The organism is Methylobacillus methanolivorans (assembly GCF_044751345.1).
In the GTDB taxonomy this organism is placed as follows: domain Bacteria; phylum Pseudomonadota; class Gammaproteobacteria; order Burkholderiales; family Methylophilaceae; genus Methylobacillus; species Methylobacillus methanolivorans.
This window is the reverse complement of record NZ_JBIWXY010000002.1, coordinates 170,564-285,906: the sequence shown is the minus strand read 5'-3', so window position 1 is coordinate 285,906 and position 115,343 is coordinate 170,564. Positions and strand designations below refer to the sequence as shown.

The 115,343-nt window shown below is 53.4% G+C and carries 109 protein-coding genes and 1 tRNA gene (2 of these 110 running past the window's edge); 71 read left to right on the top strand and 39 right to left on the bottom strand.

What is annotated here, in order from left to right; translation table 11 throughout:
- The 6 genes from ACIKP9_RS10920 to ACIKP9_RS10895 form a co-directional block, all read right to left on the bottom strand.
- A protein-coding gene (locus ACIKP9_RS10920) for an efflux RND transporter periplasmic adaptor subunit (RefSeq protein ID WP_400882623.1) crosses the window boundary here: on the bottom strand, positions 1-576 show its start. It extends 654 nt beyond the left edge of the window; only the first 576 of its 1,230 coding nucleotides appear in the window; it begins with the start codon at positions 574-576; its stop codon lies beyond the left edge, outside the window.
- A gap of 10 nt (positions 577-586) precedes the next feature.
- Positions 587-1,885, bottom strand: a complete 1,299-nt coding sequence (locus ACIKP9_RS10915; RefSeq protein ID WP_400882620.1) for a TolC family protein — start codon at positions 1,883-1,885, stop codon at positions 587-589.
- 83 nt (positions 1,886-1,968) lie between these two features.
- Positions 1,969-2,322: a hypothetical protein gene (locus ACIKP9_RS10910; protein ID WP_400882618.1), complete on the bottom strand. Its 354-nt coding sequence runs from the start codon at positions 2,320-2,322 to the stop codon at positions 1,969-1,971.
- A gap of 99 nt (positions 2,323-2,421) precedes the next feature.
- The gene (locus ACIKP9_RS10905) at positions 2,422-3,390 is read right to left on the bottom strand and encodes a catalase family peroxidase (RefSeq protein WP_400883363.1); all 969 of its coding nucleotides are present in this window, start codon (positions 3,388-3,390) and stop codon (positions 2,422-2,424) included.
- Between the two features lie 229 nt (positions 3,391-3,619).
- A complete protein-coding gene (gene ycaC, locus ACIKP9_RS10900; protein ID WP_400882615.1) occupies positions 3,620-4,243 on the bottom strand; it encodes an isochorismate family cysteine hydrolase YcaC in 624 nt (207 codons plus the stop codon).
- 31 nt (positions 4,244-4,274) lie between these two features.
- The gene (locus ACIKP9_RS10895; RefSeq protein WP_400882612.1) at positions 4,275-5,141 is read right to left on the bottom strand and encodes a pirin family protein; all 867 of its coding nucleotides are present in this window, start codon (positions 5,139-5,141) and stop codon (positions 4,275-4,277) included.
- Between the two features lie 106 nt (positions 5,142-5,247).
- Between ACIKP9_RS10895 and ACIKP9_RS10890 the strand changes: the two genes are divergently transcribed.
- From ACIKP9_RS10890 to ACIKP9_RS10880, 3 genes are all read left to right on the top strand, one after another.
- A complete protein-coding gene (locus ACIKP9_RS10890; protein WP_400882609.1) occupies positions 5,248-6,156 on the top strand; it encodes a LysR family transcriptional regulator in 909 nt (302 codons plus the stop codon).
- Positions 6,157-6,179: 23 nt separating this feature from the next.
- A complete protein-coding gene (locus tag ACIKP9_RS10885) occupies positions 6,180-7,103 on the top strand; it encodes a DMT family transporter (protein WP_400882606.1) in 924 nt (307 codons plus the stop codon).
- Positions 7,104-7,270: 167 nt separating this feature from the next.
- A complete protein-coding gene (locus tag ACIKP9_RS10880) occupies positions 7,271-8,200 on the top strand; it encodes a diguanylate cyclase domain-containing protein (protein WP_400882603.1) in 930 nt (309 codons plus the stop codon).
- A gap of 23 nt (positions 8,201-8,223) precedes the next feature.
- Here the strand turns inward: ACIKP9_RS10880 and ACIKP9_RS10875 are convergent, their stop codons facing one another.
- From ACIKP9_RS10875 to ACIKP9_RS10865, 3 genes are read right to left on the bottom strand one after another with little or no spacing between them, the layout of a single operon-like run.
- Positions 8,224-9,483 (bottom strand): FCSD flavin-binding domain-containing protein, encoded by a 1,260-nt coding sequence (locus tag ACIKP9_RS10875; RefSeq protein ID WP_400882600.1) that lies wholly within the window; start codon positions 9,481-9,483, stop codon positions 8,224-8,226.
- Positions 9,480-9,821 carry a c-type cytochrome gene (locus ACIKP9_RS10870; protein WP_400882597.1) on the bottom strand — a complete coding sequence of 114 codons (342 nt, stop codon included), beginning with the start codon at positions 9,819-9,821 and terminating at the stop codon, positions 9,480-9,482. Before ACIKP9_RS10870 ends, ACIKP9_RS10875 begins: the two co-directional genes overlap by 4 nt.
- 13 nt (positions 9,822-9,834) lie before the next feature.
- Positions 9,835-10,641 (bottom strand): quinoprotein dehydrogenase-associated SoxYZ-like carrier, encoded by an 807-nt coding sequence (locus tag ACIKP9_RS10865; protein WP_400882594.1) that lies wholly within the window; start codon positions 10,639-10,641, stop codon positions 9,835-9,837.
- A 125-nt stretch (positions 10,642-10,766) separates the two neighbouring features.
- Between ACIKP9_RS10865 and ACIKP9_RS10860 the strand changes: the two genes are divergently transcribed.
- From ACIKP9_RS10860 to ACIKP9_RS10815, 10 genes are all read left to right on the top strand, one after another.
- On the top strand, positions 10,767-11,381 hold the full coding sequence (locus ACIKP9_RS10860; RefSeq protein WP_400882591.1) for a TetR/AcrR family transcriptional regulator: 615 nt from the start codon (positions 10,767-10,769) through the stop codon (positions 11,379-11,381).
- A gap of 85 nt (positions 11,382-11,466) precedes the next feature.
- Entirely contained in the window at positions 11,467-11,970 is a 504-nt protein-coding gene (locus tag ACIKP9_RS10855) for a MarR family winged helix-turn-helix transcriptional regulator (RefSeq protein ID WP_400882588.1), read from the top strand.
- Between the two features lie 51 nt (positions 11,971-12,021).
- Complete coding sequence (locus tag ACIKP9_RS10850; protein WP_400882585.1) at positions 12,022-13,458, top strand: efflux transporter outer membrane subunit; 1,437 nt, start codon at positions 12,022-12,024, stop codon at positions 13,456-13,458.
- The gene (locus tag ACIKP9_RS10845; protein ID WP_400882582.1) at positions 13,458-15,641 is read left to right on the top strand and encodes an FUSC family protein; all 2,184 of its coding nucleotides are present in this window, start codon (positions 13,458-13,460) and stop codon (positions 15,639-15,641) included. The genes ACIKP9_RS10850 and ACIKP9_RS10845 overlap by 1 nt, the downstream gene beginning before the upstream one ends.
- Positions 15,634-15,831 (top strand): DUF1656 domain-containing protein, encoded by a 198-nt coding sequence (locus ACIKP9_RS10840; RefSeq protein ID WP_400882579.1) that lies wholly within the window; start codon positions 15,634-15,636, stop codon positions 15,829-15,831. The genes ACIKP9_RS10845 and ACIKP9_RS10840 overlap by 8 nt, the downstream gene beginning before the upstream one ends.
- 13 nt (positions 15,832-15,844) lie before the next feature.
- Positions 15,845-16,744, top strand: coding sequence for an efflux RND transporter periplasmic adaptor subunit (locus tag ACIKP9_RS10835; protein ID WP_400882577.1), 900 nt, complete (start codon positions 15,845-15,847; stop codon positions 16,742-16,744).
- A gap of 306 nt (positions 16,745-17,050) precedes the next feature.
- Positions 17,051-20,539 (top strand): response regulator, encoded by a 3,489-nt coding sequence (locus ACIKP9_RS10830; RefSeq protein WP_400882574.1) that lies wholly within the window; start codon positions 17,051-17,053, stop codon positions 20,537-20,539.
- A gap of 2 nt (positions 20,540-20,541) precedes the next feature.
- Positions 20,542-21,402 carry a CheR family methyltransferase gene (locus tag ACIKP9_RS10825; RefSeq protein ID WP_400882571.1) on the top strand — a complete coding sequence of 287 codons (861 nt, stop codon included), beginning with the start codon at positions 20,542-20,544 and terminating at the stop codon, positions 21,400-21,402.
- Positions 21,399-22,016: a chemotaxis protein CheB gene (locus ACIKP9_RS10820; RefSeq protein ID WP_400882568.1), complete on the top strand. Its 618-nt coding sequence runs from the start codon at positions 21,399-21,401 to the stop codon at positions 22,014-22,016. Before ACIKP9_RS10825 ends, ACIKP9_RS10820 begins: the two co-directional genes overlap by 4 nt.
- A complete protein-coding gene (locus tag ACIKP9_RS10815; RefSeq protein WP_400882565.1) occupies positions 22,006-23,208 on the top strand; it encodes a hybrid sensor histidine kinase/response regulator in 1,203 nt (400 codons plus the stop codon). Before ACIKP9_RS10820 ends, ACIKP9_RS10815 begins: the two co-directional genes overlap by 11 nt.
- A gap of 79 nt (positions 23,209-23,287) precedes the next feature.
- Here ACIKP9_RS10815 and katG read toward each other — a convergent pair whose 3' ends face one another.
- Both katG and ACIKP9_RS10805 read right to left on the bottom strand, forming a co-directional pair.
- Positions 23,288-25,555: a catalase/peroxidase HPI gene (gene katG, locus ACIKP9_RS10810; RefSeq protein ID WP_400882562.1), complete on the bottom strand. Its 2,268-nt coding sequence runs from the start codon at positions 25,553-25,555 to the stop codon at positions 23,288-23,290.
- 74 nt (positions 25,556-25,629) lie between these two features.
- Entirely contained in the window at positions 25,630-25,908 is a 279-nt protein-coding gene (locus ACIKP9_RS10805) for a hypothetical protein (protein WP_400882559.1), read from the bottom strand.
- A 244-nt stretch (positions 25,909-26,152) separates the two neighbouring features.
- Here ACIKP9_RS10805 and ACIKP9_RS10800 point away from each other — a divergent pair, with 244 nt between their 5' ends.
- Together ACIKP9_RS10800 and moxG are read left to right on the top strand one after the other, a co-directional pair.
- A complete protein-coding gene (locus ACIKP9_RS10800) occupies positions 26,153-27,028 on the top strand; it encodes a LysR substrate-binding domain-containing protein (protein WP_230348513.1) in 876 nt (291 codons plus the stop codon).
- 266 nt (positions 27,029-27,294) lie between these two features.
- A complete protein-coding gene (gene moxG / locus ACIKP9_RS10795) occupies positions 27,295-27,795 on the top strand; it encodes a cytochrome c(L), periplasmic (RefSeq protein ID WP_400882556.1) in 501 nt (166 codons plus the stop codon).
- A 56-nt stretch (positions 27,796-27,851) separates the two neighbouring features.
- Here moxG and ACIKP9_RS10790 read toward each other — a convergent pair whose 3' ends face one another.
- On the bottom strand, positions 27,852-28,604 hold the full coding sequence (locus tag ACIKP9_RS10790) for an SDR family NAD(P)-dependent oxidoreductase (protein ID WP_400882553.1): 753 nt from the start codon (positions 28,602-28,604) through the stop codon (positions 27,852-27,854).
- Between the two features lie 139 nt (positions 28,605-28,743).
- Here ACIKP9_RS10790 and ACIKP9_RS10785 point away from each other — a divergent pair, with 139 nt between their 5' ends.
- Positions 28,744-29,643 carry a LysR family transcriptional regulator gene (locus ACIKP9_RS10785; RefSeq protein ID WP_400882551.1) on the top strand — a complete coding sequence of 300 codons (900 nt, stop codon included), beginning with the start codon at positions 28,744-28,746 and terminating at the stop codon, positions 29,641-29,643.
- A gap of 1 nt (position 29,644) precedes the next feature.
- Here the strand turns inward: ACIKP9_RS10785 and ACIKP9_RS10780 are convergent, their stop codons facing one another.
- On the bottom strand, positions 29,645-29,938 hold the full coding sequence (locus tag ACIKP9_RS10780; protein ID WP_230348509.1) for a hypothetical protein: 294 nt from the start codon (positions 29,936-29,938) through the stop codon (positions 29,645-29,647).
- 177 nt (positions 29,939-30,115) lie between these two features.
- Here ACIKP9_RS10780 and ACIKP9_RS10775 point away from each other — a divergent pair, with 177 nt between their 5' ends.
- A complete protein-coding gene (locus tag ACIKP9_RS10775) occupies positions 30,116-30,805 on the top strand; it encodes a uracil-DNA glycosylase (protein WP_400882548.1) in 690 nt (229 codons plus the stop codon).
- 21 nt (positions 30,806-30,826) lie between these two features.
- On the opposite strand, the gene ACIKP9_RS10770 is transcribed toward ACIKP9_RS10775, so the two are convergent.
- The 5 genes from ACIKP9_RS10770 to ACIKP9_RS10750 are packed head-to-tail and all read right to left on the bottom strand — an operon-like array spanning position 30,827 to position 34,413.
- Complete coding sequence (locus ACIKP9_RS10770) at positions 30,827-31,369, bottom strand: lipocalin family protein (protein WP_400882545.1); 543 nt, start codon at positions 31,367-31,369, stop codon at positions 30,827-30,829.
- A gap of 36 nt (positions 31,370-31,405) precedes the next feature.
- Positions 31,406-32,191: a DUF1295 domain-containing protein gene (locus ACIKP9_RS10765; protein WP_400882542.1), complete on the bottom strand. Its 786-nt coding sequence runs from the start codon at positions 32,189-32,191 to the stop codon at positions 31,406-31,408.
- Entirely contained in the window at positions 32,181-32,723 is a 543-nt protein-coding gene (locus ACIKP9_RS10760; protein ID WP_400882540.1) for a DUF2878 domain-containing protein, read from the bottom strand. The genes ACIKP9_RS10765 and ACIKP9_RS10760 overlap by 11 nt, the downstream gene beginning before the upstream one ends.
- Before the next feature lies 1 nt (position 32,724).
- Positions 32,725-33,765: an SAM-dependent methyltransferase gene (locus ACIKP9_RS10755; protein WP_400882538.1), complete on the bottom strand. Its 1,041-nt coding sequence runs from the start codon at positions 33,763-33,765 to the stop codon at positions 32,725-32,727.
- A 33-nt stretch (positions 33,766-33,798) separates the two neighbouring features.
- Positions 33,799-34,413: a TetR/AcrR family transcriptional regulator gene (locus tag ACIKP9_RS10750; protein ID WP_400882535.1), complete on the bottom strand. Its 615-nt coding sequence runs from the start codon at positions 34,411-34,413 to the stop codon at positions 33,799-33,801.
- A 117-nt stretch (positions 34,414-34,530) separates the two neighbouring features.
- Between ACIKP9_RS10750 and ACIKP9_RS10745 the strand changes: the two genes are divergently transcribed.
- Genes ACIKP9_RS10745 through ACIKP9_RS10725 form a run of 5 tightly spaced genes read left to right on the top strand, consistent with a single transcriptional unit; the run spans position 34,531 to position 38,853 of the window.
- Positions 34,531-35,028, top strand: coding sequence for a chalcone isomerase family protein (locus ACIKP9_RS10745; RefSeq protein ID WP_400882532.1), 498 nt, complete (start codon positions 34,531-34,533; stop codon positions 35,026-35,028).
- Positions 35,025-36,305 (top strand): NAD(P)/FAD-dependent oxidoreductase, encoded by a 1,281-nt coding sequence (locus ACIKP9_RS10740; RefSeq protein ID WP_400882529.1) that lies wholly within the window; start codon positions 35,025-35,027, stop codon positions 36,303-36,305. Before ACIKP9_RS10745 ends, ACIKP9_RS10740 begins: the two co-directional genes overlap by 4 nt.
- Positions 36,298-37,116 carry a DUF1365 domain-containing protein gene (locus ACIKP9_RS10735; protein WP_400882527.1) on the top strand — a complete coding sequence of 273 codons (819 nt, stop codon included), beginning with the start codon at positions 36,298-36,300 and terminating at the stop codon, positions 37,114-37,116. The genes ACIKP9_RS10740 and ACIKP9_RS10735 overlap by 8 nt, the downstream gene beginning before the upstream one ends.
- Positions 37,100-38,326 (top strand): class I SAM-dependent methyltransferase, encoded by a 1,227-nt coding sequence (locus ACIKP9_RS10730; protein WP_400882524.1) that lies wholly within the window; start codon positions 37,100-37,102, stop codon positions 38,324-38,326. The genes ACIKP9_RS10735 and ACIKP9_RS10730 overlap by 17 nt, the downstream gene beginning before the upstream one ends.
- A gap of 11 nt (positions 38,327-38,337) precedes the next feature.
- Positions 38,338-38,853, top strand: a complete 516-nt coding sequence (locus tag ACIKP9_RS10725; RefSeq protein ID WP_400882521.1) for a chalcone isomerase family protein — start codon at positions 38,338-38,340, stop codon at positions 38,851-38,853.
- Between the two features lies 1 nt (position 38,854).
- Here the strand turns inward: ACIKP9_RS10725 and ACIKP9_RS10720 are convergent, their stop codons facing one another.
- From ACIKP9_RS10720 to ACIKP9_RS10710, 3 genes are all read right to left on the bottom strand, one after another.
- Positions 38,855-39,364, bottom strand: coding sequence for a hypothetical protein (locus tag ACIKP9_RS10720; protein WP_400882518.1), 510 nt, complete (start codon positions 39,362-39,364; stop codon positions 38,855-38,857).
- A gap of 76 nt (positions 39,365-39,440) precedes the next feature.
- Complete coding sequence (locus ACIKP9_RS10715; RefSeq protein WP_400882515.1) at positions 39,441-39,977, bottom strand: YMGG-like glycine zipper-containing protein; 537 nt, start codon at positions 39,975-39,977, stop codon at positions 39,441-39,443.
- Between the two features lie 14 nt (positions 39,978-39,991).
- Positions 39,992-40,390: a hypothetical protein gene (locus tag ACIKP9_RS10710; RefSeq protein ID WP_400882512.1), complete on the bottom strand. Its 399-nt coding sequence runs from the start codon at positions 40,388-40,390 to the stop codon at positions 39,992-39,994.
- A gap of 213 nt (positions 40,391-40,603) precedes the next feature.
- Here ACIKP9_RS10710 and ACIKP9_RS10705 point away from each other — a divergent pair, with 213 nt between their 5' ends.
- The 3 genes from ACIKP9_RS10705 (at position 40,604) to gndA (ending at position 43,468) form a co-directional block, all read left to right on the top strand.
- Entirely contained in the window at positions 40,604-41,239 is a 636-nt protein-coding gene (locus tag ACIKP9_RS10705; protein ID WP_400882510.1) for a laminin B domain-containing protein, read from the top strand.
- Between the two features lie 147 nt (positions 41,240-41,386).
- Entirely contained in the window at positions 41,387-41,797 is a 411-nt protein-coding gene (locus tag ACIKP9_RS10700) for a MerC domain-containing protein (RefSeq protein ID WP_400882507.1), read from the top strand.
- 159 nt (positions 41,798-41,956) lie between these two features.
- Positions 41,957-43,468 carry an NADP-dependent phosphogluconate dehydrogenase gene (gene gndA, locus ACIKP9_RS10695; protein WP_230348493.1) on the top strand — a complete coding sequence of 504 codons (1,512 nt, stop codon included), beginning with the start codon at positions 41,957-41,959 and terminating at the stop codon, positions 43,466-43,468.
- Positions 43,469-43,492: 24 nt separating this feature from the next.
- On the opposite strand, the gene ACIKP9_RS10690 is transcribed toward gndA, so the two are convergent.
- Entirely contained in the window at positions 43,493-43,738 is a 246-nt protein-coding gene (locus ACIKP9_RS10690; protein ID WP_400882504.1) for a hypothetical protein, read from the bottom strand.
- A gap of 164 nt (positions 43,739-43,902) precedes the next feature.
- Here ACIKP9_RS10690 and ACIKP9_RS10685 point away from each other — a divergent pair, with 164 nt between their 5' ends.
- The 11 genes from ACIKP9_RS10685 (at position 43,903) to ACIKP9_RS10635 (ending at position 56,313) form a co-directional block, all read left to right on the top strand.
- Positions 43,903-45,825 carry a sulfatase-like hydrolase/transferase gene (locus tag ACIKP9_RS10685; RefSeq protein WP_400882502.1) on the top strand — a complete coding sequence of 641 codons (1,923 nt, stop codon included), beginning with the start codon at positions 43,903-43,905 and terminating at the stop codon, positions 45,823-45,825.
- 240 nt (positions 45,826-46,065) lie between these two features.
- Complete coding sequence (locus ACIKP9_RS10680; RefSeq protein ID WP_400882500.1) at positions 46,066-46,473, top strand: PsiF family protein; 408 nt, start codon at positions 46,066-46,068, stop codon at positions 46,471-46,473.
- A 150-nt stretch (positions 46,474-46,623) separates the two neighbouring features.
- Entirely contained in the window at positions 46,624-47,358 is a 735-nt protein-coding gene (locus ACIKP9_RS10675; protein ID WP_400882497.1) for a dienelactone hydrolase family protein, read from the top strand.
- 123 nt (positions 47,359-47,481) lie between these two features.
- On the top strand, positions 47,482-48,495 hold the full coding sequence (locus ACIKP9_RS10670) for a DUF2235 domain-containing protein (RefSeq protein WP_400882494.1): 1,014 nt from the start codon (positions 47,482-47,484) through the stop codon (positions 48,493-48,495).
- Between the two features lie 156 nt (positions 48,496-48,651).
- Entirely contained in the window at positions 48,652-49,587 is a 936-nt protein-coding gene (locus ACIKP9_RS10665) for a carbohydrate kinase family protein (RefSeq protein ID WP_400882491.1), read from the top strand.
- Positions 49,584-51,761: an HAD-IIB family hydrolase gene (locus ACIKP9_RS10660; RefSeq protein ID WP_400882488.1), complete on the top strand. Its 2,178-nt coding sequence runs from the start codon at positions 49,584-49,586 to the stop codon at positions 51,759-51,761. Before ACIKP9_RS10665 ends, ACIKP9_RS10660 begins: the two co-directional genes overlap by 4 nt.
- A gap of 32 nt (positions 51,762-51,793) precedes the next feature.
- A complete protein-coding gene (locus tag ACIKP9_RS10655) occupies positions 51,794-53,746 on the top strand; it encodes an amylosucrase (protein WP_400882485.1) in 1,953 nt (650 codons plus the stop codon).
- Between the two features lie 24 nt (positions 53,747-53,770).
- Positions 53,771-54,592: a mechanosensitive ion channel family protein gene (locus tag ACIKP9_RS10650; protein ID WP_400882482.1), complete on the top strand. Its 822-nt coding sequence runs from the start codon at positions 53,771-53,773 to the stop codon at positions 54,590-54,592.
- Between the two features lie 143 nt (positions 54,593-54,735).
- Complete coding sequence (locus tag ACIKP9_RS10645; protein ID WP_400882479.1) at positions 54,736-55,242, top strand: ProQ/FinO family protein; 507 nt, start codon at positions 54,736-54,738, stop codon at positions 55,240-55,242.
- Positions 55,243-55,259: 17 nt separating this feature from the next.
- Complete coding sequence (locus tag ACIKP9_RS10640; protein ID WP_400882476.1) at positions 55,260-55,727, top strand: NUDIX hydrolase; 468 nt, start codon at positions 55,260-55,262, stop codon at positions 55,725-55,727.
- A 1-nt stretch (position 55,728) separates the two neighbouring features.
- A complete protein-coding gene (locus ACIKP9_RS10635; protein WP_400882474.1) occupies positions 55,729-56,313 on the top strand; it encodes a nucleotidyltransferase family protein in 585 nt (194 codons plus the stop codon).
- A gap of 22 nt (positions 56,314-56,335) precedes the next feature.
- Here the strand turns inward: ACIKP9_RS10635 and ACIKP9_RS10630 are convergent, their stop codons facing one another.
- From ACIKP9_RS10630 to ACIKP9_RS10620, 3 genes are read right to left on the bottom strand one after another with little or no spacing between them, the layout of a single operon-like run.
- Positions 56,336-57,340, bottom strand: coding sequence for an XdhC family protein (locus ACIKP9_RS10630; RefSeq protein ID WP_400882471.1), 1,005 nt, complete (start codon positions 57,338-57,340; stop codon positions 56,336-56,338).
- A 3-nt stretch (positions 57,341-57,343) separates the two neighbouring features.
- A complete protein-coding gene (locus tag ACIKP9_RS10625; RefSeq protein WP_400882468.1) occupies positions 57,344-59,644 on the bottom strand; it encodes a xanthine dehydrogenase family protein molybdopterin-binding subunit in 2,301 nt (766 codons plus the stop codon).
- Positions 59,641-60,102 (bottom strand): (2Fe-2S)-binding protein, encoded by a 462-nt coding sequence (locus ACIKP9_RS10620; RefSeq protein WP_400882465.1) that lies wholly within the window; start codon positions 60,100-60,102, stop codon positions 59,641-59,643. The genes ACIKP9_RS10625 and ACIKP9_RS10620 overlap by 4 nt, the downstream gene beginning before the upstream one ends.
- Positions 60,103-60,281: 179 nt before the next feature.
- Between ACIKP9_RS10620 and ACIKP9_RS10615 the strand changes: the two genes are divergently transcribed.
- On the top strand, positions 60,282-61,196 hold the full coding sequence (locus ACIKP9_RS10615; protein ID WP_400882462.1) for a LysR family transcriptional regulator: 915 nt from the start codon (positions 60,282-60,284) through the stop codon (positions 61,194-61,196).
- Positions 61,197-61,221: 25 nt separating this feature from the next.
- On the opposite strand, the gene ACIKP9_RS10610 is transcribed toward ACIKP9_RS10615, so the two are convergent.
- The 6 genes from ACIKP9_RS10610 to ACIKP9_RS10585 form a co-directional block, all read right to left on the bottom strand.
- A complete protein-coding gene (locus ACIKP9_RS10610; RefSeq protein ID WP_400882459.1) occupies positions 61,222-62,454 on the bottom strand; it encodes an MFS transporter in 1,233 nt (410 codons plus the stop codon).
- A 66-nt stretch (positions 62,455-62,520) separates the two neighbouring features.
- Positions 62,521-62,883 (bottom strand): VanZ family protein, encoded by a 363-nt coding sequence (locus ACIKP9_RS10605; protein WP_400882456.1) that lies wholly within the window; start codon positions 62,881-62,883, stop codon positions 62,521-62,523.
- A 163-nt stretch (positions 62,884-63,046) separates the two neighbouring features.
- Entirely contained in the window at positions 63,047-64,846 is a 1,800-nt protein-coding gene (locus tag ACIKP9_RS10600; RefSeq protein ID WP_400882453.1) for a GGDEF domain-containing protein, read from the bottom strand.
- Between the two features lie 293 nt (positions 64,847-65,139).
- Entirely contained in the window at positions 65,140-65,421 is a 282-nt protein-coding gene (locus ACIKP9_RS10595) for a DUF5666 domain-containing protein (protein WP_230348473.1), read from the bottom strand.
- 83 nt (positions 65,422-65,504) lie between these two features.
- Positions 65,505-69,218 carry an EAL domain-containing protein gene (locus ACIKP9_RS10590; protein ID WP_400882449.1) on the bottom strand — a complete coding sequence of 1,238 codons (3,714 nt, stop codon included), beginning with the start codon at positions 69,216-69,218 and terminating at the stop codon, positions 65,505-65,507.
- A 98-nt stretch (positions 69,219-69,316) separates the two neighbouring features.
- On the bottom strand, positions 69,317-70,063 hold the full coding sequence (locus ACIKP9_RS10585; protein WP_400882446.1) for a 2OG-Fe dioxygenase family protein: 747 nt from the start codon (positions 70,061-70,063) through the stop codon (positions 69,317-69,319).
- Positions 70,064-70,202: 139 nt separating this feature from the next.
- Between ACIKP9_RS10585 and ACIKP9_RS10580 the strand changes: the two genes are divergently transcribed.
- The 5 genes from ACIKP9_RS10580 to pqqA all read left to right on the top strand — a co-directional run bounded on the left by ACIKP9_RS10580 (position 70,203) and on the right by pqqA (position 74,313).
- Positions 70,203-70,508 (top strand): ArsR/SmtB family transcription factor, encoded by a 306-nt coding sequence (locus ACIKP9_RS10580; protein ID WP_400882444.1) that lies wholly within the window; start codon positions 70,203-70,205, stop codon positions 70,506-70,508.
- 13 nt (positions 70,509-70,521) lie between these two features.
- A complete protein-coding gene (gene aas, locus ACIKP9_RS10575; protein ID WP_400882441.1) occupies positions 70,522-72,645 on the top strand; it encodes a bifunctional acyl-ACP--phospholipid O-acyltransferase/long-chain-fatty-acid--ACP ligase in 2,124 nt (707 codons plus the stop codon).
- Between the two features lie 2 nt (positions 72,646-72,647).
- The gene (gene lplT, locus ACIKP9_RS10570; protein WP_400882438.1) at positions 72,648-73,856 is read left to right on the top strand and encodes a lysophospholipid transporter LplT; all 1,209 of its coding nucleotides are present in this window, start codon (positions 72,648-72,650) and stop codon (positions 73,854-73,856) included.
- 97 nt (positions 73,857-73,953) lie between these two features.
- Complete coding sequence (locus tag ACIKP9_RS10565; RefSeq protein ID WP_400882435.1) at positions 73,954-74,088, top strand: entericidin A/B family lipoprotein; 135 nt, start codon at positions 73,954-73,956, stop codon at positions 74,086-74,088.
- 153 nt (positions 74,089-74,241) lie between these two features.
- A complete protein-coding gene (gene pqqA, locus ACIKP9_RS10560; protein ID WP_081774944.1) occupies positions 74,242-74,313 on the top strand; it encodes a pyrroloquinoline quinone precursor peptide PqqA in 72 nt (23 codons plus the stop codon).
- A 62-nt stretch (positions 74,314-74,375) separates the two neighbouring features.
- Here pqqA and ACIKP9_RS10555 read toward each other — a convergent pair whose 3' ends face one another.
- Complete coding sequence (locus ACIKP9_RS10555; RefSeq protein ID WP_400882432.1) at positions 74,376-75,248, bottom strand: LysR family transcriptional regulator; 873 nt, start codon at positions 75,246-75,248, stop codon at positions 74,376-74,378.
- 106 nt (positions 75,249-75,354) lie between these two features.
- Between ACIKP9_RS10555 and ACIKP9_RS10550 the strand changes: the two genes are divergently transcribed.
- The 5 genes from ACIKP9_RS10550 to ACIKP9_RS10530 all read left to right on the top strand — a co-directional run bounded on the left by ACIKP9_RS10550 (position 75,355) and on the right by ACIKP9_RS10530 (position 80,951).
- The gene (locus ACIKP9_RS10550) at positions 75,355-75,741 is read left to right on the top strand and encodes a DoxX family protein (protein WP_400882429.1); all 387 of its coding nucleotides are present in this window, start codon (positions 75,355-75,357) and stop codon (positions 75,739-75,741) included.
- Between the two features lie 140 nt (positions 75,742-75,881).
- Complete coding sequence (locus ACIKP9_RS10545) at positions 75,882-76,652, top strand: DODA-type extradiol aromatic ring-opening family dioxygenase (RefSeq protein ID WP_400882426.1); 771 nt, start codon at positions 75,882-75,884, stop codon at positions 76,650-76,652.
- Positions 76,653-76,733: 81 nt separating this feature from the next.
- Entirely contained in the window at positions 76,734-77,411 is a 678-nt protein-coding gene (locus ACIKP9_RS10540; RefSeq protein ID WP_400882424.1) for a response regulator transcription factor, read from the top strand.
- Positions 77,404-78,648, top strand: a complete 1,245-nt coding sequence (locus tag ACIKP9_RS10535; protein WP_400882421.1) for a sensor histidine kinase — start codon at positions 77,404-77,406, stop codon at positions 78,646-78,648. Before ACIKP9_RS10540 ends, ACIKP9_RS10535 begins: the two co-directional genes overlap by 8 nt.
- A 212-nt stretch (positions 78,649-78,860) precedes the next feature.
- Positions 78,861-80,951 carry a TonB-dependent receptor gene (locus ACIKP9_RS10530; RefSeq protein ID WP_400882418.1) on the top strand — a complete coding sequence of 697 codons (2,091 nt, stop codon included), beginning with the start codon at positions 78,861-78,863 and terminating at the stop codon, positions 80,949-80,951.
- Between the two features lie 266 nt (positions 80,952-81,217).
- On the opposite strand, the gene mltA is transcribed toward ACIKP9_RS10530, so the two are convergent.
- From mltA to thiS, 4 genes are read right to left on the bottom strand one after another with little or no spacing between them, the layout of a single operon-like run.
- Positions 81,218-82,480, bottom strand: a complete 1,263-nt coding sequence (mltA, locus tag ACIKP9_RS10525) for a murein transglycosylase A (protein WP_400882415.1) — start codon at positions 82,478-82,480, stop codon at positions 81,218-81,220.
- Between the two features lie 3 nt (positions 82,481-82,483).
- Complete coding sequence (apaG, locus tag ACIKP9_RS10520) at positions 82,484-82,867, bottom strand: Co2+/Mg2+ efflux protein ApaG (RefSeq protein ID WP_400882412.1); 384 nt, start codon at positions 82,865-82,867, stop codon at positions 82,484-82,486.
- A 21-nt stretch (positions 82,868-82,888) separates the two neighbouring features.
- A complete protein-coding gene (locus tag ACIKP9_RS10515; RefSeq protein ID WP_230348458.1) occupies positions 82,889-83,668 on the bottom strand; it encodes a thiazole synthase in 780 nt (259 codons plus the stop codon).
- Complete coding sequence (thiS, locus tag ACIKP9_RS10510) at positions 83,669-83,875, bottom strand: sulfur carrier protein ThiS (protein WP_230348457.1); 207 nt, start codon at positions 83,873-83,875, stop codon at positions 83,669-83,671.
- A gap of 344 nt (positions 83,876-84,219) precedes the next feature.
- On the opposite strand from thiS, the gene ACIKP9_RS10505 reads away from it, so the two are divergent.
- From ACIKP9_RS10505 to ACIKP9_RS10430, 16 genes are all read left to right on the top strand, one after another.
- Entirely contained in the window at positions 84,220-85,878 is a 1,659-nt protein-coding gene (locus tag ACIKP9_RS10505) for an O-linked N-acetylglucosamine transferase, SPINDLY family protein (protein WP_400882408.1), read from the top strand.
- On the top strand, positions 85,875-87,038 hold the full coding sequence (locus ACIKP9_RS10500; protein WP_400882405.1) for a DegT/DnrJ/EryC1/StrS family aminotransferase: 1,164 nt from the start codon (positions 85,875-85,877) through the stop codon (positions 87,036-87,038). Before ACIKP9_RS10505 ends, ACIKP9_RS10500 begins: the two co-directional genes overlap by 4 nt.
- Positions 87,039-87,046: 8 nt before the next feature.
- Positions 87,047-87,271, top strand: a complete 225-nt coding sequence (locus ACIKP9_RS10495; RefSeq protein WP_400882402.1) for an acyl carrier protein — start codon at positions 87,047-87,049, stop codon at positions 87,269-87,271.
- A 9-nt stretch (positions 87,272-87,280) separates the two neighbouring features.
- Entirely contained in the window at positions 87,281-88,333 is a 1,053-nt protein-coding gene (locus tag ACIKP9_RS10490; RefSeq protein WP_400882399.1) for a ketoacyl-ACP synthase III, read from the top strand.
- A 5-nt stretch (positions 88,334-88,338) separates the two neighbouring features.
- A complete protein-coding gene (locus ACIKP9_RS10485) occupies positions 88,339-89,094 on the top strand; it encodes an SDR family NAD(P)-dependent oxidoreductase (RefSeq protein WP_400882396.1) in 756 nt (251 codons plus the stop codon).
- Positions 89,091-89,831, top strand: coding sequence for an SDR family NAD(P)-dependent oxidoreductase (locus tag ACIKP9_RS10480; protein ID WP_400882393.1), 741 nt, complete (start codon positions 89,091-89,093; stop codon positions 89,829-89,831). Before ACIKP9_RS10485 ends, ACIKP9_RS10480 begins: the two co-directional genes overlap by 4 nt.
- On the top strand, positions 89,831-90,472 hold the full coding sequence (locus tag ACIKP9_RS10475; protein WP_400882390.1) for a NeuD/PglB/VioB family sugar acetyltransferase: 642 nt from the start codon (positions 89,831-89,833) through the stop codon (positions 90,470-90,472). Before ACIKP9_RS10480 ends, ACIKP9_RS10475 begins: the two co-directional genes overlap by 1 nt.
- 29 nt (positions 90,473-90,501) lie before the next feature.
- Positions 90,502-91,632, top strand: coding sequence for an aromatic ring-hydroxylating oxygenase subunit alpha (locus tag ACIKP9_RS10470; protein ID WP_400882387.1), 1,131 nt, complete (start codon positions 90,502-90,504; stop codon positions 91,630-91,632).
- Positions 91,622-92,245, top strand: a complete 624-nt coding sequence (locus ACIKP9_RS10465) for a DapH/DapD/GlmU-related protein (protein WP_400882384.1) — start codon at positions 91,622-91,624, stop codon at positions 92,243-92,245. The genes ACIKP9_RS10470 and ACIKP9_RS10465 overlap by 11 nt, the downstream gene beginning before the upstream one ends.
- Before the next feature lie 2 nt (positions 92,246-92,247).
- On the top strand, positions 92,248-93,231 hold the full coding sequence (locus ACIKP9_RS10460; RefSeq protein ID WP_400882381.1) for an SRPBCC family protein: 984 nt from the start codon (positions 92,248-92,250) through the stop codon (positions 93,229-93,231).
- A 132-nt stretch (positions 93,232-93,363) separates the two neighbouring features.
- On the top strand, positions 93,364-94,440 hold the full coding sequence (locus ACIKP9_RS10455) for an FkbM family methyltransferase (RefSeq protein WP_400882378.1): 1,077 nt from the start codon (positions 93,364-93,366) through the stop codon (positions 94,438-94,440).
- 175 nt (positions 94,441-94,615) lie between these two features.
- Positions 94,616-95,788, top strand: a complete 1,173-nt coding sequence (locus tag ACIKP9_RS10450) for an FkbM family methyltransferase (RefSeq protein ID WP_400882376.1) — start codon at positions 94,616-94,618, stop codon at positions 95,786-95,788.
- Between the two features lie 4 nt (positions 95,789-95,792).
- The gene (locus ACIKP9_RS10445; protein ID WP_400882373.1) at positions 95,793-98,009 is read left to right on the top strand and encodes a glycosyltransferase family protein; all 2,217 of its coding nucleotides are present in this window, start codon (positions 95,793-95,795) and stop codon (positions 98,007-98,009) included.
- Positions 98,010-98,121: 112 nt separating this feature from the next.
- A complete protein-coding gene (locus ACIKP9_RS10440; protein ID WP_400882371.1) occupies positions 98,122-99,591 on the top strand; it encodes a glycosyltransferase family 9 protein in 1,470 nt (489 codons plus the stop codon).
- Between the two features lie 29 nt (positions 99,592-99,620).
- Complete coding sequence (locus ACIKP9_RS10435; RefSeq protein ID WP_400882368.1) at positions 99,621-100,895, top strand: hypothetical protein; 1,275 nt, start codon at positions 99,621-99,623, stop codon at positions 100,893-100,895.
- Positions 100,888-101,838, top strand: a complete 951-nt coding sequence (locus ACIKP9_RS10430) for a methyltransferase domain-containing protein (protein ID WP_400882365.1) — start codon at positions 100,888-100,890, stop codon at positions 101,836-101,838. Before ACIKP9_RS10435 ends, ACIKP9_RS10430 begins: the two co-directional genes overlap by 8 nt.
- Before the next feature lie 43 nt (positions 101,839-101,881).
- Here ACIKP9_RS10430 and ACIKP9_RS10425 read toward each other — a convergent pair whose 3' ends face one another.
- Both ACIKP9_RS10425 and ACIKP9_RS10420 read right to left on the bottom strand, forming a co-directional pair.
- Complete coding sequence (locus ACIKP9_RS10425) at positions 101,882-102,874, bottom strand: hypothetical protein (RefSeq protein ID WP_400882362.1); 993 nt, start codon at positions 102,872-102,874, stop codon at positions 101,882-101,884.
- A 47-nt stretch (positions 102,875-102,921) separates the two neighbouring features.
- Positions 102,922-103,572 carry a class I SAM-dependent methyltransferase gene (locus tag ACIKP9_RS10420; RefSeq protein WP_400882360.1) on the bottom strand — a complete coding sequence of 217 codons (651 nt, stop codon included), beginning with the start codon at positions 103,570-103,572 and terminating at the stop codon, positions 102,922-102,924.
- A 174-nt stretch (positions 103,573-103,746) separates the two neighbouring features.
- On the opposite strand from ACIKP9_RS10420, the gene ACIKP9_RS10415 reads away from it, so the two are divergent.
- From ACIKP9_RS10415 to ACIKP9_RS10405, 3 genes are all read left to right on the top strand, one after another.
- Positions 103,747-107,280: a glycosyltransferase gene (locus tag ACIKP9_RS10415; protein ID WP_400882357.1), complete on the top strand. Its 3,534-nt coding sequence runs from the start codon at positions 103,747-103,749 to the stop codon at positions 107,278-107,280.
- Between the two features lie 163 nt (positions 107,281-107,443).
- Positions 107,444-107,650, top strand: coding sequence for a CsbD family protein (locus ACIKP9_RS10410; protein WP_230348443.1), 207 nt, complete (start codon positions 107,444-107,446; stop codon positions 107,648-107,650).
- Positions 107,651-107,739: 89 nt separating this feature from the next.
- Positions 107,740-108,762, top strand: a complete 1,023-nt coding sequence (locus ACIKP9_RS10405; protein WP_400882353.1) for a hypothetical protein — start codon at positions 107,740-107,742, stop codon at positions 108,760-108,762.
- Here ACIKP9_RS10405 and ACIKP9_RS10400 read toward each other — a convergent pair whose 3' ends face one another.
- Positions 108,763-110,898, bottom strand: a complete 2,136-nt coding sequence (locus tag ACIKP9_RS10400; protein ID WP_400882350.1) for a TonB-dependent receptor — start codon at positions 110,896-110,898, stop codon at positions 108,763-108,765.
- A gap of 147 nt (positions 110,899-111,045) precedes the next feature.
- On the opposite strand from ACIKP9_RS10400, the gene ACIKP9_RS10395 reads away from it, so the two are divergent.
- From ACIKP9_RS10395 to ACIKP9_RS10375, 5 genes are all read left to right on the top strand, one after another.
- Positions 111,046-111,119 (top strand) — tRNA-Gly (locus tag ACIKP9_RS10395).
- A 111-nt stretch (positions 111,120-111,230) separates the two neighbouring features.
- Positions 111,231-112,340, top strand: a complete 1,110-nt coding sequence (locus tag ACIKP9_RS10390; RefSeq protein ID WP_400882347.1) for a porin — start codon at positions 111,231-111,233, stop codon at positions 112,338-112,340.
- Between the two features lie 46 nt (positions 112,341-112,386).
- A complete protein-coding gene (locus tag ACIKP9_RS10385; RefSeq protein WP_400882344.1) occupies positions 112,387-113,574 on the top strand; it encodes an MFS transporter in 1,188 nt (395 codons plus the stop codon).
- 289 nt (positions 113,575-113,863) lie between these two features.
- Positions 113,864-114,925: an HD domain-containing phosphohydrolase gene (locus tag ACIKP9_RS10380; protein WP_230348435.1), complete on the top strand. Its 1,062-nt coding sequence runs from the start codon at positions 113,864-113,866 to the stop codon at positions 114,923-114,925.
- Between the two features lie 141 nt (positions 114,926-115,066).
- A protein-coding gene (locus ACIKP9_RS10375; protein WP_400882341.1) for an ATP-binding protein crosses the window boundary here: on the top strand, positions 115,067-115,343 show its beginning. Its footprint extends 1,859 nt past the window's final position; the window shows 277 of its 2,136 coding nt (coding positions 1-277); its start codon is at positions 115,067-115,069; the stop codon falls past the right edge of the window.

Sequence of the window (115,343 nt, the reverse complement as noted above, 5' to 3'; positions counted from 1 at the left end):
CTCCTGCAAATCTTGCTGCGCCTGCAAGTAATCCTGCTCGGCAGATATCTTGTCCTCCCACAGCTCCTTTTCCCTGGCATAAATCGTCTTCGCCATGCTTAGGCGCTTCTGGGCTGCAAGCGCATCGCTGCGTAATTCAGAAACCCCCGTGCTGGCAAGCACTGCCAAGACTTGGCCTTTCTTCACCTGCTGGCCCAGATCAACCGTCACGGCTTCCACAATGCCATCCACGCGGGGGACGATATGAGCGGTTCTATCCTGGTTGAAGCGAATTTCACCCGGCAAGGTCAACATGGTAAAAATATGGGCAGGCTTGACCATATCAAGCACAATCCCGGCAGAAGCCGCCTGCGCATCGCTCAAGGTCACAACATCCTCGTCGTCGTGCGTATCGCCTGCCTGAGCGTGGTCATAAGAGTGGTCATAAGAGTGGTCATGAGCATGTTCTGACGCAGCTTCATGAGGTGTTGTGGTGGTGGCAGTATCACTCGGCTGCACAGGCTTGAGTACGACCCAGGCCAGCAAGGCGGTGAGAGCGACAATACTGATAATGATGATTTTTTGCTGCTTGTTCATGATGTGTTCCCTAATGCTGTCCATGCATGGATGCAAATAATGCAGCGCCCTGCGGCCCAAGGATGGCCTCGACATCAGCCACTGATCGCTGTACCTCACCCAGGGCGCGGATATACTGGCCACGCGCCGTGAACAAGGTACGCTGCGCATCCAGCACATCGAGGAAATTGAATTTACCCAGCTCGAACCCTCTGGTGGTCGCATCCAAGGCACTTTGTGCGCCCGGCAGGATGTCATCGCGAATGGAAGACACCTCCTGCAAAGAGGCAGCCAGGCGTTGATGCGCCAGCGATAGCTCATTACGCAGGCGCACATTGAGTGCAAATCGCTCATCGCGCGCTTTATCCACGCGCACCCTGGCCTCCTGAATATTGCCCTGATTGCGGTCAAACAACGGAATGGCGAGAGCCACACCTAGCACGCCCACAGTATCAGCCGCGGACTCATTGCGCTGTACGCCACTACGCAGGATCAGGTCTGGATAACGCTTGCTTTCCTGCACCTTGAGCATGGCATCGCGGTGCCGGATTTCTTGTTCCGCACGCAATGCCTGGGGAGCTTGGTCGAGTATTTCATCCAGGCTGGATAGGGACGGCAGCTCAGGCAGGAGATCCAGCTCGCCGAGCGCCTCGGTGAATCGCGGCACGGCATTGCCCCATAAGGCGGCCAGGCGCCGCCTGGCGTTGACCAGCTCGGCATTGGCCTGGGTCAGCTCAATGCGCGCGCCAGAGGCCGCCACGCGCGCCCGTGTTTCCTCCACCGGCGAGACCTTGCCTGCAGTGACACGGCGCGCAGCAACATCCAACCCGCGATTGGCCAGCTCCATGGAACTCTGCGCCAGGCGATAACGCTCTTGCGCAGCCAGCACTTCATAAAACCGCTGCACCACATCAGCATGCATATCGGCCAGGCGCACATGCAAATCAGCACTGGCAACATCGCGGGCGCGCTCGGCAGTCTCGATACGTGCACCACGCTTGCCCCCAAGCTCGAAAGGTTGGCCCAACCAATAGGTCGTCTGGCGCGAAGATGGCCGAACATCCTCCATCTCGACCGACAATTCGGGGTTGCGGAATAGCGCAGCCTGTATACGGCTCGCGGTCACGGCATCGACCTCGCGCTTTGCAATTGCAAGCTCGGGGTTAGCCTGCAATGCCAGCTGCAAGGCTTGCGCCAAGGTCAGGCTGGCATCCGGCTCATATGCTAAAAGTGTTGTGTCGTGTGATGGTGCAGAGCCCCAGGTATCGGCCCTCGCCATCAGGCTGGTGAGCATGGCTGCCAGGCAAAGCAAGCAGATCAGGTGTTTCATCGCAATTCTCCAATCGTTGATCACGGATTGGGCGAGCGACGTCTTGCCAGTGAAAAATCAGGTAAGCATGTGCACTCGCCGCGTTAGGCGGCGAGTAACCATTTGGGGCGTTCAGGCCGCTCCAGAATAGCTTGGGAATGCCATGACACAGGTAGTAACGATAAATCCTGGGCAGTGACAAACACGGCAGGTGTGTGGTGCATGCTGGGCAGCCACTGGGAGGTGGCCTGATGGTGGTAACCGCAATCGCGGTCTACCTGGGTGCCAGCCTGATCAGGCTGGTTATCTGCTGCGAGGTCATGATGCTCATGCTCATGATGACCAAAATGCTGCGCCGCACTTCCTTGCTCATGGCCGCAATAAACACCAGCCACCGCCCAGGACATCTGGAGCGGCAAGACTAGCAGCAGGCACAAGAAAATGATGCGTCGTATCATGCGGCGATTATAAGCCTAGCCTGAGCAAGGTACCAAATCATGTGCTGGAGGAACCTGGCAAGCTTGCAGGCTCCTCCATGCTTTTGCAGTTAGCAGCCACTATTGCAGGCGACGGCTGAAACTCACGCTATAAGCCGCAGGGCGTGCCAGCAGAATGGGATCATTGCTGGCTTCAATGCCCTCCACCAGGTTGAGTGGGCTGAACATCACGGTTTTCTCAAACGCTGCACCGTCAGTGCGAAACTTGTCTATGGTCAAGGTCCCCAACTCGACAACCTGGCGACTTTCCGGCCAGATCACGGTTGCGTTATTTACTTCATCGCCAGCCTCGGCCAATTGCACAGAAATACGGTAACGATAAGCCCCTTGTTGCAGGCGCTGTGGCAACTCATGCATGAGGTAATCACCATCTACAGCCTTGGCCGAATCTGCACTGACGAACTTTGACCCATCGACCGGTTCAATCCGGTAGCGTCCGTAACGCGATTGACCCTGCGCATTGGTGAACTTGAAAGCGTTCACGCCAAAAAAGGGCTGCGTGGCAAAGCTCTCGGGTAATAATTTTGGCGTGGTCACAAAACGCAATGCAGCAGGATGCTGTGACAGAAAAGTCTCGACCGGCTTAGGCTTTGCCTGGCTATTGCTTGAAGCAGCTACTGCCTGCAATAACCCCAGGAACTCTTCTGGCGTGGCTGCCGGAAAATCATTGACCGAAATCGTCACCAGGTCAGCACTGGCATCTTCTGGCAATTGAAAGCGGATCGCCATGCCTTTGGGAAAAGCATTGCCATCATTATCTGCAATATTGGGTACACCAGTCGCATTGGAGTAGCGCACCACCACCGGATGTGACTGGGTGAATATCTCGGCTTTGGTAATCTCAGCAGCACTCGCTGCCGGGGTGAAATGTCCCTCAACAACGATACCCTTGGCATGATTGGAACGGAAACCAGGATGTGGCCCACCTGAAAGCTGGGTCAGGGTATCCACCAATTGCTCTGTCACTGGCTTGGTAGAACCCTCAGCCCAGGCTGCAGATATGCCCAAGGTGGAAAACAGCAGTGCCATAGCAGGCACGAGATGAATATGATGTTGCATGATAAAGCTCCTTAATTTTAAAAAAGGGCCAGACTGCACGCAGCATCAGTGTAAATCAGCCCAGAATGAATTCAATTGTTTTTGTACTGCCCATCAGGTATTGCCACTCACTACAGTTTTCCATCCGCGCTTCTGAACTTGAGGCAAACGCAGGCCATGATCACTGTGGCTATGGCTTGTGATCATGGCCTGCCTCTGCTTATTTTGCTGTCAGCGTGTCATAGGCTGTCATGAGGTTGCGGTAATCAGGAATGTGATTGGAGAACAGGCTACCCAAGCCTTCAATATCACGGCGCCAATCACGATGCAGCTCGCAAGCCGCGCCAAACCAGGTCATCAGCTGAGCGCCTCCGGCTGTCATGCGCTCCCAGGCAGCATCGCGTGTCATGGCATTGAAAGTACCCGAAGCATCGGTAATCACGAAGACTTCATATCCTTCCTCAATGGCGGACAGTGCCGGGAAAGCAACGCATACCTCGGTCACCACGCCAGCGATAATCAGCTGTTTCTTGCCCGTGGCCTTGATTGCCTTGACGAAGTCTTCGTTATCCCAGGCATTGATCTGGCCTGGACGCGCAATATAAGGTGCATCCGGGAATAGCGCTTTCAACTCCGGCACCAGCGGACCATTGGGACCAGTTTCGAAACTGGTGGTCAAGATGGTCGGCAGATTGAAGTACTTGGCCGCATCTGCCAATGCCAGCACATTGTTCTTGAACTTGTCTGGCTCAATATCACGCACCAGGGACAACAATCCCGCTTGGTGGTCTACCAGCAATACAGCAGCATTGTCGCGATCAAGACGTACATATGGCTTAGTCATGGGTTTCTCCTTGTCAATTGACGATTGGTCATTAAACTTCTGTAGTCACAAAACGGCCATTGTTGTAGTCACTGATCGCTTGGTCGATTTCCTCCCAGCTATTCATGACAAAGGGGCCATGGCCAACCACCGGTTCATTCAGTGGTGCCCCATTCAGCAGCAAGAGGGTACTGTCTTGCCTTGCTTCCAATACCAGCTCATTGCCCTCACGCTGCAAGACAGCAAGCTCTGCCGGGCGTATGGTGTGTACATCGCCCACGCCTACGGCACCATGCAACACAAAAATGGCAGTCGTATGACCTTCAGGTAATGTAAACCGAGTCGTGCTACCGGCATTGAGACGTACATCCCACACATTCATGGGACTAAAGGTATGGGCTGGCCCGCGATTGCCTTGGTAATCCCCGGCGATCACCCGCACCTTGCCTGCATTGTCAGGCAATGCCACTACAGGCACCTGACCGCTGGTAATGCCTTGATAGCCTGGCTTGGTCATTTTGTCCTTGGCTGGCAAGTTGACCCAAAGCTGGATCATCTCGAAAGCACCGCCAGTCCTGGCATAGTCATCGCCATGATATTCCTCGTGCACGATGCCCGCGCCCGCCGTCATCCATTGCACATCACCAGGGCCGATAGTGCCACCCGCATTGGTGGAATCATGATGGGAAACCTGCCCGTCATAGACGATAGTCACGGTCTCGAAACCACGGTGTGGATGCTGACCGACGCCACGCCGCTTTTCAGTCGGCTCGAATTCGGCAGGGCCTGCATAATCCATCAGCAGGAAAGGGGACATTTCCTCGTGAATATCACGATAGGAAAAAATATTCTGCACAGGAAAACCATCGCCCACCCAATGACGGCCATTGCTGCGCTTGATGAATGCTAGTTTTTTCATGATGCTGCCTCCTGTGGTTAATGTTGATGGCTCCCACTATAAGGACAAGACTTTTACCGCACTAGATGGTTAAATATGAAATTACTTTTCAACAAATGGAACAATCATGGATTTCAACGAAGCTGCTGTCTTCGTTAAAGTCGTACAGGCCGGTAGCTTCAGTGCTGCGGCCCGGCAATTGCAGTTACCCACTTCTACCGTCAGCACCCGTGTTGCGAGGCTGGAGCAGCGCCTGGGCATCACCCTGCTACAACGTACTACCCGGCGCCTAAGCCTCACCGAGGCTGGACAAGCTTATTTCGAGCATGCCTCCCTTGGGCTAGGCTATATGCTGGAAGCTGAAGCCGCCATTGATGCCGCACGACAAGCACCGCAAGGCAAGCTCAGGGTGTCTGCGCCTGCCGATCTCGGCGATAGCCTACTAGCCGGGCTGGTCAATCAAGTGCAATTACAATATCCAGCGCTAGCCTTGGAGCTACTGCTGACCGAGCGCTATGTTGACTTGGTGGCCGAGGGCATAGATGCCGCCATTCGTACAGGCGAATTGGGTGACTCTAGCCTGATTGCCAAACCGCTGGGCAATGCGTGCTGGGCCACCTTTGCCAGCCAGGAATATCTAGAGCAAGCGCCGCCATTGCGGAATCCGCAAGACCTTAATCAACACCATTGCCTGCAATTCAGCCCGATGGGGCGCGACGCATGGACTTTGCGTCGTGGCAACGACAGCATCACCATCCCGTTATCGGGTCACACCATCGCCAATAGCATTGGCATCGTGCGGCATATGGCGCTGAATGGCCAAGGCGTCGCCCTGCTTCCCACCTATATCTGCAAGCCTGGCATGATCATCGGTGAACTGCAGCGTGTACTCCCCGCATGGCAGGCTCGGCATGACCCGGTACACTTGGTCTATCCACGCCAGCGCTTTATGCCACCGAAGCTGCGCGCATTTCTTGATGTCGCCCAAGCGGTGATGCAGCCATGGTTTAATGATGCCCCAGCAGCACCTGACTGACCACGGAAAATTGATTGATATCCATGTCTACCCCAACATCTGGCAATCGTCCTATTTCACCTATCCTGCTTATGCTGGTACTGGTGTTACCGCCCCTGTTCTGGGCAGGTAACTTTGTTGTGGGCCGTGCAGTGCATGCAAACATCCCGCCACTGACCTTGTCTCTCGGACGCTGGGTGATCGCCTTTGTTTGCATATTGCCATTCGCCCTCCCTGCCATGCGGCGTGATTGGCGACTTTACTGGCAATATCGCTGGCGCTTGTTGGCAGTATCCACGGTAGGCGTTGCAGCATTCAACACCTTGGTTTACAGCGGCTTGCATTACACCACCGCCACCAATGGCATCCTGCTCAACTCGTGCATTCCTATCCTGATCCTGCTGTTTGGTGCCTTGTTTTACCGCCTGCCACTGCACCTGCTGCAACTACTTGGGTTAGCGTTGTCATTTGCTGGTGTCCTCACCATCATCTTGCACGGAGAATGGTCTAGGCTAGCCACATTGGATTTTTCTGGTGGCGACCTGGTGATTTTTACCGCGATGATCTGCTGGGCGCTCTATACCCTGTGGTTACGTGAGTTGCCCGTCACCATCAACCGCATTGGCTTGATGGGCATGCAAATCTTCATCGCCATTCTCCTGCTGCTACCACTCTATGCCTGGGAAACGCACACTGGGCCAGCGCCCCAATGGAACCATGACACCTGGCTGGCACTCGCCTACGTTGGCATTTTCCCTTCAGTGATTGCCTATACGCTGTATACCATTGGGGTAACGCGCGCAGGAGCAGCGCGCGCCGGCTTGTTTATCCACCTCATGCCGGTCTTCGGCAGCATGCTTTCCGTGCTGTTTCTGGGAGAAAACCTACACCTATTCCACGCGCTCGGTATCGCTGCCATTCTGGGAGGACTAGTTTTATCCTCCAAGAGCTCAGTGCCTGCGCGCTGACAAATTCTCAACACCTTCGTCAGCTTTTCTTGCCCTGAATCTCATTTAACCCACTAATTTTTATCATTTTTATCACAAATTCCCTTTGCAGACATGGCATGTAATTCGCTTATCCATGAATATCAATCGCCATATGCCAGCCATTATTGATTCAAGACCAAGCCATCATGAGTACAGAACAGACCACTAACCACGATGTTTATAAAACCCTGCTGGAGTCCACCAAGGCCATTCCCTGGAAAATAGATTGGCAGACCATGACCTTTGCTTATATAGGCCCCCAAATCGAGACCTTATTAGGCTGGAGCCAGGATAGCTGGGTAAGCGCACAGGATTGGGCCAGCCGCATGCACCCTGAAGACCAGGCCTGGGTAGTGGATTTCTGTGTATCACAATCCCGCTCAGGGACTGATCATGAGGCAGACTACCGCGCCTTGACCAAGGATGGGCGCTATGTCTGGATACGGGATGTGGTGCATGTCATCCGCAATGCAGCAGGAGAAGTCGAGTCACTGGTCGGTTTCATGCTTGATATCAGCGAACGCAAGAAAACCGAGGAACAACTTCTCAAGCTGCAAAAGGAACTGGAAGAACTTTCCTTCAAAGACGGCCTCACTGGTGTTGCTAATCGCCGTATGTTCGACTCGGTGCTGGAGATAGAGTGGACGACAGCCAGGCGCCATGGCAGCCCGCTTTCCCTCATCATGTTCGACATTGATTACTTCAAGCAGTACAACGATCATTATGGGCATCTGCAGGGGGATGAATGCCTGAAACAAGTCGCTACATTACTTGCCAGTAGCGCTGTGCGTGCCAGGGATTTTTTTGCTCGCTTTGGCGGGGAAGAGTTTGTGCTGATCCTGCCAGATACAGATGCCGCCTCAGCGCAACTGGTCGCTCATCGTTGTCGCAACCTGCTGTTCAAGGCGCAAATACCACATGCGAATTCGCCAAGTGGACAAATACTCAGCCTCAGCATGGGGGCCGGCACCATGATCCCCACCCACCAGGAGCAGGCACTTAGCTTTGTCGAGCAGGTCGACCAGCGGCTTTATCAAGCCAAACAGCGTGGCCGTAACTGCCTGGTCAATGCCTAGCATCCGCGTTAAGTGAGTATTCCCTAACCCAGTACGTCGTGCCAGATATTCACGGCCCATGACCGTGCCTCCTGCACTTCACTGGCGGATCTTGCCTGCGAGACACCACCACCCGGCGCAGGCTTCATTTCTCGACTGGCAGCATCAAAGCGGTACACATTGGCAACATGCATCGCCTCTTCTGCACTGACATAGCTATAGCAAGTATTGGCAAACACTGGGGCCGGATCAGGGGCCTCGCCAGCGAGTAAGGCAATAATCGCACTGGCACACACCTTGGCTTCCGAGGTGGCAATATGGGCAGATTTGGGCAAGCCGGAATCAAGCGCGTCGCCCAAGATATGCACATGCCGCGCCTGGCGGGATTCGTAAGTCACGTAATCAACATCGCACCAGCGCCCACCAGCATTACCCAGGCCATTATCCAAGGCCAATCTGCTCGCCGTTTGCGGAGGAATCAGGTTGAGCACATCAAACTTGACGCGTTCAAAGGTGGTGTTCAGCGTCTGTCGATCTGAATCTATCGCATTCAGGTCACTGGAAGCATGATATTCGACCATGCCAGGGTAAAGTTCAGCCCAGGCTCTCTCAAACAAGGCACGCTTGGAGGTAATTGCCGGATTGGCATCCAACACCAATACCTTGGACCGCGGTTTATGCCGCTTGAGGTAATACGCCACCTGGCATGCCCGCTCATATGGCCCAGGCGGGCAGCGATAGGGCAAGGCAGGGATGGTAATGGCAAATACGCCTCCATCCCGCATTGCCTGCAATTGCTGCTGCAATGCCAAGGTCTGGACCCCGGCCTTCCAGGCATGGAGGAACCGCTCTTGCAAGGGCACGCCAGCCATGGCATTCAAGCGACTGTAATCAAAGCTGATACCAGGTGCCAGCACCAATTTGTCATAACGCAGCGTGGTCCCATCATCCAGGCGGAGCTGGCGTTGTGCCGTATCAATCGCGCTGACGCTGGCCTGCACCAGCTGGATACCATAACGCTTGATCAGCTCATCATAAGAATGCGTAATATCCTGCATTTGCCGGCTGCCACCCAGTACCAGATTGCTTACCGGGCAGGAGACAAAAGCCCGCCCAGGCTCAACCAGAATGACTTCAATACTGTTGTGGCTCCATACCCGTAAATACTTGGCCACCGTGGCACCAGCAAACCCGGCGCCAACCACCACCACCCGCGGTGCACTGGCAGCCCGCGCAATATTGCGCCAGGCACCGGGCAAGATCAGGCTGGCCAACGCTAATTGATTAAAATGGCGACGCTTCATTGACGCGAAGATTTGGCATTGGCGGGAGGGTGATCGACATCAGCCAAGCCAGAAAAATAATGGGCAAGCCCCTCAATCTCTTCCCAGGTCAGGCCCTTGGCATGCTGGTTCATGACGCTACCGTCATCAGGCATATCGCGGTAACGCTGCATACTGGCGAGAAATCGCTCCTGCGCCAGCCCTGCCAGGTTAGGAATTGCTCCCAGGCTTTTGCCTTCATAGCCGTGACATGCGGCACAAGAGGCCGCCAGGGTGCGGATGTGGCTATCTACTCCGGCAGGCCAGGCCACCAATGGCACGAGGCCCAAGCCCAGTGCCACCAGCAGCCCGCTGCCCATCACCGTTGAATGTTTATAGTTTAACGGCAAGACTATGGTGAAATTCGTTATCTTCGTTGTCGTGTATGGTCACCGTCAACGCACCATCGCCTTTGGCAATGAAGGGGAAGCGAATATTTGGATCTTCGCTGATGCCAATATAGGTATCGGCCTGAAACACCGTCACGCCGTTATATTGCACCTCTATCTTTTCCACATAATAAGCAGGGCGGAAGCCTTGGGAAACGAGATCACGTTGCAAGCCCGTGAACATCGGATGCTTGATCTGTAACCTGGCATAGTGCAATGCCCCTTCTGTTGCTTCACTATCCAAGGCTAGACGCATCTTGCCCGCACTCTGGCGCGCCGCTGTCTCATCACCATCTATCGTGCCACCACAGCCACCACTGGCCCTCACAGGTGCGGCATTCACATACCACTTGCCATCACTGGTTTCGGCAACCACGTGTACTAATGAGTCTGTTTCCAAACGAATGCGTGTCGCTACTTCAGCCTTGCCACTCTGAGGGTTGAAATGGAACACGGCAGCGAGCGGTACCGGATTTGCATCGACAATCACGGAAACCGCTTTCACGTATTGCCCTTCAGATACAGGGTAATCCACGGAAAAAGCAAACGGCACTTGAGCACCACTTTCCGCACGCTTGGGTGCGGTGATCTTGATGAAATCCGCTTGTTGCAAGGTTTTACCCGGGAACAGATCACGATGCATGGCCTGCCATTTTTGGTCCGTGACCTCTGCATTGGCAACCACGGACATCCAGCCTGAGCACACCACCCCAAGCACCAGCAATACTCGTGACATCGAACGCATCATCATTGCTTTATCCATTTCATTGTATAGAATACCAACCAGTTGGTATGTTATGCCGGTATACAGATTTGTCAATAGCAGCAAGTAGCACAATTCATTGCCATACAAAAGGAAGATGACGGAACCTCTTTATGTCCAGCCAGCCGATTGCATCCACCCGTGAGCGCATCTTGCAGATCGCCAGAGATTTAATCCTCTCACGCGGCTTCAACGCTATGTCGATCGACATGGTATGCCGTCAGGCCAATATCACCAAGGGCGGTTTCTTCCATCATTTCAGCAACAAGGAAACCTTGGGTGAAGCGGTACTAGAACAGTTCTGGCAGGATGCAATGGAGCGCCAGCAACACTTGTTTGACCCGGCTCACCATCAAAGCCAGCTTGAGCTGCTCACCGCTTATATTGATCACGCCATTACAAGCTACCAAGACCCGCAACTCAGCCAGGGCTGCATGCTGGCCATTTTCACCATGGGCCTGGCAGACACCCACCCTGGCCTGTTTGAGGTGTCACGCAACTATTTCCAGGCCTGGCGCCAGGAATTGATCAACATGCTCCAGCGGCTACAGCAAGAGCAAGGTAGCCCCCACTTCGACACCATCGCCTGGGCCGAGTTGTACATCACCACGCTCGAAGGTGCATTGTTACTGGCAAAATCCATGGATGACACCCAAGTGATTGTGCGCACATTGTCTCTCTACAAACAGCAATTGGTAAACGCTGCAAAACTGGCGAATTCTCGCTAACCCATAAAAACCTTAATTATTTTACGGGAATATCCGTTCAGACTATTGACTTACATTACGGTCCCTAACTATCATAGTTCGTATTATGCTACTGATTAAAGAATTACCGACTTCCGAGTCGCTGAAAAAATTCGCCGGCTATTATCCCGACGCCGATATTGTCGCGATCTGGGAGTTCGTCAATATTTTGCGCGCTGCCTCCGATCTCTCGGACGCACTGGACAAAATGCTGGCACAGCATGGCTTGCTGCAAGGGCGTTGGTGGGTGCTGGTGTTGTTGCTACGCGAGGATAACCTCAGCTCATCCCCTTCTGAACTTGCCGAAAAAGCAGGCGTTACCAAGGCCACCATGACCGGCTTTATTGATGGCCTTGAAAACGAAGACCTGGTCAGCCGCCTGACTGACCGCAAGGATAGACGCAAGCTCAAGATCAAGCTCACTACTGCCGGGCGCAAGAAACTGGATGAAGTCATGCCGGTGTACTACACCAATGTCGCAGCCCTGATGGCGACCTTGTCGCTACAACATCGCCAGGATGTGGTACGCCATATGCAGACCTTGGGCGCCAACGCCGACATCATCAAGTAAGACCAGAAGCAATCACCTCTTCACATTTGTTATACCGGGCGGGAGTCCACCATGCATCGCAACATCCTCAAGGCTTTCAGCACTGCTGTCATCGCGGTGTTGCCTGGATGCATGAGCATGTCCGGTATTTCTACTACCGCCCAACCCCGCCATGCCGACCAGCTCGACCAGGGCCACGCCATCACCCAGGTCAAGCATGACCTGCCCTGGCCACAAGAAACATGGTGGCAAGTGTTTCAAGACCCGCAGCTAGATGCCCTGATACACCACAGCCTGCAACAACACCCTGATCTGCGCGCAGCACATAGCCGCGTTGCCATGGCCGAGGCGCAAGCCCAAGCGACTGGCGCAATGCGCTCACCGCAAGCGAGCGTCAACAGTACCCTGGTGCGTGAGCGCTTCACCAACCTGCAATTCATTCCGCCACCGTGGAATGGTCACACGGAATGGAACAACAAGGCCACGCTGAATCTCGGCTACGATCTCGACTTATGGGGGCAACGCGAGGAGCAATGGAACAGCACACTGAGCCGCATGCAAGCAACCGCAGCCGAGGCACAACAGGTCAAGCTCAGCCTAACCACCGCCCTAGTCATGCAATACATTGCCTGGTCACAGGCGCACGCCCAGCACGACATCGTCAAGGCGAGGCTGGACATTGCCGAGCAACAGCTCAGCATCCGGCAACGCGCCCTGGTTGCAGGGCTAGGTACAGACATCGAAGTCAGCGAAGCAGAAACCCTGATTCCCGGCCTGCATGCGCAATTGGAAATCAGTGATGAACGCATCACCCTGCTGCAACAACAATTGGCAGCGCTGGCAGGAGAAGGACCTGGATTTACTGAACATCTCCATGCGCCCTTACTCGCGCTCAATGCCGACATCGGCCTGCCGGCATCACTGCCCGCCGACCTGATAGGCAGGCGACCCGACATTGTGGCGGCCAAATGGCGTATTGAGGCTGCCAACCACAACATCGCCAGCGCCAAGGCAGCGTTTTACCCCAACATCAACCTGTTGAGCTTTGTAGGTTTACAAGCCATGGGCTTCAGCAAGATACTGACGGAAAGCGGCCTGATTGCAGGCGTGGGGCCAGCTATTTCCCTGCCATTGTTTGATGGCGGGCTACGCCGCGGCAACCTAGCAGCAGAAACTGCGGCCTACGACATCGCCGTGGAGCAATACAACAGCACCGTATTGCAATCATTGCAGGAAATCAGCGGCCAGTTGGTCATGTTGCACTCGAATGGAATCCAACATACCGAGCTACTGGATGCGCTGCATTTGGCGGAAAAAACCAGGAAACTGGCGACAACCCGCCACCATGCCGGTTTGGCAAATTACATCAAGGTGTTGGACGCGGAGAACCAGGTATTGAGCCAGCGAGCCGCCCTCATCGACCTGGAGGCCAGCAGGCTCAATGCCTATGCCGGGCTCATGAAAGCCTTGGGCGGTGGAACGCTACCATCAACCAGCGAGTTGCATTGATGCGTAGCACCCACACAGCCTTGAGTTTCTGGCGGCGTGCACGCTGGCGCTATGTATTACTGGGCGTCTTGCGCGATTGGGGCCGCGAAGATGCACAAACCCTGATCTATATTGGCAAAGTGTTGCTGGCCTGCATGCTCGCGATGTGGGTGTCGCTCAAGTTCGAGCTGGAGCAACCGCGCACTGCCTTGCTCACGGTTGCCATCGTCATGCAGACACGCACCAGCATGGTATTGGCCAAGAGCTTTTACCGCCTCATCGGCACGCTGGTCGGGATTGCCACCTCGGTGCTATTGGTGGCGCTATTCGCGCAGGAGCGGGTGCCTTTCCTCATCTACCTGGCATTGTGGATCAGCTTCTGTACCGCAGGCTCCATCGTTTTCCGCCACCACCAATCTTATGCCTTTGTGCTGGCGGGCTACACCATCTGTATTGTTGGCCTGCCTGCCACCCTGAATCCCGGGCAAACCTTCGACATTGCCATGACACGGCTTTCCGAGATCATGGTTGGCTTGGCTTCCGCCAGCCTGGTCAGCGCGCTGATTTTCCCGCAAGGTATCAGCGAATTGCTACGCAATGCGGTACGCAAGCGATTTCGTGATTTCTCACGGCTGCTGATCAACCTGGAACAGAAAAAACTTTCAGCCCCCAATACACAGGCAGATACCCTGCGCATGGTAGGCGATGTGTTTGAGCTGGAGATATTCCACGCTTCATCCTCCATGGAGAGCAATCACTCCCGAGCCTACCGGCAACGCCTCACTCTGCTCAACTCGGAATTCATGGCCGTTACCACCAGCTTCCACTCACTGGAACAACTGTTACGGCGACTGCAAGCCAGTGGGCACCCGCAAGTAGTGACAAGCCTGCTGGCACTCTTTGCACCTATCCAGGCTGCCGTCATGACGCACCAGCATGAAGCGCGCAATGAGGACGAAGCCAGACAGGTAGCACTCACTATCAATGCCTTACGCCAACGCTGGCCCATGCATTTGCACGAGATACAGGCCAGCCTGCCTACCACGCTCAGCGAGACTGAAACCCTGGATTTTGCCACCGGGGCTGAGCTCAGCCTGCGCGTGCTGGACGAGCTGCATGCTTACACCAGCACCTATGCTGGCCTCAGCCAACCCATGCCCGCCAGCACCTTAAAAAACCGCCAATCGCCAAGCCTGGGCATGCATTTTGACCCGCTTGCCGCCATCCTGGCAGGGCTGCGCGGCGGCCTGGTATTTGCGCTGATGTCATTGCTCTGGATAGTCTGCGACCTGCGCTCCGGCATTGAAGCCATTACCCTGGCCACGATTGCCAGCACCCTGTTTGCATCCTCCCCTTCCCCCAGCAAGACCGTACGCCAGTTCATCATTGGGGCCTTGATCGGCACCGCATTATTGTATTGGTGCAACTTCCAGCTACTAACGCAAGCACAAGGCTTTACCATGCTGGCATTGGCCTTGTCGCCAGCAATTGCCATCGCTGCGTGGCTGACCACCAGGCCAGCGGTAGCCGCTATCGGCTCGGGCATCTTCATCGTGTTTTTCCTGCATATCGGCTTCAACAATGTATTTGCTGCCCACCCGATCAATTTCATCAATGAAGCGATTGCCGACCTGCTCGCCATCATGCTGGCAGGCGTGTTCTACAGCTTAATTGATCTCACCAATGGCCTGTGGTCACGTACTCGCGTGGCATTGGCATTGCGCACGTTGATCCAGGAGGCGTGCGTACAAACCCCGCCGCCAGAACGTACCTCGCTGGAAACCCATGCGCGCGAACTGCTGCTGCGCATGGGATCGGCCCGCCATGTCGCCAATGCCCAGGACAAGGAAGTTGTCGACTGGCTACTGTCTACGCTGGAAATTGGCCAGGCCGTGATTAATTTGCGCCAGGAGTTGCAACAAGTCAGCGATCCAACCATACGTGGCACGATAGACCATAGCCTGCTCCAATTATCGCGACTGTTCGCCCAGCCCAGTACGACATTACGCCAGCGTGCGATTGTCGCCATCACCAGCAGTATCGAGCGCTTGCAAACCAGCGCATCTCTTACCATCGCCAACAGCCAGCAATTGCTCACCATGTTGCACTTTATCCGCGGCGCCTTGCTGGACAAACACTCGGTACTCACGCCGGTCGCACCGCTAGACGAAGTCACCGAACCAGGAGCGTTACGCCATGCCTAGGGAAATCGCTTTTCTTGACGCCCTCATGCCGACCTTGGTGCTGGCCTTCGTGGCAGCACTCATCTTGTATTGGCTGCTAGACAAGACGCTGGGATGGTTGGGAGCCTACCAATACATCTGGTACCGCGCGCTGTTTCGCCTGGGCCTATTCGCCTGCCTGTTCTGCACCTTGGGACTGCTGATCTACTGACAAGGAAACGCATATGAAAGACCTCTACAAGCAAACCCTGCGTATCGCACTGACCGTGATCATTGTCGTGGTAGCAGTCATGCTCGGCCACCTGCTCTGGGTGCGCTATATGGACTCGCCTTGGACGCGTGATGGCCGGGTACGCGCCGATGTGGTCAATATTGCCAGTGATGTTTCCGGATTGGTGACCGAGGTCGTGGTGCGCGACAATCAATTTGTGAAAAAAGGCGATCTGCTGTTCCGCATTGATGCCGAGCGTTATCACCATGCAGTAGAAGAAGCAGAAGCCAAGCTGGAGCAACGCAAGATCACCCTCGCGCTTAAGCGTGGGCAATCTACCCGCCGCGCCATGCTGGACGACCAGGTCATCTCACGCGAAGACCGGGAAGACTCCGACCTTATTTCCCTGGCTGCGAAGGCCGATCTCGACCAGGCTCATGCCGAATTAGGCCATGCTAGGCTCAACCTCAAGCGTACAGAAGTACGCGCCCCAGTGGATGGCTGGGTGTCCAATCTATTGGTCAGGCCTGGCGATTACGCCCAGGCCGGGCAGCCGAAGCTCGCCCTCATCGACCAGAAATCCTATTGGGTCTATGGCTACTTCGAGGAACACAAACTGCCCCTGATTCATGTTAACGACGCGGCAGAAATCCGCATGCTAGGCACCGATGTTGTATTGCGTGGCCATGTCGAAAGCATGGCGCGTGGCATCACCGATCGCGACAACCCGACAGATGTCAGGCTATTAGCCAACGTCAACCCTAGCTTCAATTGGGTACGCCTGGCGCAACGTGTCCCGGTGCGTATCCATATCGACGAGATTCCCGAAGGGGTTGTCCTAGTCGCGGGCATGACTTGCTCCGTGATTATCCACCCGGCAGCCAAAACCGCTAAACCTTTACCTCCAGCCTGATTTCTCCGACATCAACATCAGGTAATCACTGGCAAACAAGCGTGGAAGATCTCGCCACCAAACAGCAGGGGGTAAACCGACAAAGTCGATACCCCTGCTACACACTCAATCTCATGTGACAGCCTTACTTCGATCTTTGTAGGCATACATTACCGTCACTGTCAGACAACTCCTACAATCTCTGGAATTACGGTATTTTCTATGCGCGTTTACCGCACTTTGTCGCGATATTCGGCATTGTTAACAATTGCAACCCCGACAGTTGCGCTACACTAATGCATCTTGAAATCTGCAGAACTTCATTCCATGCCCGGGCAAGCCAATATTGATCAAGTCAGTTTTAAGCGTATTCTGCGCCGTAATATCATGCTACCGCTCGGAGTCGGTATTGCCAGCGCAGCCTTGTTTATCATACTGGTACTCAATCTACTCAGTTCAATGAACTGGGTAGAACACACCGAGCGCGTCATTGGCAAGGCACAGGAAATCTCCAAGCTCGCAGTCGACATGGAAAGCGGAATGCGTGGCTACTTACTCAGCAAGGACGATAGCTTTCTTGCCCCTTATCTGCTGAGTAAACCCAAGATTCAGGCCGAAATCTCGGCCTTGACCCTCTTGGTGACAGACAACCCCTCCCAGATTGATCGCCTCAAGCGCACGCAAGCGTATATCGACCAATGGGATGCCTACGCCAGTTTGATGATCGATAAACGTCGGTCAAACGAAGATTTCTTATCCACCTTGCGGCTGGGCCATGGAAAACTACAGTTCGATGAAATCCGCAACGAGCTGACAGGTTTTGTGCTCGAAGAACAGCGCATGCTGAAAGACAGGAATGATGACGCGCGCAAAACCATTACTTTCTCACTGGCAGCCTATCTCGTCTTTGTGCTTGGGCTGACCGGGTTCCTGGGATATTTTGGTCGCCGCGAACTTCTGGGGTTATCAAACAACTACGAATCCATCCTGCAACATCAACAGGAGTATGCAGATGCGCAACAGCAACAAGCATGGATGCGCACCGGCCAGACATCGCTAGCTGAGCTAGGCATTGGCCAAATGACATTACCGCAAGTAGGACGTACCTCACTAGACTTCCTCGCACACTATATAGGTGTGCAAGTAGGGGCAGTGTATGTGCGTGACGACGATGGCACCCTGCAACGCTTTGCCGCCTATGGCTTCAGCCCTGAATACGAGCAACGCCATATTACCGTGCGTGAACACCAGGGCCTGTTGGGCCAAGCCGTAGCAGAAAGGCGCGTGATTGCCCTGGAGAACCTGCCCAGCGACTACATCAAAGTGAACTCAACATTGGGCGATGCTACGCCACGTCACTTGGTGATTGTGCCGATTACCTATGACAAGCATATCAATGGGGTCGCCGAATTAGGCTTCCTGCACAAACCAGAGCCACTGGCGCTTGAGTTTCTGTCCCTCATCGCTGGTAGCCTTGGGGTCGCTATTGAAGCTGCATTGTCGCGCCAACGTCTGCAAGATGCCCTGGCTGAAACCCAGCAGCTCAATGAGGAGCTGCAAGTACAACAGGAAGAGCTACGCACCAGCAATGAAGAGCTGGAAGAACAATCTCGCGTCCTGGAAGAGTCGCAAGCTACACTGGAAAACCAGAAAGCCGAACTGGAACAAACCAACGACAGGCTGGCAGAACAGGCTGTCGCGCTGGATCAGAAAAACACGGCCTTGCTGGAAGCACAAGAGCAACTAGAGGCACGCGCCCAAGACCTGGAGCGCGCCAGCCAATATAAATCTGAATTCCTCGCCAACATGTCGCACGAATTGCGCACCCCGCTGAATAGCTCGCTGATCCTGGCGAAGCTGTTGGCGGACAATCGTGATGGCAACTTGAACGAGGAGCAGGTGAAATTTGCCAACACGATCTACTCTGCGGGCAACGACCTGCTCAACCTTATCAATGACATCCTCGATATTTCAAAGGTTGAGGCTGGCAAGCTTGATCTCAATCCTCAGCAGCTCTCCATCAGCGCCCTTGCCGATACCATGCAATCCATTTTCACGCCTCTGGCAACACAGAAAAAACTGGATTTCAAGGTAGAGATTGCCCCAGGTACCCCGAGCAATGTGCATAGCGACCGGCAGCGCCTGGAACAGATCATCAAAAACCTCTTGTCCAACGCCATCAAGTTTACCGACAAGGGTAGCGTATCACTCATGATAGCCACCGACGATAACGATCAAATCAGTTTCGTCGTACAAGACACGGGCATTGGTATAGACAAGCACTTTCATGACACCATTTTCGCCCCATTCCGCCAGGTAGATGGCACATCAAGCCGTAAATATGGCGGCACCGGATTGGGCCTCTCCATTTCGCGCAACCTGGCCAACCTGCTGGGAGGCGATATATCCCTGACGAGTGCGAGCGGCGAGGGTAGCCGCTTTACGCTGACGCTCCCCCTGCAATGGCAAGCCGAGCGCATTGGCCCGGTTGCAACACCTATTGCCCTAGCTTCAAACACGACTCAGGCCGATCAAGCATCTCCTACCCCAGCGATCACCAAACCCAAGGCTCCCAGGCTGGAAGGCCCGGCCTTTCCCGATGACAGGGGCCATACCAGCGATGCCAAGCGACTCGTGTTGGTGGTGGAAGATGAGGCCACCTTTGCCAAGATACTCTACGACCTCGCGCAGGAAATGAATTACCACTGCATCGTCGCCCATGGCGCAGAAGAAGGCTTGCAGCTGGCGACACAATACCAGCCGCAGGCTATCCTGCTGGATATTCGCCTGCCCGACCAATCGGGCTTAAGCGTATTGCACGAGCTCAAGGAAAACCCACTGACGCGCCATATCCCGGTACATGTCATTTCAGGCTCTGACCATGCGGAAGCTGCACTACACCTGGGGGCGATTGGCTACGCGCTCAAGCCAGCCTCACTGGAAGAGCTCAAACAGGTCTTCACGCGGCTGGAAGAAAAGCTGACGCAAAAAATCAAGCGTGTGCTGCTGGTTGAAGATGACGACCGTCAACGCGAGAGCGTGCATCAACTCATTGCGGACGACGATGTCGAGATCGTTTCAGTGGCCTTCGGCAACGAGGCGTTGGAGTTGCTGCGCAAGCAGGTCTTCGACTGCATGATCATTGATCTCAAGCTGCCCGACATGCAGGGCAGCGAATTGCTGCAACGCATGTCGCATGAGGATATCCGCGCGTTTCCACCGGTAATTGTCTACACAGGCCGCAACCTGAGCCGCGAGGAAGAAGCCGAACTGCTCAAGTACTCACGCTCGATCATCATCAAGGGAGCCCGCTCACCAGAGCGGCTGCTGGATGAAGTCACCCTATTCCTGCACAAGGTGGAATCCGAGCTTTCCAGCGAGCGCCAACGCATGCTGCAAACGCTACGCAGCCGTGAGCGTATTTTCGACGGTCGGCGCATCTTGCTGGTCGATGATGATGTACGCAATGTTTTCGCACTCACCAGCGCCCTGGAACAAAAAGGCATGTCGGTCGAAGTTGCACGCAATGGTATCGAGGCCATCGAGAAGCTTGACCAGGTGATCAATATCGACCTAGTACTGATGGATGTCATGATGCCGGAGATGGATGGCCTGGAGGCCACACGCCGCATCCGCGCCGATGGCCGCTTCGAGCGCCTACCCATCATCGCCATCACGGCCAAGGCTATGAAGGATGATCAGGAGCAATGCATCAAGGCTGGCATGAATGACTACCTTGCCAAGCCAATAGATTTATCACGCCTGCACTCACTGCTACGCGTATGGTTACCTGCAGGCATCCACTCGGCCCAGTGATCATGAGCAAGACACCGATCACCACCAAGGCAGACACTGAGCATCAGCAACTCAGCACGCTTGATATTGAGCTGCGTCTGCTGCTGGAAGCCATCTACCTGCGATACAGCTATGATTTCCGTGATTATGCTGGCGCATCGCAGAAGCGCCGCGTGGTACAGGCCATACGCGCTTTCGATTGCCACTCGGTATCGGAGTTGCAATCCCGCGTGTTACATGAACCCGCCATGTTCATGCAATTGCTGCAATACCTCACCATCCCGGTGAGCGAAATGTTCCGTGACCCAGCTTACTTCGCCAAGCTGCGCACAGAAGTCCTGCCTGTGCTCAGCACTTATCCCTCGCTCAAAATCTGGGTGGCAGGTTGCAGCACCGGGGAAGAAGTCTACTCGCTGGCCATCATGCTGAAAGAAGAGGGCCTCCTCGACCGCTCCATCATCTACGCGACCGACATCAACCCGCAATCTCTGGACAAGGCGAGGAAAGGCGTATTTCCGCTAGACCGCATGCAACTCTACACACGTAATTACCAGCAGGCTGGCGGCAAGCGTGCATTCTCCGACTATTACACTGCGGCCTACCATGCTGCCTTGTTTGATCGCAGCCTCTGCGACAACGTAACCTTTGCCGATCATAGCCTGGCAACCGATAGCGTCTTCTCCGAAACCCACTTGATTTCCTGCCGCAATGTGTTGATTTACTTCAATCGCGGCTTGCAGAACCGGGCCCTGGGCTTGTTCCACGACTCGTTGTGCCATCGCGGCTTTCTCGGGCTAGGCAGCAAGGAGAGCATGGAGTTTTCCGATTACGGCCAGCAGTTCGAGGCCATAGACAAGCGCGAACGGATATTCCGCAAACGATGAGCCAACCGCCCCTTGATCATGCCGCACTGCGTGCTAGACCTCCGATTGACGCCATCATCGTCGGCGCATCAGCAGGCGGTGTAGAAGCCATGCTGTCCTTGTTCCGCCCCTTGCCACCGCATTATCGCCTGCCCATCATTGCGGCACTGCATATGCAGGAAATGCGCGACAGCTTACTGGCAGATCTGTTCCAGCATTACGTTGCCTTCGAGGTAAAGGAAGCACAGGACAAGGAAGCCATCCAGGCCAGTACACTTTACTTTGCCTGCCCGGGCTATCATCTCTCGATTGAGCAATCCAAGCAGTTTTCACTGAGCTGTGAGCCACCACTACATTTCTCACGCCCCGCGATTGATTACTTGATGGAGTCGGCTGCCGATGCTTATGGCGAGCACCTGGCCGGCATACTGCTCACAGGCGCCAATGAGGATGGTGCGGCGGGGCTACAGAAAATCCGGCAGGCAGGCGGCCTGACCATTGTGCAAGACCCTGCCGAAGCCGTGGCAGATACCATGCCCTTGTCTGCCATTAAGCGGGACCCGGGGCACTTGGTACTTGAGCTAGGAAAAATACAACAACTATTAATCGCCTTGGGAGAACAGCATGTCCACTGAGATTGAACATCTGCCCAGCAAACTGCTGATCGTCGATGACCTCGCAGAAAACCTGCAGGCACTAGAAGCAATTATTCGTGGGGAAAACCGCCTTATTTACCAGGCATCCTCCGGTGAAGCAGCCTTGTCCTTGATGCTGGAGCACGAGTTTGCCCTGGCTATCCTGGATGTACAAATGCCCGGGATGGATGGCTTCGAGCTGGCAGAACTCATGCGCGGAACCGCCAAGACACGCCATATCCCGATTGTCTTCGTCACGGCAGCAGCCAGCGAGCTCAATTTTGCTTTCCGCGGTTATGAAACCGGGGCGGTAGATTTCCTCTATAAACCGCTGGAAGTCAACGCGGTGAAAAGCAAGGTCAATGTCTTTGTCGACCTGCACCAGCAACGGCTGGAAACGCAACGCCAAGTCGCCGCCTTGGAATACAGCCGCAAGCAGCAGGAAGCCCTGTTAAAGCAACTACAAGTAACACAAGACGAGCTACAGCAATCCATCGCCATGCGTGACAGCTTTATGTCCATGGTGGCCCACGAGTTGCGTACCCCGCTCAATACCTTGTTTCTTGATGTACAGCTACGTACCCTGCAACTGGAACGTGGCAACCTGGCTGCCTTTGGCCAGCAAGAGCTAGTTCGCATGGTAGAACGGGACCGAAGGCAGATGAAAAGCATGATACGCCTGATCGACGACATGCTCGATCTCACGCGTATCAACAGTGGCAAGCTATCCATCCGCCCTGTGCAACTGAATCTTGCAGAGCTGCTAGAGCGACTGGTCTCTGATTTAATGCCGCAAGCACAAGCAGCAGGGTACATCATCAACCTATCTATCCAAGACCGAGTAGCTGGGGAGTGGGATGCTTTTCGCCTGGAGCAAATCATCGTCAACCTGCTGACCAACGCCATGCGCTACGGCAACAGCCAGCCCATTGATATCAGCCTTCATCAAGACCGTGACCATGCCATCATCGCCGTGCGCGACCGAGGTGTGGGCATTTCGGAGCTAGACCAACAGCGCATCTTCTTAGCGTTTGAGCGCTGCGAAGGCAACCAGGTCAGCTCAGGCCTGGGGTTGGGCCTGTATATTGCCGGGCAATTGGCCGAAGCCCACTACGGCAGGATTAGCGTCGATAGTGCGCCAGGCGAAGGTTCGACGTTCACATTGACACTGCCATTGCGGATAACAGAGTAACAGGAGCAAAACCACAATAAAAAAGAGCAGCCATAGCTGCTCTTTTTTCATCTCTTGGCTAAGCAGCCTAGTGCATAGATCAATGCTTGTCGAAGCGATCCAGCTCCATCACCTTGTTCCAGGCACTGACAAAGTCGTGGACGAATTTCTCCTTGGCATCATCAAACGCATAGACTTCCGCCACCGCACGCAACTCCGAATTAGAACCGAACACCAGGTCTACCGGGGTTGCCGTCCACTTGAGCTTATCTGTGGTGCGATCACGCCCTTCATAAATGCCCTGATCAGCAGCTCCCTTGGACCACTTGGTCGACATGCTGAGCAAATTGACGAAGAAATCGTTGGTCAAGGTACCTGGGTGCTCAGTGAACACGCCATTTTTCGAGCCACCAGCATTGGCATCCAGCGCACGCAAACCACCTACCAACACTGTCATTTCCGGCACAGTCAGAGTTAACAAATTGGCGCGGCTTATCAATGCCTCGGCAGGAGATTGGCGGTTATCCTTGCCATAGTAATTGCGGAACCCATCGGCCTTGGGCTCCAGTGCTGCAAATGATTTCACGTCAGTCTGCTCTTGTGCAGCATCCGTGCGACCAGGGGTAAACGGCACATTGATGGTATAGCCGGCATCCTTCGCTGCCTTTTCCACCGCGGCGGCTCCGCCCAGCACGATCAAGTCTGCCAGTGATACCTGTTTGCCACCGCTCTGCGCAGCGTTGAAATCCTTCTGGATCACTGCCAAGCGCTGCAATACCTTGGCAACCTCAGGAGGATTATTCACCGCCCAATCCTTTTGCGGCATCAAGCGCAGGCGCCCACCATTGGCACCACCCCGCATATCGGTACCACGGAATGTTGCCGCAGCAGCCCAGGCAGTGCGTACCAACTCAGGCACTGTCAGGCCAGAAGCCAGTATCTTGCCCTTGAGCGCTGTCATGTCGTTGCTATCGACCAAGGCATAATTTGCCGCAGGCACTGGGTCTTGCCACAGCAATACTTCAGCTGGGACTTCGCTACCGATATAACGTGCACGTGGCCCTAAATCACGGTGCGTCAGCTTGAACCAGGCCTTGGCAAACGCCAGCTCGAAATCCTTGGGATTATCCAGGAAGCGCTTGGATATCTTGTGGTATTCCGGATCCAGCTTCAACGCAAGGTCGGTGGTAAACATAATGGGGGCGTGACGTTTGTCGGCAATGTGCGCATCTGGCACCAAAGTAGCCCCTTGCCCATTCTTGGGTACCCACTGGATGGCACCGGCGGGACTCTTGGTCTTTTCCCACTCGAAGGTATAGAGCCAGGTCAGGTACTCATGCGTCCAACGGGTGGGGTTGGTAGACCATGCACCTTCTAGGCCGCTGGTAATGGTGTCTTCCGCATTGCCCTTGCCGCACTTGTTCTTCCAGCCAAAACCCTGCTCTTCGATGCCAGCAGCGGCAGGTTCTGCCCCAACACACTTGTGAGGATCAGCCGCACCATGCGCCTTGCCAAAGGTATGCCCACCAGCAATCAATGCCACGGTTTCCTCGTCATTCATCGCCATGCGGCCAAAGGTTTCGCGGATATCCTTGGCCGCTGCCAATGGATCAGGGTTGCCATTCGGGCCTTCTGGGTTCACATAGATGAGCCCCATCTGTACCGCAGCCAGCGGATTTTCCAGCTTGCGCTGGCCGGTATAACGCTTATCGCCCAGCCATTCCTTTTCTGGGCCCCAATAGACCATATCCGGCTCCCAGTCATCGGCGCGACCACCAGCGTAGCCAAAGGTCTTGAAGCCCATGGATTCCAGGGCAACATTGCCTGCCAGCACCATGAGGTCGCCCCAGGAAATCTTGTTGCCGTATTTCTGCTTTACTGGCCAGAGCAAGCGTCTTGCCTTATCCAGGCTGACGTTATCAGGCCAGCTGTTGAGCGGCTCGAAACGCTGTTGGCCGCCACCTGCACCACCGCGACCATCGCCGACGCGATAAGTACCTGCGCTATGCCAGGCCATGCGGATAAAAAACGGGCCATAGTGCCCGTAGTCAGCTGGCCACCATGGCTGGGATGTCTTCATCACCTGCTCGATATCCTGCTTCACCGCCTTGATATCAAGCGTCTTGAATTGCTCGGCATAATTGAATGCCTTGTCCATGGGGCTGGATTCTGCCGCATGCTGGCGCAAAGGCTGCAGGTCTAACTGCTCCGGCCACCAGAACTTGGGGGACTGTAACGCAGCTTCACCCGACACGGTTTGATACTGCTTGCCTGACTTATCTTCAGCCGCCTGCGCCTGGCTCGCCAACGTCACAGCAGCCAATGCCAAGACCACTACCTTGGTATAGAAAATCGCACTCTCTTTCATTTCACCTTCTCCTCTGATTTTTTGTGGGTACTGGCTCCAGCCTATTACCGCACTGGAGCCAGGAAATGCATGCATTAGTGCAGGATGCTGGATGCAAACAAGGCGAGAGATTTGTCTACATCTGGTTTGTCATTACTAACTGCAGTGGTCTGGCGCACGCTCTTGCCCAGCAGGCTGTTGGCAAACTGTTGCAGGGATTGGTCGACATCGGGGCGCTGGTTGCTCACCGCTTCTGGCAGCGGCTTCCAGGTGCCAAGCAGGCTATTGGCGAAAGGGCGGATGGAATCAGCATGGGCGCTGGACATCGCGGAAGCCATCAAGATCATGGCGGCAAGTTGCGTAGTCTTTTTCATGATTATCTCCTTTAACAAATTCATGATTTAAGCGAAGCGTTGAAACCCGGCACTCCCTACAATGGGCACTACCGCGTTTGTCAGCATTGAATGCTTTCACCGGAGATAACTGAAATTCATTTGCTCAATGACGCCATGGGCAATATCAATAAGGTAAAGAGGGGCTTCATGGTTACAATGCGCGAGAAACAACATGCGGTACGATCCAATGGCTTGGGGCAGGGAACACCCAAGAGGTAAAGACATGAATTTGAGAGACTTGAACTACCTAATTGCAGTCGCCGACTGCAAAAACTTCAGCCAGGCGGCCAGCCAATGTGCTATCGGCCAGCCTACCTTGAGCGTGCAGATCAAGAAGCTCGAAGATTATCTTGATGTGCCCTTGTTCGTGCGCAACAAAAACCAAGTCGACATCACGGAGATTGGCGAACAAGTGGTTCAAGTCGCCCGCCGCATCGTTGCCGATGCAGAGCAAATCCGCATGATTGCGGCCCAGGCCCAACTGCCCACCTGCGGTAAGCTCTCACTTGGCGCGTTTCCCTCCGTGGCCAGCTATGTGTTGCCGGAATATGTATTCCGCATCAAGCAACACTTTCCGGCGATGAAAATGCTGGTGATTGAGGAGAAAACCAATGCATTGATAGAGCTATTGCTGAGTATGAAGCTAGATGCTGCATTACTGGCACTACCGGTAAAACCGCAAGAGCTGGAAGCCAGTCCCTTGTTCGAGGACCCTTTTACCTTGGCGGTTGCCAGCGATCACGCCCTGGCCGATCACGACGAGGTTGATCTCAATGCGATCGATCAGGAAAACCTGCTGTTACTGGATGAAGGGCACTGTCTGCGCGACCAGGCACTACAGATTTGCAATCCGTCCCGATTCATCGAGGATGATTTCCGCGCTTCAAGCCTCGAAACCCTGCGCTTCATGGTCAAGAATGGTGTCGGTGTGACATTGATGCCATCTGTGGCCATTCAGCCCGATGAAAGCGATATACGCTACATCAACATCCGCCAGAAACCCAGTCGTACCATTGCTCTGGTCTGGCATTGCCACCATCCCCGCCGCCGGCTTTTGCAGGAGCTTGCCAGCCTACTGGCCTACAAGCCAATTGCATAGGCACGCCATGCATAAGTGAGATCATCTTATGCAAGAAGTTCATCTCGACTTAACTCACCATGCTGCACCCTTAGTACAGCATCGAACCCTAGTCAAAAGCCCTGTTTTAGCTCACTCCCGCCCTGCCTAACCAAGGTTCATCAAGCCTTGAACTTTCTGCTTACCAGCACCTCTAAAAATAACACTATGGTAAGCAACCTAACAATTCTAATTTATTAAATATTATGAGTTTTATTCTCATTAACCGAATAACCGAGGGTAATCATATGCAACTTTTTAGAAAGCTTATCATTGCAGGAAGTCTAGGTGTTTTGCTGTCCAGTGGACTAGTGTTAACTACAGCCCATGCCGACCTGGATTTCCGCGGCACAATCTCCGGTGATCCACTTGATTTCACGGGTGAAACGGAAACACCACAATTCAAGGAGTTCAAAAATACCGGCGTCAACCCTTACAACGGCGACCAGGAAGCCATGAATAAAGGCTATGTGATTTTTGCCACCGCCTGCTCAGGCTGCCATGGCCACCTTGCAGAAGGTAAGCTAGGCCCTGCACTTAGTGATGACTACTGGACCTATCCTGGCAACCGCCAGGACAAAGGATTGTTTGAGACTATCTATGGCGGTGCCGATGGCCAGATGGGACCACAACAAGGCTTGCTTGAACCCGATGAAATACTGCATGTCATGAGTTGGGTGCGCGGCTGGCAAACCGAACCAGCAAAAACCAAGAAAGCCGTCGAGGCTTATGAAAAACGGAATGGTTGATCAAGTAGCGTAAACACGCCACCGGCACACAACCAATGATGCCGGTGGCATAAGAGTTATAGAAACATCCCGCCTGAAGCCTCAATGCGTTGGCCTGTGACCCAACCACTATCTTCTGACAATAGCAGAGCAACCAATGCGCCAATATCATCTGGGAGCCCCACTCGCCCCAAGGCAGTCTGGTCAGCAACAAAGCGATTAATATCTGCATTGTCACGCACGGCACCTCCACCAAAATCCGTCTCGATTGCACCTGGAGCCAGCACATTGACGCGGATACCACGCGGACCAAGCTCCTTGGCGAGATAACGGCTCAATGTTTCAATACCACCCTTCATTGCGGCATAAGCCGCATAGCCTGGCATGGTGAAACGGGTAAGACCACTGGAGATATTCAGGATATGCCCTCCATCACGCATCAAGGGTAACAACTTCTGCGTCAGGAAAAATACACCCTTGAAATGTATATTCATCAAGCTATCAAACTGATGCTCGGTCGTCTCGGTAATCAGTTGATGTGTGCCAATACCAGCATTATTCACAAGAAAATCGAAATCCTGACGCTCCCATTGCCGCAAGGCCTGCTGCACACTACTGACAAACCCTGCAAAGCTGCTGCTATCACCCACATCAAGCTGCAACGCTACAGCTTTCGCACCAAGCTGGCTGATCTCAGCCACGACCGCCTGGGCTTGTTCACTGCCACTGCGATAGGTAATGATGCTGTCCACACCTTTGCGCGCAAGGTGCAAAGCCATGCTGCGGCCCAGACCACGATTTCCTCCAGTAATAATGGCAATCTTGCTCATGATGCATTCTCCTTTGGTCAATGTTGAATCAATCTTTGGCCAGTTTATTACGTGAATAAACCATGATAAATAAGCAAATAATGATTAAACTGTTCATATAAATTGAACAAATGACATCCAAGCTAAAGGAGCGGCAGGATTGGATAAATTGCATGCCATGACGGTGTTTACCCGTGTCGCCGAGTTATCCAGCTTTACCCAGGCTGCCAATAGCCTGGGGCTGCCCAAAGGCAGCATTTCGATGGCAGTACAAAACCTGGAAGGCCACCTGGGTACCCGGCTACTGCAACGCACAACGCGCAAAGTAGTGCTGACTCATGATGGGCAAGTGTTTTACCAACGATGCAAAGATCTGCTGACAGATATGGATGAGCTGGAATCCATGTTCCAGCTTGATGAGAAAGGTATTCAGGGGCGCATCCGTATTGATGTACCCCTGGCTGTCGCCCGCGAAGTAGTCATGCCTCACTTGCCTGACTTCCTGGCTCAACATCCAGGCATCAAGATAGAACTCAGCAGCACTGATCGACGGGTAGACGTGGTGGCAGAAGGTTTTGACTGCGTATTGCGCGTTGGCAATCTGGGCGACTCAGGCCTGGTAGCACGCTCAATGGGCGTACATCACACCATCAATTGTGCCAGCCCTATCTATGTGGAGAAATATGGCGCTCCCAGCACGCTGGATGATCTTAAGCACCATTTCATGGTGCACTACGCACAGGTACTGGGGTCGGAAGATGCTTATTGGGAATACAGGCTAGGCGCCGAGATCAAGCGCATCAAGATGCCATCCATCATTACCGTCAACAATAGCGATGCGTATACCCAAGCCTGCCTAGCCGGGCTTGGCATTATTCAGGTACCACAAGCGGCGGCCAAGAAGCATCTTTCGCAAGGCAAGATGCTTGAGTTACTTCCCGAATATCAAGCCGCTCCCATGCCTATCACAATGCTGTACCCCAACCGTCAACACCAGCCACGCCGGGTCAAGGTGTTCATGGATTGGTTGGCTGAACGCCTACAAGACTACCTAGCTTGAATCAATTGCTGGCAAGACAGGAAGCCAGGTAGTTACGCCGAGTTTCTCCGTCCAGGTTCATTGCAGTAGCACTAATCTGGCACTGCTTGCGTGCCTGGATGGCAGACGTATTGGTATAGGCTTGCGATACCACGCAGTTGTTCAAATAGTGTTCGCGCACGTTGCCGTCCAGGTTCATGGCAGTGGCATTCACATGGCAAGCCTTCATGATCTGGAACTCGTCTTCTGCCACCGGCCTTGCCAAGGCAGGCAATGCAACAAACAGGGAAAGAAATAGGATAGACAAGGTTTTCATCGCGCTTTCTCCATCGTGTTGAACTCATATCACCAGCAAGTCTTGCGCTTGCCTCAACGGCATTTGCTCTTGAGGAAGAGCTATACCTTGGAACGATATTACGCCATTTATGCTTGCCCGGCACCCTTGAATTTAGTACCGTAGGCCGCTCCTTTCAGCCTGAATTGAGATTGCATCATGCATGTTGTGCCCGATCCCATCACCCATCCTCACCCGGAATCGCTGCCTGCGGCATGGGCGGCTGTTATTCCTGAATTACAGCCGCTCTACAACAGTATTAGCGCGAGCCTGGAAATGGAGGCAGATATACGCCCTAGACGTGGCTTATGGTTCGAAGCCTTGCGGCAAGTTTCTCCATCCACGGTACGTGTAGTCTTGCTAGGGCAGGACCCATACCATGGTGAAGATCACGGTATACAGCAAGCGCATGGCTTGTCATTCTCGGTACCAGACGGTGTGAGGCCACCACCATCATTGCGTAATATGCTGAAGGAGATGCAGTCTGACCTTGGACAAACACTGGAAAGTGGCAACCTGATGCCATGGGCAGAGCAGGGCATTTTATTGCTTAATGCCTCATTGACGACGCGGGGCGGAGAGGCTGGTGCACACAGCAAGTTATGGCAGGCATTCACTCACGCATTGATCACTTACCTGGGCCAACGCGATACGCCGTTGGTATTCATTCTCTGGGGTAGTCACGCACAACAGTTCCGTACATTGATCGCAGCGCACCATCCCGTGATCAGCTCGGTACATCCTTCCCCACTATCCGCCCATCGCGGCTTTTTCGGTAGCCAGCCATATTCAAAAGTAAACGCTGCCCTGCGTACATTGGGGCTAGCAGAGATTCACTGGGGCAATTAAGCGGGCTGGAATTGCTGCGACTCAGGGCGTTTCGCGCGGACGCTCCATCTGGGGTACGCGCCTGAGCTTGCTCATGTCATAACCATAGCTCTCGACTAAGCCACGTAGCTGTTGGTAATCCTGCTCACTGATGCTGGGAGTACGCGCCATGATCCAGACATAATCGAGCTTATCGCGCGTCACGATGGTGTTTGAATAATCATCGGCCACATGGCTGATCTTGTATTGCGCCTTAATCGGCCAGACAAACTGCATGCCCCATAAGGCATTGCCGCTCCCTTCAATCACAAAGCCAGTCGGGTGGTATACCTTCATCGGGCCATGGATACCACCTTCGTTGAAGGTAAATGTCGTGGCAATCGACCCATCCGGCTTGAGCGCATACGACTCAACAGCGTTATAGGATTGTTTCTCTATCCAAGTCGGGATATGGGCAATCACATACCAACGCCCCATGAAACGCTCGATATCGACATGCGAAGCCAAAGGCAATGGCGTCTGCGTCGCACAGGCAGATAAGCCAAACATACTCATTAAGGCAGCCAACCAGTGTTTACATGACATGATGAACTCCTTACTCGGCAATGGATGAACGCAGCATCACCTCGCCTTGGGCGGCCAGGGGATGAAAGCACTGGTGCGGGCGATGTAATCGCGGTATTGCGGCCTGCGCTCATGGATGGTCTGCTCCAGCAATTTAACGCCGCTGACCCTGAGCAAGAGAAAAGTCATCAAGAGCGGACTGAATAACGTCCACCACCCACCGGCCGCACAAGCCACCAAGTAGAATCCCCACCAGGTGATGGCTTCGCCAAAATAATTAGGGTGCCTGCACCAAGCCCACAAGCCACGATCAAGTACCTTGCCGCGATTAAGCGGGTTGCGCTTGAAGCGATACAGCTGCCAATCGGCAACGCCTTCATAAACGATCCCGATGATGCTCAACAGCAATCCAGTCATATCCAGCCAATGCAGAGGTGCATCGCTTTGCACAGCAGCCACCAAAGGTAAGGCAATCACCCATGCCAGCAGCAGTTGCAGGCCAAACACGATATAGAGGCTTTTCAGCCAGAAATGGGGCGAATTATTGGCGCGGATCTGCTGATAGCGATAATCCTCGGGTTTGCCCCAATTACGAATGGTCAGGTAAGCGGCCAGCCTAGTCGCCCACAACACAACCACGATGAGTAACAGCACACTACGCTCGCTCAATATCTGGCCTTGTGCCACCCAGAGTGCCGTGATGAGGAAATAGATACTCCACATGCTATCGATGATGTGCACATTGCGTTGGTAAAGGCTATACATCCAGCCGAGCAAACCAAAAATGGCCAGTGGACATAGCGCCTGCCACCAGGGCTGCCAGAATGCAGAATCAAGCAGCACGCGCTATCTCCTTGTCATGGAAACCATCATATCGACGGGCAAGATACACTGCGGCGGGCATGGCCAGGCTCCAGTTAATCGCAATCCCGATCAGGCTCCAATCCTGGTGTAAATGGATAGCCCCCAGTTTCTCACCAGCTTGATAGGCCAGCACTGAACCCAAGGCACCCAAGATAACCGAGAGCCAGTAATGCGCCTTGAGCCAGCGCAGGCTGACATTCAATGTCGTCGTGAACAACACCCACAGGCACCACATCCATGGTGGCAACCACTCGGCAGGCCAGGCGCTAGCAGGGAAAGAGAGTAAATGCAGCGACAGCAGCAATTGATCAAGCAATATGCCCACCAGGGGGAACAGGATGAGCAATTTCAATTCCTGCCGCCAGGCAGACGCCTGGTAAAGATGCCAAGCTATCACGGGCGTAGTGACTAGCAGCCCAAGCCATGGCATGTGATGCGCCGCACCATAGACACAAACCAGCCAGCCTAGCTGGAAAAACACGAAATTCAGGATAAGTTGGCGAGATGCCATCTCAACCCTGGCGCTCGAACAGGTAATGGCTCACCCACCACTCCTGCCCATCGTTGTAACCAAACAACTCTGCGCAAGACATGTAGAAAATCCGCCAACGATTGAACCAGCGTTGCGCATCTGCGCCATAAGTATCGCGGAACACTTGCATGATGGGCGCGCTATTGGCATCCATCTTTTCCAGCCATGCATTCGCTGTCTTCTCGTAATGATCACCACTCCAGCGCCATTGGCGCAACAGCCTGAGGTGCTGCTGGAAGTGCAATGGCAGGGCATCGCTAGGCATCATACCCCCGGAGAAAAACAGCTCGCTCATCCAGTCGTCATTGCCCTGCGCCACAAAGGCATAAGGAGTGAGGCGGTGCACGAAGATATGCATGAAGAACCGCCCATGCGGTTTGAGCCAACCAGCAAGGCGCTCGAACAGCACCTGGTAATTGCGCATATGCTCGAACATCTCCACCGACACAATACGGTCATACTGCTGCTCTGCTATGAAAGCATTCATGTCGGCAGTGATGACAGTGACATTGCTCAAGCCACGCTGCCGCGCCGTACTCTGGATGAAATCACGTTGGGAATGGGAGTTAGAGACTGCGGTGATGCGACTGCCTGGATAACGATGAGCCATATAGAGCGTCAACGAGCCCCAGCCACATCCCAACTCAAGGATGTCCTGCCCATCGGCAATCCCGGCATGGGCAACAGTAGCAGACAACGCCGCCTCCTCAGCACCATTTAAGCTATCCATACCTTCTGGCCAGTAACAGCAACTGTATTTCAGTTGCTGCCCCAGACTCATGCGGAAAAAGTCACTAGGAAGCTCATAGTGTTGTTCGTTGGCAAGCTCAGGCACCAGAGCAACCGGTGATTGACGCATCTGTTGCAAAAAGTCATCTTGCAGCTCAGCACTCGCAGCGACATCATGCGAACTGACCTCCTGCAACCTGGCCTTGAGCAAATGCCGGATGCCAGCCCGGATAAGGCTGTCCGGCATATGGCCTTGCTCAGAAAGCTCAATGGCGTACTTGATTAACTGCATGATGTTGCTCCTCAGTGAAAGGATACAAGCCAGCTAAGCGCGTGACTGCAATCCGCCAAAACAAGTCGTCACGATGGCCTCCACGATCTCATCGTCCGTGAAAGCGCCACCCATCTTGAGGAAATCGATCACCGGGTCACAAGGCCGCGCATAAATGGTGTACAACACCACTTCCCCCGGCAACGATGGATTGATCTGGCCCAATGCCTGGGCCGCGATAATCCAGCCACCCAATATCTCGGTCAGAGCTTCCAGCTTACGCACGTATGGATCATGGCGTGTCATGAACTCATGAATGCTGGAACGCGTTGAAGGCAAGGTGGGCATACGGCCAGCCAAATGCTCACGCACGCTCCACGCCACCAGCGCTTTCAAGTTATCAAGCGGCTTGTCCTCTTGAGCTTGCTGCGCGATCACCTGCAAGGTGCGCTCAACCAAGCGCGTCATGGTGGCAGCGGCCAACAACTCCTTGGAATCGAAATGCTTGTAAAGGCTGGCCTTGGATATGCCCACCTCCTGCGCAATCTCGTCCATCGTCATCAGATCGAATCCCTTGCGTGCAAGGAAGCTATCCACTGCATCCAAGATAGCGCTCTCTCGCAAGGCAAACTGCCGCTCTTTCAAACTCGGTTTCACACTTTGGCTCATACTGGGTTCCTGCTATTTTGACCCATTATAAACCAACAAGTCATTTTGTAAACTGATTAGTTTCCATTTTAAACTTTTGTGTTATATTTACTATCAATTGGTATATCAGGGCTACGCATGCAAGCAATCAAGGACTTCCTCACCAGCCAGACGGGTAATGACAGCCCCGATTGGCAGCAGCAAGGATCCGGCATCCTGACCTGGAGTGTATTCTCCATTTATCGCGCCACACTGTGGACGGCAGGTCCTCTTAAGCTACATGAAAGTCAGCCAAGCAATACTGCCTTTGCCCTGCAATTCGAGTATCTGCGCAATGTAAGTGCCGACTACATCATTGACGCCAGCCAAAGAGAGATGTTGCGCCTTGATTCAGCCGCAGATACAGCCATTGCGCAGTGGATAGATCAATTACGTACCATCATCCCGGATGCAGGACGCGGCGACCTGCTGTGGATATTGTTTCTGCCAGAACGGCAGGAGGTATGCTTTTATAACGACGAACAACTGTTAGGCAGCCTGGTCAGCAGCGAATTTCCACGAGCTTTTGCGGATATCTGGTTCCACCAGCAATGCCACAGCCCACGACTGCGCAAGCAATTATTGGGGGAGGCATGATGGCACCAAGGCATCGCATGGCCGTTGTCGGCTCAGGTATTTCTGGGCTAGCTGCCGCTTGGCTATTGGCAAAAAAACACGATGTCACCTTGTTTGAAGCCAATCACTACTTCGGCGGCCATAGCAATACGGTAGATGTCACGCTGGATGGCATCACCGCGCCAGTAGACACCGGTTTCCTAGTGCACAATGACCTGACTTATCCCAATTTGGTCGCCTTGTTTCAGCACCTAGGCGTGCGCACCCATGAAAGCCAGATGACCTTCTCTGTTGCGGTTGAGGCTGCAGGGCTGGAATGGGCAGGCACCAATCTGGATAGCGTATTCTGCCAACGCCGCAACCTACTGCGACCACAATTCTGGTGGATGCTCATGGATATCCTGCGCTTCAACCGCCAAGCCCAGCATTACCTCGACACCATACCTGATGAGCACTACACGCTGGGCAATCTGCTTGATCAACATGGGTATGGCAACACCATGCGGGAGTGGTATCTTCTCCCCATGGCAGCGGCGATATGGTCATGCTCCACCGCATCCATGCTGGAGTTTCCCGCAGCAACCTTTTTGCGCTTTTGCCTTAACCATCGCTTGTTGCAAATCAATGAACGCCCTGTCTGGAAAACCGTCATGCACGGCTCACGGGAATATGTAAAAAAGATGCTCAGCAGCATTCCGGATGCCCGGCTTGACTGCCCGATCACGGCTATCCAGCGTAGTGCAGATCATGTCGCCATCCATAGTAAGCACGGGGTGGAGTACTTTGACCATGTCATCCTGGCATGCCATGCTCCCACCAGCCTAAGCCTGCTGGATTGTGACGCAGATGAGCGCCGGATATTGAGCGCATTCCATACCCAGCCCAACCTAGCGGTATTACATACGGATGCAGCCTTGCTTCCTACCAATCAAAAAGCCTGGGCCGCCTGGAACTACAACATGCCCATCCGTAGCAGGCCGCAATACCCTGTCACGGTGAGCTACCTGCTCAATCATTTACAGCCCTTGCCCTGGCACCAGCCCGTGATTGTCACACTAAACCCGCATACCGATATCCGCCAAGACAAAGTACTGGCGCAATTCGAATATGCGCATCCGCTGATGGATGCCACTGCCATCGCCGCCCAGAAAAAGCTGCCAGATATACAAGGCCGCAACCGCGCCTGGTTCTGTGGTGCCTGGAGTGGTTATGGTTTTCATGAGGATGGCCTGAAATCAGCACTACGCGTAGCACGGGCACTGGGTGTAGAAGCACCATGGAAAGCGGTTTATGACTGAGATAGCCGACATGGAGCTGGGATTAGGCAAGGTGATGCACACACGCACACGTCCCTTGCCCAACCATTTTGTTTATCCGGTGTTCTGCTTACGCATTCCATTGCGTCAACTGTCCAATTTGCGCGCACGACAAAGCTGGATATTTGCCGTCAATCGCTGGCGCCTGTTAAGTTTCCACGAGCGTGACCATGGCGACTGCCAAGGAGACCTGCTAGGTTGGCTTGAACGCCAGCTTGAAAGCGCGGGGATAGTGATGCCTGCTGGCGAAATCTGGTTACAAGCCATGCCTAGGGTACTGGGTTACGTCTTCAATCCGGTGAGTTTCTGGTATCTGCATAATGAAGACGGCACCCTGCGTGCCATCCTGGCAGAAGTCAATAACACATTTGGTGAGCATCATCAGTACTTACTCGTCGCAGAAGATAACGGCCCAATTGTGGCTGATACTGTACTCGAATGCCGCAAGGCCTTTCATGTCTCGCCATTCTGCAATGTAAGCGGATACTATCAATTCAAGTATTCCGCATCAGGCCACCGCCACCACATGGCAATCAATTACTTTGACCATGAGTCCTCGCACACCCCGTTAATTGCCACCTCGATTAATTGCCATGTTGGCCCGGCCACCACAGGCGCAATGTTCTCGGCTTTTTGCCAAATGCCACTCATGACGCTGGGTGTGGTATTCCGTATTCATTGGCAGGCATTGCGCCTGTGGCTGAAGAAAACACCCTTCCACTCCAAACCAACAGCGCCTGAACAATCACTGACCTATAACCAAAGGAAACATGGCAATGAAAAGCAAGTCTAATCGCGCCCTGTCCCTACAACCTGCCACCAAACTTCCATTGCCGGGACAGATATTTTTCAGCATGCTGGATAAGCTGGAACATGGCATGCTGGATGTCACCACACCGGAAGGCTTGGTCCGCAGCTTTGGTAAAACATCCAGCGACGTCAATGCACAACTACATATCCATGATTGGCAGGCAAGCCACCTGATTCTGGTGCAGGGCGATATTGGCTTTGCCGAAAGCGTGCGCCGAGGCTGGGTAAGCAGCCCGGATCTACTGGCATTGTTCCGCCTGGCTATCCACAACCAGCAAGTGCTGGAACAAGCCATTCATGGCAAATGGTGGGCCTTGCTGGTGCGTCGGTTGTCACATCTCTGGCTGCACGCCAACAGTCGCTCGGGAAGTAAACGTAATATTCACGCGCATTACGACCTGGGTAATGATTTTTACCAGCACTGGCTAGATCCCAGTATGACTTATTCCGCGGCCTGGTTTGGCAAGCAGCGGGAACAATCCCTGGAACAAGCACAGCATGCCAAATACCAGCGCATTCTGGATGAACTGGATGCGCAGCCAGGCCAGCATATCCTTGAAATTGGCTGTGGTTGGGGCGGCTTCGCGGAATATGCGGCTCAGCGTGGTTTCAAGGTGGATGGGATTACCCTCTCGCCTGCACAACTGGCATTTGCAGAGCAACGCATACACAGACAAGGCCTGGACGCCCTAGTCACCCTCCGCTTGCAGGATTATCGTGATCTTGATGGGCAATACGACCATATTGTTTCGATTGAAATGCTGGAAGCAGTCGGTGAGACTCACTGGCAGAGGTATTTTTCCATCCTGCAACACTGCCTCAAGCCAGGTGGCAAGGTCGTGATTCAGTGTATTGATATTGCAGATCGCTATTTTCCGCACTATCGCAGCAGCACCGACTTCATCCAGCAATTTATTTTCCCGGGTGGCATGCTGCCCTGCCCCTCCAGCCTGTATACCCATGCCCAAAGAGCTGGGCTCAAGGTCAAGAGACTACAATCCTTCGGCCAGGATTATGCCCACACCCTGCATCTGTGGCACCAGCGTTTCATGTCACAACTGAGTGCCATCCGCGCGCAAGGTTTTGACGATGCCTTCATTCGTCTATGGGAAATGTACCTCAAGTATTGCGAGGCTGGCTTCATTGAACAACGTACCGACGTCAAACTCTGGACATTGCATCGGCACCAATAAAGGAGGCTCACATGCGTATCTTGATCATCGGCTGGTTGCTCCTCACCAGCGTAGCCTGGGCAAAGGATATAGCGCCCACCTATCTTGAGCCAGATTTGCCGCAGGTAGCATTAGTGGGCAAGGGTGTATTGCGTTGGTTCGGCATCAAAGTGTATGAAGCGAGGTTATGGGCAGAGCGCGGCCAATATACAGCAGACAAACCGCATGCCCTGGAGCTGATCTACGGTCACACCTTTACGGCCGAGGAGCTGGCCAAGGAAGGTGCCAAACAAATGCGCAAACAAGGGGTAGAGGAAGACAAGATTGCTCGCTGGACGCCAGTCATGCAGAGCGCTTTCACCGACGTCAAAGCAGGTGACAGCCTGACTGCCTTGTTACTACCGGATCAAAGCCTGCGTTTTTTCAGCAATGGCGAAGTGACCACCACGATTCATGATGCCGAGTTCAGCCGCTGCTTTCTGGATATCTGGCTAGGGAGCAAAACCACGGAACCTAAGCTACGGCTGAAACTCATCGGCCAACCCTGAGTTATCTCCTGGACAGCAAATCTATCGCTGTCAGGATGACATACGTCGTAGGATCGTAAACGACGTTATAACCTTGATAGTAGCCAATCACATATCCCGGTGGAGGCGGTGGCAAGGTGCGTAACACATGCACCGGCACAGGCGTGATGTAAGGCCGGTAAGCGGGCATGACGACATAGCCGGGCCTGAAGTCTGGCCTGCGATCCCAGTGCGCATTGCGGAAGCTGCGTTGGTACTGGTTATACAACCTCATCCTATCCTGGTCACGGAACTGGTAATACACATTCTGCTGGACCACTACTGGATGTCCGCCACGATCCCAGCCCTTACCGCCACGCGGGCCACGTTCAACATGTCCTCGCTCCTGGCCCTTATCCCAACGATGTTCATGACGTGGGCCCCGATCAGGCCTATCGTCGGGATGCGCATATGCCGCGCCTTGGGCAAGAGCGGTCGACAACATAACCACAGCCAGCGCTGACCATACCTTGTTCTTGTTTGAATACTTCATGATGTCCTCCTGATACCGCAGTATCGCTATGCTATTGATCCCCGATACCTGCAAACTACTTCATTCACGATGATTGTTATTGTTGATAATCTGGCGGCACGCCAGCGGATAACGGCGCACCACGATATCCAGGGGGCGGAGGTGGAGGCGGCACACTACGGCGTACCGACTCTGTTTGCTGGCGCGTCTGCGCAAGGTTGCCCGACACTGCCACCTTGTGCCCCTTGGCATACATGCATTGCGTATAAGCATTGTCATAACGCTGTTGCGCAGCATCGTAAGAATCTGCCGCCATGCCGGCTCCTGCCATGGTGCCAAACAACAGGCCAGAACCGGCCCCCACTGCGGCACCCTCATGCCCACCGACGGCAGCGCCGAGCAAGCCCCCGACCACTGTACCCACAGCAGCGCTGGTCACAGCGCTATCTTTTGCCGCGGCTTTTGCCGAGCCGCTCTGCTCCAGCCCAAATTGCCGGCATACACTATCGTCATAACGAAACTGGTCAAAACTCTTGGTACTGCCCGGCAACGCCATGCGACTTGGGCCATCCGGCGGCACACTGGCGCAGGCACTCAATAACAGCACTGGTAGCAATACAGCAAGGCGTTTCATGATCATTCCCTCCATTACCGTGCAGGTTGAGGTGCAACCTTCTGCCAGCCAGCAGGGCACTCTTTCACATAAGGGTAATATCCCTCAGGCTGCTTGCAGTAATACCAATAGCCACTATCAGCCACCTCTGGCACCGCGCTTGGCTGCGGCGTCTGCTCAACATACACAGGCGGTGCGACAGGTGCAGGCGTCACCACCACGGGTGGATAATAGGGATAGATCGGCGGTGGGACGACATAGTACGGACGGGGATAATATGGCCCCCAGCCCGGGCCATAAAAACCAGGACCGAAATAGAAACCAACATTGGGGCCTCCATGACGGTGACCTCCATGCCAAGGATCAGCCTGAACACCTGCACTCAGCAGCAAACTACCAGCCAGCATTAAAAGCGTCATCAACCGTTTTGACATTGCCACCATACACCTCGATTCATCCCTTACTTGGAAAGTAACAGTAAGACTGGCAAGGCTGAGCCTAAGTTTGTAGGGTTAATGTAAAGCTTGGTAATTCCGGGTAAAGATTCAAGGCAAATATCGTAGTCCAATCGGACTATTGTATGGCCAGGGCAGGAAGCCTAACGTCACAATGCAAATTAACTTTATAAACAAGGGAGTAAGAGATCAATGAATAAAATCCACGTCTTCATCAGCATCCTTGGCTTAACCCTCCTGAACTCCACCGCCTTTGCTGCCAGCAGCAACTTTTCTACTGGCGATGATGGCTGGACAGCCGCTGGCGACGCCAGCGGCCCGCTGACCTGGAATCCTGGTGGTTATGTCAGCATTGATGACCAGACCATTGGCGGTGTGACATTCTTTATCGCTCCGACAAAATTTCTGGGCAATCAAAGCGCGGCATTTGGCACTCACCTGACCTTTGACCTGCAACAAATCTATCCTGGCTCACCCAATCAATTTGAAGACGGTGATGTCATCCTGCAAGGTGCAGGACTCACCTTGGTATTTGATACAGGCTACTATCCTGCCAATGGTGCATGGACATCCTATGCTGTGCCATTGATTGCATCAGAAGGATGGCGCGTGAGCAGCCTGAATGGCTCTGCAGCGAGCGATGAGCAACTACTCGCCGTGCTATCAGACTTAAGTGCATTGAAAATCCGTGCTGAATATCAATCTGGTCCAGATACCGGCTTGCTAGATAATGTTGCCTTGGTGCCAGAACCCAGCACCTACGGCTTGATGTTGATAGGCTTGAGTGCTTTTGCAGCCATGGGTTGGCGTAGGCGCAACCAAGGGTAATGCATGCACGTTGGAAGATAGCAGGCTGTTGCAACTCACTAGCTATCTTCCAACGCCGGGATAACATGTATCACAATTCTGCAACAAAGTTGCTTTTTTAATCCTCATTACGCTAGAATCTCCCTGTCATACCAATCTGCAACTGTGATGCACATCATCCGTTTCTCCATCATAAAACTCGTCAACTGGGACAAATTCGGCAACTTTGTCTCCATGCTGTGCCTGATCCACTGTACGGTGCTGCCATTGCTGGCCATGGTATTGCCGCTTTCCGTGTTTCTGGATGAGAGCGTGCATGTATGGCTATTCATCGCCTTATTACCTGCTGCTATTTTTGGTGCATGGTCAGGCTGGCGTCATCATGGTGATGGCAAGCCCAGCCTATTGCTCGCAGCAGGCCTTGCCTTGGTGGGTAGCGCAGCCTTTCTGCCCATGAGCACAGCAGCCGAAATTGCCGTGACGATACCGGGTAGTCTGCTATTGATTGCTGGCCACACCCTCAATCGCCGCCTCAATCTTATCTCTCATATTGCTGGCGCTCGCCCCACAAATCCATAACAGCCTTAATAAATTCCAAATTTCCCGGAACTTTGGCTTTGTAGGTTCCTCCATAAAGGTCTATAGTCTTGGCTGGGAGCTGTTTTACCGAGCTGTATAGGCTCGTGCGCTGTTGTAGCTCTCGTTTCTATCCACCCTACTTAACAAGAAGCAATCATTATGAGTACAAATACCGCAGATATTGGCCTCATTGGTTTAGCAGTCATGGGGCAGAACCTAGCACTTAACATCGCAGATCACGGCTATACGATCTCCGTCTACAACCGCGACCCGGAAAAAACACGCAAATTCACCGCACATTGCAAGGAAAACGAGCCTTCCGCCGCCAAGCTGAAAGGCTTTGAAGACCTCGCCACCTTTGTATTAAGCATCAAGCGCCCACGCAAAATCGTGCTGTTGGTCAAGGCAGGCAGCGCCACCGATGTCACCATCAACGCCCTCATTCCTTTCCTGGAAGAAGGCGACATCATCATTGATGGTGGCAATGCGCTCTGGACTGACACCATTCGCCGCGAGAAGGAGCTCAAGGCGAAAGGCCTGGAATTCATTGGCTCAGGCGTATCAGGTGGTGAAACAGGTGCACGCTTTGGCCCATCGCTCATGCCCAGTGGCACACGCAAGGCATGGTCATCGCTCGAACCGATTTGGCGCGACATTGCTGCCAAGGTAGACCCGCGCACCGGCAAGCCAATTGAAGGCGCAGAGCCTGGCAAGCCCGTGCAAGGCGGCTTCTCCTGTGCCGAATATATTGGCCCTGATGGCGCTGGCCACTATGTCAAGATGGTGCACAACGGCATCGAATACATCGACATGCAGTTGATCTGCGAAGCCTATTGGCTAATGAAGAACCTGCTCGGCATGCGTGCAGACGAGATCGGCAAGGTATTCGAGGAATGGAACAAGGGCGAACTGTCGAGCTTCCTGATCGAAATCACCGGCGACATCCTGCAACAAAAAGACCCCTCCGGTGACGGCTTCCTCGTCGACAAGATCATGGATGCCGCAGGCCAGAAAGGTACTGGCCAATGGACTGCCGCCAACGCACTGGAACTGGGCTCACCTGCCAATGCGATCGCCGCCGCCGTGTTTGCGCGTGCCTTGTCTACCGTCAAGGATGAACGCGTGGAAGCCAGCACCATTCTCAAGGGCCCCACCATCAAACTGGAAGCTGACCGCGAGAAACTGATAGAGGCCATCCGCAATGCGCTGTATTGCTCCAAGATCTGCGCTTACGCCCAAGGTTTCCAGCTCATGGACAAAGCCCAGGTTGCTTACAACTGGAAGCTCAACTTCGGTGAGATCGCGCAAATCTGGCGCGGCGGTTGCATCATCCGCGCCCGCTTCCTGCAAAAAATCACCGATGCTTATGCGCTGGATTCACGCCTGAAGAACCTGATGCTGGACCCTTACTTCACCGAAGCACTCGATGAAGGGCAGGAAAGCTGGCGCGAAGTGGTCTCGCTGGCGGTGCGTAACGGCATCCCGGCGCAGGCATTCTGCGCAGCGTTGTCTTACTATGATGGCTACCGTAGCGCGACACTGCCTGCCAACCTGTTGCAGGCACAACGCGATTACTTTGGTGCCCACACCTACGAACGCACAGACCAGCCACGCGGCCAGTTCTTCCATACCGACTGGCCAGAACCTGATCGTCCGCAACTCAAGGTATAAGCACGCAAATAGGCGAGGGAGTCTTCACTCCCCGCCTTGCAAGGTTGCGGCAATCGCACGCAGCTCCGCCTTTGGGTCGGCATACTCCTCATACTCATGCGGGGTACGCCGATACCAATAGCGGCTATTCCACTCATCTCCCTCGATTTTGTGCAGCACAGCGTGTATCCAGTGTGCCGTCACCTCGTTAGACGCTTGCGCGATCTCATGCGCCCCATCCCAATCGTCATGCAATGCAAGCTCAACGGCCTGCTGCAATGATTGCTGCATCACATTACCTCCTGGTTTTTACATCCGTTAATTCATGTAAATTTTGCAGGGTAGCTGAATACAAGCCTGCAAAATTTACATGAATTAACATTCTCAAACACTTCAATAGAATATAACTCACTGATTTACATAGCCAGAAAACTGTACCAAAGATCACCTACATCTTGGCATTGGAATTGCGACAGATACATGACTTTCATGACGTCATGTATCCAATGCGCAGCCTAAACACCTCCACCCGCTTGATTTACTTCTATCTGCTCAGCTATTTTCCCGTCGCATTGCTTGCCTCAGATAGCATCAAGTTACAAGAAGCATGGCAAGCAGGCCTCACCAGTTTTATCCTTGTTGCGGCAAGCTGGCTTTGCTATAGCGCTTATTATCTGCTTCCCTCGGCGCTATTAACCTGGCTTGTCTATCGGTTATTACGCAAGCATACCTGGCCTGCATACGTCACGGGCGTGCTCACCACCAGCGTCACCACCTTGCTACTGTATGCCAATGCCAAGCTCTATACGCTGTATGGCACCTTCATCAACGGTTTCATTATCAACTTGGTGACAACGCCAGGAGGTATCGACTCGTTAGGCGGCAGTGCAGAATCCAGCCTGGGTTTCGGCTTGATTGCTGCCGGATTCGTTATCCTGCAAGTCGCCTTGTTGTTTCTGGCTCACATTCTTGGCAAGAAACACCGGACAACCAAGGCTCCTTCCCTGAAACGGGCCAGCACGCTATTACTGTTGGCAACTGTAGGCGTCCACCTAGGCTATGCAGCACAAGATGCCATGGGCAAGACCGCCACGACAGAGCTGGCCGAGCAAGTGCCTTTCTTCCAGACTGTCACCGCCAAAGGGCTGTTCAAACACCTGGGGATGAATATTGCTGAACGGCCTAAACTGCGCATTGATGGCCGACTGAATTACCCCTTGAACCCATTATCCATCAAGGCTCCCGCCAAGCCATACAACATCCTCTGGCTCACGGCAGAATCCTGGCGCGCGGATATGCTTAACCCCGAAGTCATGCCGCGCACCTGGGAGTTCGCGCAGCGAGCACAACGCTTCACCCGCAACTACAGTGGCGGCAACGGCACGCGCATGGGCGTGTTCAGCATGTTCACGGGGCTACCGGGTAATTATTGGTTCCCCTTCCTGCGTGATCAGCGCGGCGCGGCCATCATTGATGTATTGCAGCAACAGGGCTATGACATGAGCCTGTATACCAGCGCCATGTTCAGCTACCCGGAGTTTGACCGCACCATCTTCAGCCATGTGCCCGTTGCACATATGCAATCCCTGCAAAAAAACGGCCATCCAGGCTGGATGAACGACAGGCAGAATGTCGGCGACCTGCTGAATTTCATCGACACGCACGATCAAGCAAAGCCATTTTTCGGCTTCATGTTCTTCGAGTCGCCGCATGCGCGTTATTACTTCCCTGAAGAAAGCGTCATCCGCCGCCCGTACAAGGATGACATCAACTACGCCACCCTGAGCCGGGAAGCGCTGATGCACGACATCGAGCCGATCAAGAATCGCTATATCAATGCCGTACATCATCTTGATAGCCAGTTTGGCCGCATTTTTGATTACCTGGAACAGCACCAGTTGCTGGATCACACCATTGTCATACTGGTCGGGGATCATGGCGAGGAATTCATGGAGCGAGGCTATTGGGGTCACAACTCCACCTTCGTCAACGAGCAAGTGCGCACCCCGTTGTTGCTGTGGCTACCCGATGTGCCAGCAGGTGTTCACGACCAACTCAGTAGCCACATGGACATCGTGCCCACCCTGATGCCTTATCTTGGCGTGGAAAACCCGGTAGCTGACTATGCACTGGGGCACGATCTCTTGCGCGGGCCAGAACGACAGTTTGCGTATATTTCCGACTGGAGTCGGATTGCCTATGTCGACAAAGCCATCAAGCTCTCCATGAATGTCAGTGGCTATGCCAGAAGCAAGATCAGTAGTGCCAACGACGAGGCACTCAATCCTGCCGGTAACGCGGAGGCGCAAAAACAACAGGTCAATATCATGCTGCAAATCATGCATGACCTGACGCGCTTCCTGGATAAAACATCATGAAGTCAGGAGCATCACCATGCAGTTTTTCAGTCAATCTCTGCTACGCATCGCCAACGCGCTGGCACTAGGCGTCATCTATATTCAGCATATGATCATGGATATCGCGGAAAAGCTTTTTTAGTCAACAATTGTCATCGCTACTTTTCTGCTCACTACACCAGCCGGAATTCGCAGTAAGATAAGCAGGTAATCCCCAACGCCAGCCTTTGGCGCAATCACCCCCACGAGGAGACTCCTGCAATGAAACTGCTAATGAGCACCCTGTTGTTATCTATTCTCTGTATCAGCACTGCCCAGGCCAACCCGCAGCAGGAGAAAATGAAATCCTGCAATACCGAGGCAGCCACCAAGAACCTGAGCGGTGATGCGCGCAAAGATTTCATGAAATCATGCTTATCCGCCACTGCCGATACCCCCGCCAATAGCCAGCAGGAACGCATGAAATCATGCAACGCCTCAGCAGGTGAAAAAAGTCTCAAGGGCGACGAGCGCAAGGCATTCATGAAGAACTGCCTTTCCGGTGCACCTGAAGTCGCGGGCAATACCCAGCAACAGAAAATGAAAAGCTGTAATGCCGAAGCAGGCAAAAAGAGCCTGACTGGTGATGCCCGCAAAACCTTCATGAAGAGTTGCCTCTCCGCCAACTAAGCCCTCCTGAAGCCAGCCCAACGCCCTGTTGTAGGGCTGGCTTGCCAACGCTTCACCCCACATCTGCTGCATAGCCCTGCCGGAATCGCCTCCGGCGCGATAGAATATAGGCAGTTCATTGATAATTATTTTTGTGGGAGGAGCCACGCAATGCTGATTCAAAGCCATATCGTCGACCTGGAAACCCCAACCGGCACCATGCGCACCTATGTGCACCGCCCTGCCGGCGAAGGCCGTTTCCCTGCGATCCTGTTCTACTCCGAGATTTTCCAGCAGACCGGCCCAATCGAACGTGCTGCCAAGATCATCGCTGGCCACGGCTATGCCGTGCTAGTACCCGAAGTGTTCCACGAACTCAACCCGATTGGCACCGTGCTTGCCTATGACGACGCAGGCCGCGACAAGGGCAATGCCGACAAGTCTGCCAAGGATGTGCAAGGTTACGACAGCGACAACCGTGCCATGATCGAATGGGTACAAACCCAGCCCTGGTTCAACGGCAACATCGGTGCCGCAGGTTTCTGTATCGGCGGCCACCTCGCATTCCGCGCCGCCCTGCAACCCGAAGTCAAGGCCACTGCCTGCTTCTACGCTACCGACCTGCATACCCAGGTTATCCCCAACAAGCCGGGACAACACAGCATGGAACGCCTGGCCGATATCAAGGGCGAGTTGCTCATGATCTGGGGCAAGCAGGACAACCATATCCCAACAGCAGGCCGCGTGCAGGTTTACCAACAATTGACGGACGCAGGCCTCAGCTTCACCTGGCACGAGTTCAACGGCCAGCACGCTTTCATGCGTGATGAGGGCGAACGCTACGATCCACAGCTTGCCGCCACGGGCTACCAGCTGGCCTTGCAGTTATTCAGCAATACGCTGTAAGCACTTCAAAAAAACCACAGGCAACTGTGGTTTTTTTATTTCCAGCATCATCCAAACTGATCACCACCATCTCGCAGCAAAAGGAAACGCATTGATTCACTAACTGACACAAGGGGAGCAACCATGAAAAGAATCGCGATCTTTGCCGATGGCACTTGGAATTCACCCGAGCAATCCCAGCCCACCAATGTGCTATACATGGCGCAGGCAGTGAGCCCGAATGCCAATGGCGCGGAACAGGTGGCATTTTATGACTGGGGCATAGGCTCGGATGGTAACAAGATCACCGCAGGCATTACGGGTGCGGGTATCGACAAGAACATCATGGATTGCTACCGCTTCCTCGTGCACAACTACGATCCCGGTAATCAGTTGTATTTCTTCGGCTTCAGCCGCGGTGCTTACACCGTGCGCTCGCTGGCCGGTTTTATCCGCAATAGCGGCTTGCTGAAGCGGGAACATGCAGGCCGTATCAGCGAGGCCTATAAGCTTTATCGAAAACGCTCCCGCAGCAGCGGCCCCAATGCCCCCGAAGCCACGGCATTCCGCCTGGCCTATGCCGTCGCTGATATTACCTACATCGAGTTTGTTGGCGTCTGGGATACGGTAGGGGCGCTTGGCATTCCCATTCCCTTCTGGGGCACATTGGGCGAACGCGAATTCCTGTTCCACGATACCGAGCCCAGCAAGATCATACTGCATGCGCGCCATGCCGTATCCATTGATGAAAATCGCCAGGATTTCGAGCCTACCTTGTGGAGCGAAAAACCTGGGCTGGACTTGAAACAAGTGTGGTTTTCCGGGGTGCATTCCGATATTGGCGGGGGCTACCCTCAGCCCGGTTTAAGCTACTGTGCGGCAGAATGGATGATAGGCGAAGCAGAACAAACCGGCTTAATTTTTGAACCTCATCTCAAGAATGCCATCCAACCTGATGCACATGACCAGCAACACAATGAGCGCAAAGGCATTTACCTGGCCCGTGAAGAGCATGTGCGTACCATCTCTGGGCCAATACACAAATCGGTCAAGCAACGCTGGGAAGCCAACACAGACAACTACCGTAGCAAGAGCAAGGCGCTTGCTCGACTGCTCAATGAAGTTGGTAACGACTGGAGCACACTCATCGTCGTCTGAGAGCCTACCTGCCGATTGTCACCCCGCCTTGCGCTCCCTGATAAGAGCGGCTTACAAAACCCAACCTGGTCATCCGGGTGCTTTACCCTTGCAAAGGTAAGGCATCTAACAGATGGGTTTTGTCAGCTGCTGTAAATAATAAATAAAGGAGCAACAGTGGCACTACCTCAACGTGACTTCAAGCAACACAACGGCCATGCGGTTGCCATTTTCGGCGAAGTGCTTGCCGATGTTTTTCCCGATGGCAGCGTGCTTGGCGGCGCACCTTTCAATGTTGCGCGCCACCTGCAAGCCTTTGGCCTGCACCCGGTCATGATTACCCGTATCGGCCAGGATGAGCTGGGCCGCGAACTGCTGGATGAAATGCAGCACCTGGATATGGATACCAGCGGGGTGCAAATCGACCCGGTCAATCCGACCGGGCAAGTCAAGGTAAATATCACCGAAACCGGGCACGAATTCGACATCCTGCCAGCCCAGGCCTATGACTACATCCATGCTGGCGTCACTCATATGGTGACCATGGCCACCAAGCCAGACTTGGTGTATTTCGGCACATTAGCGCAACGCAATATGGAATCACGTCTGGCCGTGGATAACTTCCTCAACTACGGCACCAGCCCGCGTTTTCTCGATATCAACCTGCGCGATCCCTGGTACGACAAGCACACTGTGCGCCGTTCGCTGCTACGCGCCGATATCGTCAAGCTGAACAATGAAGAGCTGGCGACCTTGGTCAACATGCTACGACTGCCCGGGCGCACTGCGCAGGAACACGCCGCCGCATTGATCAAGCGCTTTAACCTTGATCTATTGCTGGTGACAGAGGGCGAGGAAGGCGGATGGGTGATGGATCATGTAGGCGACATCAGCACGGTCAATGGTGCAGAACCGCCTAAAACCTTTGCCGACACCGTGGGCGCAGGCGATGCATTCGCTTCGGCCTTTATCCTCGGCATACTGAAGGGCTGGCCTGCCGATATCACGCTAGAACGCGCCAATCAATTTGCCGCGGCGCTCTGCGGCGTGCGTGGCGCAGCGCCCAGCTCTGCAGATTTTTACGCGCCATACAAAAAGGCATGGCAGCTATGAGTGCCCCCGGTGAGCGCCCAATCTATATCCTCATGATCAGCATGCACGGCCTGATCCGTTCCGAAAACCTCGAACTGGGCCGTGATGCCGATACTGGGGGGCAAATCACTTATGTGGTCGAACTGGCCCGCGCCTTGAGCAAACATCCTCTCGTAGAAAAAGTCGACCTGCTCACGCGACGCATCGACGATGACAGCCTGCCACTGGATTACAGCATCCCTGAGGAGCAGCTGGAACACAACGCGCGCATCATCCGCCTGCCTTGCGGCCCCAAACGCTACCTACGCAAGGAGTCCCTCTGGCCGCATCTTGACCAAATGGTAGACCAATGCCTGCATTTCCTGCGCAACCAGGGCGGGAGACTACCCGACCTGCTACATACACACTATGCCGATGCAGGCTATGTCGGGCAGCAGTTATCGTTACTGCTCGGCATCCCACAGGTGCATACCGGGCACTCGCTCGGGCACCCAAAGCGTGAGCGCCTGCTTGCATCGGGCCGCAAAGCTGCCACGATAGAACGACAATTCAATTTCGAGCGCCGGATTGCCGCTGAAGAATCTGTGCTGGAGCATGCCTCCATGATCATCACCAGTACGCAACAGGAGATTGATGAGCAATACAGCCTCTACCGACACTTCGACCACCAGCGCTTTCGTGTCATCCCACCCGGTACCAATACCACGCGTTTCTCGCCCCCTGGCCGCCGGAAAATTTCCCAGGAACTACAAGAAAGCATAGACCGCTTTTTTTCCGCTCCAGACAAACCACTCATCCTCACTATCTGCCGCCCGGAAGTACGCAAAAACCTCAAGGGCTTGATCGCAGCCTTTGGCGAAAGTGAAGAACTGCAACAACAAGCCAACCTGCTGATCATCGCTGGCACCCGCGACGACATTCGCGACCTGGAAGAGTCCCAGCAACAAGTCATGCAGGAATTGCTCCTGGATATTGATCGCTACGATCTCTGGGGCAAGGTCGCCATCCCCAAACATGTCTCGCAAGAGGATATCCCTGAGCTTTACCGCCTGGCAGCACGCCGCCGCGGGGTGTTCGTCAATGCAGCCCTCACCGAACCATTTGGCCTCACGCTGATCGAAGCCGCGGCCAGCGGCCTGCCATTTGTCGCGCCAGACGACGGCGGCCCGCGCGACATTGTGCACAATTGCCGCAGCGGCCTGCTCGCCAATACGCTGGACAGTAGCGCGATTGCAGATGCCTTAAAAGAGGTGTTGGCTGACAAGAAACGCTGGCGCACCTGGGCCAAGAATGGCCTCGCAGGCATCAAGCGCCACTACAACTGGCCTGCCCATGTGAATACCTACATGAAGCAGGTACGCCACGTGCTGCGGCGCGACCGCAAGCGCTGGCGGCGCCAGCTCGTCATCACGCTGGACTCTGGAAAGTCTTATATGCCACTGGTCAATTCCGCCTTGATCAGCGACATTGACAATACCTTGCTAGGCGATAAGCGCTCACTGCGCCAATTGGTCAGCTGGCTCAAGGAACACAAGGGCAAATTTGCCTTCGGTATTGCCACTGGTCGCCCGATAGACAGCGCAGTGGCTATCCTCAAGCAATGGCAGGTACCCATCCCTGAAGTGCTCATTAGCTCTGTCGGGAGTGAAATCCACTATGGTGCACGCCTGATCCCCGATACCGGCTGGGCCAACCATATCCGCCATAAATGGCGTCGTGAAGCACTGCAAGAAGCCATGAAAGATTTCCCGGGCCTCACCTTGCAAGCGGCGGAAAACCAGCGCGAATTCAAGCTCAGCTATATCGTCGATCCAGGCAAGATGCTGCCCATCGAAGAGATCAACCGCCGCCTGCGCGACCAGCAACTATTCGCGCAACTCATCTACTCGCACAACGAATTCCTCGACCTCTTGCCCATCCGCGCTTCCAAAGGCCACGCTATTCGTTATTTGGCCTATAAATGGGGAGTTCCGGTGCGGCATTTCCTGGTGGCTGGCGACTCGGGCAACGACCACGAGATGTTGGTTGGCGACACGCTGGGCGTGGTAGTAGGCAATCATAGCGAGGAACTGGACAAGTTGCGCGGCATGGAGCAAGTCTACTTTGCCCAGGGGCAATATGCCGCTGGCATTCTTGAAGGTATTGCCCATTACCATTTTGATGAGATCAAACCCATTCCTGTTGGTGAGCGCTAGCCTCACCCGTCATCACAAGAAAGTATCACGGTATGTATGAACAAGTTTCGCATTCACTACTGAACGATATCCTGATTGGCCTGGACCCCAAGGTGGGCTGTGAAGACCTAAAGCACTTCTATATCCGCCTGGGTGCCAACTTCTACACCATCCACTCACTGTTCCACCAACTCTATGGCGACAGGCGTGATTTCCGCGTGCAACTGCACAAACTGGTGGACGTGATGGCCAAGCAATACGTCAGTCGCCCACCAGAATTCCGCCAGCGTGACTTGGCGCGGGAAAGGGACCATGACTGGTTTTTGAGCCAGAAACTGGTCGGCTATGCCCTCTATTGCCAGGAGTATGCGCAGAGCCTGAATGGCATGCATGACAAACTTGATTACTTGCAGGAGCTTGGCATCAACCTCGTGCATATCATGCCCATTCTTGATGGCCCCAAAGGGCGCAATGACGGCGGCTATGCCGTGCGTGACTTCCGCAAGATAGACGACAAATACGGCACCCTGGCCGACCTTGATGCACTCAGCACAGACATGCGCAGCCGCGACATGCTGCTGGTGCTCGACGTGGTGGTCAACCACACATCGGATGAACATGAATGGGCCATCAAGGCCAAAAAGGGTAACAAGAAATACCAGGATTACTACTATACCTACAGCGATCGCAAAATCCCCGACCTGTTTGAAGAAACCATGCCCGAGGTGTTCCCCGAGACAGCCCCTGGCAACTTCACCTGGAATGAGGACATGCAGCGCTGGGTAATGACCGTGTTCAATAATTTCCAGTGGGACCTGAACTACAAGAACCCGGCCGTCTTCATTGAGATGCTCGACATCATCTTGTTCTGGGCCAACCACGGCGCAGATGTCGTGCGCCTGGATGCCGTGGCCTTTCTCTGGAAGAAAATCGGCTCTGCCAGCCAGAATGAGCGTGAAGCCCACCTGATCCTGCAACTAATGAAAGATTGCTGCCAGGTCACAGCCCCTGGCACTTTGTTCATTGCCGAAGCCATCGTCGCCCCGCTGGAGATCATCAAGTATTTTGGCGAGGATGCCGTCAATGCCAAGGAATGCGAGATCGCCTACAACGCCACTTACATGGCGCTGTTGTGGGAAGCCGTCGCCACCAAGAAAACCCTGCTGCTCAACCGCGGTCTGCGTAACCTGCCCACCAAGCTGGATCGCGCCACCTGGCTCAACTATGTGCGCTGCCATGACGACATCGGCCTGGGATTCGACGACAACGACATCCGCGCCTCGGGCTACGACCCGCAAGCGCACCGCCGCTTCATGGTTGATTACTATACCGGTGCCTATCCCGGCTCTACAGCCACCGGTGTTGCTTTTGGCGTCAACCCCAAAACTGGCGACGCCCGCATCTCAGGCTCGTTAGCCTCGCTCGCTGGCCTGGAAACCGCACTGTTGAAAAACGATGAGCATGCCATCGACACCAGCATACGCACCATCATTCTTCTGCACAGCATGATTGCCTCGTTTGGCGGCATTCCCTTGCTTTATTACGGTGACGCGATCGGCACCCTCAACGACAACACCTACCTGGATGACGAGAACAAGCACCACGACAGCCGCTGGGTGCACCGCCCCACGCTGGACTGGAACAAGGCCGCGCGCCGCCATGAGCCAGGCACGGTGGAAAACCGCATCTTTACCGCCATCCAGAAAATGCTGGCGGTGCGCAAGCAGATTCCCGCATTTGCCGACCTCAACAACCGCGAGATTTTCGAGACCAGCAACCCGCACTTGTTCACCTTCCTGCGCTTTACCTCGCGCGGCATCCACTCCCGCGTGCTGGTCATCGCCAATTTCGATCTCTCGCCGCAACACCTGAACCTCAAGGAGCTTGAAGCAGTCAACCTGTTTGAACACCGCGAAACCAAGGACCTATATAGCGGCAACATCCTGTCGACCAAGAGCGGCACGCTGGAAATCCCGCCGCTGGGCTTTTATTGGCTAGCGCTTTAACCTCATTCATCGCAAAGGAGATTTATGCAATCCTTCCTCGCCTCCCTCGGTACACCCGACAACATCATTCCGCTCATCGTGTCTACGCTGCGCATTTTCTTCATCATCGCGGCGGCCATCATCCTCATGCGCTTGTGTAACAAGGGAATCAAGCTACTCAAGGGCAGGCTGCGCCTGCATGCACAACAAAACCTGGAAGAGCTCAAGCGTATTGAGACCTTGGGCCGCGTAATCAGCTACATTGCCACGATCGTCATCGGCACCATCGCCTTCATTGAAGTCCTACATGAGTTCGGCATTTCACTCGCCCCCGTGCTGGCGGCAGCCGGGATTGTGGGCGTGGCGGTCGGCTTTGGCTCACAAAGCCTGGTCAAGGATTACTTCAACGGCCTGGTCATGTTGCTGGAAAACCAGATACGCCAAGGCGACTCCATCGAGGCCGCAGGCAAGAAAGGCACGGTGGAAGAAGTTACCTTGCGCCATATCCGCCTGCGCGATTATGAAGGTACAGTACACTTCATCCCCAATAGCGTCATCACCACAGTGAGCAACATGAGCCGCGGCTTTGCCTATGCCGTGATCGACATCAAAGTGCCCATTGCCAGTGATTTCAGCCATATCCTGCATACCATGCGCGAAATCGGCACCCAACTACGCCAGGATGATGCGTATAAATCCAAGCTAGATGGCGACCTCGAAGTCGCCGGGGTAGAGCAAATGGATCACGAAACTGCCGTGCTACGCGCCCGCTTTCAAGTCAATCCTGCAGACAAGAGCAGCGTACGCAGGGAGTTTATCTACCGATTGAAACAGGCATTGGATACGCCAGTGCAAGAAGCCGCTTGATGAGTTTTAGCGCGCGGAAAAGCTGCCAGTTTTGCCAGCGCCCAGCGCCAGAGAGCAAGATTGTAGGGCAAGGAGATGTAATAACCTTCTGGCGAGTTGGCTTTCAGTAGTAGAATCGCGTTTTTTCTTTACAAAACACCGCTATGGGCTTTGAACAACTCGCAGAACTGAAACAACAACTGGCAGCCAAGGCCAAGGCAGAACGTCCAGCCAAGCCTCATGCAAAACCAAAGGCCGCCGCGCCACGTAAACCTGAGAACCCGGTTGACCCAGTAGTGCTCACCATCGGCAGGCTGCAAAGGCATTTCCCCAAGGCATTCCCCAAGAATCCAGCGCCCAAGCTGCCGCTCAAGATTGGCATCCATCAGGAGTTGTTGGCCAAAGCTCAGGAATTAGGCCTGGAAGAAGCTGCCATCACGGATGCCGTGAAGACTTGGTGCCGTGGTACACGCTATTGGGCCAGTATCGTCGAGGGCGCACCGCGCGTTGACCTGGAAGGCAACCCTGCAGGCGAGGTAACAGCCCGTGATGCTGGGCAGGCACGCTCGCTGGAAGCGCGCCGCAAACAGCCGCGCAAACCTAAAGCGGAAGCAGCTCCTGCCGCGGCTGCAACCCAGCCGACAGAAGCACCAGCGGAGCCAAGCGCCTGATGTCGTGCGTGGGCTAAGTGGCTACCAGCATCCATGAGTTCACGCTGATGTCCCACCCAGTGCCTGCCGTCATTGCTGTTGTCGTCCACGAACAGCAGGTATTGCTGGTCAGGCGCGCCAATCCGCCCGATGCAGGCTACTGGGGCTTTCCCGGTGGGAAAATCAATGTTGGCGAAACGCTGGAACAAGCTGCCGTGCGCGAACTACTCGAAGAAACCGGCATTCATGGCGCAGCCTTGCAAGTACTCACCGCAGTGGATGCATTTGCCCTGGCAGACAACCAGCAACTTCAACAGCACTTTGTCTTGATCGCCGTGCTATGCCAATGGCTTTCCGGCACTCCGATGGCCGCCGATGATGCATTGGAGGCCAAATGGTTCTCTCTCGCCGAACTCCAGGATAATCACTTGCTGCTGAGCAAGGATGTCGCCGAGGTCGCACGCATGGGTGTATCGTATAGCCTTGTCACACAGCCTTCGCCATGACATGAATATCGTTGGTATCCTGCTTGCAGCGGGTCACTCCCGCCGCTTTCTGCATGGCAACAAACTGCTGCATCCCTTGCCCTCTGGGCTACCAATCGCACAGCTTGCTGCGCAAAACCTCCTGGCAGCATTACCGCAAAGCCTTGCCGTCGTGCGCGCAGAAACCCCAAGGCTACCAGCGCTATTGCGTGAAACTGGGCTGGACATTCTTACCTGTGAGCCAGATCAACAGGAAATGGCTGATAGCCTAGCCGCTGCAGTGAGACAAGTCATGTTCCGTGCCACACCACCCGATGCCATCGTGATTGCACTGGCAGATATGCCTTTTATCCGCCCAGAAACCATTGCCACCCTCGCCCAACAGCTGGCATCAGGCGTGCCTATCGTGGCACCAACATACCAAGGCCTGCGCGGCCACCCAGTAGGCTTTAGCAAGCGTTTTTATGCCGAATTGGCCACCCTGCAAGGTGATGAAGGCGCGCGCTCGGTGTTGCGCCAGCATGTAGATGCCATCACGCTGGTGGAATGTGATGATCCAGGCATCCTGCAAGACCTGGATACCTGGGAAGACCTGCAAAGATTATAGACGTGGCGTAGTTAGGTACTACTCAACTCGCGCAAGCATTGTTGCTGGATAAGGCATGGGCTATCGATTGGCTAGCCAACGCCGCGGCACGTTGTTGCGAACGGATCTGGATGATTTCGGCGAGGATAGCCACCGCAATTTCAGCCGGAGTGCGGCTACCAATAGGCAAGCCGACCGGGCCATGAAGGCGGCCAATTTCCTCGTCATTGAGGTCAAACATGCGCATGCGTTCACGCCGCTTTTCCTGGTTGAGCTTGGAACCCAAGGCACCCACGTAGAAGGCTTCTGAACGCAAGGCCTCCAACAAAGCCATGTCATCCAGCTTGGGATCGTGCGTGACAGCCACAATCGCTGTATACGCATCAGGCGCGATCTCCAGCACCACGTCATCCGGCATCCCCTCGCACCATTGCACACCAGCCACCTGCCACTGTGCCCGGATTTCCTCACGCGGATCACACAGCAGCACATTGAACTCCAAGGCTTGTGCCATGCTGGCGAGCATGGCGCCAAGCTGGTTAGCACCAATAATAAGCAAACGCCACTGCGGGCCGAAATAATGGTGAAACCAGTCATCTTCCAGGCAAGCCACTGCGCCTGGCATGGCTTCGCCCAACACCACTTCGTTAGTACCCAGGCGCACAGAGCGACGGATCAGCCTGCGTTGTTGCAGGCTCTCGAGAATAGGCAGCACCTGCTCAGCCTCTTGCAATTGCTCGACAAAAATCTGCAAGCGGCCTCCACACGGAATGCCATATCGCTGCGCCTCATCACGACTCACGCCATACTCAAGCAAGCCATTCACTGCGGGCAGGCGGCCCTCGCGGGCGCGATCAATCAACTCATCCTCAATACACCCACCAGAGACCGAGCCCAATAACTGCCCATCATCACGTAAGGCGAGCATGGCACCAGGCAAACGTGGGGATGAGCCCCAGGTGCGCACTACGGTACATAAATGCACGCGATGCCCTGCGCGTAACCACGCCAGGGCATGCTCCAGGACTTCCTGCTCGGGTGCGTGCACGATTTAGGCCTTCAACTGATCACGGATAGGCAAGCTGCGGATACGCTTGCCTGTTGCCGCAAAAATGGCGTTGCAGATGGCGGGGGCCATGGTCGGCGTCACAGGCTCACCAATCCCGCCTAGTGGCACATCCAGCTTGTGCTCAACCAGGTGCACATGAATCTCACGTGGCGCTTCGTCTATCCGCATCACCTGATATTCATGGAAATTGCTTTGCTGCGCCGCGCCGTTCTTGAAGCTGATCTCGCCGGTCAGCGTCAGGCTGGCACCCATAATGCACGCGCCCTCGGCTTGCGAACGGATACGGTCAGGGTTGACCTGGGGACCACAATCCACGGCGATATCTACGCGCGGGATGCTGATCTCGCCGTTATCGCCCACCACAACTTCAACCACGGCCGCGACATAAGTCACGAAGCTATAGCAAAATGCCAGCCCCAAACCATGTCCCTTGGGCAGCTTGCGCCCCCAGCCAGCTTTCTGTGTCGCCAGCTCAACAACGTGACGCATACGGCCAATATCCAGCGGGTAACGCTCTGGGGATTCGCCATAGTTCCAGCTATCGGAAATACTGTCTGGATTAACCTTGCGCGCAGGGCCGAGTAAATCCAGCAAGTAATCACGATGATCGCGCTTTGCCTTGTGTGCCAATTCCGCGATGAATGATTCGGTCGCAAAAGCATGCGGGATGTTGGATACCGAACGAAACCAGCCTATACGCGTATGCGCGGGCACTTCCGGGCTTTCGACGCGCATATTGGGGATATTGAATGGCAGGTTCACGGCCCCCATGCCCAACTCGAACGGTGCACCTCCCTTGGCATTTTCGGCAAAAGTTGAGGCAATGGTAGGCGCGGTAGTGCGATGCAGCCATGCGGTCGGCATGCCCTTGGCATCCAGCGCGCTCTCAATGCGTTCGAGTGACACGGTATGGAAATAATCGTGATGCAGGTCATCCTCGCGCGTCCAGGTGACCTTGACCGGCTTGCCATCCATGGCCTGCGACAGCAATGCAGCCTCGACGACGAAATCCGGCTTGGATTTGCGGCCAAAACCGCCACCGAGCAGGGTGACATTGACGCGGACATTCTCAGGCTTAAAGCCCAGATGGCCTGCCACGGCATTCACCGTCGCCTGCGGGTCCTGCACACAGGCCCAGGCCTCGCACTTGCCATTGGTGATGCGAACCGTCGCGGCTGGCGGCTCCATAGTACTGTGGGCAATATGCGGTTGGTAATACTCCGCTGCAAATGTTTGCTTGGCCTTGGCCAGCACGCCCACGGCATCGCCGTTGTTACGCACCGCCTTGGCAGGCTTGCGCGCAGCTTCTTCCAGCGTCTTGCGGAAAGCCGCAGAGTCATAGCTGGCATTTGCACCGTGATCCCACTCTATCTTCAGTGCTTCGCGTCCCTTGATGGCTGCCCAGGTATTGCTTGCCAGCACGGCAACACCACCCAGCGGATGGAACAGTGGCGGCAAATTGCTGCTTTGCAGCTCGATAACCTTGACCACGCCCGGCACCTTGAGCGCAGCACTGGCATCAAATGCTTTAACCTTGCCACCAAAGACAGGTGGCCTGGCCACCACGGCATACAGCATGCCATCCAGGCGGGTATCAATACCGTAATGCGTAGCACCCGTCACGATCTTCTGGCCATCAATATTGCGGGTGTTCTGCTTGCCGATATAACGGAATTCCGACGCAGGCTTGAGCTTGAGTTGCTCCTTGCTAGGCACAGGTATCTTGGACGCTGCCGTTGCCAGCTCGCCATAACCCAGCGTCTTGCCGCTGGGCTTGTGGATGACTTGATGTTGCTTGGCCTGCACTTCGCTCACCGGCACGCCCCAGGTGACGGCAGCCGCCGCTTCCAGCATCATGCGTGCCGTCGCGCCGATGCGACGCATAGGCTCGAAATGGTGGCGCATGCTACGCGAACCATCGGTGTTCTGGTTGCCGTAGCGCGCCTCGTTACCCTCGGCCTGCACCACGTTAACCCGCGCCCAATCCGCTTCCATTTCGTCAGCAACCACTAATGGCAAGCTGGTACGCACACCTTGGCCCATTTCTGAACGGTGCGCCACGATGTTGACGATGCCATCGGTGCCGATAGAGACAAATACCAGCACATCCTCCTTCAGGCCCCCTGGCATGGCATCGCCACCGTATTTCTTAGGCTCCTCCACCGCAGCTCGCACCAAGCCATTAACGCCTATTGTCAACGCCAACCCGCCAATAATCCCCATGCCCTTCAACAGGCGTCGGCGGCCAAGGTCGGGCAAATCCACCATCAATGTCTCGCTCACTTTGCACCCTCCTTGGCTGCGTGCTTGATCGCGGCACGAATGCGCGGATAGGTACCGCAACGGCAGATATTACCGCTCATGGCTTCATCAATTTCGTCATCAGTGGGGTTAGGTGTACTACGCAACAGTGCGGTGGCAGACATGATCTGGCCAGCCTGGCAATAACCACACTGCGCGACACCGAGCTCCAGCCAGGCAGCCTGTACCGCCTTGCCCACCTTATCTTCGTTCACGGCTTCCACGGTGGTGATGCGCTTGCCTGCCGCTGCCGATATCGGCGTGACACAAGCACGCACTGGCTCATTATCCAAATGCACAGTGCATGCACCACACAGCGCCATGCCACAGCCAAACTTGGTCCCGGTCAATTGCGCCACATCGCGTATGGCCCACAACAAGGGCATGTCATCTGGCACATCAAGTTGCTGACGTTTGCCATTAATATCCAGCGTAACCATGAAATTTCCTTTCTTATTTTCTGAAGCTGGCAAACGCTATATATAAATAAATATATCGTTTACTATCAATAGGATGCGTCGAGTATGCTGAAATTCCCCTTTTCTATAAATGGAAATATATTTATTTTAGAATTCCACTTTGTGGAATAATTAACCTTGGACACTCACCGGGATTTGTTATGCTCAATCGGCTGGAAATGATGCGCATCTTTTGCACGACGGCAGAAGCCTCCAGTTTCAAGGAAGCAGCAGCCAGGCTAGGCATCTCGCCGCAAGCCGTCACGCGAGCGATCAAGGAACTGGAATCCCTACTTGGTGAGCCCTTGTTCTACCGCAATACGCGGCAAATCCGCATTACCGAGTTTGGCGAGCAACTGGCTTTACGCGGACGCGACGCCATCAGCAGCGTGGATGATTTATTCATCACCAGCGGCAAACGACAGGAGCAAGAGATCGGTGGCGTTGTGCGCATCACCGCCCCCGTGGTGATGGGCAAGCATTTCCTACAGCCTATCCTCAGCAAGATTGCAAAAGAGCATCCCCAGATCACCATCGACCTGCGCCTCTCGGACATGCATAGCGATGTGGTAGAACAACAGATTGATATTGGGGTACGGGTTGGCTTCCTGCGCGATAGCAGCTTCGTGGCGCGCGTGCTGGCCAAGGTATCGTTCCTCATCGTTGCCACGCCAGAGCTAGTGGCAAAAGTTGGCAAACCCCAAACATTGGAAGACCTGCACCAATTACCCACCATTGCCCTCGTCGACAAAAGTAGCGGCAAGCATTGGCCCTGGTTCTTTGCCGACGGCCAGCAGATTAATCCTCAGCACACCAGCTTCATTATTGATGATTCCGACAGCGAGGTTTCACTGGTGCTGAATGGTGTAGGTTTTGCCCAGATTGGCGCACCATTGGTGATGCCGCAACTGAGATCAGGTGAGCTAGTCAGCGTGCTGGATGAATTTGCTGCCCCGGGCTGGGACTTGAATATCTACCGCCCACGTCGTGGCCCGGTACCGGAACGTATCCGCCTGATTTACGATGCACTGGTGCAGGCACTCAGCGACCCGGCTTATTTCCCCACGCTGCGCTAACAAGCCAATAGGTGTTTGGGCGCCCTCAATGCAGGTCGCGCATATTGAGGCGGCGTAACCTGGGCGCAAAACGCGCCACTATCCCCACGACCGCCATCGTCATGGCACCGCCAAAGATCACCGATGGCACTAGGCCCATCAGCCTCGCCGCAATGCCCGACTCGAATGCGCCCAACTCATTGGAAGAACCAATAAAGATGCCATTAATCGCGGACACGCGCCCACGCATGTCATCTGGCGTTACCAATTGCATGATGGTAGTACGCACTACCACCGACACGCCATCGCAAATACCCGACAGCAACAACAGGAAAGCAGCAAGCCAAAAACTCCCACTCAGGGCAAAGGCAATGATGCTCAGCCCAAACCCGGCCACCGCTATCAGCAATATCCTGCCAGCACGACGATTAATGGGATGATGCGTGAGCCAGATGCCGGTGGCAATGCCGCCAACGGCAGGCGCAGCGCGTAATATCCCCAACCCTTCCGGCCCATGCTGAAATACATCGTGAATAAACATCGGCAACATGGCCACCGCACCACCAAACAACACGGCAAACATATCCAACGCTTGCGCTCCCAGCATCACCTGGTTGCTGAAGACAAAACGTAAACCCTGGGCGATGCTAGCAAATACTGGCGCACTGTGTTCAACGACTGGTTCCTTGACTTTCAAACTCAGCATGGCGCACACAGCAATCCCAGCAAAGACTGCGGAACAGGCATATGCCGCGCTGATACCAGCCAGCGCAATCATGCCGCCACCGATAGCGGGGCCTAGCACCAGCCCAGTTTGCAGTACGGAACTGCCTATGCTCGCTGCTCGCGCAAATTGCTGACGCTGCAATACCAGCGCAAACAAGGCACTATAAGACGGGCCGATAAATGCGCGGGCAAAGCCAACGCAGGCGATCGAAAAGTAGATAAACAGCGATGACTCTCCCGGATGCAGCCACCACCCTGCCGCAATGGCGGCTAACACCAAGGCATTGACCACCAGCACCACGCTCGCCATGACGCCAAACATACGACGTGAATAATGATCAACCGCATAGCCAGCAAACAGTGCCGTGCAAAAATAGGGAATCACCTCGGCCAAGCCAATTAGGCCGAGTGACAAAGGATCACGCGTCATCTGGTAGATATGCCAGCCCACCACCACGGCCATAATCTGGTAAGAAAACGTGATGCTGACGCGGAAAGCCAGTAATTTGAGGAACGCAATATTGCGTAACGGGAAAGAAGCAGCAGAAGACATGCTGCTATTGTAAAGAATGCGCCGGATTCATGACATCACGGCAATCCACTTTCGCTGTAACAGCGCTCAGAAATACCGGTTCAACCAGCGCCTTAACAAGACTATCACCGGCAAAGCAGCCAGCCCCCCCAAGGCATCCGCAACCAAATCATCCAGGCCAGCTTGCCGCCCTTCGATAAACAGCTGATGCAATTCATCTGCGGCACCCAATGTCACCACGATGATCCATACCGCTAACAAAGGCAGCCTGACAAAAGCCAGCCCGGTGAGCACCCCGATAGTGCCAAAAGCGAAGAAATGCACCACTTTATCCCAAGGCGGAGGGAATAGAGACCCGGCCCCAGGCGCTTCACCGCCAATAAAAATGCCAGCAATCAAGAGGATCAGCATGCCCAGTGCGAGGTACTTCAGGCGTTTAAGTGTAATCAATAGCGTATGTCAGGTTATTAACAAATGAAGGCACCACGATGATACGGCCATGGAGAAGTCCCATGATGCTAGCATAGCCATGCACCAGCGACCATGCGTGATGCATGCAGAGTCTATGCCAGCAGCGTCATAGCAAAGCCACGTAGATCATGTCCAGTGCACATCACGAAGCAATATCCGCTGCGCCAATGACCAGGTTACGGCCCGCTTGCTTGGCGTGATATAGCGCCCGATCCGCCCGGGGCAATAATGCCTCGGCAAGCTCATCTTGCTCACGCTCTGCCACACCGGCACTGAAGGTGATGAGCACGCGCTCATTATTGAGCATGAAGAAATTACGTGTGAGGTCACGCTGGGCGCGCTTCATGATCTCGACCGCTTCTGCCTCCCCGGTGCCTGGCAGGATGATGATGAACTCTTCGCCACCATAGCGAGCCAGCACATCGGTACTGCGTAATGACTCCTTGATCACCTTGGATAAATGCACCAGAGCCTTGTCGCCCGTGGCATGTCCAAGCTGGTCATTCAAGTGCTTGAAATGGTCAATATCCATCATCGCCAGACTCAGGCGCGTGGCATGCCGGTTGGCTCGGTCAAACTCGCGCTCAAGTGCCTGCTCCATGCCTCGCCGGTTCAGGGTGCCGGTAAGGAAATCCTCGTGGGCAACTTCATTCACATGTTCCAGCTTGGCGGTCAGCTCCTGCACTAGTCGCTCAGACTCAATCACCCGCTGCTGGGTTTCCGTGAGTATCTCGCGCGACTGACGAATATTGAAGCTGATACTACGTGTATCTTCCAGCATGCGATCAATCAAGGCATTCAACTCGACAATATCTTCTGCCGCTGTGATCTTCTGCTTGTAATGATCGATTTTCTCCTGGTACTCATTGGTGCTGTCCACCAAGTCCGCCAAACGCCCTACAAATACTTCCGCCATCTTCTTCATCGAGTCCCGTGCATCCAGCAAGCGTGGCTTGAGTTGCCCTTGTTTGAAGATCAGCTCTTTCAGGCTACTTTCAGCGTCATAAAGCATATCCAGCGACAACTGCCTTTGCAGCAGTTCTTGCACGATCATGGTCTGTCCATGCAGCCATTGATCCTCCATCACTAGCTCGTTCATGCTAGTCGTCAGCAGACGTAGCAATTGCAACAAACCTTCATGAGTACGCTGCTGGGTGTCACCGTGCATTTCCAGCGTGAATAGCACTGATTTCAGGGTTTCTGCTTGCTTCAATACATCGTTTTCCGCATAGGCAATACGAATATCCTCTAGCAAGGCTTCGGCTTTTTGTGCCATTTCTGGCCATGCCGCAAGCTGGGGAATCACGATGAGCTTGATGGTACGCATCAGCATATTGCGCCAATGGTCTGCGATACGGGCATAGTAGACACGTGCTGGCTCACGTTCGCTTTCCGTTGGCGCAGAAAATGTAGGCTGACCTGTGGGATCTAATGGTGGTGCATCCTCCACCAAGTCCTCACTGATGCCAGCACCCCAAGAGCTTGCCAGGGCATGAACTTTCTGCGGCAATGCCGGGTCTTGTTCAAAATTGGTCAACAGGCGCTGCAAACCTTCACGTTTGCGGCTAAGGGTCACGCCCTTGTGGCTGGCTTCCAGTTGCTTGAGCAAATGCCGCAATGCCGTGGGCCAAGTCACTTCCTCTTTCGCACCAGCCTGCGGCAACAAGTTACCTAACTGCTCCTTGAAGCGCGTCCAATTGCCAGCATCCACAGACTGTTTGATCGCCTGCGCTGCCGCCAAGCATTTAGGGCTTTGCACGCCAGCCACCAGCAATACTTCATTCAGGGCATTGGCTAACTCATTGGCCTGATCAATGGATTTCACGCCAGCAATTTCGTCGTAAACGATACGAAAGTTATCTGGCGTGGGAGGTATCTTGCGCGAGGAAAGTTGTATCAGGGTCTGGCGCGCAATCTCAATGGCGGAAGCAGGTGCTTGCATGATCGCTCAATCTTCAAACAAATGGTGAAGCTGGCCATCATGGCCACGAGACTGCCCCATGCAGTCATGGCGACTAGCATATCCTTAATCAGGGCAATGCAATATATGGATCAAACAGATTTTCACCCCGGCATTTCGCAAATTCGGGATTATAGGGTCGCTAGAATAGCTGGCAGGGTTGGCAACTCATGAGGGTACGCAGCCATCAGGCGCACAACACAGCGCAAAGGTATAAACGCTAGGTGCCCGCTTGATGACTGGTGATTTATACAATGTTGGTAGGCAACATTGTGCTACTTGGCACACTTTTCCTTTTTCTTGGTTTCGATTTCTTCCACCAAGCCGTCTTCAATTTCAACCTCGACACACGCACCAACAACCAGCGGGCCATGTTTTTCTTCAAGCTCGGTCTTTTTGGTCACATCCAGCTTACGCCCTGAAACCACCCAAGTACCGATAGCAGTTTGTGGACGGCTTTCAATCACACCGTAAAACTCTTCTTCTGCGGCCTGGGTACTGAACGCCATCCCAGCAAGCAAGGCAGTAGCGAGACTTAAACATAGGGTTCTTTTCATGGCACATCTCCTCATGTAGATACAAAAAATATGTGAAAAAATGCACATATCCAGAGGAATAGTTCCCAAAAATTAAGCCCTTGTCAATTTTTGACTAGCCCGAATGCTTGTTCCAACTGATCTATCGGTTGTGGTTTACCAAAGAGATATCCTTGGTATTCCAGGCATCCATGTTGCTCCAGGAATAATTGCTGCTCGCGACTTTCCACCCCTTCCGCCACGACTTCAATATCCAGCCCGCGACCCAGAGCAATAATAGTTTGCACAATGGAAGCATCGTTGCTATCAATGAGCACATCGCGCACAAAAGAACGGTCGATCTTGAGCTGCGACAACGGCAATCGCTTCAAATAGGTTAGTGAAGAATATCCCGTACCAAAATCATCCATGGAGAAACTCACCCCCATGGCCTTGAGGGTATTCATCTTGATGATCATTTCCTCCACATTCTCCACCAGGGTGCTTTCCGTAAGCTCAAGCTTGAGATATTGCGGATTAGCCCCAGTTTCCTTGAGGATGGCAAACACGCGATCAATGAAATCATGCTGATGAAGTTGGCGTGCACTCACATTAACAGAAAGGCACAAGCTGGCTGTTTCTTGCCGTCCAGCCCAAGCTACCAACTGCAGGCATGCGGTCTTGAGTACCCACTCCCCAATCGGCAGAATCAAGCCTGTTTCCTCAGCGAGCTCAATAAATGCCGCGGGTGCCAGCAAGCCTTGCTGCGGATGTTCCCAGCGTATCAATGCCTCTGCTCCAAGCAACTTTCCGAAGTGATCTACCTGGGGCTGGTAATACAAGCGCATTTCATCGCGCCGCAAGGCCTGGCGTAAATCCTCTTCCATCGCCGCCCGCTGGGTGATCAAGGCCTGCATGGCCGGGTCAAAGAAACGGAAGGTATTACGCCCAGCAGCCTTGGCCTCATACATCGCCACGTCCGCACGCTTCAGCAACTCCTCCACGGTCACTTGCTGATCATTACAAAACATCGCCACGCCAATGCTGCAAGAGGAGTAATGCTCATAGCCAGACAATTTAAATGGCTGACTTAAGGCTAATAAAATCTTGTCTGCCACAAGGCTGGCTTCCTGGGCCGCCTCGCTCACCTGCTCACTCAGGTTTTCCACGACCACGACAAACTCATCCCCGCCGAGGCGAGCCACAGTATCTGTGATACGAACACTGCCAAGCAGGCGTTGCGCAACCTGCTCCAGCAGCATGTCACCAAAATCATGGCCATGGGTGTCATTCAGTGTCTTGAAGTTGTCCAAGTCAAGGAACAGCAAGGCACCTGAGCGACTAAGCCGCAACCCATTCAGCAATGCCTGCTCCAACCTATCCAACAACAACAATCGATTGGGTAGGTTGGTTAGCATATCGTAGAACGCCAGATGCTGGATTCTCCTCTCTGCCGCCTTACGCTCGGTAATATCGCGTTCAACCGCAACCCAGTGAGTAAATACACCGGCGTTGTTAGCGATTGGCAGAATATCCATTTCCAGCCAGATTTCCTCGCCATTTTTCTTGTAATTGATCAGTTCGGTACGAACAGACTCGCCCTGTTTGAGCAATGCCTTGACGCGCCGTAGTTCTTCTATCTGCGTATTCGGCCCGTTCAGGAGTCCAGGATCATGGCCTATCACCTCTGAAGCAGCATAACCCGTCAAACGCTCAAATGCCTTATTGGCAAAAATGATATGCGGACTCTTGATGCCATCTGGGTCTGCCTCGGCAATCAGCACAATATCATTCAGCCTGGCAATACTGGTTTCCAGTAGCTTGAGCTGCTCTTCAGCTTGATGCCGCTCGATGGCAATCCCGGCAATATGTGAACATGCGCTGACTAAATCCATTTCACGCTGCTCAGGCACACGAACTTCACGAGCATAGACGGCAAATGTACCAAGCACTTGCTGACTACGCGACAAGATGGGCATAGACCAACATGCACGTAAACCAAAACGCTTGGCCAGATCCCGGTAATCCTTCCACAAGGTATCCTGCTGGATATCGGAGACCACCACCGTTCGGCGCTCATACGCAGCTGTACCGCAGGACCCTACTGTCGGCCCAATCTGCATGCCTTTGAGCTTATCCAAATAACGGCTAGGCAAATGAGGGCCAATGGCCCTGCCCAGGACATTTGGCTGGTCAAGCAACATGATGGAACACAGCACGCCTGGATATTGTTTTTCTATCAGTCCTACCGTTGCCAGCAACACATCATCTAGCTCTGCGCCAGCGGCAATCCGCTCCAATAAATACTGCTGTTCAACCTGCAGGTTTTCCTGACGCTTCTGCTGCGCAATATTTTCCACAACCTTGATCAGATTACGTGGGCTTCCATCTGCGTTCTTGAGCAAGGTCGCGCTAATCCGCACCCAGATATGATGACCAGATTTAGTCCTGTAGCGCTTCTCAGCCACAGAGGAATCAATCTCGCCGGTCAACAACCGCTGTCGGTTATTTCGCGCAACTACCTTATCCCGCTCATCATCAAGATCGTGGCAATACAATTGCTTCAACTCATCTTCGGAATAACCCACCATCGCACAAAATGCCGGGTTCACCAGCAGAAAACGCCCGTCAATCCCCACCATGGCAATACCAGCAAGGGCACTGTGAAAAGTCAGCCGCACCTGCTCCTGGCTAACCTTCAGCTCTTTCTCAACCAACTGCCGTTGGTGGATTTCAGCATGCAGGGCCTCGGTGCGCTCACGTACTTTCCGGCGCATCTGCAAGTTCCACAGCAATACAAGACCCGCGATCAATCCCACCAATCCAGCACCAGCGGCAAACCACTTGATCAGGTACGAATTGTCTTTTTCTTCCTGCCAAATAAAGCCATCCAGGGAATATCCCGACTCAATCAGGCCCAAGTCAGCAAAAATACGGGCAATGAACTCCCAGCGAGCACGTGACATACGGCCTAACTCAACCACATTCGGCAAGATGAAGTGCTCCATCTCCTGAGCTTCATACAATAACTGCTTGAGGGTGGGGGTAGGTTTTCTGGCAGAGGGCATGCGCAAAATCAATTGCGCAATCTCGTGGGGGTTGGCAAGCGCATATTTCCAGCCTTTCAGGCTAGCACGCACAAATGCATCTACCCGTTGTGGATGCTGTTTTAACTCGGCCTCACTGGTAAACAGGGTGTCACCATAGAAATCAATACCAAAATCCATCGCCATCATCATGGAAGACTCAACACCAAGCTCGGCCATTCGCAAAGGCTCAACGGTGGCATAAGCAGAAATGGCGTCTACCTTGTCCTCAAGCAGGTCTTCCAATCTGCCACTCTGCGGCAGTATCGTTAATTCCTGCGGATCAATGCCATGCTTGAGCAACAGTGCACGATGCTGTGCATCATGCCATGCGGTATTGGCAAGCATGACTCGCTTACCAACCAAATCGGCTGGACTGCGAATATGACTCGATTTCTTGCTGAGTAATACATGAGGAGGATGTTGGAAAATAGCAGCCAGGGCAACAATCGGCTGCCCCTGGATACGAGCGACCACAATCTCGGCATCTCCTACTCCATATTGGGCGACGCCTGATACCACTCTATCAACCGAGGAGTGCTGCATGTCAGCCTCAACGATCTCGACGTCAAGGCCTGCATCCCGATAATATCCCTGAGCCTGCGCTGCATAGTAGCCAGCGAACTGGAATTGGTGATACCACTTGAGTTGTAATCTGACTTTCTCCAGCGGCTCGGCAAACCCCTGCCCGCTCATCAGTAGCAAAGACAGCAGCATGACACGCATCACGACATGATGTATTGAATAGTCCATATTCCTTCTTCCCCACAGCAATCACGTCAATACGTCAGCCTATGGAAAATTTCCATGACACAATCTTAATTCCAAGAGGAACACGAACTCATTTCTGCTCAGGATTTATCCGTAAACGTTACAACCAGCACATCCCGATATGCTGGGCTATTGGCATCAATCTGCTCCACTGGCGTCACGCCATGCATACACCGCTTGTCATCCACCAAAGCCCAGTCCAGAGGATTGGTTAATGTAAAACTATCCAGCACACGCTTATCCAGGCTATGCAACGTGGTAGTGCCACTGGAAATATTGACGCGCTTGATCATCATCACCAAGACGTAATCAACGCCATCGCGATGCACGCCTTCAGGCGCAGGCTGACCGTGCTCTTTTTGGTTAGCCTCAATGCGGAACTGGTGTGCCTCTATATGCCAACTCGCCTGTGGGCGCAAGCGGCTAAATAAATCGCGGCTAAGCTGCAACACACCCTGCATGGTGTGCCCATGAATCAACTCAACAGGAATAGGCTCATAGATACGCGCAACACCGCCATTCAAGGAATTATATTCACGACTCTGGTAATGCGGCTGGTGCGGCTCCAGCACGATAGGGCCACTAGCATTCGCACTTAACGTCGCAAAACGGCGGCGACGGTAACGCCCGCCATCTGCCATATATTCATCTAGCGGCATCCCCTCCCAGCTGGCATCAAATGTCTGCCAATCCAGCAATGCATCGGCGCTGGAAGCCAACAGCCATTGCTTTATCTGCTCTCCAGGCACAAAGCTGAATCCATCCATGGCGATCTTGTCGCAAAGGCCTACCGTATCATTTACCTGCATCAAAAGCTTTTCACTCATTCAAACTGCCGGGCGTTGGTTCTTCACATTGACAGGCATCCCAACATATCCTGCGATCTATCTAGCATATTAGCGAATCACAGCCCTTCTTTGAAAAAAACTTATTGACAAACATCACTACATAACTAATTATTTAGTTATGAAAACTTCAATTGATATTCCAGCCGAATGGCAAAACATTTCCAATCTCTTCGTTGCATTGGGCGATGCACATCGTCAACGCATCCTGCTTTCGTTTGAACCGGGTGAGCGCCTGAGCATCGGCCAAATCGCGGCAGCGTCAACCCTGAGCCGTACCGCCATCACCTATCACCTCAAGGTGTTGGAACAGGGCGGAGCATTACGCAGTGAAAAGGTAGGCAAGGAAGTCCTTTTTTCCATAGACAAAGACTGCATGCAAACCTCGCTACAAAACGTACTCAACTATATCCAGCAAGACATCTAACCCGGAGCACGCCATGTTATTGTCGTTCACCAGAGCTATCACGCGACTACTGTTTCGCATTGAGCTATCAGGCCAGCAGCATATTCCTGCTGCCGAGAAACTACTTATCATCAGCAATCATGAATCTTTTCTGGATGGCTTCCTGCTGGGATTATTCTTGCCGATTCGCACCACGTTTGTCGTGCATACCACCGTCCTCGACAACTGGTTCTTCCGCTGGGTGTTGAGTTACGTTCCACATCTTGCGGTTGATACCAATAGCCCACTGGCCATGAAAAAAGTCATCCGCCTGCTCGAAGCTGGTGAGTCCGTCATGATTTTCCCGGAGGGACGCATTACATTGACTGGCAGCCTCATGAAAGTCTATGACGGCCCGGCCTTTGTCGCTGCCAAGACTGGCGCTACTATCCTGCCTGTGCGCATTCGTGGGGCAGCTAAAAGCTGGTTCAGCCGTCTGGAGCGTGATTTCCCACGCCAGTTGTTCCCAAAAATCTCCCTGCACATCCTGCCGGCCACTGCCATCCCCATGCCAGAAGCCCCCAGTGCCAAGCAAAGGCGACGCCTGGCGGGCGAAAAGATGCAAGGCATCATGCAGCACATGATGTTTGCCTCCGAGCCAAGCAACACCTTGTACGGCGCACTGCTTGATGCAATGAATACTTATGGCCGCAAACGCAAGTTGGTGGAGGATATGCAACAGGTGGAAGAGGACTACAGCACCATCCTCAAGAAAAGCCTGGCGCTGGGGCGCATTGCCAGCAAAGTCAGTGAACAAGGTGAAACCATAGGCGTACTGATGCCTAACGTCACCAATACGGTATGCCTCATTTTTGGCATGAGCGCATTAGGCCGCATCCCTGCCATGCTCAACTACACCGCAGGCGCCAGCGGTATGCAGAACGCCTGCATCGCCGCCAATATCACCACGGTCATCACCTCGCGCAAGTTCCTGGAGACTGCAAAGCTGGTTGATACAGTCGAAAAACTGCACAACCTCAAGCTGGTTTACCTTGAGGATATGCGCAGCACATTCAGCCTCACGGATAAACTCTGGCTAATGCTCTATGCGCTGCGTTTTCCAAGACGTATTGCCCTGGGCCACAATCCCGATGCACCCGCGGTGGTGCTGTTTACCTCCGGCTCCGAGGGCAAGCCCAAGGGCGTGGTACACAGCCACCGCAGCATTCTTGCCAATATCGCACAGATCCGCGCCGTGATTGATTTCTCCCATCGCGACAAATTCATGATGGCATTGCCACTGTTTCATGCCTTTGGCTTCACCTGTGGCGGCATCATGCCCTTGGTCTCTGGCAGCAAGGTATTTATCTACCCTTCACCGCTGCACTATCGCGTTATTCCCGAAGTAATTTACGACCGCGGTTGCACGGTATTGTTTGGCACCAGCACCTTCCTCGGCAACTACGCAAAATTTGCCCATCCTTATGATTTCTACAAGATGCGCTATGTCGTGGCCGGTGCAGAAAAACTCAGCAATGAAGTGCGCAAGACCTGGATGGACAAATTTGGCATTCGCATCCTCGAAGGTTATGGCGCAACCGAATGTGCCCCAGTGCTAGCCGTCAATACAGCCATGGCTCAACAGGCAGGCAGTGTCGGCATGCTGTTGCCAGGGCTGGAACATCAACTGGACAAAGTGCCCGGCATCGACAACGGCGGCCTACTCAAGGTCAAAGGGCCGAATGTCATGTTGGGGTATTACTTCTATGACACACCAGGCCAATTGGTAGCACCGCAAGATGGCTGGTACGACACTGGTGACATTGTCAGTGTAGATACTCGTGGTTTCGTCACCATCCAGGGGCGTGTGAAGCGCTTTGCCAAGGTCGCAGGCGAGATGGTTTCACTGGAAACAGTGGAAATGCTTGCCCAGCACGCCTCCCCCGATTATCAACATGCGGCCACCACACAAACTGACACACAACGCGGCGAGAATATCGTGTTGTATACCACCGATGCCGCACTCGCCCGCGATGCGCTGGCGCATGCTGCTCGCCATGCTGGCAGCAGTGAGCTGGCGGTTGCGCGTAAGATCATCGTGATCAAGGCCTTGCCACTACTAGGCACGGGCAAGATCGATTACGTCACTCTCAAGCAAATGGCAGAAAACGAAAGATAACCATGACCGCCCATGCTTCCTTGAACACGCAAACTTCACTGCTTAGCCGCGGCATGCTGGCAGTGATGACTGCCCAATTTCTCTCCGCACTTGCAGACAACGCCTTGCTGTTCGCCGCTATCGCCTTGCTCAAGGCGGGTAGCGCACCGGCATGGCAAGTGCCCTTGTTGCAAGAATTCTTCGTGATTGCCTACATCATCCTCGCACCATTTGCTGGGCCTTTCGCCGATACCTTGCCCAAGGGGCGTGTAATGCTGATCGCCAACGGCATGAAGTTCCTCGGTGCCGCCGCCATGCTGACCGACCTCAATCCCCTCTTGGCCTATGGCATGGTTGGCCTGGGTGCAGCAGCTTACTCACCAGCCAAGTACGGCATCCTCAGCGAACTAGTCGCAGTGGATAAGCTGGTTAAGGCCAACAGCTTGATGGAAGGCTCCACCATTGTTGCCATTCTGCTCGGCGCAGTACTCGGTGGCTGGCTCGCGGATTACTGGCTAGCTGGGGCACTTTACGCGGTTGCGGCCAGCTACCTGCTTGCCGCGACAATCAACCTCTTAATTCCACGACTACCGCCCTCGCATCCGCTTAGTACCTTTGCACCACTCGCGATGTGCCGCGATTTTATCCAGGCGACCCGCAAACTCATGCAGGATACAGATGCCAGGTTTTCCATCATCGGCACCAGCATTTTCTGGGGAGCAGGCAGCACCTTGCGCTTCCTGTTGGTGGCCTGGGTACCAGTCGCCCTGAATATTCCAGACCTCAGCACAGCCGCCAACCTTAGCGGCGCGGTCGCCATCGGCATTGCCCTTGGGGCGGTGGCTGCTGCACGTTGGGTCAACTTGCGCAGCATCAACCGCGCTTTGCCAGCCGGCGTGCTGATCGGGCTGGCGATCGTGGCATTTGCCTATAGCAGCAATATTTACATCGCGATTGCCTGGTTACTGCTGATCGGCTTCCTCGGTGGCTTTTACGCAGTCCCGCTCAATGCATTGCTACAAGAAAGAGGCCATGAATCGGTGGGTGCCGGCCATGCTATCGCCATCCAAAACCTGTTCGAGAACATCAGCATGCTGTTAATGATGGGGCTCTACATCCTGCTGAGCAAACAACAATTTCCGGTCATCCCGATTACCGTGACCATCGGTGGCTTGGTATTTGTCGCGATTGGTACGCTGGCTTGGTTGCGCATCAGGCAAACCGGCAAGTAGGCCATATCCTACATATCATTCAGCCGATAGCTGAATCTGCTGCTGAGCTAAAGCGACTATATTGCCAACACCTCATTACTTGACCAAGGAGAGCACCATGAAAAAATTCACTGCATTCCTGATGTTGTGCGGATTCATCGCATTGACTGGCTGTAACACCATGAAGGGCGCTGGGCAGGATATCCAGCGTGGTGGAGAAAAGCTGGAAAACGCTGCTGATCGCAATAAGTAAGCCTTACTCCGATCACGCTCATGATTTTCATGAGCCGGTTTTAATGACTGGCACGCATGTCAAGCCTATCGGGCAAGCGTAGAGTTTGGTTCACGTTCTGCAGTTTGCAAAACGGTTACAACCCCGAACCAAGACTACTTAAGGAGCTTTATCATGTGGACCAAGCCAGAAGTGACCGAAATGCGTTTCGGCTTTGAAGTAACTATGTACGTTTGCAATCGCTAAGATTGTTGCAGTACATCAACTGAATGGGAGCTTCATGCTCCCATTTGCTTTTATAGCGTCTGCTACGTCTTAAACCATTCCTGCAAGAAATCTGCAAAGCTACGCACCATCAGAGAAGCTTGCCTATGCTGCGGATATAGCGCATACACGGCACCAATATCAGCAGTGTACTCGCGCAGGACTGGCACCAGCGCCCCCTGTTCTAGCGCTTTTTTCACGTAAAACTCAGGTAAGCCTACAATACCTAACCCGGCGACTGCCGCCTCACACATTACCTCGCCATGGTTGGATCGCAATACTGGGTGTACTTGCAGCTTGATTTGCTCGCCTGCATCCATGAACAACCATTCCCCCGCACGTGCCGTGATACAGCGGTGTTGTCCTAGCTGGGTGGGTGATTGTGGCGCGCCATATTGGGCCAGGTAAGCTGGGCTACAGCAATAGATCAGTGCTGACCCCATCAACTTTCGCGCTACCAAACCCTCATCCGGCTGCTTGGTAATGCGGATCACCATGTCATATCCCTCGCCTATCACATCCACCATGCGGTTATCCACATCCAGCGCCACTTCCAGCTTGGGATGTAGCTGCATGAAGTGATTCAAGGCCGGCGACAGCACCATACTGGCGAATGAAACCGGGGCCGAGATACGCAACAAGCCACGTAGCTCCCCGCTACTATTCGAGATTGCCTGTTCGGCTTCATCGATCTCCTGCAAGATAGCGAGACAACGCGTAAAGAACTCACGACCCAGCTCGGTCAGCGATAACTTGCGCGTAGTGCGATGCAGCAAACGCGCACCCAGCCTTTCCTCTAGCTCCATTACCCGGCGGCTCACCAGTTGTTTACTGATGCCCAAGCGAGTGGCTGCGATGGTGAAATTACCGCTTTTCACCACTTCAACATAAATGCGCATTTGTTCAAGCTGATTCATATTGTCAACCAATAATGGACAGTTTTACCAATAAAAAGCGGATTATCAATTTATCATCCACAAAATACAATGTTTCCATCTTCTCAACGACATCCAAGGAAACATCATGAACACGACAAATTTCACAACGCTCATTGGCCGTGCATTACTGGCAGCCATCTTCATCATCAGCGGTTTCGGCAAGCTGGCAGACCCTACTGGCACGATCGCCTTCATCAGCAGCACTGGTGCCCCATTGCCCGAACTGGGTTACGCCATTGCCTTGCTGGTGGAACTGGGCCTGGCCACCGCATTATTGATTGGCTATCGTGCTCGTCTGGTGGCACTCCTGATCGCGCTGTTTACCTTGGTAACCGCTTTCATGTTCCATTTCGACTTGAATAACCAGATGCAGACCATCATGTTCCTCAAGAACCTGGCAATCACAGGTGGTCTATTGCAAATCGCAGCACACGGTGCAGGCGGGCTGAGCGTAGATGCCTATCGCCGCTAGCCGCAGTGCCCTTGCCACCGTGCCTCTGGCACGGTGGGTAAGCCCTGTTCATACGCGTGGCTGTAATACATATCCGCCAAAGACAACACCAACTACGTTGAACAGTGAAATGAACAACGCCTCAAGATAGGAGTCATTGCATGAGCACTTTATTCATTTCGCACGGCGCCCCCTCCCTAGTACTTGAGCCAGGGAAAACAGGCGACATGCTCGCAGCACTGGGGCAATCCTTGCCGCGCCCAGAAGCTATCCTGGCTGTCTCCGCACATTGGGATACCCAGCAACCGCGCATTAGTACTGCGCCGCATCCAGAAACCATCCATGATTTCGGTGGTTTCCCGCCTGCCATGTACGCGATGCAATACCCCGCTCCGGGTGCACCTGAACTGGCTCAGCGCGTTGCAGAAAAACTCGCGCTGCATGACATCCCGGTCAATCTAGACCCGATCCGGGGTTTGGATCATGGGGCATGGGTGCCCTTGATGTTGATGTATCCCGATGCCGACATCCCTGTTACCCAGCTTTCCATACAAAGCCATGCCGGGCCACGGGCACACTATGCGCTTGGCCAGGCATTAGCCGGCCTACAGTCGCAGAAAGTGATGCTCATGTGCTCAGGTGCCATCACACATAACCTGCATGATTTCTTCACCGCAGAGCGTGATGCAGAGGCATTGCATTATGTTCAAGCATTCAGTGATTGGATGGCAGAGAAAATCGCGGAGAATGACATTGAAGCCCTGCTGAATTACCGCAGGCTAGCCCCCGGTGGCGTGCGGGCACACCCGCATGAAGATCACCTCATGCCACTGTTTGTTGCTTTGGGTGCTGCCGCAGGCAAACACAGCACGCGCCACCAGCCTGAAACAACCTATGGCTTCTTGGCCATGGATGCTTATCTGTGGCCATGATGTGTTGACAAGGCTTGTATTGGCATAATGGAGTCATTACGATACGCGTTTACACTTAACCCTTTATCTCCCACTGCCAGCATGCGCATACTTGTCGTTGAGGATCATCCAGACATCCTGGCCAATATCATGGATTATCTGGCCTTGCACGGGCATCAGGTGGATTGCGCCCAGGATGGTGTCACTGGCCTGCATCTAGCAGTGACGCAGGCTTTCGATATCATCGTGCTGGATGTCATGCTGCCCGGGATGGATGGATACCAATTCTGCAAACGCTTGCGTGATGATGCGCGCATGGATACACCCATCATCATGCTCACCGCGCGCGATGCCTTGCCAGACCGATTGCAGGGCTTACGCGCGGGAGCCGATGATTACCTGCTTAAACCATTTGCCCTGGCCGAATTGGCTGCGCGTATAGAAACCATCGTGCGACGCAGCCAGCGCCGAAGCCATACCTTATTAAGCGTTGCTGACCTGGAATACGACCTTGATACCCTGCATGTCAGCCGTGCCGGTGTTGCATTGCGCCTCAACCCGATCTGCCTCAAGCTATTGCAGGTGTTAATGCAACGTAGCCCGGCCATCGTGCGGCGCCAGGCCCTGGAAGAGCTGGTTTGGGGAGATCACGTGCCAGAAAGCGACAGCCTGCGTACGCATATGCACCAGCTACGCACCATTGTCGACAAGCCATTTGATACACCGCTGATCCACACCTTGCGCGGTATCGGCTACCAGCTTTCCGAACACCATGTTTAAGCATTGGTCGCTGCGGGCGCACATCATGCTCGCCTTCCTGTTACTCACGTTGACAGTCAGTGGGTTATTTTCGCTCTCCATGGTGCAGATGTTTTTCTTCCTGGAAGAAAAACTGGTCACGCAAGACCTAGCCCATATGCTGCCGCTGTATCAAAAAAACCAGGACCATTGGCAGAACGACCCAGCCTTGCAGTTTTTTGCCTCCAACGACACTCACCACCCGATTCCTGCCAAATTTAGCCACCTGAAAGATGGCTATAACGAAATCGTCGATGAGCGAGGTATTTTCTATGCGTACAAAGCAACGCAGCAGGGTGAGGAATATATCGTTGTACAGGAACAACAGGATTTTGAAGAACTGGAAGAACATATCTTCAATGGCATTGCAGCAGGCTTTGTTTTCAGCCTGCTACCCGCAGCCTGGTTGGGCTGGTTCCTAGCACGACGCATCACGACGCCGATCCGTCGACTGGCCAGAGATGTAGGTAAGGAACCGCTACTGCACACTGCTACGCATGAAGACTATGGCAACAATGAAGTCGGGCAATTAGCCACAGCACTCAATGACACGCTGGAAAAACTCCGGCAATCGCTACGCCGCGAACGCTTGTTCACCAGTGATGTCAGCCATGAGCTACGCACCTCATTGATGGTGATCAGCACCTCATGCGAAGTCATGTTGGCCAACCCAGCCTTGCAAGAAGCGCAGCGGGGACAATGGTCGCGCATTCACGGCGCGTGTCTGGACATGATTAGCCTGGTAGAAACCTTTCTCGCCTTGGCCCGCGAGGAACACCAAGAAACCGCAACACGCGCCATCACCATTGCCGAATGTGCCCAGGGGCAATACGAGAAATGGCTACCGGAATTCAGCAAGAAAGGCCTGCGACTCGAATTACTAGAGAACGCACCCTCACATACCCGCTACAACCAAGTGTTCTTGGAAACCGTCATGTCTAACCTCTTGCGCAATGCCCTGCATTACACCGAGCAAGGCCACGCCCGCCTCATCGTGGATGCCCATGGCTTTGCCATTGAGGATAGCGGTGTCGGCATTGCAGCAGAACACCAAGCGCTCATCCTCAGCCCATTCACGCGAGGGCCGACTGCTCGCGGCAATGGCCTTGGTCTTGGCTTATCGCTGGTAGAACGCATCTGCCAGCGGCAACAATGGACACTGCACATCACATCACGCCCGCAAGAAGGCAGTATTTTCCAGATAAGGCTTGCGTCTTAACATAAATTTAACACTCTGATGACCATCGCTTAACGCGTCCTCATTCACTATTGCATCTGATAACAATTATCAAATTCATCTCGATTTAGTTGCTACATCTAACGCGACAGATCGACTTCGATATTTCAATTGGGAGTTTTCAGATGCAATACCACCCTTGCTCATTCCGGGTCAAACCCGCTGTTGCGTGTATCGCGATGGCCTTTAGCTGCATGTCCGCACACGCCGCCGATGACAGCACCACCACGCTGCCGGAAGTGCAAGTGGTCGAAAAAGCCGAACACGCGATCACCCAAGGCTACGTTACCAAACGCAGCCGCACTGCCACACGTACCGACACCGAGCTGCGTGACATTCCGCAATCGCTCACCGTTGCTACACCTGAACTGATGCGCGACCAGGCCGTGCAGAATCTTGCTGATGTGGTGCGTTATACCCCAGGCGTAGGCGCAGCACAGGGTGAAGGCAACCGCGAAACTTTCATCTTCCGCGGCATGACCACCACCGGCGATTTCTTCATTGATGGCGTACGTGATGATGTGCAATATTATCGCGACCTCTACAACATCGAACGCGTTGAGGTACTGAAAGGGCCAAACGGCATGACCTTTGGTCGTGGCGGTGCTGGCGGCCTGATCAACCGGGTAAGCAAGGAAGCGGGCTGGACTGATATTCGCCAAGTCTCCCTGCAATACGGCATGTTCGACCAGGCGCGCGGCACAGTGGATTACAACCAGGTGATCAATGACGCCGCCGCCATCCGTATCAACGCCATGTATGAAGATGGCAACAGCTACCGTGATGGCGTATCGCTTGAACGCAAAGCCATCAACCCAACCATCACCCTGAAACCTAGCGACAAAACCAAGATCGTTTTAGGCGTGGAATACTTCAAGGATGAACGCACTGCTGACCGCGGCATTCCTTCTTTCAACGGCCGCCCGGTCGACACCAAGGATTCCACCTTCTTTGGCAATGCCGGCAAGAGCCCAACCCACACCGAAGTCAGCGCTTTCAATGCCCTGCTTGAACATGCGTTCGACAATGGCCTCATCCTCCGCAACCGCACGCGTTATGCCGATTACAACAAGTTTTACCAGAATGTGTTTGCTGGTAGTGCCGTCAGCAATAGTGGCACATTGAGCTTATCCGCCTACAACAATGCCACTGAGCGCGATAGCTTGTTCAACCAGACTGACTTCATCTACAAGGCCACCACTGGCAGAGTAGAACATGAGTTGATGTCGGGAGTGGAGTTAAGCCGCCAGGTGACAACCAACTTCCGCAAGACAGGCTATTTCAATAATAGCTCCACCAGCACCACCGCTTCGCTCGCTAACCCGACTACCAATCTGCCCGTGACTTTCCGCCAAAGCGCGACCGATGCTGACAACCACACCGTCACCACGACCCAGGCCTTGTACTTCCAAGACCAGATCAAGTTCAATGAGCAATTCCAAGCCATTGTTGGCCTGCGTTATGACGATTTCGACACGGATTACCGCAACGATAGATTGGCTTCCGGAGCTGCCAACCACAAGATCAAGACCAGTGATGACCTGTGGGCACCACGCGCTGCCGTGATCTATAAACCATTGGCAGCACTGTCGCTGTACACCAGCTACAGCGAAGCCTACGTGCCACAAGGTGGTGACCAACTTTCCGGCCTGACTGCGGATAACAAGAGCTTCGATCCCGAGAAATTCAAGAACTACGAAATCGGTGCCAAGTGGGATATCACACCCGAACTAGCTTTCACCGCCGCCGTGTACAAACTGGAGCGTCTCAACCAAGTCACCAATGACCCTGTCGTCACGGGCCAATTCATCAAGATTGATGGGCAGGAAAGCAAAGGCATTGAGCTGGGCCTGAACGGCAAGCTCACCTCGGCCTGGAGCGTGGCTGGTGGCTATGCTTACCAAGATGCGGAGATTTCCAGCCAGGTGGGCGCCAACAGCAGCAGCTCTCGCATTTTAACTGGTACCGATGTTGGCCTGGTGCCACGCCACTCCTTCTCGCTATGGAACCGTTACGACATCAACGAGACATGGGGCGTTGGCCTGGGCATCATTAGCCGCAGCGAAATGTATGCCGCTACGCCCACAGCCACCACCTCGGTGACACTGCCTGGCTACACCCGCCTTGATGGTGCGGTATTCGCCCAGCTAGACAAAAACCTGCGCCTGCAAATCAACGTGGAAAACCTACTGAATAAGGACTACTACTTGTATGCGCATAATGCCAACAACATCACTCCAGGCGCACCTACCCTAGCCAGAGCGACCTTGATCTATAACTTCTGATCGATAAATATCTGTACTGTAGAGGTTAGTTAAGACGGGCCGGCATCATCAGATGCCGGCCTTTTTTATGCATGTCTGATCAGTGATTGGAATAGCATTCAGCAGAGATAGCCAAGCTGTCACCGTGTGAGTTACCAACGCACACGTACTCATAGAGAGCCACCACGTGGTAGGAATAACGCGACAGAGCAGGGTAATAGTGGAGGACTCACAAGCTCTTGAGAAGGGGAAGATAGGGCAGGCTCAATCCCAGCAGCCTATCTGCCTTATTTTTTATTGGCAGCTTCTGGCAACACGAAGCCCTTGGGCAGCAACACCCACATGCGTCCTTCCTGCTTCATCGCGCCTGCCTGCTGACCCGCAGCATCGCCCGCTCCCCAGAAGAAGTCGGCACGCACGCCACCCTTGATCGCACCACCGGTATCCTGTGCCAACACCAGGCGATTAAGAGGAGTACTGCTATTCGGATAAGTGGTCGCGAGGAATACCGGCGCACCTAGCGGAATAAACTTGGGATCAACCGCAATGACACGCTCTGCCAAGATAGGCACGCCCAATGCGCCCAAGGGGCCGGGCAGGTTAGGCGGCAACTCACGGAAGAAGACATAGCTGGGGTTGGTATTCAGCAACTCCTGCAACTTGGCTGGGTTTTGCCGACCCCATTGCTTGATACCTTGCATGGAAGCCTTATCCAGCGTGAGCTCACCACGCTCGACCAAAGTACGGCCTATAGATTGATAGCTCATGCCATTCTGGTCAGCATAGCCAATATGAACCGCCTCGCCACTATCCAGCTGTACCAGGCCGGAACCCTGCACTTGCAGGAAGAATAATTCCACCGGGTCATTGACCCACAGCAACTCACGGCCTGCCACTGGTGCCATGCCATTTTCGATTTCTGCGCGCGTGTAGTAGGGCACCAACTTGTTGCCGACAACACGGCCACGCACGCGCTTATTGGCGAGCTCTGGAAACAGGCTGGCCAATTCCACGGTGATCAGGTCATCTGGGCGGGCATAGAGTGGATAGCGATATTGTGCCGTCTTGACGCGGCTCCCCTTGAGTAGGGGCTCGTAATAGCCAGTGACCAAACCAGCGTCACGCCCTTCCTGGGTCGTTGCCTGGTAGACATTGAAATATTGCTGGAAATAAGCCTGCACCTGCGACTCGGCAGGGCGCTGCGGCAAGCGCGCAGCCACCTCACACGCTGCCTGCCATGGTTGGCGGTTTTTCAAGGTGTTACACCCTAGCAGCCAGGCAGGCCAGGCGGCACTGAGCTGTGCTTGTTCGAACCCAGCCAGGTCTTGCCAGTGCGCAGGCTTGAGCAAGCCATAATCAGGAATCTTGCTGGTTGGCCCTTGTGTAGCTGGTAGTTGCTTGGGCTGCTCAGGCACAGGCGAGGAGGGAGCTGGCAATTCCGGGCACTGGCAGGGTTGCTCCACCTTGACGTGCTGGTGCCCGCCGCAAGCGGTTAACAACAATGCCAATAGCCATGCTTGCTTACGCAAGCCATAGAAAAAGAGGTTCATAAATCAGTGCAATACGCGCGGCATATTGAGTGTAAAAGGCGCGATCTCGCTATCAAACTGCGTGCCATCTTCCGCCGTGATGTGATAGAAACCGCGCATCTCACCCACCGGCGTACTCAGCATAGTGCCACTGGTATATTGAAAATGTTCGCCAGGCTGAAGCAATGGCTGCTGACCAATGACGCCCAGGCCGCGTACTTCCTGTGTTTTGCCTTCTGCATCAGTGATGATCCAGTGACGACTGATCAATTGCGCCGCCACATTGCCGGTATTCTCAATACGCACGGTATAGGTGAACACGTAGCGGTTTTGCTCTACGTCAGATTGATCAGGCACAAACGCTGTCTCCACCTTCACAGAAAATGCATAGCGCTTGTCCTTGGTCATTTGTTTTCCTTGTCCCTAGCTTTATCCAATCAAGCCGCTGGTAGGCGAGCTAGGCGAAGCGGAGTAGAGCTTGCGTGGCATACGCCCAGCCAGGAAGGCTTCGCGGCCAGCTTCCACGGCTTTCTTCATGGCACCTGCCATGAGCACTGGGTCTTTTGCTGCGGCAATCGCGGTGTTCATCAGCACGCCCTGACAGCCTAACTCCATGGCAATCGCGGCATCTGAGGCCGTACCCACCCCGGCATCAACCAGCACAGGAATCTTGGCATTCTCGATAATGATCTGCAAATTCCACGGATTGAGAATACCCATGCCGGAACCAATCAGCGATGCCAGCGGCATCACCGCGGCACAGCCCATCTCTTCAAGCTGCTTGGCAATGATGGGGTCGTCAGAACAATAGACCATGACATCGAAGCCATCCTTGATCAGCGTTTCCGCCGCCTTGATGGTTTCCAGCATATTGGGGTAGAGCGTGTTGGGATCGCCCAGCACCTCAAGCTTCACCAGCTTGTGGCCATCCAACAATTCGCGAGCCAGGCGCAGGGTACGCACGGCATCGTCTGCGCTGTAACAGCCTGCCGTATTCGGCAGATAAGTGAATTCTTCCGGCGGCAGGTAATCAAGCAAGGAGGGCTCGCCGGCATTCTGGCCAATATTAGTGCGACGGATTGCCACCGTGATAATCTCGGCACCGCTGGCATCAATCGCCGCGCGCGTCTGCTCGAAATCCTTGTATTTACCTGTACCTACCAGCAAGCGAGAGTTGTAACTCTTGCCCGCAATATTCAATGTATCCATTCAACCGCCTCCTACTGCGCCCACGATTTCAAGTTTGTCGTCATTACTTAGCACCGCTTCGGCAAAACTGCCACGCGGCACGATCTCACCGTTGCGCTCAATCGCAAGACGCTTGCCGGTCAGCCCCAGCTTTTCTACCAGGTCGCCCACCGTGAGCCGTTCAACATCGAACTGCCGTGGATTTCCATTGATGGTCAGATGAATCAATTGATACTACCTTAAATGAAGTTACCTTAACTGCCCAAAGCGGATAAGTGCTTAAGTGAAATGAACGATGATAGAGATGAGCAGCTCCGCTGCCAACAGAGCGATATTTTACGTAGGTTCATGGGTAATTAGCAAACCAGAAGCATGACCAGTAGGCTGAAATGCTTGAATAAGCAGCTATTTCCCCAGCTTCTCTCAACATTGCCTAGCCAACGCCGATACTAATATAAGAACATGGGCTTCATGCCCGCCACCGCCCTGCTTGACGCGATATTCGGCGCCATATAGGCTTCGGCAGGTTAAACAGGGCGAAAACCACGAGAAAATAAGACAAGGCAAAGAAATTGTCAGATCAGCCATCCGCACATTCACAGGCGTTGTTCAAAGCCGGCCTCGCTGCCGAGGCAGAGCACAACTACCTGGAAGCCTTGTCGAATTACACCGCCTCACTAGAAGCTGGCGCGAGCCAACTGCAGACCTGGCTCAAAATCGGCCAGCTGTTCCTGCGCACCATGAAATACCAGCAGGCAGCCGAAACCATGGAATTCGTGCTGGGTATGGACCCATCAAGCATTGAAGCCATTTACGGCCTCGCCATTGCCTATTTCTACCTGGGTCGCCATGAAGAAGCCTGTGCCTTCATCGACCATGCAGCGGAAATGCAGCCTGATAACGCGACTTACGCACTGGATCGCGCCAACATTCACTCCATCGCCAAGCCAGATCCGGCCCGCAAGCGCCAGCTTTATGCCGAATGGGGCCAGCGCTTTGCCGACCCACTAGGCAAGCAGGCCAAGCCATTCGACTATGACCGCGCTCCTGATCGCACATTGCGCATCGGCTATGTCTCTGGCGATATGCGTGACCACGCCGTGGCGTATTTCATGGAGCCAGTGCTGGCACACCACGACGCGGCGCAGGTGGATGTTTTCGTCTATTCCACCAGCCCACACCAGGATGCAGTCACTGACAAACTGAAAACACTGGTGCCACATTGGCATGATGTTTCCAAGCTTAGTGACCAGGCACTGCATCACCTGATTCGCCAACATAAGATCGACATTCTGGTAGACCTTTCCGGCCATACCCAGGGCCACCGCCTGTTTACCTTTGCACGCCGCGCTGCGCCAGTGCAAGTGACCTGGCTGGGCTATGTCGGTGGCACGCTGGGCATGCAGGACATGGATTATCGCCTGACCGACTGGGGCATGGACCCAGCGGGCAGTGAGCAGTTTTACGTTGAAAAACTATTCCGCCTGCACTGCATGGCCAGCTATATCCCGCCTGCCAATGCACCGCTGGAACCGTTGCCTCCCATGCTGCAAGGCAACCCGCCCACGCTGGCTTCGCTCAACAGTTCGCGCAAGCTCACCGATGAAGCCCTGCTGGTATGGAAGCGCATTCTCGAAGCACGTCCAGACGTGCAGTTGCTCATTCATGTACAAGAACAATCTGCTGAAGATGCGGTAAACACCATAGAACCGCGCCTGGTCAGGCTGGAGATGCCATTGGACCGCATCATCGTCTCGCCCATGGTGCCGATGGATGAATTCATGACGCGCGGGCAGATCGTCGATATTGCCCTCGACAGTTTCCCGGTATCCGGCGGCACCACAACCTTGCATAGCCTATGGATGGGGCTGCCAGTGATGGCGATGGATGCCACCGATGCCGTGGCTGCATCAAGCGCCGCCATACTCAAAGGCCTGGGTTTGCAGGAGTGGGTGGCAAGCAGCGAAGATGACTATGTCGCCAAGGTACTCAACCTGCTGGATGACCCAGAACGGCTGACTGCGCACCGCGCCCGCGCACGCCAACTAATGCAGCAATCCACGCTCATGGATTATGCGGGTCGCTGCCGTGACCTGGAAACCGCTTACCGACAGCTCTGGCTTAATTACCTGCTGGGCAAACCCAAATTTCTCGGCGTTCATACTCCCTATACGGAAGACCTTCAACAACTGCGCAGTGCCTACGAAGAAAGACAAGGGCAAACGATATGAACAAGCATGCTGCCATCCCGTTATTGACACCATTGCTGCCTGACCAGCAAGCGCTTGCTCCATATCTGGCGCAACTGGACCACAACCGCCATTACTCCAACTTTGGCCCACTCAATAACGCCCTGGAATCACGCATCGCAGACATATTTGCAGAGCATGGCGCTTATCCGCTACACGTCACGACCACCAGCAGCGCAACGCTTGGGCTGGAACTGGTGCTCAGCAGCCTGGATTTGCCGCCCGGCACTAAGGTGATTGTGCCAGCCCTGACTTTTGTTGCTTCACTGACGGCCATCATCCGCGCTGGCTACACACCGGTCATTGCCGATATCGACCCCGACAGCTGGTTGCTCACCCCTGAAATCGCCACCGAGGCTGCGGTACAAACCGGTGCCAGGGCAGTCCTGGCTGTTGCTGCATTTGGGCAACCACAGGACACAAAGCGCTGGAGCCACTTCCAGCAACAATCTGGCATCAGGGTGCTGATTGATGCCGCAGGTGCCTTTGGCAGCCAGTGGGTAGAAGCGCCTGATATCCCCGTGGTTTACAGCATGCACGCCACAAAATCGCTGGCGGCGGGCGAGGGCGGGCTGGTTGTCAGCGGCGACAATGTCGTCAATGCCAATGTCCGCCAGCTGAGCAACTTCGGCATTAACCTGGATTCCAATGCTGGCTTCCCAGTCGGACACCTATCATTTGTCGGCAGCAATGCCAAGCTCTCGGAATACCATGCCGCCGTGGCACATGCCAGCCTGGATCAATGGGATACCCAGGCACAATTGAGGCAAAAGATTTACCGCGATTACCGTCAGGCACTAGAAGCAGCCTGTGGCGAACAACTGCAATGGCAGGCAGGCAGCACATTGGCAGCGCCGACGATTTTCTGCCTGCGTATGACCGCCGATGCACGTGACCGCCTGGAAGCGATCTGCAAGCAACGCCACATTGCTACCCGACGCTGGTATCAGCCCTTGCTGCACCAGCATGCAGCCAAGGTCGCCCCCATTATCAAGCAACCCACACCCGTGGCAGAAGCCGTGGCCTCTGGCCTGATCGGCTTGCCGTTTTCACCGTTCCTGAGCCGTGAAGATATCACGCGTGTCGTCGAAGCCACTTGCCTGGCGACGGCAAACTTAACTTTAGCGCATCAACCCCAGTGAGAATAACCATGGACAACATCGAAACCTTTATTGAGAAATTCATTGCCGCTGTCGACTTCCAGGAAACCGTCGAGATTCAACCCGACACCAAGCTGGCCGACTTGCCGGAGTGGGACTCCCTGGCAGCACTTGGCGTGATCGTCATGTTTGACATGGAATATGGCAAAACCATCACCGGCGAGCACCTGAAACAAGCGAGCACCGTGCAAGATCTTTACCAACTGCTAGCCTAGGATTCCGCCATGGCCACCTCCACACTCAAGAACGTACGCTTTGCCGGCATGGCGACCTGCGTGCCCAAGCAGGTCGTGCATAACGTCAATGATGTACCGCCGCACCTGCGCTCAGAGCGAGAGAGGCTGGTACGCAACATCGGCATTGAAACCCGTCGTGTCTGCCCGGAGTGGCAATGTTTTTCCGACTTGGCCTACGATGCTGCCGACAAGCTGCTCAATGAACTGCAATGGTCACGCGACGAGATCGGTGCCTTGATTGTGGTGACGCAATCCCCGGATTACCTGGTGCCCGCTACCGCCATCATCCTGCAAGATCGGCTAGGCCTGGCGCATTCCACGATTGCCTTTGATGTCAATCTTGGCTGCTCCGCATACCCGTTTGCACTGCAACTGCTGGGCAGCATGATTGCCTCGGGCGCGATCAAGAAAGGCTTGATCCTGCTAGGTGATCGTTCCAGCTACAAGCATAAAGACCCGCTGAAAGACCCCTTGTTTTCCGATGCTGGCACTGCCACCGCACTGGAATATCAGGAAGGCGCGGCGCCCATGCACTTCGACCTCAACAGTGACGGCAGCGGTTACAAAGCCATCATCGTGCCGGTAGGCGGGCACCGCAACCCATTCCAGCTTGAGCACGGCATTGCGCGCAAAGGCGATGACGGCTTCTGGCGTTCAGACCTGGACCTGCTGCTTGATGGCCCTGCGGTGATCAGTTTCTCTACCCAGCGCGTGCCGCCGATGGTGGAAAACCTGCTGAGCTACGCTGGCGCCCCCAAGGAGGATGTGGATTACTTCATCTTCCACCAGGCCAACCGTATGATCAATGAAACCATCCGCAAAAAACTGGGCCTGCCAGAAGAAAAAGTGCCCTCGACCTTGCGTGAATTCGGCAATACCAGCGGTGCCTCATTGCCAGTGACAACCACGGTACGCCTGCGTGATGCGCTTGCGGAGAGCAAAAAACGCCTGCTTTTTTGTGGTTTTGGTGTTGGTCTTTCCTGGGGTGGAGCCATTGTAGATGTAGAAAATGCCATCTTCCCCGAACTGATTATTTCATGAGCCTCATGCAAGATCCCTTTTCACTATCAGGCAAACGCGTGCTAGTCACCGGCGCATCGTCTGGTATCGGCAAGCAAATTGCCATTACCTGCTCGCAAATGGGCGCAGAACTGGTTATTACCGGGCGCAATCAAGAACGTCTACGTGCAACTGCTGCCTCGCTGCACGGAGAAGGCCATACTGTGCTGCCAGCAGATTTATCACAACAGGGGGATATCGACATGCTGGCACAACAAGCCGGCGTGTTAAATGGACTGGTACATGCCGCGGGCATTTCGCGACTGGTTCCTTTTCGCCTGATGAGCAAAGGTCATCTGGACGAGATTTTCGATAGCAACACGTTTGCCCCTTTGCTATTGACCAAGGCCTTGCTCGCAAAAAAATGTATCGCTGCCAATGGATCAATATTGTTTATCGCTGCACTGTCATCCCATAGCGGCGCCTTGGCGACCTCCGCCTATGCTGCCAGTAAATCCGCCCTGCTCGGTGCCATGCGCTCCCTCGCACTGGAAGTCGCGAAACAAGGCATTCGCGCTAACTGCCTCTCGCCAGGCTATGTACGCACCCCCATGCTGGAAGGCCTGGGGCAAGGAGGGGGCAATATGGATGCGCTCTTCGATCTCACACCGCTAGGCATAGGCGAGCCTGAAGATGTGGCCTACGCATCGGTATTTTATCTAGCGGATGCCAGCCGCTGGGTTACGCGTAATTATTTCATTCTGGATGGCGGCCTAAGTACGCCCATGGATATCTACGCATGAATGTTGCTGTGATCAATCCCTTCTCGCTGGAAGGAAAAACCATTCTGGTCACCGGCGCATCGTCAGGCCTAGGCCAGCATATTGCCGCTCGCTGCGCCGCACGTGGCGCACGCATGATCATTACCGGACGTGACAAAGAGCGATTGCAGGCCACTTATGACCAGCTGCAGGGGAAGGGCCATGTACAAGTGCTGGCAGACCTCACCAGCGAAGAAGACAGACATCGCCTGGTCAGCACTGTACCTGAACTGAATGGGCTGATGCACTGTGCCGGCATGCAAAAGCATTGCCCGGTACGTCAGCTGTCAGAGCAGCTCATGACAGAAATGTACAACATCAACTTTCTCGCACCCGTGATGCTGACACAAGGCCTGCTAAAGACAAACGCCATCGCACAACAGGGCTCCATCCTGTTCATGCTATCCACAGCGGCGCACATAGGCACTCGCGGCCTGGCACCTTATTCAGCAATGAAATCCGGACTGATTGGCATAATCAAATGCCTTGCACTGGAACAGGCCAAACGCAAAATTCGCGTCAACGGCATTTCACCTTCTGCGATTGCCACCCCGATGTGGGATGCACATCAAGCACAACTGGAAGAGCAAAAGGCCAGGCATCCACTCGGGCTAGGCACGCCCGACGATGTGGCCAATGGCGTGATTTACATGCTGTCGGATGCTAGTCGTTGGGTCACAGGCACCAGCCTGGTCATGGATGGTGGAGCAGTGATTTGATGAAGAAGGCCTATATCATCGGAGCCGGTGGCTGGGGACGCGAAGTCCTAGTGCAAATGCGCGATGACCCAGATTGCGGTAAAGCATGGGAAATTGCCGGATTCCTGGATACGCGACCGCACATGCTTGATGGCATAAACTGTGGCGCACAGATTGTGGGAAATCCCCTGACGCATATACCACAAGACGATGAAGTGTTTGTTTGTGCCATTGGGTTACCTCGCGGACGCGAACAATATGCACGCCCTCTGCTCGAGCAGGGCGCACAGTTCATCCACATCCGTACCCCCTACAACACCGACGGTTATATCAGCGTACGCGTCCATCTTGGCACAGGATGTTTCTGGGCCGCACGCGTACAGATCAGCCCCGATGTGCACATCGGTGACTTTGCCAACATTCACAGCGCCACCATCCTCAGCCATGATGTGCGGATTGGCAATTACGCACAAATCGGTGCCATGGTCTTCATTGGTGGTGGCGCACAGATTGGCGACCATGCCATTGTCTACCCGAATGCCACGATTACCCCCGGCATCAAAGTAGGCGAGGGTGCCACCGTGGGCGCCGGAGCCGTTGTGGTCAAAGATGTGCCACCCGGCGTCACCGTATTTGGCAATCCGGCCAAAGTGATCTTTTAGAGAAATAGACATCGCCAATGCAATCCCGCATGCACCCAAAATACTACCTCTCCCAGGAAATCTTCGAGCGTGAGCAAGACAAGATTTTCCGCAAGGTGTGGCTGTTTGCTGGCCTCAGGTCGCTAGTCGTGGAAAACAATGCGTTCATCACACGCAAAATCGCAGGCATCCCTGTCGTCATCCAGAATTTCAAGGGCGAGATCAAGGCATTCGAGAATGTCTGCCTGCACCGCAGCGCACCTTTGCAGCAGGGGTTCTGTGGGCGCCGTGCGCTGGTATGCCCCTATCATGCCTGGAGTTATGACGCCACGGGTGCAGTCAAGAACATTCCCGATTGTGAGGCGATTTACCGCTTCAGCACTGAAGAAAAACAATCCCTGAAACTACGTGAGTTTGCCTTGAAGCAGGTTGGTCACTTGCTCTTCATCAACCTGAGCGCAGAACCGATGGCTTTCGAGGAGCAGTTCAGGCCAGAGTTTATTGCATTGCTGGAAAGCGCTGCAGAGTCATTTGACACCGAGGTGATGGTGACTACCTGGCATGCCAAGTTCAATTGGAAACTGGTGTATGAGAACCTGCGCGACTTTAACCATGTCAAGTTTTTGCATGCCAAAAGTTTGGCCGCTGTAGCAGACTTTCCATTTCAGGCGGACAGTAACGCAGATTTAGCGCTTTCCTCACTGGAAGATACCTCTATAGCGAGTTTACGCCAGACAATGCGCCCGTTTAGCTACGGCGGCCCCGAAGGTAAAATCGACGCAGTACGGCCAGTACCCTGGCTGAACATGGTAGAACGCTGGGGAACACAGGATGCCTATTTCAATTGGCTCGCGTACCCCAATCTGCATATGGCCTGCGGCAACGGCGGTTACTCATTCACCATTGAACACCATATCCCGATAGCACCGGGCCAGACCGATATTGAGATTTACTTCGTCACGGCAAAAAAGAAACAGCCTTATGCCACGTCGTATCAGGTTCTACTATCCAATCTGCACTACAGCAAAACTATCCTGACCGAGGATATTGAGATGCTGGAACAAGTGCAATCTGCGCTGCATATTGACGCGCCAATACCGAATCAAGGCGCATACGAAAGCACCAATCGCCAGATCGAACGCTGGTACACAACATTAATGGAGACCGAGCATGAACTCTAGATGGATTGTAGGTGCAGGTGACCACCTAGACCTGGTCTTTCATGCCTGGAAACAGGCATACCCTGACGAGCATATACAAAAAGTCGAAGTGCCCCAGGGGGCAGATTATGAATTTGACTTGTCCGTTTTCGACACCTTGAATCCAGAACTTGGCGATGTATTTATTGCGTTCGATGATCGTTTTGGCAATTTCAAGCGTATGGAGTTGTTTCGCGCTGCATTAGAGCGTGGTTTTACCCTTGCGTCCTTCGTCAGCACCAGCGCAGATATCGGCCAAGATGTCACGCTAGGCAAAAATGTCTTTATCGGCCCACAGGCTGTTATCGGCCATGGTTGCAAGCTGGACTACAACAGCGTCGTGCATGCTGGTGCGCACATTGGTGCCAATAGCCGCATACGCGCATCCGTATGGATAGAGCCTGGCGTACAGATCGGCGCAAGGGTTGAAATCGGCGCTCATGCGATTATCCGCACGGGTGCCATCGTGCGTAGCGGCATCAAGGTAGGCAAGGGTGCAGAATTGGGCTGGCCACAGCTATATAGCGCTGATATCGCAGACAAAACCGTCTATGACACTCGCTATGATGAACCTATCTTTGTTTACGGTAGCTAATCATGCAATCCCGCATGCGGCCCGAGTATTACCTCTCGCAAGAGATTTTTGAACGCGAGCAAGCAAAAATCTTTCGCAAAACGTGGCTGTTTGCGGGCTTAAAGACACTGATTCCCGATCATGGCAACACCATGGTCCGCATGCTGGCTGGCTTCCCGGTCACGATCAGTAATCACCATGGAGAATTTCAGGCCCACCATGGAAAAACACCACAAGCAATCCAGGCCGTTGGACAATTATTGTTCGTCAATCTTGCTCCAGACCCCATGCCGATCCATGATCAATTTTCTCCCAGCTTTTTCTCATCCCTGGAAAGCTGTTCTACAGCTTGGGGGCCTGAAGTGTTACATACGGTTTGGCATGCCAAATTTAACTGGAAGCTCATCTTTGAAAACCTGCGTGACATGAATCACGTGCGCTTCCTGCATGGCGGTCATTTTGCTAATTATTTAGAGATGACCATTCCCGTGCCGGAAAAATTGGCTGAGGAGGCCACACAACCGCTTGCCGACACCTCCGCACCAAGCCTGCGCGCCGAACTACGCCGCTTTAACTGGGGAGGAGCCACGCCAGCCCTGATTCCCCATCGCCGCAAAGTACCCTGGCATGCCATGGTGCAACCATGGGGTGGCGAAGATCGTTACTATGATTGGCAGGCCTACCCTAACCTGCACATTGCCAGCGGTAATGCCGGGCACTCTTTTACCTTGGAATGTTACACACCGGTTGCACCTGGCAGAACAGATGTTGAGCTATTCTGGATCATGGCCCGCAAAAGCCAGGATTTTGATTTTTCTGCCCAAGCCCTGCTCGCCAACATGCATGGCAGCAAGAAAATCGTCGGGGAAGATATTGCCATGCTAGAAGCCATACAGCATGTGTTGCATCGCCAGGCCCCCATGCCTCATCAAGGTGCCTATGAAGCACAAAACAGTTTGATCGAGCGTTGTTATTCCGCCCTGATGGAAACAGAAAGCGAGTTTTGAGTGCATAACTCTAATTATCCCCATCCGCCAAGCATAAGTGATGCCTTTTACACTGCTGTGCAATCAATGCAGAACGATCCGTTGTTCAGCATCCCCTCGGATGTAAGGTCCACCATTGCCAAGAATGGCAGGATGACGAAAGTCGTCTTACTCGGCACCAATGGGCTGGGCAAATATTTGTTAGATATAGTCGCATCAGAACGTCAATGTGATGTCATCGCAGTGGTGGATGACCCTCTCAGTGAACGGGAATCGACCTACAGAGACCTGCCGCTTCTGACAACATCTGACTTCCTTGCATTGTCCAGGAAATTTCGCGATCTGGTCGCCATCAACACCTGTGGTCATGAAAAACCAAAGCAATTCTTCACCCGGATCTGCCACGACAATAGCATCGCCTGTATTAATTTCGAGCAAGCCATCCGTGCATTTGGCCTGCACGGTAAACTGGACTGCCGAGTCGAGGACTGGGGGCCGGAGATCGCTTGCAATGCAACGCGCCTTGAAGCACTAGGCAAGTGCATGGCAGATGACAAATCCGTCACAACGCTTCATGCATTACTGACGCATTATCTGACTTGCGACTCATCATATTTGCAACCTGTGCAATTACCCTATTCCAGCCTGTACTTTGGCTCCGGCTTACTGGATTTTGGCAAGCAGGAAAAAATGGTGGATTGTGGTGCGTCCATCGGAGAGTCGCTGCAAGGGTTAATTCAACACACCCAGGGTGAATTTGCGCATAGCTGGATGATCGAGCCTGATCGTCACAATCTTGCAACCCTGCAATCCATCATAAATGGTTACCGAGGTACTACCCTGGAAAACCGGATCAGCCTACACGCTTGTGGCGTTGGTGAAACCACACAGCAAGTTTGCTTCTCACATGAAGGCGGACATGGCAGCACCATTGTCACAGATAGTAATGTAGACAACATCAATATCATCGACATACATCCAGTGGACGACATCATCGATGATGCACCTACCTTCCTCAAAATGGATATCGAAGGATCGGAATTATCTGCCTTGAAAGGCGCACGCCATACCATCACCACATACAAGCCCAAGTTGGCCATCTCTGCATACCATCGCTCCAGGGATTTACTGGATCTGACTGACTATGTACTGTCATTGCGTCCCGATTACCGCCTAGGGTTGCGCCACCATACCCCATTCCGATGGGATACCTGTTTGTATTTTTACTAGGATGGCGATGCTGAAAGTCATCCAGAACGCACTCCATGGCCAAGCCTCCATGCCGCACCAAGGCCGAAACAGTTTAATTGAGCGTTGTGATGCCAGCCTGATGGATACACATCATGAAATCTGACATTCAGGACAATATGATTTGCACAATGCCAGGGGACAAGGATAACAGTCAGTGACAAACCTCACTCATACGCTACAAACAGAATTATTCGAGGCTATTGAGCGCCCAGAACCGATCATCGAGCAATTGCAAGACCGTGCCGTATTCTTGCTTGCACCATTATCGATGTTAGGACGCATGCACGGCACAAGTATCGCGAGTACATGTTCTGGATTAGTTGCTGCTATTGATGATGTATCCACTGCAGCTACGATTCATGGCGCACCCCGCTGGACTAGCGCTCAATTCATCGCCAAGGCTCGCGCCTATCCCGATGCCATTGCCCTGGATTTTTCCTGCAACCCAGGCACGCGCGGGCTCGTGCAGCAATTATGCAAAGAAGCGGGAATAGAGCGCATCGATTGCGTTGTAGCACAGGCCCAACTAAAGCGTTGGGCGGTTTATGAGGCAGTCGGCACCTATAGACGCCGCACCCTGGAACGCTTCGACGATTTCCTGAAACTGGCAGAGCGATTTGACGATGATTTGAGCCGGGCCACGCTCTATGCAAACCTGCTCTTCCGCGTGACTTATGATCGCAGCCATTTACTGCAAATCTGGGCAAACCCGGCGGACGAATATTTCTCATACTATCCAGATGGCAATACCTTCCAGCTGGGTAGCCGCGAACACTATTGCGACTGTGGCGCCTATCGCGGCCCGATTGTGCAAAAGTTTCTTGAGGTAACGGCTCATCAATACGCAAGTATCACGGCTTTTGAACCTGACCCCGCCAATTTTGCGATACTCCAGCAGCTTTCGCGACACCCACTACATAACTTCCATGCCATTAACAAAGCAGTATCCAATGCGCCGGGCGAATTATCATTTCACAGCGATGGCAGCATGGGCAGCCATGTCTCGAATCAAGGCAATATTTCAGTGGCCACCACCAGGCTGGATGATGAGCTGGAAGCACTGACGTTCTTGAAATTGGATGTAGAAGGGTTTGAACCACAAGCGCTGCAAGGCGCAGCCAGATTATTACGTACACACCGTCCCCGTATTGCTGCAGCCGCTTATCACGCAACCCATGATGTACTGAAAATTGTCGAGCAAGTCGACCAGCATGCAGGAGATGACTACCATTATCGCCTGCGACAGCATTATGGTAGCTACTACTATGATCTCGTGCTGTACGCCTCTCCTATCGCGGGAGTCGAACCACCTCCTCAGGCACACTAGATCCATGACCACCGCTACCATGCCCCCACTCATTTCAGTCGTCATTTACGGCCCAATAGAACAAAGCCCACTTGCGCAGGCTATTGAGTCGGTAGGTACCCAAGGCATAGAGCATCTGGAGCTTCTGATTGGTGACAACAATATAGCAGCGGCCCAAGGCGAATATATCGCCTTTTTGGCAACAACCGACTTGTTTGAGCCAGGCACTCTCAAAGCTCGCTTGAACTATCTGCTGAGCAACCCAGACACCGATCTCATCCACAGCCCCGTTAAACTCATCGACCTAGATGGCAAAGATCTGGGTGCAGTGATTACCCGCCCCAAAGCCATCACCTTTGATGCTGCGATCAATCCTATCCACCTCAGCGGCGTGATGGGCAAAACCCAATTGTTCCGCGGCCTGTCTTTGTCTCAGGATCCAGCACTTGGCTGGTACCAGGGCTGGTTGTTGTTCGCGCAGGTGTTGAGCACTGGTGTCACATCAGAGTACGTCGAGCATGGTGGTGCACAACATAGAGTTTGCCAAACGCCAACTTTAGAGCTGGAGCTACAGCGCCATCAAGCCGCGCTGGACGTGGTACTAGGCTGGATATATGCACCGAGCCATGCTGTCATTACAAAGCCCAGATATAGATTTCCTCCACTCACTGTAGCAAAAAGGCTGCGCGAGCTTTCACTGTTCATCTGGTGCCTGATCAGTGGCAATGCTCATGTATGTCGTTCCATGATGAAAAATTCAGGACTAGTCGCATTTCTCAACACGTGGCTAGTGAAATCCCTGCGCGATGAAATCTACTTACAGCTTGCTTATCACTATCAAGTCAACCTCAGAAGCCAACCAGAACAATTGGCACAAGAAACGAAAGCCACCATTGTGCAACATGCAATGGTGCTGGGCCTACGCGAGCGAGCGCCCTCGTTGCTGTTAGCCTTATGTGAATGTTTCGACATCCCTTACCCACAGGAACCAGCAACCATATTGGCCGACTTCAACGATATGGCAACGGCCAGTGTGCATACGCCTAGCCCTTGGGTACTGATCACCAGCTTCCGCACGCATGGCGCAGCTGATGAAGTACAAAACTGCGCACAAATCCTGCTCGACAATTGTGGCACTGCAGGAATAGACCAAGTACATGTGCTGCTGGAAGGCCCGCCCAGCATACTGGAAAATTTACTCGCCCCGGCACAAGTGCAAGCCCTGCACACGTATCAGGAAAGCGGGAAACTCATCTTCTCACCCATCTCTTCGCGCCCGGATTACAAAACCCTGTTTGACTACGCCAATACACTTGGCCATGTAAGTGCCGCCATCGCCAATGCCGACATGCGTCTACCAGAAACTGCCGTACGCCAGATGAATGCCGGACGTGTTGCCGATGGTAATCCCATTTATGCCCTAACACGCTGGAACCACACCAAAACCGGGGACTTCCTGCAAGGCATGCAAGCACACCCACCCTGGCCACAATGGCCGCCGGATGCGCGGCACTATTTTGAGAAACATTGCTTATCTTATGACTGCTATGTATTCGACACGCCGATATCCGTCCCGCCAGAGCTGGCCTCGGTGTCCATGGCGACTTACGGCTGCGATACCGCGATTGCCGCCATGTTACGTACCGAAGGCTACCAAGTTCACAATCCCTGTCTTTCCATCCAGACCCTGCATTTAGACGAGAAAATGCGTGACTATGCTGGCACACAAGGCCAGCAGGACTTATCCAACAACGTAGCTTCTTTTGGACTAGCGATCATGCGTCGCTATGCCCAGCACCCGATATACGCACACAGTTTGCAGCAGCTATCAATATTGGAAAAGCAAACAGCCTGGCTGGGCGGCCCAGGAAACAGCGATGTCATGCACACCATCTTCCTCAACCTGGGGGCCACACCTTGGACAAAACAGGGGAATTACCCGCCTTTTTCCAGCATTCACATCACGATTCAAGATGGTAATCTAGATACTGCTGAAGAAGCGCTGGCCAACATACCGGCGGCGATTGAACGTAATCTATTCATTTTCTGGGAGTTGAATGGATTCCCTCAAGGTGGACACATCGCCGACTTGCTGGTCAATCACCCGCGATTCGAAGCAATCGGTTACCCCTTGTTTGGCTATCAAAGACAGTCTGTACTTCACCAAGATATTGCTAGCAAGAACGCTCAGATAGTACTAAGAAACTTATATCAAATGATTTCAGAACTATTGCTCGGCTAATCATCGAATCCAAATGCTGAATTTTCTATTAATACCCATCTCAAGCCGTGTGAGGCAACTACTTTGCCGAAGCGGAAAATCTATTAAGATAGTTATCCTAGGTACGAACGGGATGGGATTTGAATTATTAAGCCTCCCTCCAGAACAGAGGCACTGTGAAGTCATTGCTGTTGTCGATGATTTCAGAGCACAAGAGCGCAATGAATATTACAAAACACCATTAATTACCAGCATTGAGCTTAGTAAACTGGCAGAGCAACATCACGACTTGATTGCTATCAACACTTGTGAACACCCTAAACCTAAACAGTTTTTTGAGCGTTTGTGCCAAGAAAACAACATCCCCTCAATCTCTTTTCAGCAAGCGGAACAAATTTTTCCTGTACTCCGCAATAAAAGAAGACAACGCCGTAAAACACTGCGGCGTACTTTATATTCCCGTACTATCGACTGGTTAGTTTTTCACTTAGGCAAGTGGCCTTGTAAGCGCAATGGGATTGCCCTAACTAGATTAGATGGCGCTGGAGATTTCCTATTATGGCTGGATGCAGCCAAACATATCTGCAATCACCACCCTGGGCAGAAGATCACACTCTTTGCGAACGCTCACTGGGCAGAATATGCTACAACATTCTCATATTGGGACAGAGTAGTTGCAGTAGATACCACCCGCATCAATTATGACTTGGCGTATCGACTAAAAATAATACTGAGTATCTGGTGGGAAGGTTATGCAATTGCCATCAACCCAACGTTTTATCGCCGTTATATTGATGTAACAGACACATTAATACGCATCAGTGGCGCGCCAGTCCGGATTGGGTGGGATTGTGGCGTACATACTGGACTAACAATGGAACAGAAAAACCAGACTGACGATTGGTATACACGATTATTCACGCCATCTACCACTTCGCCAACAACTCCAGAGATTGTACATGATGCAGAATTCGCCTCTCAGCTAATCGGCTTTCCAATACCACCAGCCCTACATCCACTACCCCAACGTAAAGTCCGGGTACTTGTGCCGGATCACGATTATTGTGTGCTTTTTCCTGGCGCATCATGGTCTGGTCGCCGATGGCCCGTTGAGCACTTTGCAGAGTTGGGAGCTCGACTACAACAGCACTTTGGCTGGCATATTGTCTTGTGTGGATCCATAGACGAAAAACCATTATGTGATGCCATTGAGCAGCAGATAACAGCAGAGCATGTCTTGAATTTGGCAGGCCATACGACGTTTGTTGAGCTGGTAGAGGTGATTCGCTCAGCGCAATTACTGGTTAGCAATGAAACCTCGGCCATCCACATCGCCCCAGCTGTAGATACCGAATCAGTATGTATCCTCGGTGGAGGGCACTATGGATTATTCGTTCCTTATCCATCCGTGATATCTGGCATGAAACCGGCTCCAGCGATCAACCGTATGGACTGTTATCACTGTCATTGGAGATGCTCACAATTACATGAAGTCAATAAAGCAGTACCGTGCATTGAGCATATCACCGTAAAAGATGTTTTTGACATTGCTTGTCAGACAATAACAAAGAATTCCTGGAAACCAATCGCTAAACCCGATTGATCACTCCATCTTTAATACTTGGAGCTATCATGGACGTACCAGTCCTGTTTTTGGTTTTTAAACGCCCAGAAACAACGCGGCAAGTTTTTGCAGCTATTAAAGCGGCACGCCCCCAGCGTTTATATATTGCTGCCGATGGCCCCAGGCATAGTAAAGCAGATGAAGCAGAATTAGTCGATGAGGTACGCCGTATCGCTACTGCGGTTGATTGGCCATGTGAGGTGCATACTCTTTTTCGTGAGAGCAACCTGGGATGTAGGCGAGCGGTAAGCGGTGCTATTGACTGGTTCTTTGAACATGAAGAGGCAGGTATTATCCTCGAAGATGATTGTCTGCCTGACTTGAGTTGGTTTGAATTTGCTGGACAGTTACTCTCCACATATAAGCATGACACTAGAGTCATGTGTATTTCAGCCTGCCATTTTCACGGTGTGGCGCATACACCTGAAGCCAGCTACTTTTTCAGCCGTTACAATCATTGTTGGGGCTGGGCTAGTTGGCGCAGAGCATGGCAGCTTTACGACAGAGATATGCAACATTGGCCATCTTTGCGAAACACAGATTGGCTTTTAGGCATAGGTGGTGACCCGTTTTTCCAGAAACACTGGACTCACATGTTCGATCTTGCTTATGAGGATATACAAATAGACTCATGGGCTACTCGATGGACATTTTCATGCTGGATTCACAATGCATTGACTGTATTACCCTCAAAGAATCTTGTCCAAAATATCGGTCTAGATGGTAGCGGAACACATACAAACCACGATGGCAATGGCATTTTATCGCCAGCCCTAGAATCAATGACATTCCCACTCAAACACCCTGATATCATGGTCTGCGATGTTGCAGCAGATCGCTGGGAAGATCGATACATCTTTAACATTAAACTTGATGCAAGCTTTCCCTATCGTCTGCTATCTGGTTCACACGATACAACGACTCACCATGCAAGCTGTGTTGAATTTGCCATGCACAAAATCCAGGATTTCCAGCTAAGCCTCTCCAATACTCCCGTATTTTTGCTCGCCCCTTTATCAAAAGACGGCATGTTACTGGGAAAAGCCATCACAAAAATCTGCGATACCCTCATTGCTGCTATTGATGACCGATATCAGGCCAACACTATTTTTGGGGTATCTCGCTGGACCAGTCAACAGTTCCTTGCAAACGTACAGCATTACCCTGGGGCAATCGCCATTGATTTCTCTTCCAGCACGACAGGACGAGTATGGGCAAAAAATTTATGCAATCAAGCAGGGATAAAACGCATCCCACTTTTTAAGGATTACTCTCATGCATGAAACCAGCAAAGCCATTAGCAGGCGCTTGTCTGATAGTCGGTTTGCCACTCGTTACTTTGTAGGTGATGGTATTGATATCGGTGCTGGAGAAGATTGTCTAGGACAATATCAAGAACTTTTTCCTGCTATGCGGCAATGCCGCGGCTGGGATATGGAGGATGGAGACGCACAATATCTAGCCAGTCTCCCGGATAATAGTTTCGATTTTGTGCACTCCAGCCACTGCCTCGAGCATATGCATGATCCACTTGAGGCATTGAAAAACTGGTTGCGCGTATTAAAACCAGGTGGGCATCTGATTGTACTTGTGCCAGATGAAGATCTGTACGAGCAAGGGACGTTTCCTTCAACCTTCAATGCTGATCACAAATGGACCTTTACGCATTGCAAGCCAAATAGTTGGTCACCGCGCAGCATCAATCTGACTGAACTGATATCAACACTTTCCGACCAAGCACAATTGCTCAAGATGGAATTACTGGATGCCACTTTTCTATACTCCTTAAAACAGCGTACAGATCAGACAAAAACCCCGATTGGTGAATGTGCTAGCGAACTTATTTTTCGCAAACTACCTGAAAAAGCACAACGGCTACCCAAAGGACTCAGTCTCTCTCAATCGGCAGCAAATATGTTGAAAAATCGTCCAGTTTTTCTAATGGCGCCTAGTTCATCAATTGGCATGGTCTTTGGTCCCAGCATTGCTGCCTCCTGCAACAACCTGATAGCAGCCATAGACGATCAAAACGCTGCTCATCAGATTCACGGCGCGCCACGCTGGACCAGTACGGAATTTCTTGAAAAGGCGGAAAATTATCCAGACTTACTAGCGATAGACTTATCTGTTGGCCCCAATGCCCGCGCCTGGGTAGCAATGCTGTGCGAAAAAACTGGAGCTGAGCATTGTGATTGGATATTCCGCTCAAACACAGATGACAAATAGCTCATCAAGGCACTGGACTCTATATTACAACGCAACTTTATAATTAAGCAGGATTAGTGCAGAACGCCATGACATCCAACATGATACTTGTAGTATCCAGATCTTCTTCACAACGAAAAACTGCCATGCGTCCTGCACCACAAATTGGCCTGATAAATTTCTCAACCACGTGATAATAAGGACGATCAAAATAATCATCAAAAAGAATGACTGCTCCCGCACGTGCACTCAGTAACGTCAATAAGAAAGATGCCACGCGGAACCTTCCATCAACGAGAATCAAATCCGGTGAGTGATTTGCTATCTTTAGCATATGCCAGACGGCATGAGAGTAAGCAGGCCACTGAGAAGCACTGGCAGGCTCCGTAGGCCAACCCCATTCTCCAGTAGGTCCAATATCAGCATGGTAAAACCTGTAGCATGACGCCAAACCTTGCTGTACTAACTTAGCCTTTACCGCATTTAGAAATCCAACATCTGAATCAACAGAATAGATATGCTCTACGCCCTGCGTCGCAGCCAACAATGTACTGCCGCCTGCCCCGTATTCCAGATACACTTGGGCAGACTTCAAATATGCCTGTAAGCAATCAATCCCCTCTTGTTCCATATGAGGTTGATCAGAAATATCAGCGGCACTCCATATCCTCGGCACGGTATCTCTAGCGTCGAATAGACTGCTCGCCATTTTCTCGCCCAATACTCCAATTAACCATCCTTTCACCTCACCCTGGCCTAAAGTAGCTGAAGTACGCATCACATCGACACGCGCAACCCCCGATTGTTGACACAATTGTGTCGCCCATTTTCTGCCATGAAGGCTAGAGGAAAAATCAACAACTACGGCATCAGGATAATGCAGGGCATTTGCCAAAAATTGCTCACTAGTCCAACGTGGTATGCCATGCAGTAGGCTACCCTGCTGTATATCATCGACAACAGCAATTATCTGATCGCAAGAAGCAACTACCTGGGCGCAATGCATAACACCGACTCTAGACATCGGAGCCAGTAAAAAAATAGGACGAGTGTTCATTAGTCAGCAATCAACAATAGAAAATTGGTACTTCCCAACCTGACGAATTACTTCCAGAAGTCAACAACCAAGGAGATGGGTTTACCATCGGCCCGCATATCATTTGGAGGAATTCGCATTACAGGCATATAACCAGCCTCGAAGTCGTTCAGGATAAATGCCTGCCGATCAACCCATACATGCTGAAAACAAATCTCACGACACTTTCTAATATCAGATGCAAGAATTAACTCCATCACATGCGTGTAAGTTGGAAACCATAAATGCGCATCTCCATCTGACATAAAGCTTGGGGTGACTGTAGTGTTACACGAAGCGGAAACGCTGCCTCCCATTGAAAGATCGCACAAAATCATTCCATCGCTATCATAGACTGATCGCCGCCTCAATAATGGGCTGTTGTAGTCCGGCATACTCATCCGGAACTTACCTCCTACCTGGAGGCAACGGTAGATTTCATCCAAAACTCCAGGAATAGTTGCATATTCCAAATGCTCAAACACATCTTCTGACTGGAATCCAAGAATTGAATCACTTTCAAATGGCAATATATCTCTAGCATCGTGCTGAATATCCTTATCACTCTTAGGATGTAGTGCCAGCCCATGGAACAAACCAGATTTGTATTGCGGCAAATGCTCAAGCAAGTTGCCAAAATATACATACTGCATACCAAGCAATTCATTTTTAATATCCATATTTTCCTTACCATGAGCATGCAAGCTTCAATCACTGCTATCTCGAAATATCAGGCACACAGCTACTATCTAGATATTAATTCGACTTTATCCCCGTTAATCATAAGAATAAAAGCATAATTCCCCTCGTTATACTATTCATTTGGTCAATCATAGATTCAAAGGTAACAACGCATGACAACTCCACTCCCGCTGGTCAGCATCGTCATGCCGGCCTATAAGCTCCAGTACATCGAGCAAGCCCTGGATAGCGCACTGGCGCAGACCTATCCAGCGCTGGAGCTGGTTATTTGCGATGACAACCCTGGTCGGGATATCGAAGCGCTCGTCCAGCAAAAGCAGGCGTCTTCACCTTTCCCGATTCACTACTCCAGAAATGCTGTCCCGGATGGCGAGCTCCCCAGCACGGTGAACGGTATCAAGCTTGCGCAAGGCAAATACATCAAGTTCCTGCACGATGATGACGTACTTGAACCGGACTGTATTGCCTCACTGGTTGCAGTGATGGAAAACGAGGCAGACGTTGTGCTGGCATCTTCACGTCGGCAACGCATTGATGAAGATGGAGAACCCTTGCCAGATATCATGGCGACCTGCTTCCCGTTTTCTGGTGATGTCATTATCAATGGCAAGGAGCTGGTGTCCTTTCTGGGTGACCATACGATCAACTTCATTGGCGAGCCAAGCTGCATCATGGTGCGACGCAATGATGTGCTGGAGATGGTCGATACGCTGATGTCACTCAATGGCAAGATCATCGACTGGGTAGGCGACCTGGCCCTGTGCGTCAAGTTATTGCAGCGGGGTAACTTTGCTTTCCTTGCCAAGCCATTGACCAACTTCCGCGTTTCCCGCGCCCAATTCAGCCAGATAGGCCGTGACCAGGCAGGCATTGGCGATAAGGGCCATGCCGATTTCCGCAAGGCCATTCGCGAGCTGGGCTGGTACCGCACGTCAGGGAACAACCGCTTGGTGAATGTTGCCCCCATCACGTCGCTAAAAGCCCGCATATTCAAGCCTGTCGATCTGCTAGCCGCATTGCAGCGTGCAGCAGGCCTGGGCAGTGTCTCGCTCGCAAGCTGGCTGGGGATTCGTCGCCCAACGGAGGCCCAGTGCTCACTGATTGACCAACATCTTGCCTCACAACAGGGTGGCCCACGTATTGCCATCATGCTGATTGATTACACGGGAACGCAGGAAGCCATTGAGCACACTCTGGGCAAACTGCGTGCAGCCAACACCTATCACAACATTGAAATATGGATATTCTCACCCTTAGCATCACTTGTGCTGCCAGATGACACCAAACTGGTCACAGTACCATCCACAGCCAGTACTACCGCGGCCATCAACGCAGCCCTGACCGAAATACAAGCCGAGTGGATACTGCTGGCCGAAACAGGGAGTGAATTCATGCCCAGCGGCCTGTTGATCAGTGCGCTGGACTTGCCGACCTTGCCCGCCTCCTGTCATGCCGCCTATGCTGATGACATTCTGCGCTTGGAGGACAACGAGCTTGGCCTTAACTTGCGCCCCGACCTCAACCTGGATTTATTGCTCAGCTTCCCGGCCAGCATGTCGCCGCATTGGTTTTTCCGCAGGGAAAGCCTTGTTGAACTGGACGGTTTTTCCACGACAGCAAGCCGGGCTTTTGAGCTGGAATACCAGTTACGCCTTATAGAGCAATTGGGCCTGGGCAGCATCGCCCATATCAGCGAGCCTGTCGTGATCGGCAACAAGCTAGAGATGGCAGACTGCGCAGAAGAAGAGGCCGTGATAGCGCAGCACCTGCGCAATCGCGGCTATGAACAAGCGCTTGTGCGCAGCCATATGCCCAGGTGTTATGCCATTGATTATGGCCATGCACAACAGCATGGCGTCAGCATCCTCATTGTCGTCAAGGATAGACTCTCGCAAATCCAGCGCTGCCTGGAAACCTTGCTGGAGAACACCAGCTACGCCAATTACGAAGTGTTACTGCTGGATCATGGCAATCAGGTTGCGGATATTTGCACTTGGCTCGCTGGCATTGAAGCCATGGCGCTACCGCAATTGCGCGTGCTGCGTTTTGAGGCAGGCTTATCGCGTGAAATGATCTGTAACCAGGCTGCTCAACAAGCACATGGCGAATTCCTGCTCTGGCTGGGCGATGGTGCTGGCATCCTCAGCCCAGACTGGCTGCAGCAGTTGCTTAATCACGGTCAGCGCCCAGAAGTAGGTGCCGTGAGCGGCAAGCTGGTTTCTGCCGATGGCAAAATCCGCCATGCGGGCTTGCTGCTCGGCTTACACGGCCCGGCAGGGCATGCCTTTGAAGGCTTATCGCATGATGACAGCGGCTACATGCAACGCTTGCAGCTTGACCAGCAATACACTGCATTAAGCCGCGAGTGCTTGTTGTTGCGTCGTGAGCTATTTCTGCAAGCGGGAGGTTTTGATGAAGAACCTTTGCTCTCACGGTGGGCCGATGTCGATTTATGCCTGAAATTGCATCAGGCTGGCTTCCTCAATGTGTGGACACCACGCGTCACACTGCTCATGGATATGCCACTGGGTACCACCGCCAGCACCAGCGAGGAGGATGCAATGTATGCACGCTGGTTGCCCATGCTAGCACGCGACCCTGCCTACAACCTGGGCTTCTCCTTACAGGCAGAACCAGGCTTCAAGCTTGCCGAACCGACACTCGCTTGGCGTCCACTACAAGCCTGGAAGCCAGTGCCTACTATACTGGCGCATCACGCTGACCCTTATGGCTGCGGACACTATCGCGTTATTCAACCCATGATAGCCATGCGTGATGCCACCCTCATTGATGGGACGATTTCCGGCAATCTGCTCTCACCCGTCGAGCTGGAGCGCTACGCACCTGACGCCATCATCCTGCAACGTCAAACCACGGAAGAGCGTGTTGAGGTGATTCGCAGGATGAAAGCTTTTTCGCAGGCTTTCAAGGTATATGAGCTGGATGACTACCTGCCCAACCTGCCGATGAAAAACATGCACCGCAAGCTGATCACCAAGGATGCCGTCAAGGCCTTGCGGCAGGGCCTGGGCTTTGTTGACCGCTTTGTCGTCTCCACCCCGGCCCTGGCAGAAGCTTTTGCTGATCTGCATGCTGACATTCGCGTCGTCAAGAATCGTCTGCCTGTCAGTTGGTGGCAAGGCCTGCAAAGTCAACGCCGTGTCTCGGCCAAACCGCGTGTAGGCTGGGCAGGTGGCAATAGCCATACTGGCGATCTCGAGCTGATTGCCGATGTGGTGAAAGAACTTGCAGATGAAGTCGAGTGGGTTTTCTTTGGTATGTGCCCAGAAGCGTTGCGCCCCTATGTACACGAATTTCATGTGGGAGTAGCCATCGGCCAATATCCACAAGCACTTGCCAACCTCAACCTGGATCTTGCCTTGGCACCTGTCGAGCAGAACCTGTTCAACGAGTGCAAGAGCAACCTGCGCCTGCTGGAGTATGGTGCTTGCGGCTTCCCTGTCATTTGCAGCGATATCCGCTGCTACCAGGAGGATAACCTGCCTGTTACCCGCGTGAAGAACCGCTTCCGCGATTGGGTCGATGCCATCCGTATGCATATTGCCGACCTGGATTCGACAGCAAAGGCAGGCGATGCCTTGCGCCAAGAGGTGCTAGCGCATTGGATGCTGGAAGGGGCGCACCTTCAAGAGTGGCGCCGCGCCTGGCTACCAGATGGCGACTAACTTTGTTGCCCTCGTTGCCTGTCAGCATACACTGACAGGCAATTCATCCTTCCCCCGACTGCCTGCCCCCTGATCATTGCCTATGATGGCTACCAGACGAATCGCATTGCGATTTTCTACCTGAATAACTTTTAAATTTAATTTTAAATTTTAGGAGCAGACCATGAACTGGGATCAAGTAGAAGGTAACTGGAAACAACTCAAGGGCAAGGTGCGCCAGCAATGGGGCAAGCTGACCGACGATCAATTCGAGCAAATCAAGGGCAACCGTGAAATGTTGTCCGGCAAGTTGCAGGAACTCTATGGCATATCCAAGGAAGAGGCCGAGAAACAGATTGAGTCCTTCAACAAGACCTGTACCAAACACTAGTCAAATAGTGTGATTTGATTCTCCTCTAGTAATACTCCCTTATCACCGGCCTGATGGCCGGTGTTTTCTATTGATGGTCTAGGTCTTGCTTGAGTATCATCACTAGCATTTACCGAGCCTTCCCCATGGCCTTGCCCAGTTTCAGCTATCTACAATGTAGTTTTGCCGGGATAGATTTCATCCTGCGCATCGAATCCAGCCTGCTCTCCCCGGCAGTCCTCTCTGGCAATCGCATTGTCAGGACCATGCCTGCACCTGCATTCTGCCAGGGCATACCAGTCGAGTATTTCGAGGCGATCGAGGGCAACAAGCTGTATAAATTGGCCTACTTCCTGGAAAATCTTTCATCACTGCCAGTACCCAAGCGCATCTGGAGTTATGGCTCTGCCCAATCCAACGCCATGCTGGCCTTGAGTGCACTTGCACAACTCATGGGCACGGAGCTCCATTATGTATTGCCCTACCTGGCGGATGAGCTAAAGGCACAGCCCAAGGGCAATCTTGCCTTGGCATTGCATCGCGGTATGCACATGCATATCGACAGCAAGCTGTATCGCCGCATGACGCAACAGGCCTTTGTGCCGGATGAACATGAATGGATGCTGGGTGAGGGAGCCCAGCATGCACATGTCGCTCACGGCTTTACAACGTTAGGCAAGGAGATCATGGAAGTCGGCAGCACACTGGGCTTTCATCAGGTATTCCTGCCATCCGGCACCGGAGTCAGCGCCTATCATCTTGCCGCCGCCATGCCAGGAACCAAGGTGATCACCACCCCAGGGTATGGAGATGCGCTCTACCTGCAACAGGCGTTCTCGCAGATGGGAAATGCAGAAGGTATGCCGGAGATTTTGGCGCATGCACCGCATTACCGCTTTGGCTCGCTCTACCGCGAATTGTGGGAATTGCAGGCCGAACTAGCTGCCGAAACCGGCATCAGCTTTGACCTGCTGTATGACTTGCCCGCGTGGGCCTGCATCCTGCAACATCGTGAGCACTTCACGCAGCCCTGGCTTTACATACACCAGGGCGGAATGCAGGGTAGCGCCACCATGCGCGAACGCTACTTCAGGATGTTTGGCGCTGAGCGCCCGGCCCACACAGGCACCTGATCAGAAATCCAGCGTCAGGCCAACATTGACCGAGCGGCCCATGCCAGCCAGGGTGCCGATGGGCCCAGTAGAACCATCTGCCTTCCAATTGGCATAATTCAAGCCACCGGTAGGTAATGCGTAGTAGCGATCAAACAAGTTGGTGACTGTAAAATCCAGGCGTACCTTCTGCCATTGATAACTGCTGCGCAGATCCACCAAGGTGTAGCCACCCGTTTCACGCTCAAAACGTGCATCATCTACACGCGTTTTGCTGTCAACAAACTGCACATCCATGCCATTGGACCACGCACCCTTTTTCTGTTCCAGGCTAACCCGGGCATTCAACGGCATGATCTGGTAGAGCGAATCACCGTTGGTACGCTCGCCACGTGTCCAGGCTAGGCTAGCGCGCACACGGCCCTCGCCCCAAGCAGTATCTTGCCATAGCTGCTTGGCAGCATCGGCATTGATACCGTAGAACTGGGCATCCTGGTTATCAAAGCGCAGATACGCACGCGTTCCTGAGGCAAATGTACCTATACGCTCCACACCAATATAATCCTGTACATAGGTGTAGTAAGGCGTCACCCTGAGCTGCCAGAATTTCTTATCAACATCGTGCCAGTCCATGGTGGCACTAATGGTATTGGCCTTCTCGGGCTTGAGGTCAGGGTTACCAACATAGCCATTCAGGTCACCGAACCAGCCTATCATCATCCGCGCCATCTGGCCCGCCCCCCAGGAATAGCGTTCGTACAGGTTAGGCGATCGTGTCTTGCGTGCATAGCCGAACTCCACGCTAGCCGTCTCGGACAACTCGTATTTACCTGTTGCCGTCACGTCAAGGTGATTATCACTGGCAGAGCGGCTACCTGCGTTAAATGCACTCGCAGCCGCAATATCCGCCATGCCCATCATGCCGCCATAAGCCTGCACTTCGCCAGTACTGGTACGCACATGGTCAACCCGCGCCCCGAACAAGGAACTCCAGCGACTATTCCACTGAGACTCCACCTCAGCAAATACGCCCAGGCGAGTACGGCGACCATCATTAATATTCACATAGGTATTTGGGCCCATCATCATGGTGTCACCCGGTACGGGAGGCCAGAAATCATCCAGCTTGTTACGATGCAGGTCATTACCGATACGCAAGGTATGCACATCACTCAACGGAATGGTTGCCTTGACGCTATATCCCATGTCCTTGCCATGTGTATTCATTGGCATGCTGCCGGTTTTTTCGGAAGAGAAAAAGCCCATCTCGTGGCTCACTTCCTGCCAGTAAATCCGTGTATCCAGATCACCCCAGGCGAAACGGTGGTTATAGCTCGCATTTATCGAATCCGCCTTGTTACCGACCAGGTCCATATACTGGTTGGGGAAGCCCTGATGCGGCACTTCCTGGTGACTCAGACGCAGCATAAAATCCTCATTCTCACCCTTGGCGCCTATCGTCAGGGTCTGGATATGACGCTCAAACTGCGTCGCCCGCACCTTGTCACCATTGCCATCACGATAGCTCTGGCCTTTATCCATGGTGCTGGTGAAATTCAGGCTCAAGTTATCACTGGCCGCCGTGGCATTCAGCGCAGTGCTCAAGCCATTGTTGTTGCTCCGGTATACCGTGGAGAAACTACCTTGGTACAACCAAGCATCGGCACTGGCAGCATAAATGGGCTTGGCAGAATCGACAGTGATCGTGCCGGCGATACTGTCACCGCCCATGCTCACTGGCGTAATACCCGCCAGCACGCTGACATTGGCAACCGCAGCAGGGGAAATATACGTCAGTGGGGCATTCATGTTATTAGCACAGGCTGCTGTCAGCTCTGCGCCATCGACCAGAATGCGGATGCGGTTGTCATTCATGCCGCGGATATTTGGCAAGGCCGAGATGCCGCCTGCCTGATAAGAATATAGCCCGGTGTAATCCTGCAACAGGCTCGTGCTATCCGCACTATTGACCATGCGCTTGTGCAAATCACTGTTGCTATCATGCGCATGGGCTGTGACCTCCACTTCAGGCAGGTGCTGTACATGATCGTGCTCCGGCTCTGCCTGAGCCACATTACCAAACAAGGGAGCCAACACCAGTACGGTCCATTTGAGTGGTATCGCTTGCCTTGTTACTGCCTGTACACTTCTTTTCATCCCCATCCCCTTGCTCCTGCGCCAAGTACACCGCTATAAACGGCAAAGCGAAGGATTGTAGTGGGAATGAAGAGGCTTAAGAATGCGACATAATGCCGCATTCAAAGCATGTTCGAGATGATAGAAACGGGTATAATCGCGCCCTGTGCGGGCGTAGTTCAATGGTAGAACGCTAGCTTCCCAAGCTCGATACGCGGGTTCGATTCCCGTCGCCCGCTCCATTACCGTCAGTACCTTTACATCCCGCTCCATGTCTACGCTGGCGTCATCAAGCCTCAACAAAAGCGTCATGGTGCCGTCATTACCATCATCCACCATTTTTACACCTTCAAATGACACCGCTTTCACACCCTGCCTTTATGCAGCATTTCCTGCTGATGATCATGATGATATTCGGGTTGGGCTGCGCGACAGTACAGGCTGACACCACGGACAATGCACTCCATATCAGCGGTTATATCGAAGCTTATTATCAACGAGACTTTAACCGCCCCGGCAATAACCGCCGCCCGGACTTTATCTACAGCCATAGTCGGGCAGATGAGCCCAGTATCAACCTAGCGTTGGTGCAGGCCACGTACAACACTGACAAATTCAGGGCCAATCTTGGCATTGCAACAGGAACCTATATGCGCGCCAACTATGCGGCGGAACCTGGGTTATTGAATAATCTTTACGAAGCGAATATTGGGCTCAAACTTTCAGACCAACATGATCTGTGGCTAGATGTCGGGGTGATGCCCTCCCACATTGGTTTTGAAAGCGCGATCGGCAAGGACAACTGGACAGTTACACGTAGCCTCGTGGCAGAAAACTCGCCTTATTTTGAAACGGGGGCCAAGCTGACTTACACCACGGCAGACGGAAAATGGCTGGTAAGCGGCTTGCTCTTGAATGGCTGGCAACGCATCCAACGTGCCGACGGCAATACCACCCCCGCGTTTGGCCACCAACTCACCTACAAACCCAATGACAAAGTCACAATCAACAGCAGCTCATTTATCGGAAACGACAAATCTGACCGCGAACGCCAGATGCGCTATTTCCACAACCTGTATGGTCAGTTCACCTTGAACCGGGCCTGGAGCCTGATTGCCGCACTGGATCTGGGCGCAGAGCAAGCCACCAAGGATAGTGCCAGTTACCATAACTGGTTTGCGCCAGTGGTAATCGTGCGCTATACAGTATCGGATAAGCTAAGTTTGGCAGCACGTGCCGAATATTATCAAGACAAGCATGGTGTCATTGTCAGCACAAGCAATAGCAATGGTTTCAGGACTTTTGGCTACTCGGCGAACGTGGATTATGCCATCACACCCAATTTGCTCTGGCGTACCGAGATCAGGAAATTCGATAGCCCAGATGCTATCTTCATCAAGGGCAATGAATCGATGGCATCCACCAACTTCACAGCATTGACTTCGCTCGCCATCAGCTTTTAACCAGGCTGCACCAGCCACTTAACGAACACGCAGCCTATATCGATACATGATGACCGTCATACAACGCCGCCAGGCATTATTCACCTTCTTTTTGCTAGCCGGGATAGCCGTAGCCTCCTGGGTCACGCGCACGCCGGCAATCCGGGATCAGCTAGGCGTCTCCATCGCAGAAATGGGCCTGATATTGTTCAGCATTTCGGTGGGGGCAATGAGCGGGGTGCTCAGCTCCGGCAAGTTCGTGCAGCGTTGGGGCACCAAGCCTGTCATCCGGGCAGGGATGCTCACCATGTGGTTGGGCTTGGCCATCATGGCAGTGGGCCTGGCATCTACGCTGGCACTGATGGTGGCCTTGGGCCTGATGCTGTTTGGGCTGGGCATAGGGCTGGGAGAGATCGCACTCAATGTTGAAGGCGCTGAAATTGAGCGCATCATGCAACGTCCAGCACTTGCCATGCTGCATGCCGGTTTCAGTTTGGGCACATTCCTGGGCGGCATGCTCGGCATTGCTCTCACCAGCATCCATTTTCCGGTGACCTGGCACCTTGCGCTCACCGCACTGGCAGGTATCCCAATGACATTATGGGGGCTACGTGCCATACCAGGTGGTGTGGGGGTTGAGTCAGCAAGTGAAGCAGATGTAGACGATGCCAATACCCAGCCATTCAAGCCTTGGCGCGATACTCAATTGATGTGCATCAGCCTGATTGTGCTTGGCATGGCATTGGCAGAAGGCTCCGCAACCGACTGGATTCCCATCCTGATGGTCGATGAACATCATGTCAGCGCAGCCATAGGCTCCATGGTCTATACTGGATTTGCTGGCATGATGGCACTCGGACGCTTCAGCGGACACTTTTTCCTCACACACTTCAGCCGGGTGTCGGTGGTGCGTACCAGCGCACTGCTAGGCCTCATCGGGATCGGCATGGTCATCTTTACCAACCATCCCTACATTGCGGCAATCGCCGTACTGTTCTGGGGCTTGGGCACATCCCTGGGCTTCCCGCTGACGATTTCCGCTGCTGGCGATACCGGTCACCATGCCACGGCACGTGTCAGCATAGTTGCCACAGCCGGATATGTTGCCTTTCTGGCGGGGCCGCCATTACTAGGTTTCATCGGGGAGCATTATTCTTTACGTCATGCCTTGCTGGTGGTGCTGTTCTTTGTAGGATTGGCATTTTTTCTGGCTCGCGCTGTCGCCCCGCACATGAAAGAGTCGCACTCGCGGTAAACATGCCATGTTGCCCCATTTACCCAGTTTTACAGCCGGATACTTTTACCCGCGCTTACGTAATAAGCACAGTGATGTAGCAATGGTCATCGCGATGACTTTCTTCATGATATTGTCGTTAATGGATATTCGAAATATCAATCAATGTTATCTCATGCTTCAATCTTTCGTATCTGCCTGTATGATAATAATGAAACTGATGCGCTAGCTAATAAATGGCATGGACATAAAGGCCATACTCTATAGACGCTGTGACTAGTACCCCCCCTGGACTAAGAACGAAACTATTATGAAGACCCTCAACCTCGTTGATACCGCCAAGGTAATGATCCTGGATGACCAGGCCGTCAGCCGCTCCATCCTGTCCAAGATTGTCAGAAACCTTGGCCGAGGTATCAAAACCTTCGAGTTTTCCTCCCCGACAGAAGCCTTACTCTGGGCGCAGGACAACACCGCAGACCTGCTGTTGGTGGATTACGAAATGCCTGGGATGAATGGTCTGTGTTTCATCAATGAAATCACCCGCCTGCCACAATATCAATCCGTTCCCACCATCATGATCACCATCAAGCAGGATGTAGAAATCCGCTATGCGGCGCTTGACGCTGGGGTGACTGATTTCCTCACCAAGCCGGTCGATATGCATGAGTGCATGGCGCGATGCAAAAACCTGATCACCCTGCGTCAACAGCGCCTGACACTGGAAGATAAAAGTCGCTTGCTAGAAAGCATGGTCCGGGAAGCGACCGAAAACATCCTCATGCGCGAGAAAGAAACGTTAATGCACCTTGCCCGCGCGGGGGAATATCGCGACTACGATACAGCACAGCACTTGTTGCGCATGTCTTTATATAGCCGGGTGCTGGCAGAGGCTCTCGGCTTCCCTGAAGAGGAGGCTGAGCTGATTGAGCTAGCTGCGCCATTACATGACATTGGCAAAATTGGTATCCCCGACAGCGTATTGCTCAAGCAAGGCCCCTTCACGCCAGAAGAGAAGAAGATCATGCAGCGCCACCCGCTGATTGGCTATGAAATCCTGCAAGGTAGCCCATCGAAGTATTTGCAGAAGGGCAGCGAGATTGCCTTGGCACACCACGAGAAATTCGACGGGTCAGGCTATCCCTATGGCATGTCTGGTCATGAAATCCCACTGTCCGCACGTATCGTCGCGGTAGCTGATGTATTTGATGCACTCACCAGCCACCGTCCATACAAGAAGGCATGGAGCGTCGATAGCGCTATCGACTACCTCATCGCCGAAAACGGCAAGCACTTCGACCCGGAACTCATCAAACTCATCCCTGATGTACGCATGCTGTTCGAGGAAATCCATAAGCGCCATTCTTCCTGAGGCTATAAATTTCCATCCCAGGGGCTTGAATATAACTTTATCTAAGCGCAACCTATACATTCTCACAACTAACGCAGGGAACTGCAGCATGATCGCAGTGAACACCAACTTTTAGACACGTTGACCAGCATGATGTCATTAATGCAACCCTTGAAGCGGGCCAGGCAATACTGGCAGCACCTCCGCAGGCATTGCGACCCGCTGGAGTTGGAGCAAGCCAGCATCCGCATTTGGCTTTGCATGGCATTTCTGGTGTTCCTGGTGTATCGAGAAATAAGTGAGCCCGCATCCATCAGCGGCTCCTTCCCGTTGGCCATTCCCATGACAGTCGTATTCCAACTACTGTCCTTCGTACTCTTCGCACTCATCCTGTTTACGCGTCAACATGCCACGTTACGCAGGCTTTCTGGCGCCTGGC

Bases quoted from the DNA above. Each gene is read 5' to 3' on its own strand.
- ACIKP9_RS10660 (WP_400882488.1), top strand. From the start codon at position 49,584: ATGAGTGCCCCCGGTGAGCGCCCAATCTATATCCTCATGATCAGCATG.
- ACIKP9_RS10700 (WP_400882507.1), top strand. From the start codon at position 41,387: ATGCACATCATCCGTTTCTCCATCATAAAACTCGTCAACTGGGACAAA.
- ACIKP9_RS10830 (WP_400882574.1), top strand. From the start codon at position 17,051: ATGCCCGGGCAAGCCAATATTGATCAAGTCAGTTTTAAGCGTATTCTG.
- ACIKP9_RS10590 (WP_400882449.1), bottom strand. From the start codon at position 69,218: ATGGACTATTCAATACATCATGTCGTGATGCGTGTCATGCTGCTGTCT.
- ACIKP9_RS10750 (WP_400882535.1), bottom strand. From the start codon at position 34,413: ATGAGCCAAAGTGTGAAACCGAGTTTGAAAGAGCGGCAGTTTGCCTTG.
- ACIKP9_RS10380 (WP_230348435.1), top strand. From the start codon at position 113,864: ATGAAGACCCTCAACCTCGTTGATACCGCCAAGGTAATGATCCTGGAT.
- ACIKP9_RS10430 (WP_400882365.1), top strand. From the start codon at position 100,888: ATGCATGAAACCAGCAAAGCCATTAGCAGGCGCTTGTCTGATAGTCGG.
- ACIKP9_RS10820 (WP_400882568.1), top strand. From the start codon at position 21,399: ATGAGCCAACCGCCCCTTGATCATGCCGCACTGCGTGCTAGACCTCCG.
- ACIKP9_RS10425 (WP_400882362.1), bottom strand. From the start codon at position 102,874: ATGAACACTCGTCCTATTTTTTTACTGGCTCCGATGTCTAGAGTCGGT.
- ACIKP9_RS10855 (WP_400882588.1), top strand. From the start codon at position 11,467: ATGCTACTGATTAAAGAATTACCGACTTCCGAGTCGCTGAAAAAATTC.
- ACIKP9_RS10485 (WP_400882396.1), top strand. From the start codon at position 88,339: ATGCAAGATCCCTTTTCACTATCAGGCAAACGCGTGCTAGTCACCGGC.
- ACIKP9_RS10445 (WP_400882373.1), top strand. From the start codon at position 95,793: ATGACCACCGCTACCATGCCCCCACTCATTTCAGTCGTCATTTACGGC.
- ACIKP9_RS10610 (WP_400882459.1), bottom strand. From the start codon at position 62,454: ATGTCTTCTGCTGCTTCTTTCCCGTTACGCAATATTGCGTTCCTCAAA.
- ACIKP9_RS10905 (WP_400883363.1), bottom strand. From the start codon at position 3,390: ATGGCACTGCTGTTTTCCACCTTGGGCATATCTGCAGCCTGGGCTGAG.
- ACIKP9_RS10720 (WP_400882518.1), bottom strand. From the start codon at position 39,364: ATGAAGTATTCAAACAAGAACAAGGTATGGTCAGCGCTGGCTGTGGTT.
- ACIKP9_RS10870 (WP_400882597.1), bottom strand. From the start codon at position 9,821: ATGGGCAGCGGGCTGCTGGTGGCACTGGGCTTGGGCCTCGTGCCATTG.
- ACIKP9_RS10715 (WP_400882515.1), bottom strand. From the start codon at position 39,977: ATGAAACGCCTTGCTGTATTGCTACCAGTGCTGTTATTGAGTGCCTGC.
- ACIKP9_RS10645 (WP_400882479.1), top strand. From the start codon at position 54,736: ATGGGCTTTGAACAACTCGCAGAACTGAAACAACAACTGGCAGCCAAG.
- ACIKP9_RS10850 (WP_400882585.1), top strand. From the start codon at position 12,022: ATGCATCGCAACATCCTCAAGGCTTTCAGCACTGCTGTCATCGCGGTG.
- ACIKP9_RS10540 (WP_400882424.1), top strand. From the start codon at position 76,734: ATGCGCATACTTGTCGTTGAGGATCATCCAGACATCCTGGCCAATATC.
- ACIKP9_RS10835 (WP_400882577.1), top strand. From the start codon at position 15,845: ATGAAAGACCTCTACAAGCAAACCCTGCGTATCGCACTGACCGTGATC.
- ACIKP9_RS10885 (WP_400882606.1), top strand. From the start codon at position 6,180: ATGTCTACCCCAACATCTGGCAATCGTCCTATTTCACCTATCCTGCTT.
- ACIKP9_RS10735 (WP_400882527.1), top strand. From the start codon at position 36,298: ATGACTGAGATAGCCGACATGGAGCTGGGATTAGGCAAGGTGATGCAC.
- ACIKP9_RS10780 (WP_230348509.1), bottom strand. From the start codon at position 29,938: ATGAAAACCTTGTCTATCCTATTTCTTTCCCTGTTTGTTGCATTGCCT.
- ACIKP9_RS10490 (WP_400882399.1), top strand. From the start codon at position 87,281: ATGGCCACCTCCACACTCAAGAACGTACGCTTTGCCGGCATGGCGACC.
- ACIKP9_RS10515 (WP_230348458.1), bottom strand. From the start codon at position 83,668: ATGGATACATTGAATATTGCGGGCAAGAGTTACAACTCTCGCTTGCTG.
- ACIKP9_RS10555 (WP_400882432.1), bottom strand. From the start codon at position 75,248: ATGAATCAGCTTGAACAAATGCGCATTTATGTTGAAGTGGTGAAAAGC.
- ACIKP9_RS10710 (WP_400882512.1), bottom strand. From the start codon at position 40,390: ATGTCAAAACGGTTGATGACGCTTTTAATGCTGGCTGGTAGTTTGCTG.
- ACIKP9_RS10580 (WP_400882444.1), top strand. From the start codon at position 70,203: ATGAAAACTTCAATTGATATTCCAGCCGAATGGCAAAACATTTCCAAT.
- ACIKP9_RS10890 (WP_400882609.1), top strand. From the start codon at position 5,248: ATGGATTTCAACGAAGCTGCTGTCTTCGTTAAAGTCGTACAGGCCGGT.
- ACIKP9_RS10680 (WP_400882500.1), top strand. From the start codon at position 46,066: ATGAAACTGCTAATGAGCACCCTGTTGTTATCTATTCTCTGTATCAGC.
- ACIKP9_RS10530 (WP_400882418.1), top strand. From the start codon at position 78,861: ATGTCCGCACACGCCGCCGATGACAGCACCACCACGCTGCCGGAAGTG.
- ACIKP9_RS10460 (WP_400882381.1), top strand. From the start codon at position 92,248: ATGCAATCCCGCATGCGGCCCGAGTATTACCTCTCGCAAGAGATTTTT.
- ACIKP9_RS10400 (WP_400882350.1), bottom strand. From the start codon at position 110,898: ATGAAAAGAAGTGTACAGGCAGTAACAAGGCAAGCGATACCACTCAAA.
- ACIKP9_RS10705 (WP_400882510.1), top strand. From the start codon at position 40,604: ATGAATAAAATCCACGTCTTCATCAGCATCCTTGGCTTAACCCTCCTG.
- ACIKP9_RS10815 (WP_400882565.1), top strand. From the start codon at position 22,006: ATGTCCACTGAGATTGAACATCTGCCCAGCAAACTGCTGATCGTCGAT.
- ACIKP9_RS10440 (WP_400882371.1), top strand. From the start codon at position 98,122: ATGGGATTTGAATTATTAAGCCTCCCTCCAGAACAGAGGCACTGTGAA.
- aas (WP_400882441.1), top strand. From the start codon at position 70,522: ATGTTATTGTCGTTCACCAGAGCTATCACGCGACTACTGTTTCGCATT.
- ACIKP9_RS10840 (WP_400882579.1), top strand. From the start codon at position 15,634: ATGCCTAGGGAAATCGCTTTTCTTGACGCCCTCATGCCGACCTTGGTG.
- ACIKP9_RS10385 (WP_400882344.1), top strand. From the start codon at position 112,387: ATGATGACCGTCATACAACGCCGCCAGGCATTATTCACCTTCTTTTTG.
- ACIKP9_RS10845 (WP_400882582.1), top strand. From the start codon at position 13,458: ATGCGTAGCACCCACACAGCCTTGAGTTTCTGGCGGCGTGCACGCTGG.
- ACIKP9_RS10585 (WP_400882446.1), bottom strand. From the start codon at position 70,063: ATGAGTGAAAAGCTTTTGATGCAGGTAAATGATACGGTAGGCCTTTGC.
- ACIKP9_RS10725 (WP_400882521.1), top strand. From the start codon at position 38,338: ATGCGTATCTTGATCATCGGCTGGTTGCTCCTCACCAGCGTAGCCTGG.
- ACIKP9_RS10755 (WP_400882538.1), bottom strand. From the start codon at position 33,765: ATGCAGTTAATCAAGTACGCCATTGAGCTTTCTGAGCAAGGCCATATG.
- ACIKP9_RS10895 (WP_400882612.1), bottom strand. From the start codon at position 5,141: ATGAAAAAACTAGCATTCATCAAGCGCAGCAATGGCCGTCATTGGGTG.
- ACIKP9_RS10595 (WP_230348473.1), bottom strand. From the start codon at position 65,421: ATGAAAAGAACCCTATGTTTAAGTCTCGCTACTGCCTTGCTTGCTGGG.
- ACIKP9_RS10825 (WP_400882571.1), top strand. From the start codon at position 20,542: ATGAGCAAGACACCGATCACCACCAAGGCAGACACTGAGCATCAGCAA.
- ACIKP9_RS10500 (WP_400882405.1), top strand. From the start codon at position 85,875: ATGAACAAGCATGCTGCCATCCCGTTATTGACACCATTGCTGCCTGAC.
- gndA (WP_230348493.1), top strand. From the start codon at position 41,957: ATGAGTACAAATACCGCAGATATTGGCCTCATTGGTTTAGCAGTCATG.
- ACIKP9_RS10415 (WP_400882357.1), top strand. From the start codon at position 103,747: ATGACAACTCCACTCCCGCTGGTCAGCATCGTCATGCCGGCCTATAAG.
- ACIKP9_RS10600 (WP_400882453.1), bottom strand. From the start codon at position 64,846: ATGCAAGCACCTGCTTCCGCCATTGAGATTGCGCGCCAGACCCTGATA.
- ACIKP9_RS10635 (WP_400882474.1), top strand. From the start codon at position 55,729: ATGAATATCGTTGGTATCCTGCTTGCAGCGGGTCACTCCCGCCGCTTT.
- ACIKP9_RS10565 (WP_400882435.1), top strand. From the start codon at position 73,954: ATGAAAAAATTCACTGCATTCCTGATGTTGTGCGGATTCATCGCATTG.
- ACIKP9_RS10615 (WP_400882462.1), top strand. From the start codon at position 60,282: ATGCTCAATCGGCTGGAAATGATGCGCATCTTTTGCACGACGGCAGAA.
- ACIKP9_RS10875 (WP_400882600.1), bottom strand. From the start codon at position 9,483: ATGAAGCGTCGCCATTTTAATCAATTAGCGTTGGCCAGCCTGATCTTG.
- moxG (WP_400882556.1), top strand. From the start codon at position 27,295: ATGCAACTTTTTAGAAAGCTTATCATTGCAGGAAGTCTAGGTGTTTTG.
- ACIKP9_RS10800 (WP_230348513.1), top strand. From the start codon at position 26,153: ATGAATTTGAGAGACTTGAACTACCTAATTGCAGTCGCCGACTGCAAA.
- lplT (WP_400882438.1), top strand. From the start codon at position 72,648: ATGACCGCCCATGCTTCCTTGAACACGCAAACTTCACTGCTTAGCCGC.
- ACIKP9_RS10805 (WP_400882559.1), bottom strand. From the start codon at position 25,908: ATGAAAAAGACTACGCAACTTGCCGCCATGATCTTGATGGCTTCCGCG.
- ACIKP9_RS10535 (WP_400882421.1), top strand. From the start codon at position 77,404: ATGTTTAAGCATTGGTCGCTGCGGGCGCACATCATGCTCGCCTTCCTG.
- ACIKP9_RS10480 (WP_400882393.1), top strand. From the start codon at position 89,091: ATGAATGTTGCTGTGATCAATCCCTTCTCGCTGGAAGGAAAAACCATT.
- ACIKP9_RS10740 (WP_400882529.1), top strand. From the start codon at position 35,025: ATGATGGCACCAAGGCATCGCATGGCCGTTGTCGGCTCAGGTATTTCT.
- ACIKP9_RS10790 (WP_400882553.1), bottom strand. From the start codon at position 28,604: ATGAGCAAGATTGCCATTATTACTGGAGGAAATCGTGGTCTGGGCCGC.
- ACIKP9_RS10675 (WP_400882497.1), top strand. From the start codon at position 46,624: ATGCTGATTCAAAGCCATATCGTCGACCTGGAAACCCCAACCGGCACC.
- ACIKP9_RS10760 (WP_400882540.1), bottom strand. From the start codon at position 32,723: ATGGCATCTCGCCAACTTATCCTGAATTTCGTGTTTTTCCAGCTAGGC.
- ACIKP9_RS10910 (WP_400882618.1), bottom strand. From the start codon at position 2,322: ATGATACGACGCATCATTTTCTTGTGCCTGCTGCTAGTCTTGCCGCTC.
- ACIKP9_RS10655 (WP_400882485.1), top strand. From the start codon at position 51,794: ATGTATGAACAAGTTTCGCATTCACTACTGAACGATATCCTGATTGGC.
- ACIKP9_RS10730 (WP_400882524.1), top strand. From the start codon at position 37,100: ATGAAAAGCAAGTCTAATCGCGCCCTGTCCCTACAACCTGCCACCAAA.
- ACIKP9_RS10470 (WP_400882387.1), top strand. From the start codon at position 90,502: ATGCACCCAAAATACTACCTCTCCCAGGAAATCTTCGAGCGTGAGCAA.
- ACIKP9_RS10545 (WP_400882426.1), top strand. From the start codon at position 75,882: ATGAGCACTTTATTCATTTCGCACGGCGCCCCCTCCCTAGTACTTGAG.
- ACIKP9_RS10745 (WP_400882532.1), top strand. From the start codon at position 34,531: ATGCAAGCAATCAAGGACTTCCTCACCAGCCAGACGGGTAATGACAGC.
- ACIKP9_RS10455 (WP_400882378.1), top strand. From the start codon at position 93,364: ATGACGAAAGTCGTCTTACTCGGCACCAATGGGCTGGGCAAATATTTG.
- ACIKP9_RS10475 (WP_400882390.1), top strand. From the start codon at position 89,831: ATGAAGAAGGCCTATATCATCGGAGCCGGTGGCTGGGGACGCGAAGTC.
- ACIKP9_RS10465 (WP_400882384.1), top strand. From the start codon at position 91,622: ATGAACTCTAGATGGATTGTAGGTGCAGGTGACCACCTAGACCTGGTC.
- ACIKP9_RS10770 (WP_400882545.1), bottom strand. From the start codon at position 31,369: ATGTCATGTAAACACTGGTTGGCTGCCTTAATGAGTATGTTTGGCTTA.
- ACIKP9_RS10865 (WP_400882594.1), bottom strand. From the start codon at position 10,641: ATGATGATGCGTTCGATGTCACGAGTATTGCTGGTGCTTGGGGTGGTG.
- ACIKP9_RS10690 (WP_400882504.1), bottom strand. From the start codon at position 43,738: ATGCAGCAATCATTGCAGCAGGCCGTTGAGCTTGCATTGCATGACGAT.
- ACIKP9_RS10435 (WP_400882368.1), top strand. From the start codon at position 99,621: ATGGACGTACCAGTCCTGTTTTTGGTTTTTAAACGCCCAGAAACAACG.
- ACIKP9_RS10495 (WP_400882402.1), top strand. From the start codon at position 87,047: ATGGACAACATCGAAACCTTTATTGAGAAATTCATTGCCGCTGTCGAC.
- ACIKP9_RS10670 (WP_400882494.1), top strand. From the start codon at position 47,482: ATGAAAAGAATCGCGATCTTTGCCGATGGCACTTGGAATTCACCCGAG.
- ACIKP9_RS10650 (WP_400882482.1), top strand. From the start codon at position 53,771: ATGCAATCCTTCCTCGCCTCCCTCGGTACACCCGACAACATCATTCCG.
- ACIKP9_RS10550 (WP_400882429.1), top strand. From the start codon at position 75,355: ATGAACACGACAAATTTCACAACGCTCATTGGCCGTGCATTACTGGCA.
- ACIKP9_RS10880 (WP_400882603.1), top strand. From the start codon at position 7,271: ATGAGTACAGAACAGACCACTAACCACGATGTTTATAAAACCCTGCTG.
- mltA (WP_400882415.1), bottom strand. From the start codon at position 82,480: ATGAACCTCTTTTTCTATGGCTTGCGTAAGCAAGCATGGCTATTGGCA.
- apaG (WP_400882412.1), bottom strand. From the start codon at position 82,867: ATGACCAAGGACAAGCGCTATGCATTTTCTGTGAAGGTGGAGACAGCG.
- ACIKP9_RS10420 (WP_400882360.1), bottom strand. From the start codon at position 103,572: ATGGATATTAAAAATGAATTGCTTGGTATGCAGTATGTATATTTTGGC.
- ACIKP9_RS10620 (WP_400882465.1), bottom strand. From the start codon at position 60,102: ATGGTTACGCTGGATATTAATGGCAAACGTCAGCAACTTGATGTGCCA.
- ACIKP9_RS10410 (WP_230348443.1), top strand. From the start codon at position 107,444: ATGAACTGGGATCAAGTAGAAGGTAACTGGAAACAACTCAAGGGCAAG.
- katG (WP_400882562.1), bottom strand. From the start codon at position 25,555: ATGAAAGAGAGTGCGATTTTCTATACCAAGGTAGTGGTCTTGGCATTG.
- ACIKP9_RS10860 (WP_400882591.1), top strand. From the start codon at position 10,767: ATGTCCAGCCAGCCGATTGCATCCACCCGTGAGCGCATCTTGCAGATC.
- ACIKP9_RS10915 (WP_400882620.1), bottom strand. From the start codon at position 1,885: ATGAAACACCTGATCTGCTTGCTTTGCCTGGCAGCCATGCTCACCAGC.
- ACIKP9_RS10775 (WP_400882548.1), top strand. From the start codon at position 30,116: ATGCATGTTGTGCCCGATCCCATCACCCATCCTCACCCGGAATCGCTG.
- ACIKP9_RS10390 (WP_400882347.1), top strand. From the start codon at position 111,231: ATGACACCGCTTTCACACCCTGCCTTTATGCAGCATTTCCTGCTGATG.
- ycaC (WP_400882615.1), bottom strand. From the start codon at position 4,243: ATGACTAAGCCATATGTACGTCTTGATCGCGACAATGCTGCTGTATTG.